The sequence below is a fragment of the Kribbella sp. NPDC050281 genome (assembly GCF_040655855.1).
Taxonomy (GTDB): Bacteria; Actinomycetota; Actinomycetes; order Propionibacteriales; family Kribbellaceae; genus Kribbella.
In genome coordinates, this window is record NZ_JBFAKS010000001.1 from 164,395 (window position 1) to 276,943 (window position 112,549).

Annotated in this window: 111 protein-coding genes and 1 tRNA gene (2 of these 112 running past the window's edge); 55 read left to right on the top strand and 57 right to left on the bottom strand. The window is 68.1% G+C overall.

All coding sequences use genetic code 11. The annotated features are described in order from the left end of the window. The 3 genes from AB0I34_RS00895 to AB0I34_RS00905 all read right to left on the bottom strand — a co-directional run. Positions 1-172, bottom strand: the 5' portion of a protein-coding gene (locus tag AB0I34_RS00895; protein ID WP_360437210.1) for a VOC family protein. Its footprint begins 536 nt before the window's first position; the window shows 172 of its 708 coding nt (coding positions 1-172); the start codon lies at positions 170-172; the stop codon falls past the left edge of the window. Positions 173-294: 122 nt separating this feature from the next. Further along, a complete protein-coding gene (locus AB0I34_RS00900; RefSeq protein ID WP_360437213.1) occupies positions 295-1,338 on the bottom strand; it encodes a hypothetical protein in 1,044 nt (347 codons plus the stop codon). A 255-nt stretch (positions 1,339-1,593) separates the two neighbouring features. Beyond that, positions 1,594-1,953 (bottom strand): YciI family protein, encoded by a 360-nt coding sequence (locus AB0I34_RS00905; RefSeq protein WP_360437216.1) that lies wholly within the window; start codon positions 1,951-1,953, stop codon positions 1,594-1,596. 149 nt (positions 1,954-2,102) lie between these two features. Here AB0I34_RS00905 and AB0I34_RS00910 point away from each other — a divergent pair, with 149 nt between their 5' ends. After that, a complete protein-coding gene (locus AB0I34_RS00910; RefSeq protein ID WP_360437219.1) occupies positions 2,103-2,525 on the top strand; it encodes a hypothetical protein in 423 nt (140 codons plus the stop codon). Between the two features lie 20 nt (positions 2,526-2,545). Here AB0I34_RS00910 and AB0I34_RS00915 read toward each other — a convergent pair whose 3' ends face one another. Both AB0I34_RS00915 and AB0I34_RS00920 read right to left on the bottom strand, forming a co-directional pair. Then, positions 2,546-3,217: a DUF6036 family nucleotidyltransferase gene (locus AB0I34_RS00915; protein ID WP_360437222.1), complete on the bottom strand. Its 672-nt coding sequence runs from the start codon at positions 3,215-3,217 to the stop codon at positions 2,546-2,548. Next, on the bottom strand, positions 3,214-3,795 hold the full coding sequence (locus AB0I34_RS00920; RefSeq protein ID WP_360437225.1) for a helix-turn-helix transcriptional regulator: 582 nt from the start codon (positions 3,793-3,795) through the stop codon (positions 3,214-3,216). Before AB0I34_RS00920 ends, AB0I34_RS00915 begins: the two co-directional genes overlap by 4 nt. A gap of 286 nt (positions 3,796-4,081) precedes the next feature. Here AB0I34_RS00920 and AB0I34_RS00925 point away from each other — a divergent pair, with 286 nt between their 5' ends. Next, the gene (locus AB0I34_RS00925; RefSeq protein WP_360437227.1) at positions 4,082-4,702 is read left to right on the top strand and encodes a methyltransferase domain-containing protein; all 621 of its coding nucleotides are present in this window, start codon (positions 4,082-4,084) and stop codon (positions 4,700-4,702) included. Between the two features lie 152 nt (positions 4,703-4,854). Next, positions 4,855-5,589, top strand: coding sequence for a Type 1 glutamine amidotransferase-like domain-containing protein (locus AB0I34_RS00930; RefSeq protein ID WP_360437230.1), 735 nt, complete (start codon positions 4,855-4,857; stop codon positions 5,587-5,589). A gap of 12 nt (positions 5,590-5,601) precedes the next feature. On the opposite strand, the gene AB0I34_RS00935 is transcribed toward AB0I34_RS00930, so the two are convergent. The 5 genes from AB0I34_RS00935 to AB0I34_RS00955 all read right to left on the bottom strand — a co-directional run bounded on the left by AB0I34_RS00935 (position 5,602) and on the right by AB0I34_RS00955 (position 9,075). Continuing rightward, positions 5,602-6,297, bottom strand: a complete 696-nt coding sequence (locus AB0I34_RS00935; RefSeq protein WP_360437233.1) for a class F sortase — start codon at positions 6,295-6,297, stop codon at positions 5,602-5,604. Between the two features lies 1 nt (position 6,298). Further along, positions 6,299-7,255, bottom strand: a complete 957-nt coding sequence (locus AB0I34_RS00940) for a hypothetical protein (RefSeq protein WP_360437236.1) — start codon at positions 7,253-7,255, stop codon at positions 6,299-6,301. A 240-nt stretch (positions 7,256-7,495) separates the two neighbouring features. Further along, on the bottom strand, positions 7,496-8,143 hold the full coding sequence (locus AB0I34_RS00945; protein WP_360437239.1) for a methyltransferase domain-containing protein: 648 nt from the start codon (positions 8,141-8,143) through the stop codon (positions 7,496-7,498). An 11-nt stretch (positions 8,144-8,154) separates the two neighbouring features. Further along, positions 8,155-8,580, bottom strand: a complete 426-nt coding sequence (locus AB0I34_RS00950) for a YkvA family protein (protein ID WP_360437242.1) — start codon at positions 8,578-8,580, stop codon at positions 8,155-8,157. Positions 8,581-8,598: 18 nt separating this feature from the next. Continuing rightward, on the bottom strand, positions 8,599-9,075 hold the full coding sequence (locus AB0I34_RS00955) for an NUDIX hydrolase (protein WP_360437245.1): 477 nt from the start codon (positions 9,073-9,075) through the stop codon (positions 8,599-8,601). 64 nt (positions 9,076-9,139) lie between these two features. Between AB0I34_RS00955 and AB0I34_RS00960 the strand changes: the two genes are divergently transcribed. Beyond that, positions 9,140-12,328: a BTAD domain-containing putative transcriptional regulator gene (locus tag AB0I34_RS00960; protein WP_360437248.1), complete on the top strand. Its 3,189-nt coding sequence runs from the start codon at positions 9,140-9,142 to the stop codon at positions 12,326-12,328. An 85-nt stretch (positions 12,329-12,413) separates the two neighbouring features. Continuing rightward, on the top strand, positions 12,414-13,841 hold the full coding sequence (locus tag AB0I34_RS00965) for an FAD-binding oxidoreductase (protein ID WP_360437251.1): 1,428 nt from the start codon (positions 12,414-12,416) through the stop codon (positions 13,839-13,841). A 100-nt stretch (positions 13,842-13,941) separates the two neighbouring features. Here the strand turns inward: AB0I34_RS00965 and AB0I34_RS00970 are convergent, their stop codons facing one another. Beyond that, positions 13,942-14,430 carry a carboxymuconolactone decarboxylase family protein gene (locus tag AB0I34_RS00970; RefSeq protein WP_360437254.1) on the bottom strand — a complete coding sequence of 163 codons (489 nt, stop codon included), beginning with the start codon at positions 14,428-14,430 and terminating at the stop codon, positions 13,942-13,944. A gap of 173 nt (positions 14,431-14,603) precedes the next feature. On the opposite strand from AB0I34_RS00970, the gene AB0I34_RS00975 reads away from it, so the two are divergent. Then, positions 14,604-15,491 (top strand): RNA polymerase sigma-70 factor, encoded by an 888-nt coding sequence (locus tag AB0I34_RS00975; protein WP_360437257.1) that lies wholly within the window; start codon positions 14,604-14,606, stop codon positions 15,489-15,491. Here AB0I34_RS00975 and AB0I34_RS00980 read toward each other — a convergent pair. After that, positions 15,481-15,921 (bottom strand): MarR family transcriptional regulator, encoded by a 441-nt coding sequence (locus AB0I34_RS00980; protein WP_360437260.1) that lies wholly within the window; start codon positions 15,919-15,921, stop codon positions 15,481-15,483. The two genes, AB0I34_RS00975 and AB0I34_RS00980, sit on opposite strands and share 11 nt — an antisense overlap. 85 nt (positions 15,922-16,006) lie before the next feature. On the opposite strand from AB0I34_RS00980, the gene AB0I34_RS00985 reads away from it, so the two are divergent. Next, positions 16,007-16,861 (top strand): NAD(P)H-binding protein, encoded by an 855-nt coding sequence (locus AB0I34_RS00985; RefSeq protein WP_360437262.1) that lies wholly within the window; start codon positions 16,007-16,009, stop codon positions 16,859-16,861. A 43-nt stretch (positions 16,862-16,904) separates the two neighbouring features. Here the strand turns inward: AB0I34_RS00985 and AB0I34_RS00990 are convergent, their stop codons facing one another. Further along, positions 16,905-17,771, bottom strand: a complete 867-nt coding sequence (locus tag AB0I34_RS00990; protein WP_360437265.1) for an HIRAN domain-containing protein — start codon at positions 17,769-17,771, stop codon at positions 16,905-16,907. Between the two features lie 231 nt (positions 17,772-18,002). Here AB0I34_RS00990 and ilvA point away from each other — a divergent pair, with 231 nt between their 5' ends. Beyond that, the gene (gene ilvA, locus AB0I34_RS00995) at positions 18,003-19,286 is read left to right on the top strand and encodes a threonine ammonia-lyase IlvA (RefSeq protein ID WP_360437267.1); all 1,284 of its coding nucleotides are present in this window, start codon (positions 18,003-18,005) and stop codon (positions 19,284-19,286) included. A 59-nt stretch (positions 19,287-19,345) separates the two neighbouring features. Here the strand turns inward: ilvA and AB0I34_RS01000 are convergent, their stop codons facing one another. The 11 genes from AB0I34_RS01000 to AB0I34_RS01050 all read right to left on the bottom strand — a co-directional run bounded on the left by AB0I34_RS01000 (position 19,346) and on the right by AB0I34_RS01050 (position 31,290). After that, positions 19,346-19,864: a GNAT family N-acetyltransferase gene (locus AB0I34_RS01000; protein WP_360437270.1), complete on the bottom strand. Its 519-nt coding sequence runs from the start codon at positions 19,862-19,864 to the stop codon at positions 19,346-19,348. Between the two features lie 163 nt (positions 19,865-20,027). Continuing rightward, positions 20,028-20,270: a LuxR C-terminal-related transcriptional regulator gene (locus AB0I34_RS01005; protein ID WP_131362600.1), complete on the bottom strand. Its 243-nt coding sequence runs from the start codon at positions 20,268-20,270 to the stop codon at positions 20,028-20,030. A 5-nt stretch (positions 20,271-20,275) separates the two neighbouring features. Continuing rightward, on the bottom strand, positions 20,276-21,697 hold the full coding sequence (locus AB0I34_RS01010; RefSeq protein WP_360437274.1) for a rhamnulokinase family protein: 1,422 nt from the start codon (positions 21,695-21,697) through the stop codon (positions 20,276-20,278). Further along, complete coding sequence (locus AB0I34_RS01015; protein WP_360437277.1) at positions 21,694-23,154, bottom strand: L-fucose/L-arabinose isomerase family protein; 1,461 nt, start codon at positions 23,152-23,154, stop codon at positions 21,694-21,696. Before AB0I34_RS01015 ends, AB0I34_RS01010 begins: the two co-directional genes overlap by 4 nt. Before the next feature lie 15 nt (positions 23,155-23,169). Further along, positions 23,170-25,203: a bifunctional aldolase/short-chain dehydrogenase gene (locus AB0I34_RS01020; RefSeq protein WP_360437280.1), complete on the bottom strand. Its 2,034-nt coding sequence runs from the start codon at positions 25,201-25,203 to the stop codon at positions 23,170-23,172. A 6-nt stretch (positions 25,204-25,209) separates the two neighbouring features. Then, the gene (gene rhaI, locus AB0I34_RS01025) at positions 25,210-26,373 is read right to left on the bottom strand and encodes an L-rhamnose isomerase (RefSeq protein WP_360437283.1); all 1,164 of its coding nucleotides are present in this window, start codon (positions 26,371-26,373) and stop codon (positions 25,210-25,212) included. Between the two features lie 5 nt (positions 26,374-26,378). Next, the gene (locus AB0I34_RS01030; protein ID WP_327639142.1) at positions 26,379-26,705 is read right to left on the bottom strand and encodes an L-rhamnose mutarotase; all 327 of its coding nucleotides are present in this window, start codon (positions 26,703-26,705) and stop codon (positions 26,379-26,381) included. A 10-nt stretch (positions 26,706-26,715) separates the two neighbouring features. Beyond that, a complete protein-coding gene (rhaS, locus tag AB0I34_RS01035; protein ID WP_360437286.1) occupies positions 26,716-27,783 on the bottom strand; it encodes a rhamnose ABC transporter substrate-binding protein in 1,068 nt (355 codons plus the stop codon). A 12-nt stretch (positions 27,784-27,795) separates the two neighbouring features. Further along, the gene (locus tag AB0I34_RS01040) at positions 27,796-28,779 is read right to left on the bottom strand and encodes an ABC transporter permease (protein WP_360437289.1); all 984 of its coding nucleotides are present in this window, start codon (positions 28,777-28,779) and stop codon (positions 27,796-27,798) included. Further along, complete coding sequence (locus AB0I34_RS01045) at positions 28,769-29,788, bottom strand: ABC transporter permease (protein WP_360437292.1); 1,020 nt, start codon at positions 29,786-29,788, stop codon at positions 28,769-28,771. The genes AB0I34_RS01040 and AB0I34_RS01045 overlap by 11 nt, the downstream gene beginning before the upstream one ends. Next, positions 29,785-31,290 carry a sugar ABC transporter ATP-binding protein gene (locus AB0I34_RS01050; RefSeq protein WP_360437295.1) on the bottom strand — a complete coding sequence of 502 codons (1,506 nt, stop codon included), beginning with the start codon at positions 31,288-31,290 and terminating at the stop codon, positions 29,785-29,787. Before AB0I34_RS01050 ends, AB0I34_RS01045 begins: the two co-directional genes overlap by 4 nt. A 226-nt stretch (positions 31,291-31,516) precedes the next feature. Here AB0I34_RS01050 and AB0I34_RS01055 point away from each other — a divergent pair, with 226 nt between their 5' ends. Then, entirely contained in the window at positions 31,517-32,596 is a 1,080-nt protein-coding gene (locus AB0I34_RS01055) for a LacI family DNA-binding transcriptional regulator (protein WP_360437298.1), read from the top strand. 98 nt (positions 32,597-32,694) lie between these two features. Then, on the top strand, positions 32,695-33,783 hold the full coding sequence (locus AB0I34_RS01060; protein WP_360437301.1) for a lysylphosphatidylglycerol synthase transmembrane domain-containing protein: 1,089 nt from the start codon (positions 32,695-32,697) through the stop codon (positions 33,781-33,783). Positions 33,784-33,786: 3 nt separating this feature from the next. Here the strand turns inward: AB0I34_RS01060 and AB0I34_RS01065 are convergent, their stop codons facing one another. Next, positions 33,787-34,464, bottom strand: coding sequence for a TetR/AcrR family transcriptional regulator (locus tag AB0I34_RS01065; RefSeq protein ID WP_360437304.1), 678 nt, complete (start codon positions 34,462-34,464; stop codon positions 33,787-33,789). Between the two features lie 100 nt (positions 34,465-34,564). On the opposite strand from AB0I34_RS01065, the gene AB0I34_RS01070 reads away from it, so the two are divergent. Further along, entirely contained in the window at positions 34,565-35,368 is an 804-nt protein-coding gene (locus AB0I34_RS01070; protein WP_360437307.1) for an alpha/beta hydrolase, read from the top strand. A gap of 1 nt (position 35,369) precedes the next feature. Here the strand turns inward: AB0I34_RS01070 and AB0I34_RS01075 are convergent, their stop codons facing one another. Genes AB0I34_RS01075 through AB0I34_RS01085 form a run of 3 tightly spaced genes read right to left on the bottom strand, consistent with a single transcriptional unit; the run spans position 35,370 to position 38,259 of the window. Then, positions 35,370-36,308 (bottom strand): hypothetical protein, encoded by a 939-nt coding sequence (locus tag AB0I34_RS01075; protein WP_360437309.1) that lies wholly within the window; start codon positions 36,306-36,308, stop codon positions 35,370-35,372. Then, positions 36,298-37,437 carry a mandelate racemase/muconate lactonizing enzyme family protein gene (locus AB0I34_RS01080; protein ID WP_360437312.1) on the bottom strand — a complete coding sequence of 380 codons (1,140 nt, stop codon included), beginning with the start codon at positions 37,435-37,437 and terminating at the stop codon, positions 36,298-36,300. Before AB0I34_RS01080 ends, AB0I34_RS01075 begins: the two co-directional genes overlap by 11 nt. Further along, positions 37,438-38,259: an IclR family transcriptional regulator gene (locus AB0I34_RS01085; protein WP_360437315.1), complete on the bottom strand. Its 822-nt coding sequence runs from the start codon at positions 38,257-38,259 to the stop codon at positions 37,438-37,440. A gap of 110 nt (positions 38,260-38,369) precedes the next feature. Here AB0I34_RS01085 and AB0I34_RS01090 point away from each other — a divergent pair, with 110 nt between their 5' ends. Genes AB0I34_RS01090 through AB0I34_RS01110 form a run of 5 tightly spaced genes read left to right on the top strand, consistent with a single transcriptional unit; the run spans position 38,370 to position 44,353 of the window. Continuing rightward, positions 38,370-39,326 carry a sugar ABC transporter permease gene (locus AB0I34_RS01090; protein WP_360437318.1) on the top strand — a complete coding sequence of 319 codons (957 nt, stop codon included), beginning with the start codon at positions 38,370-38,372 and terminating at the stop codon, positions 39,324-39,326. Further along, entirely contained in the window at positions 39,323-40,162 is an 840-nt protein-coding gene (locus tag AB0I34_RS01095; RefSeq protein WP_360437321.1) for a carbohydrate ABC transporter permease, read from the top strand. Before AB0I34_RS01090 ends, AB0I34_RS01095 begins: the two co-directional genes overlap by 4 nt. A 29-nt stretch (positions 40,163-40,191) precedes the next feature. Continuing rightward, complete coding sequence (locus AB0I34_RS01100) at positions 40,192-41,526, top strand: extracellular solute-binding protein (protein WP_360437324.1); 1,335 nt, start codon at positions 40,192-40,194, stop codon at positions 41,524-41,526. 8 nt (positions 41,527-41,534) lie between these two features. Then, positions 41,535-42,569: an alcohol dehydrogenase catalytic domain-containing protein gene (locus tag AB0I34_RS01105; protein ID WP_360437327.1), complete on the top strand. Its 1,035-nt coding sequence runs from the start codon at positions 41,535-41,537 to the stop codon at positions 42,567-42,569. A gap of 2 nt (positions 42,570-42,571) precedes the next feature. Continuing rightward, positions 42,572-44,353, top strand: a complete 1,782-nt coding sequence (locus AB0I34_RS01110; RefSeq protein WP_360437330.1) for a glycoside hydrolase family 36 protein — start codon at positions 42,572-42,574, stop codon at positions 44,351-44,353. A 5-nt stretch (positions 44,354-44,358) separates the two neighbouring features. Here AB0I34_RS01110 and AB0I34_RS01115 read toward each other — a convergent pair whose 3' ends face one another. After that, a complete protein-coding gene (locus tag AB0I34_RS01115; RefSeq protein WP_360437332.1) occupies positions 44,359-45,114 on the bottom strand; it encodes an SDR family oxidoreductase in 756 nt (251 codons plus the stop codon). A 19-nt stretch (positions 45,115-45,133) separates the two neighbouring features. Here AB0I34_RS01115 and AB0I34_RS01120 point away from each other — a divergent pair, with 19 nt between their 5' ends. Continuing rightward, entirely contained in the window at positions 45,134-46,909 is a 1,776-nt protein-coding gene (locus tag AB0I34_RS01120; protein ID WP_360437335.1) for a glycoside hydrolase family 36 protein, read from the top strand. Between the two features lie 171 nt (positions 46,910-47,080). Next, complete coding sequence (locus tag AB0I34_RS01125; protein WP_360437336.1) at positions 47,081-47,632, top strand: DUF4240 domain-containing protein; 552 nt, start codon at positions 47,081-47,083, stop codon at positions 47,630-47,632. 166 nt (positions 47,633-47,798) lie between these two features. Here the strand turns inward: AB0I34_RS01125 and AB0I34_RS01130 are convergent, their stop codons facing one another. From AB0I34_RS01130 to AB0I34_RS01140, 3 genes are read right to left on the bottom strand one after another with little or no spacing between them, the layout of a single operon-like run. Next, positions 47,799-48,470, bottom strand: coding sequence for a hypothetical protein (locus AB0I34_RS01130; protein ID WP_360437339.1), 672 nt, complete (start codon positions 48,468-48,470; stop codon positions 47,799-47,801). 37 nt (positions 48,471-48,507) lie between these two features. Further along, positions 48,508-49,740, bottom strand: a complete 1,233-nt coding sequence (locus AB0I34_RS01135; RefSeq protein ID WP_360437342.1) for an RNA polymerase sigma factor — start codon at positions 49,738-49,740, stop codon at positions 48,508-48,510. Then, positions 49,737-50,090 carry a YciI family protein gene (locus AB0I34_RS01140; RefSeq protein WP_360438122.1) on the bottom strand — a complete coding sequence of 118 codons (354 nt, stop codon included), beginning with the start codon at positions 50,088-50,090 and terminating at the stop codon, positions 49,737-49,739. Before AB0I34_RS01140 ends, AB0I34_RS01135 begins: the two co-directional genes overlap by 4 nt. A 178-nt stretch (positions 50,091-50,268) precedes the next feature. Between AB0I34_RS01140 and AB0I34_RS01145 the strand changes: the two genes are divergently transcribed. The 3 genes from AB0I34_RS01145 (at position 50,269) to AB0I34_RS01155 (ending at position 52,338) form a co-directional block, all read left to right on the top strand. Then, positions 50,269-51,669 (top strand): MFS transporter, encoded by a 1,401-nt coding sequence (locus tag AB0I34_RS01145; protein ID WP_360437345.1) that lies wholly within the window; start codon positions 50,269-50,271, stop codon positions 51,667-51,669. A 94-nt stretch (positions 51,670-51,763) separates the two neighbouring features. Beyond that, entirely contained in the window at positions 51,764-51,919 is a 156-nt protein-coding gene (locus tag AB0I34_RS01150; protein WP_165555900.1) for a DUF6131 family protein, read from the top strand. 77 nt (positions 51,920-51,996) lie between these two features. After that, on the top strand, positions 51,997-52,338 hold the full coding sequence (locus tag AB0I34_RS01155; protein ID WP_360437348.1) for a YciI family protein: 342 nt from the start codon (positions 51,997-51,999) through the stop codon (positions 52,336-52,338). On the opposite strand, the gene AB0I34_RS01160 is transcribed toward AB0I34_RS01155, so the two are convergent. Together AB0I34_RS01160 and AB0I34_RS01165 are read right to left on the bottom strand one after the other, a co-directional pair. Beyond that, a complete protein-coding gene (locus AB0I34_RS01160; protein ID WP_360437351.1) occupies positions 52,330-53,112 on the bottom strand; it encodes an enoyl-CoA hydratase/isomerase family protein in 783 nt (260 codons plus the stop codon). The genes AB0I34_RS01155 and AB0I34_RS01160 overlap by 9 nt on opposite strands. Positions 53,113-53,255: 143 nt before the next feature. Beyond that, entirely contained in the window at positions 53,256-53,771 is a 516-nt protein-coding gene (locus AB0I34_RS01165; RefSeq protein ID WP_360437354.1) for an ester cyclase, read from the bottom strand. Positions 53,772-53,827: 56 nt separating this feature from the next. On the opposite strand from AB0I34_RS01165, the gene AB0I34_RS01170 reads away from it, so the two are divergent. Beyond that, positions 53,828-54,475: a helix-turn-helix domain-containing protein gene (locus AB0I34_RS01170; protein WP_360437357.1), complete on the top strand. Its 648-nt coding sequence runs from the start codon at positions 53,828-53,830 to the stop codon at positions 54,473-54,475. Positions 54,476-54,638: 163 nt separating this feature from the next. Then, the gene (locus AB0I34_RS01175) at positions 54,639-55,589 is read left to right on the top strand and encodes an SH3 domain-containing protein (RefSeq protein ID WP_360437360.1); all 951 of its coding nucleotides are present in this window, start codon (positions 54,639-54,641) and stop codon (positions 55,587-55,589) included. Positions 55,590-55,646: 57 nt separating this feature from the next. Here the strand turns inward: AB0I34_RS01175 and AB0I34_RS01180 are convergent, their stop codons facing one another. Further along, complete coding sequence (locus tag AB0I34_RS01180; protein ID WP_360437363.1) at positions 55,647-56,930, bottom strand: FAD-binding protein; 1,284 nt, start codon at positions 56,928-56,930, stop codon at positions 55,647-55,649. Positions 56,931-57,015: 85 nt separating this feature from the next. On the opposite strand from AB0I34_RS01180, the gene AB0I34_RS01185 reads away from it, so the two are divergent. Beyond that, on the top strand, positions 57,016-57,774 hold the full coding sequence (locus AB0I34_RS01185; protein ID WP_360437366.1) for an aminoglycoside phosphotransferase family protein: 759 nt from the start codon (positions 57,016-57,018) through the stop codon (positions 57,772-57,774). Here AB0I34_RS01185 and AB0I34_RS01190 read toward each other — a convergent pair. After that, on the bottom strand, positions 57,758-58,648 hold the full coding sequence (locus tag AB0I34_RS01190; protein WP_360437369.1) for a sigma-70 family RNA polymerase sigma factor: 891 nt from the start codon (positions 58,646-58,648) through the stop codon (positions 57,758-57,760). The two genes, AB0I34_RS01185 and AB0I34_RS01190, sit on opposite strands and share 17 nt — an antisense overlap. Before the next feature lie 86 nt (positions 58,649-58,734). On the opposite strand from AB0I34_RS01190, the gene AB0I34_RS01195 reads away from it, so the two are divergent. From AB0I34_RS01195 to AB0I34_RS01215, 5 genes are all read left to right on the top strand, one after another. After that, positions 58,735-59,529, top strand: coding sequence for a glycoside hydrolase family 16 protein (locus AB0I34_RS01195; protein WP_360437372.1), 795 nt, complete (start codon positions 58,735-58,737; stop codon positions 59,527-59,529). Positions 59,530-59,674: 145 nt separating this feature from the next. Continuing rightward, positions 59,675-60,712, top strand: a complete 1,038-nt coding sequence (trpD, locus tag AB0I34_RS01200) for an anthranilate phosphoribosyltransferase (RefSeq protein WP_360437375.1) — start codon at positions 59,675-59,677, stop codon at positions 60,710-60,712. After that, positions 60,712-61,656 carry a sigma-70 family RNA polymerase sigma factor gene (locus AB0I34_RS01205; RefSeq protein ID WP_360437378.1) on the top strand — a complete coding sequence of 315 codons (945 nt, stop codon included), beginning with the start codon at positions 60,712-60,714 and terminating at the stop codon, positions 61,654-61,656. Before trpD ends, AB0I34_RS01205 begins: the two co-directional genes overlap by 1 nt. Before the next feature lie 59 nt (positions 61,657-61,715). Beyond that, positions 61,716-62,489 carry a nuclear transport factor 2 family protein gene (locus tag AB0I34_RS01210; RefSeq protein WP_360437381.1) on the top strand — a complete coding sequence of 258 codons (774 nt, stop codon included), beginning with the start codon at positions 61,716-61,718 and terminating at the stop codon, positions 62,487-62,489. 9 nt (positions 62,490-62,498) lie between these two features. Then, positions 62,499-63,026 (top strand): GNAT family protein, encoded by a 528-nt coding sequence (locus AB0I34_RS01215; RefSeq protein WP_360437384.1) that lies wholly within the window; start codon positions 62,499-62,501, stop codon positions 63,024-63,026. Here AB0I34_RS01215 and AB0I34_RS01220 read toward each other — a convergent pair. The 4 genes from AB0I34_RS01220 to AB0I34_RS01235 are packed head-to-tail and all read right to left on the bottom strand — an operon-like array spanning position 63,007 to position 65,667. Further along, complete coding sequence (locus tag AB0I34_RS01220) at positions 63,007-63,771, bottom strand: alpha/beta hydrolase (RefSeq protein WP_360437387.1); 765 nt, start codon at positions 63,769-63,771, stop codon at positions 63,007-63,009. The two genes, AB0I34_RS01215 and AB0I34_RS01220, sit on opposite strands and share 20 nt — an antisense overlap. Positions 63,772-63,783: 12 nt before the next feature. Then, positions 63,784-64,584 carry a DUF3626 domain-containing protein gene (locus AB0I34_RS01225; RefSeq protein WP_360437390.1) on the bottom strand — a complete coding sequence of 267 codons (801 nt, stop codon included), beginning with the start codon at positions 64,582-64,584 and terminating at the stop codon, positions 63,784-63,786. Further along, the gene (locus tag AB0I34_RS01230) at positions 64,575-64,745 is read right to left on the bottom strand and encodes a hypothetical protein (RefSeq protein ID WP_360437393.1); all 171 of its coding nucleotides are present in this window, start codon (positions 64,743-64,745) and stop codon (positions 64,575-64,577) included. The genes AB0I34_RS01225 and AB0I34_RS01230 overlap by 10 nt, the downstream gene beginning before the upstream one ends. Before the next feature lies 1 nt (position 64,746). Next, complete coding sequence (locus tag AB0I34_RS01235; protein WP_360437396.1) at positions 64,747-65,667, bottom strand: AraC family transcriptional regulator; 921 nt, start codon at positions 65,665-65,667, stop codon at positions 64,747-64,749. A 115-nt stretch (positions 65,668-65,782) separates the two neighbouring features. On the opposite strand from AB0I34_RS01235, the gene AB0I34_RS01240 reads away from it, so the two are divergent. Then, complete coding sequence (locus tag AB0I34_RS01240; protein ID WP_360437399.1) at positions 65,783-66,346, top strand: NAD(P)H-dependent oxidoreductase; 564 nt, start codon at positions 65,783-65,785, stop codon at positions 66,344-66,346. A 4-nt stretch (positions 66,347-66,350) separates the two neighbouring features. On the opposite strand, the gene AB0I34_RS01245 is transcribed toward AB0I34_RS01240, so the two are convergent. The 3 genes from AB0I34_RS01245 to AB0I34_RS01255 all read right to left on the bottom strand — a co-directional run bounded on the left by AB0I34_RS01245 (position 66,351) and on the right by AB0I34_RS01255 (position 70,114). Further along, entirely contained in the window at positions 66,351-66,704 is a 354-nt protein-coding gene (locus tag AB0I34_RS01245) for a VOC family protein (protein ID WP_360437402.1), read from the bottom strand. Positions 66,705-66,743: 39 nt separating this feature from the next. Then, a complete protein-coding gene (helR, locus tag AB0I34_RS01250) occupies positions 66,744-68,960 on the bottom strand; it encodes an RNA polymerase recycling motor ATPase HelR (protein WP_360437404.1) in 2,217 nt (738 codons plus the stop codon). A 149-nt stretch (positions 68,961-69,109) separates the two neighbouring features. Further along, positions 69,110-70,114 (bottom strand): GlxA family transcriptional regulator, encoded by a 1,005-nt coding sequence (locus AB0I34_RS01255; RefSeq protein WP_360437407.1) that lies wholly within the window; start codon positions 70,112-70,114, stop codon positions 69,110-69,112. Positions 70,115-70,212: 98 nt separating this feature from the next. Here AB0I34_RS01255 and AB0I34_RS01260 point away from each other — a divergent pair, with 98 nt between their 5' ends. Continuing rightward, positions 70,213-71,571 (top strand): serine hydrolase domain-containing protein, encoded by a 1,359-nt coding sequence (locus AB0I34_RS01260; protein ID WP_360437409.1) that lies wholly within the window; start codon positions 70,213-70,215, stop codon positions 71,569-71,571. Positions 71,572-71,593: 22 nt separating this feature from the next. Here the strand turns inward: AB0I34_RS01260 and AB0I34_RS01265 are convergent, their stop codons facing one another. Beyond that, a complete protein-coding gene (locus tag AB0I34_RS01265; RefSeq protein WP_360437412.1) occupies positions 71,594-71,881 on the bottom strand; it encodes a hypothetical protein in 288 nt (95 codons plus the stop codon). A gap of 169 nt (positions 71,882-72,050) precedes the next feature. Between AB0I34_RS01265 and AB0I34_RS01270 the strand changes: the two genes are divergently transcribed. Both AB0I34_RS01270 and AB0I34_RS01275 read left to right on the top strand, forming a co-directional pair. After that, positions 72,051-72,320: a hypothetical protein gene (locus AB0I34_RS01270; RefSeq protein ID WP_360437414.1), complete on the top strand. Its 270-nt coding sequence runs from the start codon at positions 72,051-72,053 to the stop codon at positions 72,318-72,320. Positions 72,321-72,389: 69 nt separating this feature from the next. Next, on the top strand, positions 72,390-75,353 hold the full coding sequence (locus tag AB0I34_RS01275; protein WP_360437417.1) for an AAA family ATPase: 2,964 nt from the start codon (positions 72,390-72,392) through the stop codon (positions 75,351-75,353). 137 nt (positions 75,354-75,490) lie between these two features. Here the strand turns inward: AB0I34_RS01275 and AB0I34_RS01280 are convergent, their stop codons facing one another. Next, the gene (locus AB0I34_RS01280) at positions 75,491-76,498 is read right to left on the bottom strand and encodes an aminoglycoside phosphotransferase family protein (protein WP_360437420.1); all 1,008 of its coding nucleotides are present in this window, start codon (positions 76,496-76,498) and stop codon (positions 75,491-75,493) included. A gap of 268 nt (positions 76,499-76,766) precedes the next feature. Between AB0I34_RS01280 and AB0I34_RS01285 the strand changes: the two genes are divergently transcribed. Together AB0I34_RS01285 and AB0I34_RS01290 are read left to right on the top strand one after the other, a co-directional pair. Next, positions 76,767-77,189: a hypothetical protein gene (locus tag AB0I34_RS01285; protein ID WP_360437423.1), complete on the top strand. Its 423-nt coding sequence runs from the start codon at positions 76,767-76,769 to the stop codon at positions 77,187-77,189. A gap of 935 nt (positions 77,190-78,124) precedes the next feature. Further along, positions 78,125-82,363: a BTAD domain-containing putative transcriptional regulator gene (locus tag AB0I34_RS01290; protein ID WP_360437426.1), complete on the top strand. Its 4,239-nt coding sequence runs from the start codon at positions 78,125-78,127 to the stop codon at positions 82,361-82,363. A 19-nt stretch (positions 82,364-82,382) separates the two neighbouring features. On the opposite strand, the gene AB0I34_RS01295 is transcribed toward AB0I34_RS01290, so the two are convergent. After that, the gene (locus AB0I34_RS01295) at positions 82,383-82,946 is read right to left on the bottom strand and encodes a dihydrofolate reductase family protein (protein ID WP_360437429.1); all 564 of its coding nucleotides are present in this window, start codon (positions 82,944-82,946) and stop codon (positions 82,383-82,385) included. Positions 82,947-83,128: 182 nt separating this feature from the next. After that, positions 83,129-83,743 carry a CGNR zinc finger domain-containing protein gene (locus AB0I34_RS01300; protein WP_360437432.1) on the bottom strand — a complete coding sequence of 205 codons (615 nt, stop codon included), beginning with the start codon at positions 83,741-83,743 and terminating at the stop codon, positions 83,129-83,131. A 144-nt stretch (positions 83,744-83,887) separates the two neighbouring features. On the opposite strand from AB0I34_RS01300, the gene AB0I34_RS01305 reads away from it, so the two are divergent. Together AB0I34_RS01305 and AB0I34_RS01310 are read left to right on the top strand one after the other, a co-directional pair. Next, positions 83,888-84,631, top strand: a complete 744-nt coding sequence (locus AB0I34_RS01305; RefSeq protein ID WP_360437435.1) for a metallophosphoesterase — start codon at positions 83,888-83,890, stop codon at positions 84,629-84,631. Then, positions 84,631-85,281, top strand: coding sequence for a LysE family translocator (locus tag AB0I34_RS01310; protein WP_360437438.1), 651 nt, complete (start codon positions 84,631-84,633; stop codon positions 85,279-85,281). Before AB0I34_RS01305 ends, AB0I34_RS01310 begins: the two co-directional genes overlap by 1 nt. A 177-nt stretch (positions 85,282-85,458) precedes the next feature. Here the strand turns inward: AB0I34_RS01310 and AB0I34_RS01315 are convergent. Continuing rightward, positions 85,459-85,547, bottom strand: a tRNA-Ser gene (locus tag AB0I34_RS01315). A gap of 251 nt (positions 85,548-85,798) precedes the next feature. Between AB0I34_RS01315 and AB0I34_RS01320 the strand changes: the two genes are divergently transcribed. From AB0I34_RS01320 to AB0I34_RS01340, 5 genes are all read left to right on the top strand, one after another. Then, positions 85,799-87,034 (top strand): MFS transporter, encoded by a 1,236-nt coding sequence (locus AB0I34_RS01320; RefSeq protein ID WP_360437441.1) that lies wholly within the window; start codon positions 85,799-85,801, stop codon positions 87,032-87,034. 152 nt (positions 87,035-87,186) lie between these two features. Continuing rightward, the gene (locus tag AB0I34_RS01325) at positions 87,187-88,404 is read left to right on the top strand and encodes an MFS transporter (RefSeq protein WP_360437444.1); all 1,218 of its coding nucleotides are present in this window, start codon (positions 87,187-87,189) and stop codon (positions 88,402-88,404) included. A gap of 68 nt (positions 88,405-88,472) precedes the next feature. Next, on the top strand, positions 88,473-89,021 hold the full coding sequence (locus AB0I34_RS01330) for a hypothetical protein (RefSeq protein ID WP_360437447.1): 549 nt from the start codon (positions 88,473-88,475) through the stop codon (positions 89,019-89,021). Positions 89,022-89,266: 245 nt separating this feature from the next. Next, a complete protein-coding gene (locus AB0I34_RS01335; RefSeq protein WP_360438125.1) occupies positions 89,267-90,442 on the top strand; it encodes an IS481 family transposase in 1,176 nt (391 codons plus the stop codon). 308 nt (positions 90,443-90,750) lie between these two features. Further along, the gene (locus AB0I34_RS01340; protein ID WP_360437450.1) at positions 90,751-91,353 is read left to right on the top strand and encodes a gamma carbonic anhydrase family protein; all 603 of its coding nucleotides are present in this window, start codon (positions 90,751-90,753) and stop codon (positions 91,351-91,353) included. Here the strand turns inward: AB0I34_RS01340 and AB0I34_RS01345 are convergent. Next, on the bottom strand, positions 91,340-92,338 hold the full coding sequence (locus tag AB0I34_RS01345) for an EamA family transporter (RefSeq protein WP_360437453.1): 999 nt from the start codon (positions 92,336-92,338) through the stop codon (positions 91,340-91,342). The genes AB0I34_RS01340 and AB0I34_RS01345 overlap by 14 nt on opposite strands. Positions 92,339-92,421: 83 nt before the next feature. Here AB0I34_RS01345 and AB0I34_RS01350 point away from each other — a divergent pair, with 83 nt between their 5' ends. Next, positions 92,422-93,333, top strand: a complete 912-nt coding sequence (locus tag AB0I34_RS01350) for a LysR family transcriptional regulator (protein ID WP_360437456.1) — start codon at positions 92,422-92,424, stop codon at positions 93,331-93,333. On the opposite strand, the gene AB0I34_RS01355 is transcribed toward AB0I34_RS01350, so the two are convergent. From AB0I34_RS01355 to AB0I34_RS01370, 4 genes are all read right to left on the bottom strand, one after another. Next, a complete protein-coding gene (locus AB0I34_RS01355) occupies positions 93,320-94,222 on the bottom strand; it encodes a sucrase ferredoxin (protein ID WP_360437459.1) in 903 nt (300 codons plus the stop codon). The genes AB0I34_RS01350 and AB0I34_RS01355 overlap by 14 nt on opposite strands. 54 nt (positions 94,223-94,276) lie before the next feature. Beyond that, a complete protein-coding gene (locus AB0I34_RS01360; RefSeq protein ID WP_360437462.1) occupies positions 94,277-95,521 on the bottom strand; it encodes a cupin domain-containing protein in 1,245 nt (414 codons plus the stop codon). 609 nt (positions 95,522-96,130) lie between these two features. Continuing rightward, entirely contained in the window at positions 96,131-97,150 is a 1,020-nt protein-coding gene (cobC, locus tag AB0I34_RS01365) for an Rv2231c family pyridoxal phosphate-dependent protein CobC (protein WP_360437465.1), read from the bottom strand. 56 nt (positions 97,151-97,206) lie between these two features. Beyond that, positions 97,207-97,998 (bottom strand): carbon-nitrogen hydrolase family protein, encoded by a 792-nt coding sequence (locus AB0I34_RS01370; RefSeq protein ID WP_360437468.1) that lies wholly within the window; start codon positions 97,996-97,998, stop codon positions 97,207-97,209. Positions 97,999-98,065: 67 nt separating this feature from the next. Between AB0I34_RS01370 and AB0I34_RS01375 the strand changes: the two genes are divergently transcribed. From AB0I34_RS01375 to AB0I34_RS01390, 4 genes are all read left to right on the top strand, one after another. Beyond that, a complete protein-coding gene (locus tag AB0I34_RS01375) occupies positions 98,066-98,653 on the top strand; it encodes a MerR family transcriptional regulator (protein ID WP_360437471.1) in 588 nt (195 codons plus the stop codon). Between the two features lie 18 nt (positions 98,654-98,671). Beyond that, complete coding sequence (locus AB0I34_RS01380; protein ID WP_360437474.1) at positions 98,672-99,211, top strand: molybdenum cofactor guanylyltransferase; 540 nt, start codon at positions 98,672-98,674, stop codon at positions 99,209-99,211. 32 nt (positions 99,212-99,243) lie between these two features. Next, positions 99,244-100,134, top strand: coding sequence for an aminoglycoside phosphotransferase family protein (locus tag AB0I34_RS01385; RefSeq protein WP_360437477.1), 891 nt, complete (start codon positions 99,244-99,246; stop codon positions 100,132-100,134). A gap of 71 nt (positions 100,135-100,205) precedes the next feature. Beyond that, entirely contained in the window at positions 100,206-101,183 is a 978-nt protein-coding gene (locus AB0I34_RS01390; RefSeq protein WP_360437480.1) for an NAD(P)H-quinone oxidoreductase, read from the top strand. Between the two features lie 242 nt (positions 101,184-101,425). Here the strand turns inward: AB0I34_RS01390 and AB0I34_RS01395 are convergent, their stop codons facing one another. Continuing rightward, positions 101,426-101,842: a VOC family protein gene (locus AB0I34_RS01395; protein WP_360437483.1), complete on the bottom strand. Its 417-nt coding sequence runs from the start codon at positions 101,840-101,842 to the stop codon at positions 101,426-101,428. A gap of 73 nt (positions 101,843-101,915) precedes the next feature. Here AB0I34_RS01395 and AB0I34_RS01400 point away from each other — a divergent pair, with 73 nt between their 5' ends. From AB0I34_RS01400 to AB0I34_RS01425, 6 genes are all read left to right on the top strand, one after another. Next, positions 101,916-102,488, top strand: coding sequence for a TetR family transcriptional regulator (locus tag AB0I34_RS01400; RefSeq protein WP_360437485.1), 573 nt, complete (start codon positions 101,916-101,918; stop codon positions 102,486-102,488). A 142-nt stretch (positions 102,489-102,630) separates the two neighbouring features. Continuing rightward, entirely contained in the window at positions 102,631-103,224 is a 594-nt protein-coding gene (locus AB0I34_RS01405; RefSeq protein ID WP_360437488.1) for a PadR family transcriptional regulator, read from the top strand. After that, positions 103,221-103,943, top strand: coding sequence for an ABC transporter ATP-binding protein (locus AB0I34_RS01410; RefSeq protein ID WP_360437491.1), 723 nt, complete (start codon positions 103,221-103,223; stop codon positions 103,941-103,943). Before AB0I34_RS01405 ends, AB0I34_RS01410 begins: the two co-directional genes overlap by 4 nt. Further along, positions 103,943-106,582, top strand: coding sequence for an FtsX-like permease family protein (locus tag AB0I34_RS01415; RefSeq protein WP_360437494.1), 2,640 nt, complete (start codon positions 103,943-103,945; stop codon positions 106,580-106,582). The genes AB0I34_RS01410 and AB0I34_RS01415 overlap by 1 nt, the downstream gene beginning before the upstream one ends. Before the next feature lie 179 nt (positions 106,583-106,761). Next, positions 106,762-107,292 (top strand): CGNR zinc finger domain-containing protein, encoded by a 531-nt coding sequence (locus AB0I34_RS01420; RefSeq protein ID WP_360437497.1) that lies wholly within the window; start codon positions 106,762-106,764, stop codon positions 107,290-107,292. A 42-nt stretch (positions 107,293-107,334) separates the two neighbouring features. Then, positions 107,335-107,949, top strand: coding sequence for a bacterial proteasome activator family protein (locus AB0I34_RS01425; RefSeq protein WP_360437500.1), 615 nt, complete (start codon positions 107,335-107,337; stop codon positions 107,947-107,949). A gap of 26 nt (positions 107,950-107,975) precedes the next feature. Here the strand turns inward: AB0I34_RS01425 and AB0I34_RS01430 are convergent, their stop codons facing one another. Beyond that, positions 107,976-108,788: an HAD family hydrolase gene (locus AB0I34_RS01430; protein ID WP_360437503.1), complete on the bottom strand. Its 813-nt coding sequence runs from the start codon at positions 108,786-108,788 to the stop codon at positions 107,976-107,978. A gap of 609 nt (positions 108,789-109,397) precedes the next feature. Between AB0I34_RS01430 and AB0I34_RS01435 the strand changes: the two genes are divergently transcribed. Beyond that, positions 109,398-109,907 (top strand): WhiB family transcriptional regulator, encoded by a 510-nt coding sequence (locus tag AB0I34_RS01435; protein WP_360437506.1) that lies wholly within the window; start codon positions 109,398-109,400, stop codon positions 109,905-109,907. Positions 109,908-110,045: 138 nt separating this feature from the next. Here the strand turns inward: AB0I34_RS01435 and AB0I34_RS01440 are convergent, their stop codons facing one another. Together AB0I34_RS01440 and serS are read right to left on the bottom strand one after the other, a co-directional pair. After that, positions 110,046-110,855, bottom strand: coding sequence for an HAD family hydrolase (locus AB0I34_RS01440; RefSeq protein WP_360437509.1), 810 nt, complete (start codon positions 110,853-110,855; stop codon positions 110,046-110,048). Continuing rightward, positions 110,852-112,126, bottom strand: coding sequence for a serine--tRNA ligase (gene serS, locus AB0I34_RS01445; RefSeq protein WP_360437511.1), 1,275 nt, complete (start codon positions 112,124-112,126; stop codon positions 110,852-110,854). The genes AB0I34_RS01440 and serS overlap by 4 nt, the downstream gene beginning before the upstream one ends. A 94-nt stretch (positions 112,127-112,220) precedes the next feature. Here serS and AB0I34_RS01450 point away from each other — a divergent pair, with 94 nt between their 5' ends. After that, on the top strand, positions 112,221-112,549 hold the 5' portion of the coding sequence (locus AB0I34_RS01450; RefSeq protein ID WP_360437514.1) for a diacylglycerol kinase family protein. Its footprint extends 1,264 nt past the window's final position; 329 of the gene's 1,593 nt are visible here — the first part of the coding sequence; its start codon is at positions 112,221-112,223; the stop codon falls past the right edge of the window.

Below are 112,549 nucleotides of genomic sequence, written 5' to 3' on the forward strand. Positions count from 1 at the left end.
TCGACACGCGCGGGTGGTGGCCGAGCGCGTCGCCTGCCTCGCCCACCGCGGCGACGAACCGTGCGCCGGCGCCGAAGTCGTCGACCACGTACCGGGCGTGCAGTCCCTGGGCGAGCTTGCGCCAGTCGGTCAGGTTGGCCTCGGCGATCTGTTCGCCCCTCAGCATGTCCATACCCGGGGACCCTAGCGCCGATTCAGCCGCAGCGCCCGAGCTCATCGCTTCCCCTGTCCCGCCGGCCACGTAGATGTCCGATGCGTTCTCGCTGGCTGCTGAACCCGGCTGTGCGGCTTGCGTCAGAGCTCGGCGCGGAGGATCGACGCCGCGCCGGCCATGGCGCGCATCTTTCCCTCCGCACTCGCGCGAGGGAGGTACTTCATCCCGCAGTCGGTGGCGATCGTGATCCGGTCCGGGGAGGTGTACGAGAAGGCTCGCCGTACCCGATCGGCGACCATCTCGGCGGACTCGACCTCGGGGTCGGACGGGTCGATGACGCCCAGGATGACGGTCTTCTCGCTGAGGTCCCTCAGGACGCCGAGATCGAGACCCGACTGTGCGGTCTCGATCGAGATCTGGTCGGCCGAGCATCCGGCCAGCTCGGGGAGGAACGAGTACCCCTCGGGCCGTTCGTGGATGATCGCGGCGTACCCGAAGCAGATGTGGACGGCGGTGGTGCCAGTGACACCGTCGAGCGCAGCGTTGAGCGCGACGAGGCCGTACTCGCGGGCCGCCTCGGGCCGTGCCTGCATGTACGGCTCGTCGATCTGGACCAGGTCGGCGCCGGCGGCGTGCAGGTCCTTGATCTCAGCGTTGACCGCGGCTGCGTAGGCCAGAGCCGCCGACGCGAGGTCGGGGTAGTGGTCGTTCTGTGCCTGCTGCGACATCGTGAACGGACCGGGCACGGTCATCTTGACCCTGTGGTCGGTGTTCGCCTTCAGGAACTCCACGTCGCGGACGCCGATGGGGCGCGGCCGCGCGATCGGGCCGGCGATCCGCGGCACCGGGTTGGGATGCCCACTGCGATCGAGGGCCGACCCGGGGTTGTCGATGTCGACGCCCTCGAGGGCGGTGGCGAAGTGGTTGCTGTACGACTCGCGCCGCATCTCACCGTCGGTGAGGATGTCGAGTCCCGCCCTCTCCTGGGCGCGGATGGCCAGCAACGTGGCGTCGTCCTGCGCCTGCTCGAGGTACTCCGCGTTGACCCGCCACAGCTCCTTCGCCCGCACCCGCGGGGGAAAGCGGCCAGCGAGCTTGGCCCGGTCGATCAGCCAGTCCGGCTGGGCGTAACTGCCCACCAGCGAGGTTGGCAGGATCGGCAGCGGGATCGATGTCGCAGTCACTCTCGTGACTGTAGACCTGCCACCGCCCGTTGAGGAGGCGTCCGCTTCCCTCAAGGGTGCTTGGGCAATCCACCCACCGATCGGTTGTCTGCATCCTCGTCGTCCTCTGTCCCGGGAGAAGGTACGACGACCGCCCAGCCATGCCACTCGAACACGACCGCATCCTGCCATCGAACCGACCGCACATACCGCGTTCCGCGGCTTCGAGAGACGCGCCATGTTCCTCACCAGGTGGTGAGGAACATGGCGGTGGAGTTATTTGGCTCGAGGCTGTGGCTTGAAGCGGCGGACCTCATGGGGCCAACCGCAGGCCTCCGCGACCTTGCCGGCCCACATCTTGGCGGTCTCGTCATCAGGCACGTTCACCAGAGCGAACCCGCCCAGAAACTCCTTGGTCTCCACGTAGGGCCCGTCGGTGATCAACACCTCGCCGCTGGTAGGGTCGGCGTTGTAGACTGGGCCGTCCTCCTCCTCCAGTCCCCCGGCGAAGACGTATACGCCGGCGGCCTTCATCTCCTCCGTGACCGCCATGGCGAGCGGCCCGCGCCCACGGAACCACTCCTCGGTGTGGTCGCCCACCCACTGCTGGTTGAAGTAGATGAGGTACTCGGGCATGTCTGCTCCTCCGGCTCCAGCGGACCCGCTGTCCGCCTCCACCTACGCTACGAACGGCCTCCGGTGGATCCGACAACCGACACCAAAAGACTTTACGGGCGTTGGATCACTTGGGTTCTGGTACCGCCCACGGAGGTACGATCCCGAGGGTGGCGCAGTACCTGTTCAACCTCGTGAAGGCGGACGGCCACGCCGTACGCGAACTCGCCGCTGGGTTCCTGCGAGTCAGTATGTGGGGCGTCGACGCCGACGAGGTGCACGCCCGCGCGCTTGCGTCCGGCGACCAGATTCTCCTCTATTTAGGCGCACCCGAGCGCGTGTTCATCGGCCGCGCCGAGCTTGCCTCGGCGGTCCATGATTGGACAGCATCCGAGGCGCAGACGTGTCCGGGCGATTCCACTCGCGGAGTGTTGCTGGCTCAGGTCGAGGAATGGGACCCGCCCGTGTCAATGCGAACCGTGCTGTCGCGAATGGCCCCGTCCGAGAAGGCAAGGGCCGACTTCCAAACGGGCGTCGTTCGGATCACCGCCAACGAATACAAGACCGCCCTCGCCGTAGCCACCGAACGGTAGCCCCCGCCACGACAGCATGCTCATTCCGACAGGCCCCGCTCACGGGAGGTCGTGCGGTCCTGACGACGCACGGCTGGAGACTCGGTGCCATCAATAGGCACCGCGCGTGTCGAGGTGGACCGATGACGTTCCAGCAGTCGTTCGGCTCTGACCGCCAGGAGTTGTATCTCGCGATCGATGTCCTTGCCGCCGACAATGAACTCGAGCGAATCCTCATCGGTGTAGTAGCGGTAGATCACCCGTTCAAGTTCGTCGGCCGATGCATTCTCCAGGTGGAGACGTCCGGCGAGAGCGACGATATCGGCAGCGTCCTTGCGGCGCTGGGCGACCAGCTTGGTGGCCAGCAGGAACTCGTCGGTGGCGTAGGTGATGTGCAGACCTGGCCTATCACCGCCTTGCAATGCGCCTTCCGGCAGCGGTGGCATCCACGGAGTGGCTCGGGTGTTCAGCCAGTCTTCGGGGAGCTTGCGTTGGCTTGCCATTGCGCGAGCTTCGTCGACCACGACCTCGTCGTGCGTGATGGCGTCAATGTCCTCCGTACGGCGGGGGTCGTCGTTCGAGGTGACGGCAATCGCAGCGCCTCCGACGACGAAGACCGAAGCAGGCGTGCCACGCGTCTTCAGTCGCTTGTCGAGCTCAGAGAGGAGATCGACGATCTCGCCGGCCGTGAATTCGTGGCGCGCGCCGCTCATGCAGTCACCAAGTCACGAGCAGGGACAAAGATGTTGGCCCGCGCCAAGTAGTCCGGAGTCTGCTCGATGATCTCATCGCGCTCCAGGAACGGATGCTCGGGGATCCATGGATCCGGGAGAGCTTCGACCTTGCTCCATTCAGGTGGATCTTCGCCTGCTGCCTCGAATTCGTGTGCAGTCAGGACGGCTAGCAGCGTATCGAAGCCCGCCTGGCCAATCGGGCCCGGCGCTGCCTCCCAAGCTGCTTCCGAACCATCGTGACGGCCTAGCAGCAAGCGCAGGTGGTCACGCCCCTGGAGCAGCATCCGCCACGCCCAATCCTCATCGCTCGCCTCGCGAATAGCCGTCGCTGTAGCCGGGGCGGTCATGATCCGATACTCACGCGCCCTCCCTAGAGCATGAGCAATCCGCCCAGCCCGCATGACGAACTGCGCCGTCGGTTTGGTTTTGCCAGAACGGTAGGTGGAGAGGCGGGGAGCAGAAGTACGGAGGGCAGTGGCGAACGCAGCCTGAGACAGCCCACTCTCGGCGAGTGCGTGGTTCAGCAGTCCGATAACCGCCTGGCTGTCCTTGTCCATCGTGGCACCCCTAGGTCTCTTATCTAATCAGATAATAGTCGGGGTTGTCGCACGACGCCAACGCCAAGAGGTTCCCGTCGCTATCGGGGCGGTTCCGCGCACGCGGATAACCGGTTGCCTGGTTGTGGGTACTCGCCCAGACTCCGGTCCCGTGGATGATGGGGAGCTTGAGGTGGTGTTGAGGAACGAGCGGTATCCGCGGTCTGCTGGGTATTCGGCTCGGTGGATGGTTGACGGGGCGATGGGGCCGAACCCTGTGTGGCAGGCGGAGGCCTTGACTGATCTCATGCCGCTTGAGCCCGGTATGCGGGTACTCGACATGGGATGTGGAACTGCTCTGAGCTCGATCTTCCTGGCCAAGGAGTTCGGTGTTGAGGTGTGGGCGACTGACCTGTGGGTCAAGCCCGACGAGAACCTGCGCCGCGCGGTCGAGGCACACGTAGAAGACCAGGTTCACCCGATCTACGCCGAAGCCCACGCCCTGCCCTTCGCCGAGGCCTTCTTCGACGCGATCATCAGCATCGGCGCCTACCACTACTTCGGCACCGACGACCTCTATCTCGGCTACTACTCACGCTTCGTCAAACGCGGCGGGCAGATCGGCATAGTTCAGCCCGGTCTCGCCGAGGAGTACGAGACGCTTCCCCCGCCACACCTCGAGCCCTACTGGAAATGGGACTTCTGCGCCTGGCACAGCCCCGCCTGGTGGCGCCGGCACTGGGACAAGACCGGCCTGGTCACCGTCGAGGTCGCTGATCGACTGCCCGACGGGTGGCGAGACTGGTTGCAGTGGAACGAAGCCTGCGACCACGACAGCGGTACGCCGGGACAGGAAGCGCAGATGCTTCACACCGACGCCGGCCGCACCCTCGGCCTCACCCGAGTCATAGCCCGCCGCAACAACTAGCCGCCGCACAGTGCGTGGCAGTGGATGATGCGGCCGCTTCATCGACCTCGTGAGGTGCTCGCTGCAGCTCTGCTGGCGGTGGCGTCGTGGATGTCGTTGACTGTTGCCCAGGCGATTGAGCATCAGGCGATGGCAACTCGGGAAGGTGGGACATGAGAGCTCTCCTCACGTCGAGCGGGGTCAAGAACGGCAGCATCCGCGACGCGCTGGTTGACCTGTTGGGCAAACCGATCGCCGAGTCCAACGCTCTGTTCATCCCCACCGCCCTCTACCCGTTCCCGGGCGGCCCCGGCATGGCGTGGGAGGCGATCTGCGGCAAGCGTTCGTCGTCGTTGTGTGGTCTGGGCTGGAAATCGCTGGGGATCCTGGAGCTGTCGGTCCTGCCGAGCATCGAGGAGGACACCTGGGCGCCGACGGTCCGGGACGCCGACGCACTGCTGTTCGGGGGCGGCGACCCGCTGTTTCTCGCCAACTGGATGCGGCGCTCCGGTCTGACCGATCTCCTGCCGGCGCTGCGGTCCGAGGCGGTCTACGTGGGCGTGAGCGCCGGGAGCATCGCAGCCACCTCCACCTTCGTCGAGACGTTCGTCGATCCGCCCCGCCCGAGCGACGGCCCGCTGAAGACGGAGAACGTCGTGTTCGCCACGCCCGAGGGTGACCTCGACAGAATCCTGGTCACGGGACAGGGAGCGGGACTCGTGGACTTCGGGGTGATCCCCCACTTCGAGCACCCGTGGCACCTCGACGCATCCGTGGCCAACGCCGAGAAGTGGGCGGCCCGGATCCCTGCGCCGACGTATGCGATCGACGACGACACCGCGATCAAGGTGGTCGACGGCACCGTCGACATCATCTCGGAGGGCCAGTGGAAACTGTTCCAGCCCTGACGAACCGAGGAGCTACGTGATCGGCAGGGCGATCACGACGACGTTGCTGAGGTAGACCTTGCCGTTCCAGTCCTCACAGGTCACGAGGACCAACCGAGCACGAACACTCTGGTCGAACAGTTGCGTCGCCCGCTTCGCGAGCGCGGCTTTCCGGTACGTCGTCACCGTCGCGACTCGGTAACGCAGCTGACCACGTACCGTCGACGCGACGACGACCGAGCCGGGGACCAGCTGGTCGAGCTTGTCGAAGGCCCCACCGCCGTTGTGAACCGTGTGGCCGGTGATGACCGCGGAACCACGCGCGCCGCCGGGCTGTGCGCCTCCTGACCACCAACCGACCGTCGACGGATCTGATGGCGGCGTCAGCGCACCGTGTGCGGCCTTGATGGCGATGACTGGAGCTTTGACGTGGAGTTGCGCAATGGTGAGGCTGATCGGCCGTCCAGCGCGAGCCGCCGGGACACGGCCGGTCGATGAGATCGTGGCAGCAGAGGACGAAGCTGCCCGGGGTGGTTCGGCGACCGCCCCGTTCGAGCGTCCCGCAACCGCTGCTGCAGGCGAAGGGGAGCCCGTCGGCGACGCCGACGTACCAGCGGCGTCATTGAACTGCAGGTACGCGCCGGCAACGAGCACGCCCGCGCCGACAATCGCGACCGCCCCGCTCCACCGGAGTGGGGCGCGACGGCCGCGACGGCGGGCAGAACTCATGTCAGGCGCTGTGCCTTCCGCGTCGCCGGAGACCGACGACCACTCCACCGGCGAGCATCAGGCCGCCGGCCGCGAGCAGAAGACCACCCGCCAGGCTGAACGGACTGTTGATCCCGGCAACCGAACTGGCCGAACCGCCACCGAGACCGGCGTCGACCTCGGTCGGCACACCGGGAGTGGGCGACTCCGAGTCCCCCGGTACGTCCGAGGCCGGAGTCGAAGAGGTCGCGGTGGGCAGGGTCGACGTGGACTCCGACGGCGATGTTGACGGAGACGTCGGCGGGGTCGTCTCCGGTGTGGTCGGAGGCGTGGTCGGCGGGGTCGTCTCCGGCGTCGTCGGAGGCGTGGTCGGCGGGGTCGTCTCCGGCGTGGTGGGCGGCGTGGTCGGAGGCGTCGTCGGCGGGCTGGTGGGCGGGGTGGTGGTGTTGCAGCCCTCGACCCAGAAGACCTTGTGCTTGACGTCGTTGCCCCTCGAACCGGGGGCGTTGACGGTGAGCTTCACGTGGTAGCCCTGCTGTGGATGCGGCTGACCGGTGAACTTCAGCGTGTACATCTCCCTGGCGTCGAGGTCGGTACCACCACCGGCCGCATCCTCACCGATGAACGGGTTCAGATTGCCGGACACCACCTGGAGGCCGGCATCCGCAGTCGGTGCCTGGTCCTTGAAGGTCACCGTCGCGTTGAACGACGGGTCCTTGTCGTAGTTGTAGAACTCGACCACGAACGTGCAGCCCTGGTGCGGGTTGTTGTCCGGTGGTCCGCTCTGGATCTCGTCGTCCTCGATCTTGACCGTGCCGTTGTTGCCTGGCGGGTTGCCCTTGTGGCCGTTGGCGGCGATGGACTGGTCGGCGTTGGCCGAAGGCGCCACCAGGAGAGCTGTCGCGCCGAGCAGCAATGACAATGCTCCCGCCGCAGCGACGATGCTCGTGGCACGGGAACGGATACCCACGGGGGTCATGTCTGTCCTTGAACGGTGCAGGGGATTGGTCCACGAGAAGTATTTCGGTCTCGTCACAGGAGTCAAGGCTGTTCGGTAACGATTGGCCACGCAGGTGAACGGCGTTGTCCACAGGCCCTGTGCACAACCGCTGCCGGACTTGTTGCCGATGACAAGGTCACCGGTACGTCGTCACAGGTTTCGGGATACCTGAACCGACCGCCTGCTCAACAGTTTCAGAGCTCGGCCTGCGCCGGCCTATCAGGTGGGTTTGCGGGCTAGGAGGTAGCCGCGGGCTGGGGTGTCGGGGGTGTCGGGTTCTTGGACTGTGGTTGTCCAGGGGTTGAAGCCGGCGTCTCGTAGGAGGCCGGCTACCTCGGTTGGCTGTTGGCGGTACCAGGTGATGGAGATGGAAGTGCCGAAGAGCTCGGTGCGGTGGTTGTGTTCGCTGCCGATCTGGAAGGCGAGCATGAGTACGCCGCCTGGCGCGAGGACCCGGTGGAACTCGGCGAAGAGTTGTGGCCGCTGGTCCCAGGGGACGTGGATGATCGAGTAGTAGGCGAGCAGTCCGCCGAGGGTTGCGTCCGGCACGTCCAACGCGAGCATCGAGCCCTCCTCGAAGCGGAGGTGCGGATAGGTACGACGGGCCAACGCCAGCATCCCCGGCGACAAGTCGATACCGAACGCGTCCAGTCCCAAGTCAGACAGCAGGATCGTCACCCGGCCCGGTCCACAGCCGACATCGGCGACGAGATCGTTGCCTCCGGCCCGTACCAGTTCCGCGAAGACGGCGAACAGCGCACGATCGAGCGGTCGGTCATCCAGACTCGAGGCCACGATGTCGGCATGCTCCGCGGCCAGGGCGTCGTACGAGTCCCGGAGGGCGGCAACAAACGAAGTATCCGTCACGACTCGGGACACTAGATGCCATCACCGACAGGCGGGATTCGGGCGAGGCGGCGGACGGCGGCCAGGCCGTCTGGGGATCCGGGCCAGTGACGGTCGAGAGCTTCGCTGCCTGCCCGACGCGTGACTGAGCGCAGCGCGAACGCCACGATCACAGCGTCATCGGCGTACCCGATCACCGGGATGAAGTCGGGCACCAGGTCGAACGGCAGGGCAAGGTACGCGAGCAAGAGCCAGAGCCGGACCCGCACTCCACGCGGCAGCGTCGGGTCGGCGGCAAGACGACGCAGGAGCCGGACCAGATCGGGCAGCAGTCGCAGCGCATCACGTACGCGTAGTTCGTCCGGCCGGCCGATCCACAGCGCGACGATCAGCGCGAGCCACAGGAGCAGCACGCCACCGACAACGCCCGCCCCCACAGACCACCACGCCGCCGACACGCGACCATTCTGCCGAATTCACAGACGTGGCGAGCCGTTCTCCAAGTAGGCGGTCGTGGACGTCCGGGCGTTCAGGGCGGCTGTGACTCGGGCGTACTGGTTGGAGTCGAGGAGGTGCTCGGCCTCGGTCAACAGCACGAAGCGAAAGGTGCTCGCTTCGGTTGGGTCGAGGGCGATGCGGTCGACGTCGGACGGTGTGAGTACGCCGCCATCGAAAATGAACGCGACCACCTCGCTGAAGTCACCCAGTCGCGGCACCCAGTCCACGGTGAGCAACGCGCCAGGCTCCACCACGAGCCCCAGCTCCTCCTGGACCTCCCGCTGGGCGGCGCGGCGCGGCGACTCGTCACGTTCGACCGCGCCACCCGGCAGGTCCCAGGTCGGTTTGTACGGCGGATCGAGCACCAGTAACCGCCCCGCCTGGTCGGTGAACAAGCAGTCGGCGGCCATCCGTTTGGTCGGGAACCTCGCGGTGAAATGAACCTCGTCAGTCACGTCGCCCAGAAAACCACAGGTGCTCGGGGGCAGTTTCGTGTTTACGCTCTTCGGGGAGGGTGAGGTGCGGATCCGGCTGCTTGGGGGATTTGGGGTCGATCACGGGCAGTTGCCTGTCGATGGCCGGGCTTGGCGTCTGCGGAAGGCGCGGACGCTGGTCAAGATGCTGGCGCTGACGCGGGATCAGCGGCTGCACCGCGACGTACTGCTCGAGGCGTTGTGGCCGGACCGGGCGCCGACGTCCGCGGTCAACAATCTCCACCAGGCGCTGTACGTAGCCCGCCGGGTGCTCGCCGGCGACGAGTCGAGCGACGGCTTGCTCGAACTGCGCGACGACTTCGTGGTGCTGCGAGCCAACCGCAGCGTGGAGGTCGACGTCCGGACCTTCGAACGGTTGGCAGCGCTCTCCCGCGCGAGCGGTGATCTCGCGGACCTGCGCGCCGCGGTCGCGGCGTACGCGGGCGATCTGCTCCCCGAGGACCGGTTCGAGGACTGGGCCGTCCGGCCGCGCGAAGAGCTCCGGGCGAGCTACTGCGACCTCCTCGTCGACCTCGCGGACGCGGCTGCCGATGCCGGGGAGGACGTGGAGGCGCTCGATGCCCTGCAGCGCGCACTCGCGATCGACCCCCTGCACGAACGCGCCGTCCGCAGCCTGATGCGACGCCATACGACGATGGGCCGGCTGTCGGAGGCGCTGGCGCAGTACGAACGGTTGCGCGGCGAGCTGCGTACGACGTACGGCACCGATCCGGACCCGGAGACGCAACGGGTGTACCGCGACCTGCTGACCGGCAGCGTCACGGTCGACGACCCGCCGACGACGGTCCGGCACAATCTCGCACCGGCGTTGACGAGCTTCGTCGGGCGCGAGCGGGAGATCGCCGATGTCCATCGTCTGCTGGAGCGAGGCCGCCTGGTCACGCTCACCGGCGTGGGCGGTGCCGGCAAGACCCGGCTGGCGGAGGAGGCGGCCCGCCGGCTGCACGGGTACGCCGACGGCGTCTGGATCGCGGACCTCGTGCCGGTCGCCGATCCGCACCTCGTTGCCGATACCGTCGCGGCCGCACTCGGACTGGATCCCGCGGCAGGCTCGGACTCGTTGCGCACCTTGATCACCCGCCTGGCTCCCCGAAACCTTCTCCTCGTGCTCGACAACTGCGAGCACCTGCTCCCCGCCTGTGCTGGACTCGTCAGCGCAGTACTGCGAGGTTGCCCCGGCGTCACCGTGCTCGCGACCAGCCGCGAACCGCTGCATGCTCCGGGCGAAGTGACCTTCCGGGTGCCCTCCCTCGAGCTCCCGGAGCCTGCGGACGCGGGTGATCTCGACCGACTCGGGACTCTGGCGTCAGTACGCCTCTTCGTCGAGCGCGCCCAGGACGTCCGCCCCGGCTTCGTCCTCGATACGGACAACGCCGGCGCCGTGGTCGAGATCTGCCGCTGTCTCGACGGCATCCCGCTCGCACTCGAGCTCGCCGCTGCGCGCGCCTCGCACCTCGAGCCGGCCGAGATCGCCGAGCGCCTCGGCGAAGCACTTCCCCTGCTGAGCCGCCACGGCGAGATCACCCGGCACGCGACGCTGCGGGCAGCGCTCGAGTGGAGCCACGCCTTGCTGTCGGACGACGAGCAGGTGCTGCTCCGGCGGCTCGCCGTGTTCGCCGGAAGCTTCTCGCTTCCATCGGCCGAGCAGGTGTGCGCCGACGAGCGGATTCCCGGTCCGACGGTGCTGGACTACCTCGGCCGTCTGGTCGACAAGTCGCTGTTGGTGGTTGACCACGACGGCCCTCGCTCCCGCTACCGCCTCCTCGACACCATCCGGCAGTTCGCACGCGAACGGCTCGTCGCCGCGCGGGAGATCGGACCGCTCGAGGCCGCGCACTGCCGGCACTTCCTGGAACTGGCGTCCGACCAGGACCCGGAGCGAGCCAGCGTTGTCGTCGAACGTCCGCAGTTGCTGGACGCCGACCACGACAACCTTCGCGCCGCACTCGCCTGGGCGCTTCACCACGATCACGAACGGGCCCTGCTGCTCGGAGTGAGCCTGTCGCAGTACTGGCTGGCCCGCGGTCATTTCGCCGAAGGAGCCGGCTGGCTCGAGCGCATTCTCGAGGCGGCCGCCCCACCGTCCCCGGAGCGAGAGCGAGCGTTCTTCGCGCTGGCGACCCTCGATGCTCGGAGGGGTCTGAGCGACCGGCTCCCAGGCCTCGGGGACGAAGCTGTCGCTGTTGCCGCGCAGTCCGACGACCCTGCAGCCGTGGTGTCCGCCCGGGTACTGCGCGGCACTCTGCTGCTGGGGAACGGAGACCTCAATGAGATCGAGGAGATCGCCGCGAACGCGCTCGTCCGGGCCGACTTCCTGGCAGCGGCACCAGTGGCCGCCGCCGCCCGCGGGCTGGCCGCGATGGCTGCGCTCTTCCGCGAGGACGTCGTACCCGCTCAGGAACGGTTCGCCGAATGCCTGCGGCGGCTGAGTCTCATCGACGCGACCGCTGTCCCGTTCTTCCCCGCCGTCACGATGTGTATGCCGCTCGCACCCGTCGACGGATCGCTGGTTCCGGTGTTCGAGGAGACCTTCCTGCTCGGGCGACGGGTCGGCGCGGTACAGGGCCGTGGCTACGCTCTGTCCGCCTTCGCCGACGCCCATCGGCTGGCGGGCGACCTGGACGCCGCGCTGGACGCCGTGCGGCGGTCCGTCGACACGTTCGCCGGCATCGACGACGCGGCCGGGCTCGGCCACGCTCTCAACCATCTGGGGTGCATCGAGCGTGACCAGGGATTGTTCGAACCGGCCGAGGAGCATCTCCGCGAAGCGCTGCGGATCCGCGAGCAGTTGGGAGATCGCCGCGGTGAGAACCTCAGCCTGGCGAACCTGGGATTGTTGTCCGCAGCCGCTGGTGACGCCGGATCCGGACGACGCCTCACCCGCATCGCCGTCGATCGCGGCGAGGCCGTCGACGACGTACCCGGCGCGGCGGGCGCACTGCTGAACCTCGTCATCGTCGAACTCTTCGCCGGCGAACGGCACGCCGCCCGGCTGCTCGCCGAACAGGTGATCGAGGCCTTCCATCCGCAGGGGTACCTGCGCCTCGAGGCGTGGATACGGCTCCTCGCCGCCGAACTCGCCCAGGACGACGGTGACACCGAGACACTGGCCAGACACGGCCGGGCAGCGTCCGAACTCTTCGCCCGGCTGGGCTGCCACATCGGTACGGCGCGGGCCGCCGCCCTCCCACAGCGTCCGCTCACGGCGCGCTAAGTCACGCTAAGCCACTGCGAAGGCCGTCCTCCTAGCGTCGTGTCGTCCAGGAAAACCTCCTGGAGGGGACGAATCAGGAGTAGCGATGACAACGACGCAAGCGCGACAGGACACGCTCGGGGAGGCCACGCTCGGGGAGCTCGCCGAGGGACTTCGTGGCGAGCTGGTCCGCCCGACCGACCCTTCGTACGACGAGGCGCGGTCGATCTGGAATGCCGCGCACGACAAGAGACCCGCACTCATCGTGCGGTGCCGCGGCGTGGCCGACGTCATCCGGGCAGTCGAGTTCGCCCGGAGCGAGGGGCTCACACTGGCCGTCCGGGGCGGCGGCCACAGCATCCCGGGCTTCTCGACCACGGACGGTGGACTGGTGATCGACCTGTCCCCGATGAACACGGTACGGATCGACCCCGACCGGCGCCGGATCGTGGCACAGGGCGGATGTACCTGGGGAGATGTGGACGCCGAGGCACAGGCGTTCGGCCTGGCTGTAACAGGGGGCTTGGTGTCCACGACCGGTGTCGCCGGCTTCACGCTCGGCGGCGGGATCGGCTGGCTCGTCCGCCGGGCCGGCCTGGCCTGCGACAACCTGGTCGGGGCCGACGTCGTCACTGCGGACGGCCGGTACCTGCACACGAGCGAGGACGAGAACCCGGAGCTGCTCTGGGCGTTGCGTGGCGGTGGCGGCAACTTCGGCGTCGTCACGTCGTTCGAGTTCAAGGCGTACGAGGTCGGTCCGACGGTCTTCGCCGGTATCGCCTTCTACCCCGGCGACAAGGCGGCCGACGTACTGCGGGGATTCGGTGCGGCAGCGGCCTCGGCACCTGACGACTTGTCGCTGGCCATCAACCTCACCACCGCACCGCCGTTGCCGTTCCTGCCCGAGGAAGTGCACGGGAAGCCGATCGTCGCCGTACTCGGCATGTGGTCCGGGCAGGCCGAGGATGGTGACGCAGCGACCCGGCCATTCCGTGAGCTCGCGCCTGTGGTGGCGGATCTGTTCGGTCCGATGCCGTACAACGCGATGCAGACGCTGCTCGATCCACTGTTCCCACGGGGCATGCGGAACTACTTCCGGTCGGCGTTCTTCAGTGACCTCGGGCCGGCGACGGTCGACGCGATCGTCTCGTCGCACACCCAGGTGCCGAACGGCGTGTCCGAGCTCCACATTCACCATCTCGGTGGGGCGATGGGCCGGGTTCCGGCCGACGCCACCGCGTTCGGTACGCGGGACCACGAGTACATCCTCAACGTGGTCGCGCGGACCCCGGACGCCGATGGCTTCGACACCGCGGTTCAGTGGGCTCGTGCCGCGGGAGCAGCGCTCGGACCGGACGCGGCGTCGTACGTGAACTTCACCGGCGAGACGAACCAGGACATCGTCCGTGCGTCGTACCCGCCGGCGACCTACGAGCGGCTCGTCGCGGTGAAGGACACCTACGACCCGACCAACCTGTTCCGGCTCAACCAGAACATCCCGCCGTCGGCGGGTTCGGATCGGCGACAGGGGTAGTCGCCGACTGCACGGGCCCGGCTCCGGATCAGGTGGTCCGGAGCCGGGCCGCGACACGGCTCAGCTCTTCGGGCTCAGTTCTTGGGCTCAGTTCTTGGGCTCAGTTCTTGACGAAGTCGGCGAACATGCCGGGTTCGTACGAGCCGCCCGGAGTGCGCGGGATGACGTTCATCCGGTTGGCCGCGTTGATGATGGCGACCAGGGAGATCAGCGCGGCGAGCTGGTCGTCGTCGTAGTGCTTGCGGGCGTGCGCCCAGGTCTCGTCGGAGACGCCCTGGTGGGTGTCGGCCATCCGGGTGCCCTCCTCGGTGAAGGCGAGCGCGGCGCGCTCTTCCTCGGTGAAGACCGTGGACTCGCGCCACGCGGCGATCAGATTGAGCCGCGTCGGAGTCTCGCCTGCCGCGGCCGCGTCCTTGGTGTGCATGTCGATGCAGAAGCCGCAGCCGTTGATCTGGCTGGCCCGGATCTGGACCAGGAACTGGACGGTCTTCGGCAGCGTCGACTGCTCGAGCATCAGCGCCAGGCCGGCGAAGCGCTTGCCGAGCTTGGCGGCCCACTCGTTCTCCATCATGTTGAATCGGGCGTTCATAGCGTCGTCCTTCGGGTGTGATGTTGTGGTCGTGACGAACACAAGATGCCGACGGACCGATCCGCGTGACAGCGCGGTGAAGTGACGCACGCCACCCCGCCCGATCTGTCACAGAACGGCGGGTTCCGGTGTCTGATGGAAAACACCTTCGCCTGCGCAGAGGAGCCACACCCATGGCCGGCCCGGATCCAGCCACCGAGGCGTTCGTTGCCCACCGCAACCTGCTGTTCACCGTCGCCTACGAGCTGCTCGGCTCGGCCGCGGACGCGGAGGACGTACTGCAGGAGACCTGGTTGCGCTGGGTGGGCGTCGACCTCGACACGGTGCGGGACCAGCGGGCCTACCTGGTCCGGATCGCCAGCCGGCAGGCGCTGAGCAGGCTGCGGACGCTCGGCCGGCGCAAGGAGTCGTACGTCGGCCCGTGGCTGCCCGAGCCGTTGCTGACCGCACCGGACGTGGCCGAGGACGTCGAACTCGCCGACAACGTCTCGATGGCCATGCTGCTCGTGCTGGAGACCCTCAAGCCGACCGAGCGGGCGGTGTTCGTACTGCGTGAGGTCTTCGCCCTCGAGTACGACGAGATCGCGGAAGCCGTCGACAAGACCCCGGCCGCGGTCCGCCAGATCGCGCATCGGGCCCGGGCTCACGTCGCGGAGCGCCGGCCGCGCGGGTCCGTATCCCCGGCCGAGTCCCGCGGCGCGCTGGAGGCCTTCCGTTGGGCGGTCGAAACGGGCGATCTGCAACGACTGCTCGACATGCTGGCGCCGGACGTCGTACTCCTCGGTGACGGTGGCGGCGTCAAGCAGGCCCTGCTGCGTCCGATCGTCGGAGCCGATCGCGTGGCGCGGTTGCTGGCGGCCGGCCTGCCCAACGTCGTCGGCGAGTTCACCGTCGAACCGATCCAGGTCAACGGCTCCCCCGCGCTACTCCTGCGCCAGGACGGTGAGATCGAACAGATCGTCGCCGTACGCCTGGACGACGGCCTCATCACCGGCCTCTACGTCGTCCGCAACCCCGAGAAACTCTCCCACCTGGAAGAGGAAACCACCCTCAACCGCTGATCGCTTGGTCGTTCACCAGGGTGGTGGCGGCCTGGTGGATCTTGGTGAGGGCCTGGATCAGGTGAGTGCGCTCGGTCTTGGTCAGGGTGGCGGTGAGTTGATCCTCGAGGCGTTGGCGTTCAGCCTCGATCGGTTCGCGGAGGGCGCGGCCGGCGTCGGTGAGCCAGAGCCGGACCAGGCGGTTGTCGTGCGGGTCGGGCCGGCGTTCCAGCAGGCCGGCCTCGGCCATTCGAGTGGCCAGCTTGGTGACGGCGGGGGTGGTGACGTTCACGGCGGCGGCGATCTCGCCGGGGGTGCGGCCGTCCTGCTCCCACAACGCGGCCAGCAGGTGGTCCTGTCCGAGCCGGAGGCCGTGCCGCTGGACAGCGGCCTCTGCCGCGGCCCGGAGCACCTTCGACGTCTTGCTGTGCAGGTCCAGGAACTCGGGCATCGGGCGACTCCGTCCGGCGATTGACGAGCAGATCGTTTACCGGTTAACGTTCCTCGAAGATCGTTAACCGGTAAAGGAGTCTGTCATGCTACTGATCACCGGCGCCACCGGCCACGTCGGGCGCGCACTGGTCGACGAGTTGGATCGGAAGGGCGTCGACTTCCGCGTCCTGCTGCGCGCACCCCGGGCCGACCTGCCCGACCGCGTCGCGCAGGTGATCGGAGACCTCGGCAGGCCCGACTCACTGGCCGCCGCACTCGAGAATGTCCACCAGGTGTTCCTGCTGGTGCCCGGCACCGGGCTCGAGCACACCGCGAACGTCATCGCGGGCGCTCGGAGCACGGGTGTCCAGCACCTCGTCTACCTGTCGTCGTACGCCGTACTCGGCGAGCCGACTCCTGCCATGGGCCGGTGGCATCACGAGCGGGAGCAGATGATCCGGCGCTCCGGCATCCCCGCGACCTTCCTGCGGCCGACCGGCTTCATGACGAACACCTTCGACTGGTTGTCGACAATCCGATCCGGCTACGTGCTGGACCCGATCGGCCCCGGCCGCGCCGCGCCGATCGACCCCGCCGACATCGCCTCGGTCGCGGCGGCTGTCCTCACCCAGGACTGCCACCAGGACAAGGAGTACACACTGACCGGCGCCGAGGCGTTCACGGTCGCCGAGCAGGTCGGCATCCTCGCGAAGGCGATCGGCCACGACCTCGAGGTACGGCCCGTCGAGGACGCTGAGGATGTGGTCCGCTTCCGCTACCCCGACGGCGCGCCGCCGGCCCTGGCCGCTGCCGTGGTCGAGGGCGTGCGACTCATGCGCGCCGATACGGTCGGCCTGCGCACGGACGCCGTACGACGCATCACCGGACGGGAACCGCGATCGTTCGCAGACTGGTGCCGGCAGAACGCGGCCGCGTTCGCAGAGCCGGCCGGCAAGTAGCTCCGCAGTACCCACCCAGGGGTGGTGAGTACTGCGCAGCCGCCTAGTTGGCTTCCTTCGTAGCCCAGTAGTGCCACTGTGGGGACGCGGCTGGGGAGCGGGTCAGGCCGTCCGGCCAGGTGGCCGGGAGGTCGTGACTCCGCGCCGCGTACAGGATCACCTCCGATGCGATGCGGTCGCCGCGGACGGCGACACGGGCAGCTGTCTCGGCACGCATGTCGGTGAGGTAGTGGATGGCCGGCAGGAACTCCGCGCTCAGCCGTGCACTCAGCCGCCCGACCGGTTCGTCGTCCAGCCGGACCTCGACCACGATCCGGTGCCGGTCGTTGAAGCTGTCCTCCTCCTCGATCGCGTGCATGGTGCCGTACGCCCAGCACTCGCCTTCCGCACGGAAGAACGGTGCGAGTACGTCGGGATGCACCTCACTGCCCGGTACGACGATGCCGCTGCCGGGCGGCAACAGGTGAAAGCTGCCCGGCGGAGGCAGATTCACCGGGACCAGCATGTGCGGCTGGCCGAGGGCCACCGCCACACTGGCATGGAACTCGGTGTCCTGGTCGCCCTTGCCGTCCCAGTCCGCCGGTTCCCACTCACTGACCCACAGGTGGCACGGCACCTGCGGTTGCAGGCCTTGCGCCACCAGTTCTGACAACACCGGGTGGTACCGGTGCGCATCGTCCCTCGGCAGGTAGCCGACAACCTTCCCCTGCACCCGTACGGCGATCGATCGGGGGTCGAAACGGTTGTGCGGTTCCGGGACCAGGTCCGCGTCGATGTCCAAGTCTGCGCCACGCGCTGGGATGGGGTCGGGAAACAGGCTTCGGATCGCCTGCTCGTGCGGAGCCTCCCGCACGACCTCCTGACCACACCACAGGGCGTCTCCCCACAGACTGAACGGAATCAGTTCCATCCGTGCCCTCCAGTCCACTTGACCGGCTTTACTCGGCTCATCCCGTCCAGGACCCTGGCCGTTACACCGAGTGAGCGTATGAAAACTAGACTGCCCAGTGAAGAGCCGTTTCACGCCTGGGGCAAGGGTCTGTTCTCCAATGGTGTCCCAGTCGTCCGTACTGTGGACGCGGATTGTCTTGTGCAGCGAGCGAATCAGCGAAGATCGTGCAAATGCACGGGAAGGAACGTCATGCAGGGCAGTAGTTCAGTCGCTCGATCGAACGCCGGTCCGGCCGTTGACGCGGCAGCGATCGAGGCGGCGGTACGGCGAATCGACGGTGTCGCGGTGCGTACACCGTTGCAGCGCAATCTCCGGCTGTCGGAACGCACGGGCGCGCAGGTCTGGCTGAAGCGGGAAGACTTGCAGATCGGCCGGTCGTACAAGCTCCGCGGCGCGTACAACCTGGTCGCCCAGCTCGACGACGAGGCGAAGTCGGCGGGCGTGGTGTGTGCCAGTGCGGGCAACCACGGCCAGGGGTTGGCGTACACGTGCCACACACTCGGTGTGCAGGGCAAGGTCTATGTTCCGCGTACGACGCCGCGCCAGAAGCGGGACCGGATCGCGGCGCTCGGCGGCAAGCAGATCCAGGTGATCATCACCGGTGACACGTACGACGATGCTGCCGCTGCGGCGCTCGCTGAGGGCGAGGCGACTGGCGCGACGATGGTCCCGGCGTTCGATGACCCGAGAACCGTTGCGGGGCAGGGGACTGTGGCCGTTGAGCTGATCGAGCAGCTCGGTCAGGCGCCGGACGTGTTGGTGGTTCCGGTCGGTGGTGGTGGGTTGGTTGCGGGCGTTGCGACCTGGCTGACGGAGCGGCATCCCGACGTACGGATCGTTGGAGTGGAGCCTGCCGGTGCGGCGAGTATGGCGGCGGCGCTTTCGGCTGGAGAGCCGGTGACGTTGCCGCATCTGGACAGCTTTGTGGACGGGGCCGCCGTGCGGCGGGTGGGGGACGTGACGCTGCCGTTGGTGACGGCCGCTGGGGTCGAGATGATGTCGGTCCCCGAGGGGCTGGTGTGCTCGGAGATGCTCGAGCTGTACCAGACGGACGGGTTGATCGCGGAGCCTGCCGGGGCATTGTCTACGGGTGCCTTGGGCAACGGTCTTGAGGTGCGGCCCGGTGAGACGGTTGTGTGTCTGCTGTCGGGCGGGAACAACGACGTCAGCCGGTATGGGGAGATTCTCGAGCGGTCGTTGGTGCATGAGGGGTTGAAGCACTACTTCCTGGTGACGTTCCCTCAGGAGCCGGGTGCGCTGCGTCAGTTCCTGGATGAGGCGCTGGGGGCGGATGATGACATCACGCTGTTCGAGTACGTGAAGCGCAACAACCGGGAGACTGGTGTGGCGTTGGTCGGCATAGAGATCAGCCGGCCGACGGACCTCGACGGGTTGCTGGCGCGTATGGATGCCGCACCGTTGGAGATCGAGCGCATCCACCCGAACTCCCCCGAGTTCAGATACCTGATCTGAAGGCCCCACGCGCGAGAGGCCGGGCCGTGGGCTGGCTGGTGCAGCGAGTCAGGTTCGTGTCAGCGGCTGGGGCGTTCGAAGATGAGCTCCAGGCCGTCCTCCTCATCCCACTGTTCGCCGTTCTCGACGAAGCCGAAGCCGGCGATGGTGGCCAGGGACGCTTGATTGGTGGGGCTGATCGTAGCCCGCACGGTCCGTACTGCGGGCTCGGCCGCCGCACGCTCCAGGAGCGCGGTCACGATCGCCTTGGCGAAACCCTGTCGCCGGTGCGGCGGGTCGACGGTGTAGCCGATCTCCACCATGCCGGCCTCGTCGGGTGGACCGTGGAAGCCGGCGTAGCCGACCACGATCCCGTCGGCCACGACGAGCTTGACGAGCCACCCGAAGGTGGTGGGATCCCGGGTCAGCTGATCGAGGCGGTACTGCCAGAGCCACTTGGCCCTGTCCGTGAGGAACTCGTCGCCGAGTGCGAAGCCGAGCTCGGTCTGTGCCGCGGGACGGTCGTCGGCCAGCAACGCGCTCAGCGCCGTACCGGTCATCTCGACGAAGCGAACCGCTCGGGGAGAAGTAGTAGTCATCGCACTCATCCTCAGCCCCGGCGGCCCGCCAGACGAACCATTTACGGCGCTTGTGTGGGTGGCTCGGCGAGCTGGATCGAGACCGGGGAGCGTAGTGCACCGGATTCGGCAGGCAGAACTCCCCACTCTGGCCCGCGAGGCGGGCAGAACCGTCCGGTCGAGCTCAGACCAAACCGCGGCGCGCCGCCCAGACGATGGCCTCGATCGCGGTGCCGAAGCCGAGCCGGTCGCAGACGGTTCGAGTACGGCGGCGGACCGTTCGTTCGGACAGATCGAGCCGACGCGCCACGGAGTCGACCGGAAGGCCGGTGGCAAGCAGGCGAAGAAGTTGCAGGTCATCATGACTGATCTCGCGCGGTGGCACGCGACGGGTGAGCGGGCGGAGTTCCTGGGGGAGGACGGTCATACGGATCACCTGTTTCCGAACATCCGGGACTCGGCGGCGTCCCAGTCGGCCGGTTTTCCCTGCGGCTCGTAGCGCCGCAGACGATGGGTGGAACGGACCAGGGCGCGCATCGCTCCCAGGTCCGGCAACGGCTCGCCCAATGCGCGAGCCTGAACCAGCACGTTGCCCAGCGCCGACGCCTCGACCGGCCCGGCGAGCACAGGCAACCCACAAGCGTCAGCGGTCAGCTGACAGAGCAACTCGTTCTGCGAACCGCCCCCGATGACGTGCAGTACGTCGACCGGCCGGTCCGCGATCGTTTGCGCTTCCCGCAACGTCCGGCGGTAGGCGAGCGCGAGACTCTCCAGTACACACCGGACCGCGGCGCCCCGAGAACGCGGCGGCTCCTGCCCGGTCGCCCGGGAGTGCTCGTCGATCCGTGCCGGCATGTTGCCTGGAGCAAGGAACTCCGGAGCGTCCGGATCGATCAGTACGGCGAACGCCGGTGCGCCGGCCGCATCCCGCAGCAGCCCCTCGAGATCGTCGTCTTCCCAGACCCGCTGGCACTCCTGCAGGATCCACAGCCCCATCACGTTGCGCAGGAACCGGATCCGTCCGTCGACCCCACCCTCGTTGGTGAAGTTCGCCTCGCGAGCCTCGGCCGTCAGCACCGGCTGCTCCAACTCGAGCCCCACCAACGACCAGGTCCCCGACGAGATGTACGCGAACCGCTCATCCCCCGCCGGCACAGCCACCACCGAAGAAGCAGTGTCATGCGAGCCCACCGCAACAACCGGCGTACCCGCCGCCAGCTCGGTCGCGGGTAACACCGTCCCGACGACGTCACCGGGTTCGCGCAGCTGCGGCAGTATGCCCAACGGCACGCCGACTCGCGCGGCCAACGTCTCGCTCCACTGACGGGACCGCACGTCATACAGCTGCGTGGTCGAGGCGTTCGTCCGCTCAGCCCCGATCTGCCCGGTCAACCAGTCGCCCAGCAGATCCGGAATCATCAGCAACGTCGCCGCCTGCCCGAGCAACTCCTCGACGGCCAGCTGGTAGATGGTGTTGAAGGGTAGTTGCTGGAGGCCCGTAATGGAGTACAGCTCGGCGGCGGAGACGCGGGCCAGGACGTGTTCCATGACGCCGTCGGTGCGGGAGTCTCGGTAGTGGACGGGGTTGCTGAGGAGGCGGCCCGAGGCGTCGAGGAGGCCGTAGTCGACGGCCCAGGAGTCGATGCCGATGCCGTCGACGGGACCCGCGGCGCGGAGGCCGTCGAGCATGGACCGGTAGAGGTGGAGGATGTCCCAGTGGAGGGTGCCGCCGACGCTGACCGGGCCATTCCAGAAGCGGTTGATCTCGGTGAGCTCGAGGCGGCCGTCCCCGACCACGCCGAGCATGACGCGTCCACTGGACGCGCCCAGATCCACCGCCGCGACTCGCTTCATGGGGAAACGACGGTCAGGTCGAGGTGGAGGAGGTCGGCGACCGCGGCCAGGTCCTTCGCCTTGTGACCGGTCCCGAGCGCCCAGTGGTGCGCGACCCCGGACGCGGACCATGCGTCGGTCCACTCACCCGGGTCGCATCCGAAGTCGACCCGCGATGTCGTGTTCCCGATCTGGAGCAACGGCCCGGGTACGACGGTCCCCTCGGACGCGATCAGATTGAACGTCCCGTCCCGCCGCTGCCCGAGTCCGCAAGCAGTCACCGGCCCGTGCTTCACGTCGAACTCGACCGACACACCCCAGCCCCGCTTACCGTGATAGACCCCGAGCCCTCGCAGCAACGGCTTCCGGGCAGAGATCGCGAGATGCGCCGGTCCGTCGTGGCCCATCTCGACCACGTTGTCGTTGAAGTTCAGCGCCTGCAGTTCCGTGAACGATCCACCGGCGCCAAGCTTGTCCATCATCAGCATCGCCAGCGACGTACGGAGCTCGTACTCACCGGCCGCCGGCACACCTCTTGCCGTCAGCAACGAAGCACCCAGGATCATGCCGGCCGCCACCCGCTCGTGCAGCTCGCCGTCGAGCCCGCGGTGGTAGTAGGCCAGCGAGGTCAGGGAGAAGTCCTCGACCAGCCGATCGAGCGCGACCGACACGGTCGCACCCCACCGGAAGTCGTCCTCGTCCACCGAGTCGTCGAGCGTGAAGATCTCCCGGGCGACCTTCATCCGCTCCTCGGTCTCCGCGGCACTGACCTTCTCGGCCCGGACCCGCAGATCGTCGATCTCCAGGATCTCCACGTGCCCGCCGAGCTGTGCGGAGACGAGCGTCGGGTCAGTGATCACGTCCATCATCCCCGGGTACAGATGCCCGAGCAGGCCGTGCCGTCCGTGCCGGAAGGCCGCGCGTACGCCGGCCGCCAGGATCCACCGGTTGATCCGCGCCCACGCGCGCTCGTCCTCCAGGTACCCGGACACCGACCGGAAGTCGACCCCACATCGCTCGAACGCGTTCGCCATCTCCGGCAGCGGACACGCACCGCAGTACGCGAGCCAGGCACCCGTGTCGAACGTCGCGTGGTCCATCGCCTCGGTCGGCTGCAGGTTCAGCAGCAGCACCGGTGCCCCGCTCCGCTGCGCGACCGGGACCAGCATCGACGCGGTCATGTACGTCGTCAGGAAGCCGACAATCAGATCGCAGTCCGCCAGGCGCAGCTTCTCGGCCGCCGCGGCCCCCTCCTGCGCGTCCGAGATGAACCCGACGTCGATCACCTCGCAGTCCAGCTCCGAGAACCGCTCGGACACTCGCCGCGCGGACGCCTGCAACTGCGGCAGCAGGTCGGGGAACTGCGGCCAGTAGGCACCGAGCCCACCGGCCACCAGTCCGATCCGGGTCTTGCGCGGCTCGACCCACGGCAGTACTCCGCTGCCGTCGACAGACCGGCTTGGGTCAATGGTCCACATAGCAATCTCCCCGAACTAACGTAGGAACGCGGCGGCGACGCCGGCATCGACAGGAACATGCAGGCCGGTCGTATGAGTGAGGTCGCCGCCGGTCAGTGCAAAGACGGCCGCGGCCACGTTCTCCGGCAGCACCTCGCGCTTCAGCAGCGTCCGCTGTGCGTAGTACGCGCCCAGCTCCGATTCGGGTACGCCGTACACCGCGGCCCGCTGTGCACCCCAGCCCTTGGCGAAGATGCCGGATCCGCGGACGACGCCGTCCGGGTTCACGCCGTTGACGCGGATGCCGTACTCACCGAGCTCCGCGGCGAGCAGCCGGACCTGGTGGGCCTGGTCGGCCTTGGCCGCGCCGTACGCGACGTTGTTCGGCCCGGCGAAGACCGAGTTCTTGCTGGAGATGTAGACGATGTCGCCACCGAGACCCTGGTCGATGAGGACCTTCGCGGCCGCCCGCGAGACGAGGAACGATCCCTTCGCCATCACGTCGTGCTGCAGGTCCCAGTCCTTCTCCGTTGTCTCCAGCAACGACTTGGAGATGGACAGTCCGGCATTGTTGACCATCAGATCGACGCCGCCGAAGGCCAGTACGGCCGCCCGCAGCGCCTCCTCGACCGCCTCGGCCGAGGACACATCGGCGCCGACGGCAACCGCGACGTCGGACGATCCGATCTCCTTGGCCACGGCTTCGGCCGCGGCCAGATCCAGGTCGGCCACCACTACACACGCGCCTTCCGCGGCCAGCCGCTGCGCGATCGCCTTGCCGATCCCGGAGCCACCGCCGGTGACGAAGGCGACCCGCGTCGCCAGCGGCTTCGGTCGAGGCATCCGCTGCAGCTTCGCCTCCTCCAGCGCCCAGTACTCGATCCGGAACTTCTCCCGCTCGTCGATCGGCGCGTACGTCGACACCGCCTCGGCGCCACGCATGACGTTGATCGCGTTCACGTAGAACTCGCCGGCGACCCTCGCGGTCTGCTTGTCCTTGCCGAAGCTGAACATGCCGACCCCGGGCACGAGCACGATCGCCGGATCCGCACCCCGCATCGCCGGGCTGTCCGGCTCGGCATGCCGGTTGTAGTAGGCGGCGTACTCGGATCGGTATTCCTCGTGCAACTCCTTCAGCCGGACCACCGCCTCTTCCACCGAGGCGGAGGCGGGCAGGTCCAGCACCAACGGGCGCACCTTGGTCCGCAGGAAGTGGTCGGGACACGAGGTGCCGAGCGCTGCCAGCTCAGCCAGCTTCTCCCGGGACAGGAACTCGAGCACCACCTCGGAGTCGGTGAAATGCCCGACCTGCGGCTTGTCGGTCGACGCGAGACCACGGATCACCGGGGCCAGTGCGGCGGCCCGCACGCGGCGCTCCTCGACCGGCAAGGGCTCGAAGCCGGCGACCACAGCGCCGAAGGGTTCGTCCACACCACGCTCCGCGAGGAAGCGTTCCGCCGTACGAATGATCTCCAGGGAGTTCGCCTCGCACTCGGCCGACGTGCTGCCCCAGGCGGTGATGCCATGCCCGCCGAGGATGCAGCCGATCGCCTCCGGGTTCTCCCGCTTGACCGCCGCGATGTCGAGACCGAGCTGGAACCCGGGCCGCCGCCACGGCACCCAGACCACCCGGTCGCCGAAGCACTCCGCGGTCAGCTTCTCCCCGTCGGCCGCTGTCGCCAGCGCGATCCCGGAGTCCGGGTGCAGATGGTCGACGTGCGGCGAATCCACCAGACCGTGCATCGCGGTGTCGATCGACGGCGCGGCGCCGCCCTTGCCGTGCAGGCAGTAGTCGAACGCGGCAACCATCTCGTCCTCGCGGTCGACGCCCGGGTACACGTCGACCAGCGAGTTCAACCGGTCGAGCCGCAGTACGGCGAGGCCGGCCTGGGTCAGCGTGCCGAGGTCGCCACCGGATCCCTTCACCCAGACCAGGTCGACGGGCTGCTGCGTCACCGGGTCGGTCGCCGTACCCTTCGCCGACGTGTTCCCGCCGGCGTAGTTGGTGTTGCGTGGATCGGCACCCAGTCGGTTGCTACGCGCAACGAGCTCGGCTGCAGTGTCGGTCATCAGTACTCAGGCTCCCCATCCGGCCTGCTGGCCGTCGGCTCGGTCTTTCACGATCTGTTCGAAGTAGCCGCTGCGCTGGTACGCGGCGACCGGGTTCGGGTCCAGGCCCTGCGACTCGCGCAGGTCGGCGAGCAGGGGCCGGACGTCGGTGTTGTAGGCATCCATCAGCGCGGCGTTCGCCTCCAGCACGTCACCCGAGGCCTGGGCCGCGCGGAGTGCGTCCCGGTCGACCAACAGCGCCTTCGCGGTCGCCTCCTGGACGTTCATCACCGACCGGATGATGGCCGGGATCTTCACCTCGATGTTGTGGCACTGGTCGAGCATGAAGGCGATCCCACGGTCCGGGTCGAGCGCGCCGCCGCGGACGATCTCGTTCATGATCCGGAACAGCTGGAACGGGTCGGCCGCACCGACCATCAGGTCGTCGTCGGCGTAGAACCGGCTGTTGAAGTCGAACGCGCCGAGCTTCTTGGCCCGGAGCAGGAACGCGACGATGAACTCGATGTTCGTCCCCGGCGCGTGGTGCCCGGTGTCGATGCAGACCGTTGCCTTCGGCCCCAGTTCCAGGCAGTGCGCGTACGACGTACCCCAGTCCGGTACGTCGGTGGTGTAGAAGGCCGGCTCGAACAGCTTGTACTCCAGCAGCATCCGCTGGTCGTCGCCGAGCCGGTCGTACACCTCCTTCAGCGCGGCCGCGAGCCGGTCCTGCCGGTCCTGGATGTCGTCCTGGCCCGGGTAGTTCGTGCCGTCGGAGAACCACAGCTTCAGGTCCTGGGACCCGGTCGCGTCCATGATGTCGACGCACTCGAGCAGATGCTCGGTCGCCTTCCGCCGTACCCGCGGGTCCGGGTTCGTGACACTGCCGAGCTTGTAGTCGTCGTCCTGGAACACGTTGCTGTTGATCGCCCCCAGCCGGACGCCCTGCTCCTTCGCGTACGCCGACAGCCGGGCATAGTCGTCGACCTTGTCCCACGGGATGTGCAGCGCGACGCTCGGCGCGACGCCGGTGTACTTGTGCACCACGGCGGCGTCGGCGATCTTCTCCTCCGGGGAGCGGGGCACACCGGGCTGGCTGAACACCTTGAACCTGGTCCCGGAGTTGCCGAACGCCCACGAGGGCAGTTCGATCTCCTGGCGGCTGAGTGCGTTCTTCACAGCGTCGGTCGTCATGGTTCTCAGTCCTCTTTCAGGTGGAAGATCTCGGGCAGCAGCAGGAACGACTCGTCCGGCGGACGCCCGTCGATCCCGGTGAAGAACTCGGTCATCTGGGCCTGCCAGCGGGTGTTCACCTCGGTCGCCGCCATCGCCTTCTGCGCCGCCTCCAGGTCCTCGGACTCGACGTACCCGATCAGCAGGCCGTCGTCGCGGAGGAAGAGCGAGTAGTTGTGCCAGCCGGAGTCCCGCAGCGCGGCCTGCATGTCCGGCCAGACGTTGCGGTGACGCTCGACGTACTCGTCCAGGCGGTCGGGCCGGACCTGGAGGCAGAAACAGTAGCGATTCATGAAGTGGCTCTCAGAAGTTGAACTGGTCGATGTTGGCGGCGGTGAACTCGGTCGGCGGGCCGAGCACGATCTCGCCGTCGGCGCCGATGGTGTACTCGCCGAGCTTCCCGGCCTTGAACTTCTCGCCCTGGGCACCGGTGATCTGGCCCGAGCTCAGCGCGGCACCGGCGTACGCGGCCAGGTAGCCGATGTCGGCCGGGTTCCACAGCGCGAACTTCTTCACCGTGCCGTCCTTGACGTACTGGCGCATCTGGTTCGGCAGCCCGAGACCGGTGATCGCGACCTTGCCCTTGTAGCTGGACGCGCTCACGTACCGCGAGGCGGCCGCGATGCCGACCGTGGTCGGGGAGACGATCACCTTGAGGTTCGGGTACGACTGCAGCAGGCCCTGCGCCTCGGTGAACGACTTCTGGTCGTCGTCGTTGCCGTAGGCGATCTTGACCAGCTTCAGCTTCGCGTTCTCCGGCTTGGCCAGTTCGGTCTGCATGACCTTGATCCAGGAGTTCTGGTTGGTCGCGTTCGGGGTCGCGGACAGGATCGCGATCTCGCCGGCGCCGCCGGCCAGCTCACTGGCCATTTTCACCAGGCTCTCGCCGATGCCCTGAGTGGTGGCCTGGTTGATGAACGCGTCCCGGCAGGTCTTCGACGCGTCGGAGTCGAAGGTGACCACCTTGATGCCCGCCTCGCGGGCCTGGTTCAGCGACGGGCAGACCGCGTTCGGGTCGTTCGCGGCGACCACGATCACGTTCTGCTGCTGCTGGATCAGCGTGTTGATGTAGCTGACCTGCGATGACGCGCTGGCGTCGTTCGGTCCGACCAGTTTGTACTCGCCCTTGATCTCGCCGACCGCGACCTTGCCGCCACCCACCTCCACGTCGGTGTACGGGTTGTTCAGCTGCTTCGGCAGGTAGGCGATCTTCAGCCCTTCCTTGAGCGGGGCGTTCGGATCGGCCTTGGCCGCGGTCGACTCCGGGGCCGCGGTGTTCTGGCCTTCCGTGCTCGACTTCGTCGTACCGCCACAGGCGGCCAACGTGAGTGCGACGACGGCCAGCACCGCCAGGTTCTTGCGCTGTGACATTTGTTCGTCCTTTCAGGTGCGGCGCCGTTGCAGCACGGAGCGGGCGAGGTTGGGGGCGAGCACGGAGACGATGAGCAGTACGCCGGTGACGACGTTCAGGGCCTCGTTGGACACATCGGACAGGCGGAGCGCGTTCTGCAGCGCGCCGAGCAGCACGACGCCGGCGATCACGCCGGGCAGTGCGCCCTTCCCGCCGAAGATCGAGACGCCGCCGAGCAGGACCGCGGCGACCACGGCCAACTCGAGACCGGCGCCGTTGTCAGCGCGGGCGCTGGAGTAGCGCAGCGTCCACAGCACTCCGGCGAGACCCGCGATCAGACCGCTGACGACGTACAGCCAGAACTTCAACCGGCCCGGACGGACGCCGGCGAACCGGGCAGCCTGTTCACCGGCACCGACCGCGAACACGGCCCGGCCGATCGGCGTCGCATGCAGGACCACGCCGAAGACCACGGCGAGGACGACGATGATGATCAGCACGTTCGGGATCGGCGTACTGCCGATGGTGCCGGTGACCCAGTCGGTGTAGAGGGCCGGGAAGTCGGCGACGGCGCTGTCGCCGAGGACGACGAAGGCCAGGCCGCGGTACAGCGCGAGAGTGCCGATGGTGACGGCCAGCGACGGCAGGCCGAGGACCGTCACGAAGAATCCGTTGACCGCGCCGAGCACGGCCCCGAGCAGCAGGCAGAGCGGGATGATCGACTCGATCGGCTGGTTCGCGTTCCACAGGTAGCCCATCACCGCGCAGGACAGGCCGAGCGTGCTCGCCACCGACAGATCGATCTCGCCGCTCACGATCACCAGGGTCATCGGCAGCGCGAGCAAGGCGATCGGCAACAGGTCGAGGACCAGGAAGCCGAAGTTCTGCGAGGTGCCGAAACTGTCGACGGTCGCCGCGGCCACGATCAGCACGGTCACGGTGATGGCGATGATGACGACGTTCCAGTTCGCGAGGCGGCTGTAGTTCCGCTCGACGGTGATCGGCTCAGCTGACATGGGAGCCCCGCTTCTTCAGCCCGGCCGCGACCCGGACGGCGACCAGGCGGTCGGCGCCGATCGCGAGCAGGATCAGTCCGCCGACGATCGCCTGCTGCCAGAACTGGTTGATCTCGAGCACCGCCAGCGAGCTGGCGATCGTTGTCAGCAGCAACGCACCGAGCGCCGCGCCCCACACCGTCCCGCTGCCGCCGAAGACCGCGACCCCGCCGACCACCACGGCAGCGACCACGTTCAGCTCGTACCCGGTCCCGGCCGCGGCGTCGATGGTGCCGAACCGCGCCGCGAACAACACCCCCGCGAGCCCGGCCAACGCACCGCTGACGACAAAGGCGCCGACGGTACGACGTCCGACCGCGATACCGGCCAAGCGCGCGGCCTGTGGACTGGACCCCATCGCGTACAACTCGCGGCCCACGCGGTAGTTGCGCAGGACAACACCGGTGACCACCAGGACCAACACCGCCAGCCACACCAGATACGGGATCGCCAGCACAGTGGCATTGCCGAAGTCGAGGAAGCCGGACGGGAGTTCGTCGGCGTTGATCTGGCTGCCGCCGGCCCAGAAGTACGTGATGCCGCGAACGACGTACAGGGTGCCGAGCGTGACGACGAGGGCAGGAACGTTGCCGAAGCGAACGAGCGCACCGTTGACAACTCCGCAGGCCGCCCCCACCGCAGCGCCGACGGCCAGTACGACGATGACCGGCAGGCGCGGACTGTTCTGCAGCAGGGTGCCGACGGTGAACGCGCTCAGCCCGAGCACCGAGCCGACCGAGAGGTCGATGTTGCGGGTGATCACCACCACGGCCTGGCCGACCGCCAGAACGGCCAGGATCGCGGTGCCGAGCAGGATGTCGCGGATGCTCTGACCGGACAGGAACCGCGGGTTCGAGATCGTCGTCACCGCGACCAGCACAGCCAGCGCAATGACGATACCGAGCTCTCTGACCTTCAGGACGACATCCAGGGAGGACCGGCGCGGTGCGGGGAGGTCGACAGCCGTCATACGCTCGCCTCCTGCCCGGTCGCGGCGAACATCACCGACTCCTCGGTGGCCTCGCTCCGGCTGAGTTCGGCGACCAGGCGGCCCTCGCACATCACCAGGACGCGATCGGCCATGCCGAGCACCTCGGGTAGCTCGGACGACACCATCAGTACGGCGACGCCCTCGGCGGCGAGGCTGGACATCAGCCGGTGGACCTCGGCCTTGGTCCCGACATCGATGCCACGGGTCGGCTCGTCGACGATCAGCACCTTCGGATCGGTGGCCAGCCATTTGGCCAGCACGACCTTCTGCTGATTGCCGCCGGACAGGGTGCCGACCTCGTCGGAAAGCCTTCCGTACTTGGTCTTCAGCCGCTGCGTCCACTCCCGGGCGGAGCGGCGTTCGCGGCCGCCGGTCAGGAAGCCGAGCTGGGACAGCGACCGCGACCTGGGCAGCGTCACGTTCCGCTCGATCGACAGCTCCATCAGCAGGCCCTGCTGGCGCCGGTCCTCCGGTACCAGTGCGACCCCGGCGGCCATCGCCTGCTTCGGCGAACCTGGCTTGAGCGTCCGCCCGACCACCTCGACCGTGCCCGAGTCACGCGGGTCGACGCCGAAGATCGACTGCACCACCTCGGACCGGCCGGATCCGACCAGACCGGCCAACGCGACAATCTCCCCGGCGCGTACGTCGAACGAGACGTCGAGGAAGACGGGGTCGCGGCTCAGGCCACGGACGCTCAGGGCGACCGCGCCGGGTGTCACGTCCTGCTTGGGGAACAGCGCACCCAGGTCGCGGCCGACCATCTTGCGGACCATCTCGTCGACCGTGATGTCGGTGAGCAGATCGGTCGAGACGTGCCGGCCGTCACGCATGATCGTCACCCGCTCGCAGAGCGCGGTGACCTCCTCGAACCGGTGCGAGATGAACATCAGCGCGGCGCCGTCGTCCCGCAGCGACCGGGCCACGGCGAACAGCCGCTCGACCTCCACGCCGGTGAGCGCCGCGGTCGGCTCGTCCATCACCACCACGCGAGCATCCGCGGACAGCGCCTTGGCGATCTCGACCAGCTGCTGGTCCGCGATCGACAGGCCGCGGGCCGGCCGGTTCGGATCGATCGACACGCCGAGCCGGACGAACAGCTGGGCCGCCTGCCGGACCATCGCGGCCCGGTCGATGGTTTTGAAACGACCCAGAGGCTGGCGGCCCATTGCGATGTTCTCCGCCACGGACAGATCCGGGAACAGTGTCGGCTCCTGGTAGATGACCGCGATCCCGGCCGCCTTCGCATCGGCCGGGCCGCCGAGGTCGATCGGGATGCCGTCCAGTTCGATCGTGCCGCTGTCCGGACGATGCACACCGGCCAGCATCTTCACGATCGTGGACTTCCCGGCGCCGTTCTCGCCGACCAGGGCGTGCGCCTCACCGCCGTACAGGTCGAAGGAGACGTCCCGGACGGCGGCGACCGCGCCGAACGACTTCGAGACCTCGCGCACGCTGAGCAGCGGGCGGCCGTCGGGCATGGTCACCTCCAACTCGGCGCGGTGAGTTGCTGAAAGGTTTCAAGAAGATTGCACGAACGTAAGCGCGCACGGCTGGAGGCGTCAAGACCTCGCCCAGGTTTCGGCCGCCCTCCGGCGGCCGGACTCGGACGAATACTGCGGATCACCCGGCCCGAACAGGTACGCTCCACCCGCTAAGACGTTTCAAACCGGTCCATCCCAGGACCACGACGCAGGGAGGTCGCGCATGCCGGACAGCGCGCCCGAATCCTTGCCATCAGGAGGCGGAAAGCGGCGGAAGGCCGCCAAGCGTCACACCGCCGGCGTGAAGGCCGTTGCCGCGGCGGCTGGGGTGTCGCTGGGGACCGTGTCGAATGTGCTGAACCGGCCGGAGGTGGTCAGTCCGCTGACCCGGGCCAAGGTCGAGGCGGCAATGGCCTCGCTGGGGTTCGTGCGGAACGAATCGGCCCGGCAGTTGCGCGCGGGCAGCAGCCGGATCCTCGCCTACCTGATGCTCGACGCCGGCAACCCGTTCTTCACCGACGTGGCCAAGGGGGTCGAGGAGGCGGCCCAGGCGGCCGGCCTCTCGGTCTTCCTGTGCAACAGCAACGAGGACGCCGACCGCGAGGCCGACTATCTCGACCTGCTCGAGCAGCAACGCGTCCAAGGCGTCCTGATCACCCCGATCGACCAGAACTCGTCCCGTCTGCGCAAGCTCCCCTCCCGCGGTACGCCGGTCGTCGTGGTGGACCGCAACATCGACGACGGCGAACACTGCTCGGTCGCGGTCAACGACATCCTCGGCGGCGAGCTCGCCATCGCCCACCTGCTCGAACTCGGCCACGAACGGATCGCGTACGTCGGCGGCCCGAACACGATCGGCCAGGTCGTCGACCGGCGCGACGGCGCCCGGCGCGCCCTGCGCAAGGCCGGGAAACCCCCGGAGAACCTGATCGAGCTCACCACCGGTGCGCTCACCGTCGCCGAGGGAAGGGGCGCAGGGCAACGACTTGCCGGCCTCCCGGCAGCCCGGCGGCCGACCGCCGCGTTCTGCGCGAACGACCTGCTGGCCCTGGGCTTGCTGCAACAGTGCGTCAGTCTCGGCCTGCGTGTTCCCGAGGACCTCGCCATCGTCGGGTACGACGACATCGAGTTCGCCGCGGCGGCCGCCGTACCGCTGACGTCGGTGCGCCAGCCGCGGCAGCTCCTCGGCCGGACCGCCGCCGAGCTCCTCCTCGACGAGTCGTCGAACCCGGATCACGAACACCAGCGGGTCACGTTCACTCCGGAGCTCGTCGTCCGGACCTCGACCCGCGGCACCCTCTGAGCCTCGATCCAAGGATCGAGGCTGAGCGTCGTCCACCGATCGACCCGGCCGGTCGCGCTATCGTGGCGAGGCGACTCGTCCACTGAGCGGGGTGAGACATGCGCGTCGCTGGCGGGGCTTTGGTGCGGCGTTGGGGCGGCCGCGCCGTCGGCTTGGCCATCACCGGTGTCGGCCTGTACATCGTGGCGCCGAGCATCCTGTCCCTCTTCGGAGCCTGGCCACGCCTCGCGGACGTGGAACCCTGGTGGTTCCCGGTCCTCGTCGTACTGGAGGCTCTCAGCTTCGCCGCACTGTGGTGGCTCGCCAGACTGGCCCTGGCCGAGCGCGCGGGGGACGGGGAGCCACCACCCGTCCATGCGGGCTGGGGGACGCTCGCGACGGCACAACTGGCCGGGAACGCGGCCAGCAAGGTCGTCCCCGGCGGCCCAGCAGCCGGCGGAGTCCTCCAAGCCAGGCTCTTGATCCAGGCCGGGCAGCCCGCGGCGGTCGTCGCCTCCGCTCTGACCGCGATCGGCCTGATCACCACCGGCGTGCTGTTGTTGTTGCCCATCCTCACGGTGCCCGCCCTGCTGATCGGCCCACCGCCGGCGCGGCAACTGGAGCTCGGTCTCCTGGTCTCGTTGATCCTGGCCATCGTCATCGTCGGTCTCGGGTTCACCGCGCTCACCTGGAGCCGGTTCGTGGTGGTGGTCGGTCGCATAGCCGGTCGTGTCATCCACATCGTCAAGCGCAGCGTGACTGCCGACACCTGCTCCGCGGCGCTGATAGCGCAGCGAGACCGGGTTGCCGCTGCCTTCGAGGGTCACTGGTGGAAAGCGGTCTTCGCGGCGGCGGCGAACCGCATGTTCGACTACGCCGCACTTGTGGTCGCGCTGGCCGCGCTGAACGCACATGCCCGACCGTCCGAGGTTCTCATGGCCTATGTCGTTGCTCAGGCCCTCACACTGATCCCGATAACGCCGGGTGGTCTCGGCTTCGTGGACGCCGGTCTCACCGCCCTGCTTGTCGTCATCGGACTCAGTGCCGACACCGCACTCATCGGGACGCTCCTGTATCGGCTCATCTCGTTCTGGCTGCCGATCCCGGTGGGCCTCCTGGCCTGGACGGGCTGGCGGATCCACCTGCATGTCACCAGACCGACGAGGAAAAAGGCGCCTGAGCCCCCTGCCGCCGGGGACGACGAGTAGCGGCTACGTGCCGTACGCGGCGAGGAAGACGTCCACCGCCTGATCGGCGAGCTGGTCGAGCTCACCCGCGACCGGTCCCGCATGGGTGCCGGCGAACATCGCCCGGTTCATCGGCTTGTACATCACCAGTCCGGCGAATTGGTACGCCGCCAGCGTCGGGTCGTCGAGCTCACGCAACAGACCGCGCTCCGTCAACCGGGTGAGAGCTTCGCCCAACGCCTCCAGCGATCTCTCGAAACCGGTGTTGAACCAGGCCCCGCAGACCTCCGGGAATCGATCCGCCTCGGCGATGACGAGCCGGCGCAGCTGGAGAACGCTCCCGGCGGTCAGGCTGTCCAGGAGCCGGCGAGCCAACGCCCGAAGGGCTTCGCGCGGGTCGGTGGCTCCCTCGAGCGTGTCGGCGTACGCCTGGGCCAGGCCGTCCATCAACTGATCGCTGGTGCCGAGGACGATCTCGGCGAACAGGCGCTCCTTGTTCTCGAACTGCTTGTAGACGGTCTGTTTGGACACGCCCGCCTTCGCGGCTACCTCGTCCATGCTCGCGCCGAGGTAGCCGTGCTGCAGGAAGACCTCGGTCGCCGCGGCCAGGATCGCCCGGCGTTTCCGCGGCGTACGGCCCTCGCCTTCGATCTCGACGGCCTGTCCGGGCTGCCAGACGGCAGCGCGTTGTCGGTACTCCACGCGGTCCTCCTCGAGTCTTCCGGGAATCATACTAGACAGTCCAGTTCTTCTCTGAGTACTGTACGGTCTAGTTCCCAACGACACCACAAGGAGTACGACGATGAGCACAGTGAGGTCCGCCGACGGTACGACGATCGCCTTCGAGGCCTGGGGATCCGGGCAGCCGCTGATCATGATCGACGGCGCCACCGCGCACCGCGCGGTCAACCCGTCGAACGCCGAGGTCGCGAAGCTGCTGAGCGACGAGTTCCGGGTCTACGCCTACGACCGGCGCGGGCGCGGCGAGAGCACCGACACCACGCCGTACGCGATCCAGCGCGAGATCGAGGATCTCGCCGCGCTGATCGAGGACGCCGGGCAGCCGGCGATCGTGTTCGGCTGGTCGTCCGGCTCACTGCTGGCGCTGGACGCCGCTGCCGCCGGGCTCCCGATCACGGCGCTGGCCCTGTTCGAGCCGCCCGTGGTGGTCGACGACGGCCGTGCGCCGCTGCCGTCCGACTACGTCGAGCAGCTCGACGCGTACGTCGCGGCCGGGGACCGCGGCGCCGCGGCGGAGCTGTTCATGACGGCCGCCGCCAACATGCCGCCCGAGTTCGTCGCCGGCATCCGGCAGAGCCCGTACTGGGCCCCGGTCGAGGAGATCGCGCACACCATCTCGTACGACGGACGCATCATGGGCACGACCATGTCCGGCAACCCGCTGCCGGCCGAGCGGTGGGCCGCGGTCGAGGTCCCGGTCCTGGTCATGCATGGCGATGCCACCGCGCCCTGGCTGATCACCGGCGCCGAGGCCGTCGCCAAGCGTCTGCCGACCGCACGCCTGCTCCCGGTCACCGGCGAGAACCACAATGCCGAGCCGCCTGTCCTCGCCCCGGCCCTGCGCCAATTCGCGCACGACCTCTGAGTCAGCGGATCAGGCGAGCCGTCAGTTGCCAGGACTTGGTGGCGCCGGCCGGGAGGATCTGATGGGTGCCGGCCGCGACTCCGTCGTTGACGGAGAGGGGGTAGCCGGTGCAGGGCTCCAGGACAAGGACGTCGAGGCCGCGCCAGCCTCCGCCGTACGAGGCGAAGAGCCAGCACGACGGTAGGTCGGTGTGGTCCCAGGACAGCCGGAGGCCAGTACCGGCGGAGGGATGCCGCACTCCGCACTCGCCGCGTTCGAGCGTGCTGGCGATGAGGAACTCCGAGACGCCACGGCTGGTGGTGTCGGGAAGAGTGCGGAGATCGTGGCCCGAAGCCCACGGCCAGGTGAAGCTGCCACCCTCCGGCCGGACCCGCGGATCACCGAACTCGTGCATCAGTACGTCGCCGGCCGCGAGGTCGATCACCGTGTCCGGACGCAGCTCGACGGCCACATGGGACTTCCACAGGAACGGCTGATCGATCCGGCCGGTGTTCGCGATCTGATAGTCGACAATCAGGTCCGGACCGGCGCCGACCGTGAGCCGCTTCGTCACCTCGGTCCCCGTGACGGCACCGCGGACCGTCAGCTCGAGCCACACCTGACCGGGGTCCGAACCAGTGCTCCAGTGCCACGGCACGGCCCACAACTCGCCGTGATCCGGGACCGGTTCGCTCGCCAGCTCCTCCGGCTCGTCGTTCGGGTACAACTCGTCCCAGCCGCCGAGGAACTGGTCGTCGTACCCGGACCCGAAGGCGGCCGGCCGGACCGGGACGCGGTCGTTGCGCCAGAGCAGTTCGGCGTCGACCCGCTTGTCGACGATGCTCATGACCTTGCCGCCGAGTCCAGGGAGGACGACGACCCTGGTCTCCGAGTTCTCCAGGATCACTGCTTGCTGACCGGCCAGCGACCACTCGGTCGACAGACGTGGGCTAGTCGACACGAAGCTGCTCCATCACGTCGGCATCCACCTCAATCCCTAGCCCTGGTTGGTCGAGGGGGACCTTGACCGTGCCGTCGGCGAACGCGATCTCGCGCCGGACCAGGTCGCGTGCGATCGGCGACGTCGACACAGTGTGCTCGATCAGTCCGCCGTTCGGGATCGAGGCCGCGAAGTGGGTCGAGGCCGCCACCAGCACGCCGCTCTTGAAGGCGTGCGGCACCAACCGCCGGTGCCGCGTGTGCGCCAGCCAGGCCAGCCGGCGCCCGGCGGTCAGGCCGCCGCACCGGGCCAGGTCCGGCTGGATCAGATCGAGCTCACCCTCGTCGATCAAGGTCTCGAAGGCGGAATAGCTGCTCTCCTGCTCACCTCCCGCGATCGTGAGCGACGTACGGCGGGAGAGCTCGCGGTAGCCCGTGATGTTGTCGGGGGCAACGGGTTCCTCGAGCCAGGCGATGCCGTAGTCCTCGTACATCGCGGCCATCCGCAGGGCGGTCTTGGTGTCCCAGACCTGGCCCGCGTCGATCATCACGTCGATGTCGTCGCCCACGGCCCGCCGGATCTCCTTGACCAGTTCTTCATTGAAGTCCCGGTCCGGCCCGATCGGTCCCCAACCGAACTTCATCGCCCGGTACCCCTGCTCGGCATGGTCCGCCGCGGCCTTCGCGGCCAGCAGCGGCGTGTCCGGCATGACCAGACTCGCGTACGCCGTGAGCCGGTCACTGCGCGCTCCACCGAGCAACCGCGCCACCGGCACTCCGAGAATCTTGCCGGCCAGGTCCCACAGCGCGATGTCGACTCCGCTGATCGCATGCATCGTCGCGCCACCGGAGAAGTAGCGACTGCCCTCCACCATCGCGTGCCAGCAAACCTCGATGTCGAGCGGGTTGCGACCGAGCAGGACCGAGCGCAAACCTCGGGCGATCAGGTGCGACGGCTCGGCCTCGACGACCGCCTTCGCGACCAGCGGTGCCGAGTCGACCTCGCCGACCCCCACAGAGCCGTCGCTGGCCGTGACGAAGATCAGCAGGGTGTCCTGCGTCCCGTCGCAGCGGTCCGCATCCACCGCGGACAGCCGGAGATAGACGGCCTCGACGTCGGTGATGGTCAGATTCGTCGCTGTGGTGGACATTCAGCCTCCGGTGAAGGGCTCGGGAACCTGCAGGACCGCGCCGCCGAGCTCCTCGGTGACGATCTCGCGGATCCGGGGCAGCCAGCTGACGAGGTCTTGCGGTGTCGTCCGACTGACCACCGCGCTGATGCTGATCGCGCCGGTCGGGCGGGTCGGCGAGTCCAGGAACAGCGGCAGCGCGACGCAGACGATGCCGAGGTCGTTCTCCTGCATGTCGAGCATGTAGCCGTTGCTGCGGCCCTCCGCGAGGGCGTCGTGCAACGCCTCCGGCGTACGCAGCGTGTGCGGTGTCCGGGCCTCGAGCGGTCCGTACTCGGCGACGTACTGATCGACCTCCGTGCGGTCGGTGAGCTCGTGCATCAGCAACGCCTTGCCGAGACCCGTGCGGTACGCCGGATTGGAGCCGCCGATCACCGAGCTCATCTGGAACGTCTGCCGGCTGGGCGAAACCTTCGCCTGGTAGACGATGTTGCCGTCGACAAGGACTCCGTAGTGCGTCGTCTCGCCGGTCTCGTCCGCGAGCCGGCGCAGCAGCGGGCCCACCGTGAGACTCGGCGCCCGCGCCTCGTGGTACCCGAAGACGAGCCGGAGCAGGTCGAAGCCGAGATGGTAAACGCCCTGCGCATCCTGCCGGGCGAATCCCGCCTGGACCAGCGCGCCGAGGGCACGATGAGCGCTGGATTTCGGCGCGTCGAGGGCCGCTGCCACCTCGCCCAGTCGGGTCCCGGCAGGGTTCTCCGCCAGGTGGCGCAGCACCGCCAGTACGCGCGCCGAACCGGTCAGGGCGCTCGCCTCCACGGCACGCTTCCCCCCTGTTTCCATCAGCCCCCTGCTTTCGTCCAAACGGTTGACTCCACCCTCGTCTTTGCTCCTACTATGCCAACAGGTCCCGCTGATAGGAACAGCGTTCCGATAATTGGAACGAGGGAGTTATGGCTCAACGTCTTGCAGTCCGCCCGGAGGCCGAGGAACCGGTGGCGAGTACGCCGCCCCGCCGCGGCCTGACCATGACCCGGCGCCAGGCGTTGTGGTGCTACGTCTTCATCGCACCCGCCGTCCTCGGCCTGCTGCTGTTCTCGATCGGGCCGATGCTCGCCTCGCTGGGCTTGAGCTTCACGTCGTACGACATGCTGACGAACCCGGTGTGGACGGGCGTGGACAACTACAGCGCGCTCTTCGCTGATCCGATCTTCCGCAAGTCCCTGAGCGTGACGCTGATCTACGGCGTGGTGAGTGTTCCGGCCACGATGATCCTCGCGCTGGTGCTGGCGATCCTGCTGAACAGCAAGCTGCCCGCGCTGAAGTTCTTCCGCTCCGCCTATTACCTGCCCAGCGTGATCAGCGGCGTCGCCGTCGCGATGGTGTGGCAGTGGATGTTCAACGGCGAGTACGGCCTGATCAACGCCGCACTGGCCAAGGTCGGCATCGACGGTCCGTCCTGGCTGACCGACGAGCAGTGGGCGTTGCGCGCGCTGATCTTCATGAGCCTGTGGGGATTCGGCGGCACCATGCTGATCTACCTGGCCGGCCTCCAGGGCGTGCCGAAGGAGCTCTACGAGGCGGCGAAGGTCGACTGTGCCTCGACGTTCCGCCAGCACCTGCACGTGACCGTGCCGATGCTGTCGTCGGTGACGTTGTTCAACCTGATCATGGGCATCATCAACAGCCTGCAGGTGTTCGCCGAGCCGTTCGTGCTGACCAAGGGAGGGCCGAACAACTCGACCCTGCTGCTGTCGGTGTACCTGTACCAGAACGCCTTCCAGTACTTGAAGATGGGATACGCCTCCGCGATCGCCTGGGTCGCGTTCGCGATCATCATGGTGCTCACCCTGCTCGTCTTCCGCTCGATGCCGATGTGGGTCCACACCGAGACGGAGGACGACCGATGACGCATCGCAAGGTCCTGCCACTCGGGACCTGGATCCGGCTGATCGTCTTGTCCGTCGGCTGTTTCGCAGTCCTGATGCCGGTGGTCTGGATGGTGCTCACCTCGCTCAAGGCGCCGACCCAGGTGTTCGTGACGCCGCCGATCTGGAAGTTCACCCCGCAGTGGCACAACTACGTCGAGGTGTTCCAGCTGGTGCCGTTCCAGCGCTACATCCTGAACACCGCGACGATCGTCGGACTGGTGGTACTGGGCACGCTGCTCAGCTGCTCGTTCAGTGCCTACGGGTTCGCCCGGCTCCAGGCCCCCGGCCGGAACGCGATCTTCCTGGCGCTGATGGCGACGCTGATGCTGCCGACCACGGTCACCCTGGTGCCGACGTACATCGTGTTCAACCACCTCGGCTGGCTGAACACCTTCAAGCCGCTGATCCTGCCGGCCTTCTTCGGCTCGGCGTTCTTCATCTTCCTGTTCCGGCAGTTCTTCATGGGCATCCCCCGCGAACTGGAGGAGGCGGCCCGGATCGACGGTGCCGGCTACCTGCGGATCTGGTGGACGATCTTCCTGCCGCTGAGCTGGCCGGTGATCGCCACCGTCACCGTCTTCACCTTCATTGCCTCGTACAACGACTTCTTCGGCCCGGTGATCTACCTGTCGGACGAGTCGAAGTACACGATCGCCGTCGCCCTGTCCTACTTCAGCGGTTCGCCCCGGATCGGGCCGCAGATGCACCTCACCATGGCCGCGACCACCATCGCCGCGCTCCCGTCGATCCTGGTCTTCCTGCTGGCCCAGCGCTACTTCATCCGGGGCATCGCCGTCAGCGGCGTGAACAAGTAGCCCGACCGTCACGTCGAAGGAGACGATCCATGTCGAACAACACCGTCAGCCGCCGGATCCTGCTCGGGGGCCTGACCGCCGCCGGAGCAGCAGGCCTGGTCGGTTGCTCCGGCAACGGCAGCGGCGGGCCGGCCGCCGCGCCGGCGCCCACCGGAACCGCCCTGGTCGGAAAGACCAACCTGGAGATCTACGCCTGGACGAACGGCCCGACCATCGACGCGAACTTCCGCAAGCGGGTTGCGCTGTTCAACACGGAGTTCGCCGGCAAGTACACCGCGAAGATCAACTTCCTGCCGTACGACCAGTACTGGCAGAAGGTGCAGTTGCAGTACGCCGCGAAGAAGCCGTTCGACATCTACTACTGGGATGTCCAGGCGTACGCCCATTACAAGAAGAACCTGGTCTTCAACGAGCAGCCCGTGATCGACACCACCCCGATGATGGACGCGAAGGCCTACCCGACCAAGCTGTACGACCCGTGGAAGTTCGACGGCAAGAACCTGTTCTGCGTGCCGGAGAACATCCAGTCGATGGCGATGTTCTACAACAAGTCCCACTTCGACGCCGCCGGGCTCGACTACCCGGACGCGACCTGGACCTGGGACAAGGTGGTCGAGACCGCACCCAAGCTGCAGAAGTCGACCGGCAGCAAGGTCACCCGGTGGGGCCTCGACATCGGTTCGCTCGGCATCTGGTGGGGGATCCAGTCGCTGTCCTGGGCAGCCGGCTCGTCGTTCGTCGACAAGGCGCTGGAGCCGACCAAGTTCCAGATGACCGACCCGAAGGTGGTCGAGTCGATGCGTTTCGTCCAGGACATGATGTGGTCCAAGCACATCGCCCCGCGGCCGGACGAGCGGGCCGGGGTCGCGCAGAACAACGGCGGCTTCGCCTCCGGCGCGTACTCGATGATTGCCGACGGCACCTGGAACATCTCGTCGTTCCAGCAGATGAAGGACAAGTGGGCGATGGCCCCGTTGCCGAAGTACCAGGGCAACAGCATCGCGCCGTACTGGCTCGGCGGCTGGGTGATCCCCCGGCAGTCGGCCGCGCTGTCGGCGGCGCAGGCCTTCGCGACCTGGAGCGCGACCAAGTTCCAGCCCCAGATGGCCAAGGACCACGACTGGATCCCGCTGCAGAACGCGGCCCGGGAGTCCCAGGACATGCTGAAGGGAATGCCGGATGGCTTCGAGGCGGCGATGAAGGACCTGTCGAACGCACGCATCGGCGACATCTACACCGCCAACATGCAGCAGATCTTCAACGAGGTCTACGGCAAGAACTTCGAGCAGTTGCTCAACAACAAGCTCACCCCGGAGGACGCCGCACAGAAGATGCAGGACGCCGCCACCAAGTTGCTCGGCTGAGGAGCGTTATGGAGGCGCTGGTTCTCAGCGACGTCGGACACTTCGACCTGGTCACCCTCGACGACCCGGTCCCCGGGCCGGGCGAGGTCCGCATCGCCGTCACGGAGTCGGGGATCTGCGGATCGGAGCTCGGTGGGTTCCTCGGCACTGACGGCCTGCGCAAGCCCGGGCTGGTCTTCGGGCACGAGTTCGTCGGAGTGGTCGACGCGTACGGGCCTGACGTTCCGGTGGAGCAACAGCTGCCACTGGGTGCGTCAGTCACCGCCAATCCGCTGCGGTCGTGCGGGATCTGCCCGATCTGCGTGGCCGGGCACGAGAACGTCTGCCCGCAACGCAAGCTGCTCGGCGGCCACGTCCACGGCAGCAACGCGGGGCTGATCGTCGTACCGGCGACTGCGGTGCACCGCGTCGATCATCTGTCCGACCCGAGCTCAAGCGTGTTCGCCGAGCCGACGGCATGTGCGCTACGGGCGGTCGGACGTACCCGGATCTCGGCGGGTGGGTCCGCCCTGGTCATCGGTGCCGGTCCGATCGGCCTGCTCCTTCTGGAGGTACTGCGGTTTCGGGGCGTCGAGCAACTGTTCTTCACCGAGCGGGTCGAAGGACGGGTCGCCGCGGCCGAAGCCAGCGGAGCGACGCGGCTCAGCGACGACCCGGACGCTCTCGTCCGGCAGCTCAAGGAGCTCACCCGCGGACTGGGCGCGGACGCGGTGTTCGACGCGGTCGGCAGCGCAGACACCCGAACCTCGGCGACGCTCGCCGCACGGCCGGGTGGAGACGTCTGCTTCGTCGGGCTGCACGCCGCCGACGGCGTGCTGCCGCTGCGGGACCTGATCCGTCGCGAGGTCGCCTGCACCACCAGCTTCGCGTACCGGCCGGACGAGTTCGGCCAGGCGGTCGAGTTGCTCGGACGCGGCGAGTTGGTGTTCCGCGGCGAGGTGGTGCACGCGGCGCTGGCCGACGGACAGCACTGGTACGAGCAACTGATCAAGGGCCATCCGGCCGGCAAGGTCGTACTCCAACCCAGCAACCCAGGGACGTGATCGTGATCGAGACGCCGGAACTCATCCCCGCACTGCCCGGCGCCGAGGCCGGACTGGTCCGGCAGTCCGCCGATGCGGCGACCTACGCAGTGACCGTCGCCCAGGCTGGTGAGTGGGATCCACAGGTCGGCTTCATTGTGTTGCCCCGGGCAACGTCGATCGACGGCTTCACCAGCGGCTGGGGACTCGAGTACCAGCCGGTGACCCTGCCGGTGGACGAGTCCGCGGAAGTCGAGGTGACCACGGGTCGTTCCACGCAGGGCGCCGTACCATGGCTGGCGATCGAGACCGAAGCCGGTGTGTACGTCGTGACGCTGCATTGGAGCGGGAACTGGCGAATCGCCAGCCGACCGACCGACGACGGCGTACGGATCGAGGTCGCGCTGCACCCTGACGGGCAGCGGATCATCCTTGCCGACGGTGAGAGGTTCACGCTGCCGGAGGTCAGCATCGCGTGGGGCGAGACGCGTGCCTCCGCTGCCGCAGCCCTGGCGCGGCATCTGTCCGAGCAGGTCCCGGCCGGCCCGCCACTGCTGACCGAGTGGAACCACTGGTGGCCGTACGAGGACGCCGAGATCTCCGAGGACGTCTTCCTCGCGAACGCCGCCGTCGCCGCGGATCTGGGACTCGAGGTCGCGCTGCTGGACGCAGGCTGGTTCGGCCGCCCGGAGGCGGACAGCCAGTGGTTCGCCGAGCGCGGCGACTGGCATCGCGTCAACGCCGCACGCTTCCCGCACGGACTGGCCTGGCTCGCCGATCAGACCCGTGCCCTGGGCATCGAGTTCGGCATCTGGATCGAGGCCGAGGCGATCGGCGCCCGCGCGTCCATCGCCGGCGAGCGGCCCGACGTGGTCGCCACGGGCGAGGCAGGTTCCAGCCTTGGTTACGTCTGCCTCGGCTCTCCGGCCGGGCAGGAGCACGTCTTCGCGAGCGTTTCCGGGCTGATCGAGAAAACCCGCGCCCGCTGGATCAAGTGGGACTTCAATCTCGATCCGGGAGCCGGTTGCACCCGCGACGACCACGGCCACGGCTCGGAGGATGGACTACTGCGCCATTACCTCGGCCTGTACGACGTACTGGATCGATTGCGTGCGGCCTATCCGGAGACTGTGCTGGAAGCGTGTTCGTCCGGCGGGCTGCGGATCGACGCAGGGCTGGCCGCGCATGTCGACGCGTTGTTCCTCTCCGACCCGGACTGGACCGAGCACCACCTCACGTGTCTGTGGGGTGCGGCTCAGCTGCTGCCACCTCGTCAACTGCTGCACTGGCCGCAGAGTGAGTGGCGCGGGGAGCATCGGTTCCAGAAGGTCGACTACTCCGGCACGTTGATCACGTCGGACCAGTTCGACACCAAGATGCGGGCGGCGTTGCTGCATCGGTTCGGTGTGTCGGTGCGACTCACCGAGATGCGGCCGGAGCTGTTGCGGCGGCTTCGGGATCACGTGGACAGCTATCGGTCGGTGATCAGGCCGTTGGTCGAGACCGGCGTGTTGATTCCGCTGACCGAGCAGCCGTTGCGCGAGGAGAAGGGCTGGCGTCAGCCCGCCTACCAGCTGACCGCGGACGACCGTCATCTCGTGGCCGGCTTCCGGCTGCACCCGACCGGAGGCTGGGAGCCGGTCCGCCCGATTGGACTCGACCCGATGGCGACGTACGCCGTTGACATTCTCGACGACGGAGAGCTGCAGCGGGCGGAGCGGTGTACCGGGAAGGACCTTGCCGAGGCCGGGTTGATGGCGACTGCCGGAACCTCGATCCTGTGGCTGCTGAGCCGTACCGAATGAGGTCGTCAGGTCGGGTAGGGATAGCAGCGCGCGGTAGCGCCGCCGTCGACGGTGATCGACTCGCCGTTGACGAACGACGCCTCGTCCGACAGCAGGAACGCGACCACGCGGGCGATCTCCACCGGTTCGATCAGGCGGCGGATCGGGTGCAGATCGGCGTACTCCGCGAGCAGGGCATCGGGATCGTCGGACGCATCGAGGAACGACTGGGTCAGCGGTGTCATCACCGCGCCCGGACGGACCGCGTTGCAGCGGATGCCCTGGGCCGCCTCCTCCACCGCGAGTTGGCGCGTCATCGCGTCGATGCCGCCCTTCGTCGCGGCGTACACGAACGACTCGGGGAATCCGGCCAGCGAGTGGATGCTCGACATGTTGACGATCGCGCCGCCGGCGCCGCGCAGGGCTTCGGTGGCGACGGCGCAGCCCAGCATGGTGCCGATCAGGTTGACCTGGACGATCGCCTGCAGGTCGTCCTCGTCCAGTGCCCGGGCCGTCGTCGGTCGCTCGATCCCGGCGTTGTTGACCCATCCGGTCAGCCGGGCGTTCTCGGTGGCGACCTGCCGGGCTCGCTCGTGGTCCGCGCGGCGGGTGACGTCGCCGGTGACGCTGACGAACTTGTCGCCCAGCTCGTCGCGCAGGCTCTGCAGCCGCGGTTCGTCACGATCCAGCCCGATCACTGTCCACCCGCGTTCGACCAGCAGGCGGGCGATCGCCGCACCGATGCCGTTGGCCGCTCCGGTCACCACCACCGCGTTGTCCACGGCCCCAACCCTACGAGAGATGGCCACGATGACTGACTTCGGAATAGCGCATGCCACTGTGGAGGACCACATCGGTCCGTTCCTTCGACTCGCGACGACGCTGACCCCGTCCGCACCCCTGGCCGAGATCGAGCTCGAGGCGGACGAGGCGGTCGTGGAGTGGTTGCATCCGTTCAGCTGGGACGCCGCTGATCGGGGTGTGGTCACGCCGACGAGGAGGCTGGTCGAGGGTGATCTCATCTGCCTGCACGCCGGACCGTACGGCACGGCCGATGCCGTTGCCCATCGCAACGGTGAGCCGATGCTCTTTCCTGACATCAAGGACGGGCATCGCTATCTGGAGGGTGCCGCGCCGGGGCCGGACGACGATCACCAGGATGCGGCTGCGTGGACGCTGGTGGAGCTCGCCGGGCAGTGCGCCGTACTGGCGTGGGAGTACAGCGGTTCGCTGACCATTGAGGTGACGGTTCGGGACGGCCGGACGCGGATCACCAGCAGGCTGCCATCGGATACCTTCCATCCGGCCGCCTCGGAGGACTGGGAGGGACCGGTCGGATGGGTTGCTGTGGTGCCGGGCGGTCTGGATGCGGGGGCGGCGGCGCTGCGGTCGCTCGTGATCGACGAGGTCGTGACGGCACCCGACCTCAGCGGGATGCCTGGTGACCCGGCGTTCCCTTGCGTGGTGGCGAATTCGTGGGGTGTGCAGGAGAACACGTCCACCGAGCGGATCATCGGGATGATGGACGCGACCGCGGCGATCGGTGCCGAGGTCTTCGTGGTGGACAAAGGCTGGGAACGCTCGGTCGGCGACTGGCACGCCAACGACCGGTTCTCCTCCGGCATGCGGTGGCTGTCTGACGAGGCTCGCTCGCGCGGCCTGGGCTTCGGTGTCTGGTGTGGCTTCGGGAACGCCGATCCGGCGTCACCGGTCGCCCGGGAGCATCCGGAGTGGCTGGCCAGCTGGCGAGGTATGACGCCGAAGCTGAGCTTCGGCAACCATGCGCTCTGCCTGGGTCACGATCCGGCCCGGGACTGGATCCTCGACGAGCTGCGGCGGATGGTCGACGAGTTCGGGCTGACCTGGTTCCTGCACGACTTCGAGTCCATCGCCCGCTGCGATCGCGACGACCACACCCACGATCCAGGCGCCGGCGAACATGCCGCCGAGCGTGCGTGGCACCACGTCCTGCGCACCCTGCAGAGCGAGTTTCCCCAACTGGTGCTGGAGAACTGCTGGAACGGCGTACGTCCGCTGGACCTGGCGATGGTGCGCAGCCATCACACCACGATCACCGAGGACCACTGCCGTACGCACTGGAACAGCCTGGCCAAGGTCGGTCTCGGTCGATACCTGCCGCTGGACTGGCAGAGCGCGTACATGGGTGCCGACAAGCTCTCCCCGCGGGCGCGGATCGCGCCGTACGTGATCGGTGGGCCATGGGTGCTGATGGACGATCCCGAGACCTGGAGCGACGAGACCCGCGAGACGATGGCTCAGGCGGCCGCGGCGTTCAAGCGCTGGCGCGGTCCGTTGCGTACGGCAACCGTCCGCCGGCCTACCGTCGACATCGACGGGTACGACGCCGTCCAGGCCACGACCGAGGACGGACGGGTACTGCTCGCGATCAGCCTCGGGGGTGAGGTCGACGAGGTCCGCGTGACGCTCGACGGGCTCGAGGGGAACTACGTCCTGTGCGACGAGTGGACCGGCGAGACACGCCCGGTCACCATCAACGACAAGGGACTGACGCTCCCGGGCGATGCCGGTCTCCTGGTCAGCCTCACTCCGGCCTAGACCTGTTCGCCCAGCGGGCTCCCAGTACGGCATCTCCACCCCCCCCACCTGACCACCACCCTCCACAGCACCACCCTCAACCTCACCCACCACACCGCTCTGGACGACGTTTGGTAAATCACACCGGATCAACGCTCCCGTTGGGGGTGGGGGCGGTGAGAGGCTGTGGGGGTGGACAGGGATGGTTTCTGGGGACTGGTCGAGGGTGCGCGTGGTGCGGTGGATGACACCGTCGCGGATCCGGACGGGGTTGCGGACGCGCTGGTCAAGGTGCTCGGTGGGCTCGAGGCCGAGGCGATCGCGGGGTTCGGGATCGAACTCGCGCGGTTGCAGGTCGAGTCGTACCGGTGGGACCTGTGGGCGGCGGCGTACCTGATCAACTCGGGGGCCTCCGAGGACGGGTTCGACTCGTTCCGGGGCTGGCTGATCGCGCAGGGGCGGGAGGTGTGGGAGGGCGCGCTGGCAGAGCCGGACTCGCTCGCGGACGTGGTCGACGAGGATCGGCCGGAGGGCTTCGAGGGGTTCGACGGCGAGGCGATGCTGTACGTCGGCAGTCACTCCTACAAGAACGTGACCGGCGACGAGGCGGCGTACTGGAAGGCTGTCGAGGCGGAGGCACCGGATACGCCGGACCTGCCCGCCGGTAAGGAGATCGACTTCGACGACGAGGACGACCTGCAGACCCACCTCCCCCGACTGGCCGTGCTCTACGGGGAGGTCTGACCCCAAGGCCTGCCGCCCCCAGGAAGTCCGCGCCTGCTGACTCGCTGGCGGGTTATGTCATCACTGGCGGCAAATAACCGGTCACCAGGAAAACAAGACGCCAGCGGGCAACCGCCAACGTGCAGGTGCCGTGCCGGGCAGCCGCGGACACCGTGGAATCGGTCGTCTAGGCCGGTTCGCCGCCGAGGCGTTCTATGGCTGCGCGGAGACGGCGGCGCCAGCCTGGCTGGCCGGCGTCCTGGTCGGCCGCGGCCAGGCTGACCAGGTGTTGCGCCATCTCGAACCCTTCCGTCGTCTGCGGTTCGGTGTCGGTGAGCGGTACGCCGCTCTGCGGTTCGTCATGGTCCAGCTCGATCGGACGGCTCGTCCAGCCGAAGCCGTCCGGCACGAGCAGCTCCGGTACGAGCGTCTCGTGGCTGAGTGACGTCAGCTCCTTGTCACCGTTACCGATGCTGAAGATCGTCGTACCCCGCCGCCGTACGTCGCTGATGCGTTCCAGCAACGTGTCGGCGGGGTCCTCCTCCGCCACCACCAGCAGGGACTCACCCCGCCCGGTGTCACGCAGACGGTCCAGTCCGATCGCCAGGTGTGGCGGTGCGTCCGGTGGTGGCGCCCAGCGGACCAGCGCCGGCCGGATGTCCTCGACGCCGGCCCGGTGCAGTTCGTCGTCCAGGTGCGCCGTCAGGTGCCACGGCTCGTCGTCGGCCGGCCCGAACAGCATCAGACCACCGTTCCGGGTGGTGAACCTGCGCAGCGAGTGCGCGAACTCCGTCGTCCGGGTGCCGAGCTCGGTGCCGGTCAGCATCTCCCGGAGGAGGGAAGCCCTGGTGAGATCCACAGCTCCAAACCTGACACATGTCCGGGGGCACCGCGAGTCAGATCAGGCGGTCCGCCTTGGACTGGAGGTAGTTGCGTTCCGGGACACTCGTCGTACGGCGGGCTGCGTGCAGGTAGCTCTCTCGGGCGCCGGCGAGGTCGCCTGACATCTCCTGCAGGTGGGCGCGGACCGCCTCCAGCCGATGGTTGTCGGTCAGGCGGTCGTCGGACTCCAGTGGCTCGAGTACGGCGAGGCCCTCCTTCGGACCGACCGCCATGGCGACCGCGACGGCGTGGTTGAGCTTGACCATCGGGTTGTCCGACATCTGCTCCAGTACGTCGTACAGCGCAACGATCTGCCGCCAGTCCGTGTCTTCGGCCTGCTCGGCCGTGTCGTGCACCGCTGCGATCGCGGCCTGCACCTGGTAGGGCCCCAGCTGCGTGCGCGACAGCGCATCGGTCACCAGCGACTCACCCTCGACGATGGTGTCCCTGTTCCACAGCGACCGGTCCTGCTCGGCCAGCGGGACCAGTGCGCCGTCCGCACCCGTCCGAGCGGGCCGGCGCGCGTCCGTGAGCAGCATGAGCGCCAGCAGCCCCGCCACCTCGCCGTCGTCGGGCAGCAGCTTGCGTACGCCGCGCACCAGCCGGATCGCCTCCGTGGTCAGCTCGGCACTGTGCAACGCCGTACCCGAGGATGCGGTGTAGCCCTCGTTGAAGATCAGGTAGAGCACATGCAGTACGGCGCCCATGCGCTCGTCCCGCTCAGCCTCCGGCGGCATCTCGAACGTGCTGCCCGCCTGCTTGATACTGCGCTTCGCCCGGCTGATCCGCTGCGCCATGGTCGGCTCCGGCACCAGGAACGCGGCCGCGATCTGCGCGGTGGTGAGACCACCGACCGCCCGCAGCGTCAGCGCGATCTGCGACGCCGGAGACAGCGCAGGATGGCAGCACAGGAACAGCAGCGTCAGTGTGTCGTCCCGGCCACCCGGATCGTCGATCTCAGGGCCTGCGGCAACGAACTCCTCGGGCGCAGCCATCTGGGCCGCGTTCTCCTCGCGGCGCCGCCTCGCCGACTCACTGCGCAGCAGATCGGTCAGCCGGCGCGACCCGACCCGGATCAGCCAGCCACGCGGGTTGTCAGGCACACCGTCGTCCGGCCACTGCTGCGTGGCCGCGAGCAGCGCCTCCTGCACAGCCTCTTCGGCCAGGTCGAAGTGGCCGTAGTGCCGGACCAGCGCGCTCAGCACCTGCGGCGCCTGCTCGCGCAGCAGCAGCTCGAAGTCGCTCACATCTCCAGCCCGGATGCGTCCATCACCGGCCGTACCTCCACCGCGACGTACTTCGCGTCCGGCATCCGGGCCGCGTAGCCGATCGCCTGGTCGATGTTGTCGCACTCGACCAGGTAGAACCCGGCCAGGTGCTCCTTGGCCTCAGCGTACGGTCCGTCGGTGGTCGTCGTGGTGTCGTCACGCACCGACACGGTCCGGCTCGTGATGGGGTCGGCCAGGCCGGCAGCGCTGACCAGCAGACCCTGCTCGCTCAGCTCACGGGTCAGGGACTGGTGCGCGCGGCCCAGGCCTTCGCGCTGCTCGGCGGACAGGCTCGCCCAGCTCTCCGGGTTGCTGTAGATCAGCAGCATGTACTTCACGGGCACCATCCTGTCGCTCGCGGAGGCCGCTGTGACCCCCTGTTACCCGGTACGTCGGAACAGTTGTACCCACTTCGACAGATTCGGGATGTCGAAGTGACCCGGCCAGGCCCGACGTCTCCACCGATGACGCTCAGCGGGAGCGTCCCGCCGTACTGGAGATGTTCACATGGTGACCGAGACGAAGCGCTGGCTCGCGCTGGCGCTGCTGTGTCTGACCGGATTCATGATCATCCTGGACGCGTCGATCGTGCTGGTCGCCGTGCCGTCGATCGAGCGTGAGCTGACCTTCTCGAGCGGCGGTGTGCAGTGGGTGCCGAGCGGCTACGCGCTGATGTTCGGCGGACTGCTGTTGCTCGGTGGGCGCATCTCCGACCTGCTGGGCAGGCGGCGGGTGTTCATGACCGGTCTGGTGCTGTTCGGTGCGTGCTCGCTGCTGTGTGGGTTCGCCTGGAGCGGTGACGCGCTGGTCCTCGCGCGTGGTCTGCAGGGCGCTGCGGCCGCCGTACTGGCGCCGAGTGCGTTGTCGATCGTGATGACGACGTTCCCGTCCGGGGCGGACCGCAACAAGGCGCTGGGGATCTGGGGCGCCACCAGCGGCGTCGGCGGTACGGCGGGATCCCTGATCGGAGGGCCCGTGACGGATGGACTCGGCTGGGCTTGGATCTTCTTCATCAACGTGCCGGTGTGCGTGCTGGTCCTTGTACTGGCTCCCGTCCTGCTGATGGACAGCCGCGGACCGGGCCGGCGTGGGTTCGACGTGGCCGGCGCGGCCAGTGTGACCGCCGCACTCATCGTCCTCGTGTACGCCGTCATCGAGGCACCGGAGTCGTCCGTCGGGCGCACCGTCGCGCTGATCGTGTTGTCCGCGCTGCTGTTCGGTCTTTTCGTGCTGGTGGAGAAGCGGTCGGCCGCACCGCTGGTACCGCTGCGGATCTTCCGCTCGCGCAGTCTGGTCGGTGGCAACCTGATCACGGTCGCCTGGGGCCTGGCGGCGTTCGGGCTGAACTACATCTACACGCAGTACGCCCAGTTGGCCTTGGGCGTTTCCGCGATCCGCTACGGCCTGATGTCCGCCGTACTCGCGGCTGCCGCTGTGGTCGCGTCGATGGTCGGACAGCACCTGGTCACTCGCGTCGGACCCCGCCGGGTCGGGTTCGTCTCACTGCTGATCGCAGGTGTCGGTACGACGCTGATGTGCATGCTCACCGTGGACTCCGGCTACTTCGAGCTGGCCTTCTGGGGTCTGACGATCTTCGGCGCCGGTCTGGGTGCCGGAACGGTTGCCAGCGCCATCGCCTCCCTCAGCGACGTCGCTGGTGAGGACTCTGGGGTCGCGTCAGGTCTGCAGAGCGCCAGCTTCCAGATCGGCGGTGCGGTGGGCGTCGCCGTACTGTCCGCCGTCGCCACTGCGGCCACGACCGGGACCACACCGATCGCTCTGACTCATGGCTACCGGATCGCCTTCCTGGTCGTCTGGAGCTTCATCGTCGTCGGCCTCGCCGGCTGCGGTCTGCTGGTCAGCCGCAAGCAGTCGACGCAAGAGCAACTGGAGCCGGCAATCTCCTGACATCAAACACTTGTTGGAGGTTTGGGGCCCTCAGAGTGGGCACCGGATGCGGGTGGCCGCCACTTCCGCCCGGCGGTCCTGAGAAGGAGGCTTCATGCTCATCCTCGGTTTGATCCTGTTGATTCTCGGGTTCCTGCTGAGTATCCCGATCCTGTGGACGATCGGCATCGTCCTGCTCATCGTCGGGGCCGTGCTGTTCCTGCTCGGATCCACCGGCCGCGCCGTCGGCGGACGACGTCATTGGTACTGATCCGGCGCTAGCCGCAGAACCCCGCGAACCACTCCGGTTCGCGGGGTTCTGTCCGTCCGCGTCGCTACGGTGATCCCATGAAATACGTCGTGATGATCTTCCGGAGCACCGACCGCACCTGGACCGACGAGGACCAGCGTGGGCTCGGCAGGCTGATCAAGCTCGAGAGCGAGCTCGCGGCCAGCGGCGAGCTGGTCAGTTCAGAGGGTCTGCAGCCGCCGGAGGAGGGCCGGATCGTGCAGATCCGCGACGGTGTCCAGGTGGTCACCGACGGACCGTTCGGCGAGACCAAGGAACAGCTCGCCGGGTACTTCATGGTCGACGTCGCCGACGACGCCCAGGCCGAGGCGATCGCGGCCCGGGTCTCCGCCGCGGTCGGCGACCGGGTCGAGCTGCGCGGCACCCTGATCTCAGCCTGAGGTGCCGTGCCACGGGAAGTCGGGTGAGCGCTTCTCGGTGAAGGCCGCGATGCCCTCCGCGAGCTCGCCGCTGGCGATCGTCTCCCGGTACCGCCGCAGCGCCTGAGCGTCCGCATCAGTGCCGGCCAGCAGAGCGTTGACCGTCTCCTTGGCCGAACGGACGGTCAGCTGCGAGCGCGACACCATCGTGGCGGCGAACGCCCCGGCCGCCGCCAGCGGATCGTCGGCGACGCGATCCACCAAACCCTTCAGCTCGGCCTCGACGGCGCTGAGCAGTTCGCCACTGAACAGCAGGTACTTCGTCGTCGCGGGACCAACCAGGTCGAGCAGCACCTTGATCGCGTCCGGCGGATAGACGACCCCGATCCGGGCCGGCGTCACCCCGAACGTCGCGTCCCGTGCCGCGAACCGGAAGTCGCAGTTCACCGCGAGCTCCAGCCCGCCGCCGATGCAGTGACCTCGCACCACGGCGATCGTCGGCTTCGGGAACTCCCGCAAGGCCGCCTGTGCCCGCAGGTTGAACGCCCGCAGTTCGGCCATCGGGTCGGCCGGATCGGTCCCGGAGATCAGCTCTCCGATGTCGGCCCCGGCGGAGAAGCTCGGCCCGGCGCCGGTGACGAGCAGCACCTTCACCTCGTCGTCGGCGGCCAGCTCTGCGAGCAGACCGGGCAGGACCTCCCACATCGCGCGCGTCAACGCGTTCCGCTTCGCGACGCGGTCGATCACCAGCCGGGCCACCGCCCCGCCTTCGACCCGGAACCCGAGCTCATCCACCCCCGCAGTCAACCGCAAACCCGCTCCAACCGCCGCGCGCTGGATCACATGACGTACCGCCAGGCCCTCACAATCGTGGGCGCGGCCATTGCCTGAGCGGGGCGTCCGCGTGACCGGAGCGATTGTGATGGGCTGGCGGTCCGCTAGCGCGATGCGCGGCGCTTCGCCCGCGCCATCCGGAACAGGTAGGCCGGGGTCGGCGGGACCCAGCCGAGCTGCTTCGCCTGGCCGAGGTCGTCGCGGTTGGCCCAGTGCTCGACGACCATGCCGTCCTCCAGCCGGAACCAGTGCGACTGCGTGATCGCGAAGGTCTTCCCGGTCGGCGGGAAGACCGTGTCCACCCCACCCGCCGGTGTGTACACCGCGAACGGCGCGACATGCCGCCCGCTCATCGTCGAGTTGATCGCCACCAAGTTGCCATCGGCAATTACATGGTGGATCTCGTAGGCCAGCCCTTCGAACGCGGTCCGCAACCAGAGTGCGGTCGCGGAGTACCCGGTGGGTCCCCCGACCCGGCACGCCGGCGGCTCGACGTCGTCCTCGCGGTTGACCGCGTCCGAATGGACCAGCGCGTCGAAGTCGGCCCGGTCACCGTCGGCCATGATGCGGATGGCACGGACGGCGAGCTCACTCGCCGACACGCCTGCTGTGGTACTCATCGCTGCCCCCAATAATTCGATACAGTGGGACTGTACTCAAAAGCATGGGATCGGGAATGACCGAAGTCAAGAGGCCGTACGACGCGACCGGACGGCGCGAGCGTGCCCGGCATCGCCGCCGTGACGTCGTGATCGCGGCGCGCGATCTCTTCGAGACGGACGGCTTCCAGGCGACCACGATCAGTGCGGTGGCGAAGCGGGCCGGCGTCTCGGCCGAGAGCATCTACAAAGGGTTCGGCACCAAAGCTGTGCTGGCCAAGGCCGTCTTCGACTTCGTCATCGCCGGCGACGACGAGCCGGTGCCGATGGCCGAGCGCCCCGAGTCCCACGCCATCCAGGCCGAGCCCGACGTACGCCGGAAGATCGCGTTGTACGTCGACGGCCTGGTCGTCCGGCAGCAGCGGTCGGCCCGCGTGCAGATCGTGATCCGGGACGGCCGGCTCAGCGACGAGACCCTGCGCGTGACCTGGCAGACGCTGATGGACGAGCGGCTGACCGGGATGACGATGCTCGGCCGCCATCTGCTCGAGACGGGCGATCTGCGCGACGGGATCACCCTCGAGGAGGTCGCCGATGTGCTGTGGACGTACATCTCGGTCGAGTTGTACGAACTCCTGGTTCTGGTCCGCGGATGGTCACCGGAGCGGTACGCCGGGTTACTCAAGAGCGCTGTTATCGACGCCTTGTGTGGACCAAGCGTTTGATCTCGGCACGATCACCTCCGGATAGCGGGCAGATCACGCTCGGCGCCCGGTGGCGGATGTTCGTAATGCGTTAAAACTGGGGGTCGATTGCGAACCCCGCTGGGATCTGTGCTTGACTCCTCCGGTCGATAACGTTTTGGTCTCGGCAGATTGGGTTCTAGAAGTGTCTGCAGGACGGCATAGACAGGCGCGGCACCGCCAACCGCGCCCGAAGGTGATCCGGCCCGGCATCGTGAAGGTGGCGATTCCCGGCGCAGCAGTGGCCCTGGTGGCTACCGGTTCGGCGGCCGCACTCCCTGGTCAGCAAGTCCACCTGAACACCTCGATCGCCAGCTCGTCCCTGCAGCTGGCGCGCGACGCGGCCACCAGCCGGGACGCTCTCCGTCCCCCGCTGGACGTCACGCCGTCCACTCCGGCTCCCAAGCCGAAGGCGGCCCCGACGGCGAAGCACCTGAAGAAGCAGGCGCCGATCCCCAAGCCGTCGCCGACGAAGACCCGCACGGCCGAGCCGCCGAAGGTGATCGGCTCGAAGTACACCACCACCGACGTGAACCTCTGGTCGCTCCCGCTGACCGGCGTCCTGCTGGACGTGCTGCCGAAGGGCACCAAAGTCTCCGTCTCCGGCAAGGTCGACGGCATCTGGGCCGAGGTCGTCAGTGACGGCAAGTCCCGCTGGGTGAAGGCGCAGTACCTGTCCGCCACGAAGCCGGTGGCGAGCACGGTGGGTGCCATCTCCCAGGCCGCCTGCAAGTCCGGTTCGGCGGTCGAGGACGGGCTGACCCAGGACGCGATCCGCGTCCACCGCGCGATCTGCGCCAAGTTCCCGGACATCACGTCGTACGGCGGTGTGCGGTCCGGCGACAGCGGTTCGGAGCACTCGAGCGGCCACGCGCTGGACATCATGGTCAGCGGGTCGGAGGGCCAGGAGGTCGCCGACTGGCTGCACGCCAACTACAAGAAGCTCGGCGTCAGCCAGCTGATCTGGCAGCAGCACATCTGGACGGTCCAGCGCAGCAGCGAAGGCTGGCGCGCGATGGAGGACCGCGGTAGCACCACCGCGAATCACTACGACCACGTGCACGTGAGCGTGTACGGCAACTCGGGCACAGTCTGAGCCGAGCGGTCTCGAGCGAACCGGTCCCCAGCCCTCCCGGGGACCGGTTCGCTGTGTTCAGGGGCGGATGTTCGCGTTCAGGTGGAAGAAGTTCGCCGGGTCGTAGGCCCGCTTGACCTCGCGCAGCCGGCGCAGGTCGTCCGGTGCGTACGCCGTGTCCGCGCGGCCGGGGTCGCCGAGGAAGTTCACGAAGGTGCGGCCCGAGTTCGGCACCAGGTCAGCCGGGACCTCGCGGTCGATGATCAGCGAGTACGACGCTCCGCGGTGTCCGATCGGTCCGGCGCCGGGACCCGGGTGAGCCATCGCGCCACCCCAGTGCCGGATCTCGACGGTCGGTGCTTCCTCGTCCTCGAAGCCGGTGACCGCGTCGATCACGTCGTCGGTCAGGGTGTCCAGGAAGTCGAGGTGCCGGGCCGGCGTACCGCCCATCGCGGCCTCGCCGTACTCGACGGTGCGTAGCTCGCCGGCCAGTCGCGGTCCGGCGACCTCGAACAGCGGCTTCAGCAGGTGGTCGGCCAGTTCGGCCTCACCGGCGTACAGGACCTTGATCGCGACGGCGCGCTGCTCGGTGCCGGGTACGCGGGTCAGGACGACCGCGGTGCTCAGTTCGTTGGGGATCGTGGCGGTCCAGTCGCGGTACCGGCGCAGGACGGCGGCCGCGCGGTCGATGCCGTAGTACACGATGCCGGCGTGGACCTGGCGGACCGGGTACAGCCGGAACTCCAGCGAGGTGACGATGCCGAAGTTGCCGGTTCCGCCGCGGATCGCCCAGAACAGGTCGGGGTGGTGCTCGGCGGTCGCGGTGACGAACCGCCCGTCCGCGGTGACGATCTCGGCGCGGATCACGCTGTCGGCCGCGAAGCCGTACTTGCGCGCCAGCCAACCGACCCCGCCGCCCAGCGTGTAGCCGGTGACGCCGACGTCGCGGTGCGATCCGGACAGCGGCGCGAGCCCGAACTGACCGGCGGCGTCCAGCACCGCACCCCAGCGCGCACCCGGCGCGACCTTGGCGGCCCGGCGTTCGGGGTCGACGAGGACCGTCGTCATCTGCGTCGTCTTCAGGAGGATCCCGCCGTCGGCCGGTACCCGCGTCCCGTGGCCGGTGGCCTGCACCGCGATCGGTACGCCGTACTCGCGCGCCGTCCGCACCGCCGCCTGCACGTCGGTCCGGCTGTAGGCCTCGGCGACCACCAGTGGCCGCGAGTCCACCGTCGGGACCACAGACTTCCGCTGTACGTCGTACTCCGCCTCACCCGGCAGCCGGATGGCGCCGTTGAACCCGGCCCCCAGCAGACCTGCCACCACATCACTCGCAACCGGCACCAGCGCCTGTGTCGACATCCGAACCACTCCCTCGCCATATCCGCTTCTACAGACACGTCGAAGGACCGGTCCCGTTATCGACACCCCCGGCAAACTTGTCTCGATGACACACACAGTCGAGGCCGACGACTCGGTCCTCACCAAGCACTACACGTCCTGGTCCCGCGACGAACCGGCGCGCGAATGGGCCGCTCTCACCTTGCTGTCGCGCCAGGCGCCCGACCTCGTACCGGCTCCGCTGGCGCGCGCGTCCGACCCGCGGCCGTGGGTCTCGATGTCGGTTCTCCCAGGGGAACCGCTGAGCGGTGTGCTCACTGTTGGGCAACTCGAAGGGCTGGGCGAGGCACTCGAGGCGCTGTGGTCGATCGATCCTGACGGCCTCCCACCGGTCGGCGTCCCGGCAGTGATCGACCGGACGTCGCGTTCGCTCGCCGTACTGCGCGAAGGCCGCGGCGTGATCGCGGACGCGGCCTCGGCGGCCGCCGACTGGCTCGGGGCCGTGGTGGAGGTGCTGACCGCGGTCCAGGATCCGGTCGTCGGCCACGGCGATCCGAACCTGGCGAACTACCTCTGGGACGGGACCCGGATCCGGATCGTCGACTTCGAGGACGCCGGGCGCGGCGACCTCACGCTCGAGCTCGCCAATCTCGTCGAGCATCTGGCCGGCCGTGACACCGACTGGAGCACGGTGGTGTCACGCTTCCCCGTCGATCCGGAGCGCTTCCGTGCCGCCCGCTCGCTGTGGGCCGCGTTCTGGCTGACGCTCATCGGACCCGGCGGGCCGAGCGCCGCCCGGAATCCTCCCGGTACGGCGGAGGCCCAGGCGGAGCGCGTGTTGTCGCTGGTCAGGCCGACAGCTTGAGCTGCTGCGTGCGGTCGAGGTCGGCGAGGATGTTGATCTCGGTGATCTTGCCGTTCACGACTGTGATGTCCATGACGCCCATCACGCGGCCGTTCAGGACCGTGACCGTCCCCGGCATGCCGTTGATCAATGCGTGCTCGGTGTGCGGCGCCATCCTGCTGAACAGCAGCGCCTGCTCGACCACCGCGCGTGCACCGCGGACCAGCTTCGACACCGCCGGTCCGGCGTACTCCGCCGACGCCGCGCCCGCGTCGGCCCGCAGTACGACGTCCGGGTCGAGCAGCTCGAGCAGGGCCTCGAAGTCGCCGCCACGGGACGCGGCGAGGAACGCGTCGACGATCTCCCGCTGACGCCCCGGATCGCCGTCGCCCGCCGGCGCGCCCTGGACCCGGCGCCGGGCCCGGCTGGCGAGCTGCCGCGTGGCGGCCGGCGACTTGTCCACGATCTGCGCGATCTCGTCGAAGCTCACCCCGAACATGTCGTGCAGTACGAAGGCCAGCCGCTCCGCCGGCGCCAGCGTCTCCAGGACGACGAGTAGCGCCAGACCGACCGCATCCGCCTGGACCGCCTGGTCCTCCGGGCTCGGACCGTTGTCCTGCCGGATCGAGATCGGGTCCGGCACGAACGTGTCCAGCGAGTCCTCCCGCCGCGACTTGCGGCTGCGGAGCATGTCCAGGCAGACCCGCGACACCACTGTGGTCAGCCAACCGGCCAGATTGCCCACTTCGCTCACGTCCGACCGGTTCAGCCGCAGCCACGCTTCCTGCACGGCGTCATCGGCCTCCGTGAGCGAACCGAGCATCCGGTACGCGACAGCTCGCAGCTGTCCCCGGTGCTGCTCGAACTGCCGCGCCAGCTGGTCGGTGTCGTACACAGGGCCTCCCTCATCCCGGTCCACCTCATCTGACGGATCGGGCCACCATGATGTGACAAGACGGTCCGAGAACCCATCATGGGGGCATGCCCACGACCCGTGGTGATCTGGTCTTCGAGGACCGCTTCGACGGTGCCGCACTGGACGAGTCGGTGTGGTCGCCGCACTACCTGCCGCACTGGAGCTCCCGCGCGGCGTCAGCAGCGTCGTACACCCTGGGTGACTCCTGTCTGACCCTCAGCATCCCGGCGGACCACGGACTGTGGTGTTCCGGGGACCACAAGCCGGATCTGCGCGTGTCCGGGATCCAGTCCGGCAACTACTCCGGTCCGGTGGGGAGCACCGTCGGGCAGCAGCCGTACCGCGAAGGGCTGGTCGTCCGCGAGGAGCAGCCGCCGTTCTGGGGCTGGACACCCAACGGCGGGTACGTCGAGCTCCGGGCGCGGGCCGACATCAGTGCGCGCTCGATGGTGTCGCTGTGGATGGTCGGGCTGGAGGACAGTCCGGATCGCTGCGGCGAGATCTGCGTGATGGAGGTGTTCGGCGATGCGGTCGTCCCCGGCGAGTCCACCGCGGTCGGGATGGGCCTGAAGACCATCCGCGACCCGTCGGTGCCGCAGGACTTCGAGGCGGTCCCGCTCCCGATCGACCTACGCGACTTCCATACGTACGCCGTCGAGTGGACCGCCGGCCAGGCCGACTTCTCCGTGGACGGCGCCCCGATCCGCACCTGCGCGGGCGCTCCGTCGTACCCGCTGCAGCTCATGCTCGCCGTCTTCGACTTCCCCGACCGCAGCGTCGGCGACGACGACGCCCTGGTCCCCACCTTCACCGTCGACCACATCCGCGGCTGGAACGTTGCACAGGAGCTGGTCGCTTGACTATCGTCACTGGCATGTTCCTGCGCGTGGGTATGTGGTGGGCCGTCGACTAGACGGCTGCTTCCGCGCGTAACCGACCGGCCGTCTCCTGCGAGGCGGCCGTTGTCATGTCCTCGTGGGCGGCCCAGCACCCTGAGGATTGCCGATGGCAACAACACTCCGGACCTGGTCCGGACTCATCTCCGCCCTCCTGGCCGGCTCCGACCTGACCGCGGCGGACACCGGCTGGGCGATGGACCAGTTGGTGCTGGGCGATGCGTCTCCCGCGCAGATCTCCGGCTTCCTGATCGCGCTGCGGGCCAAGGGCGAGACCGCCGGCGAGATCGCCGGGCTGGCCACGGTACTGCGCTCGCACGCCACGCCGGTGCGGATCGTCGGACCGTTCGTGGACATTGTCGGGACCGGCGGCGACCGGACCGGGGTGGTCAACGTCTCCACGATGGCCGCTGTGGTCGCAGCGTCGACCGGAGTGACCGTGGTCAAGCACGGTGGGCGGGCCGCGTCCTCGTCGGCGGGCGGCTCGGCTGACCTCGTCGAGCATCTGGGCGTTCCGCTCGACCTGTCCGCGGTCGACGCGGCTCGGGTGGCGGCAGAGGCCGGACTGACCTATCTGTTCGCGCCTCGCTTCAATCCGGCCTTGCGGCATGTGGCAGTGGTACGACGTGAGCTCGCAGTGCCGACGGCGTTCAACGTGCTGGCACCGCTGCTGAACCCGGCAGACCCGCAGCACGCGCTGGTCGGAGTGGCAAACCCGCAGATGCTGCCGGTGATCGCTCAGGCCCTCGCACAGCAAGGGAAAACGGCTCTGGTCGCTCGCGGCGACGACGGGCTCGACAAGCTGACCACCACGGGCTACTCCCGTGTGTGGGTCGTGTCCGGTGGGACGGCGTCGGAGGTGGTGTTCGATCCGCGGTCGCTCGGGTTGAGACCGTCGTCGTTGGCTGAGCTGCGCGGCGGAGACGCTGCCTTCAACGCCCGGGTACTGCGGGGTCTCGTCGACGGTGAGTCCGGTCCGGTGCGGGACGTCGTACTCCTGAATGCTGCTGCCGCTCTGGTCACCCTGGAGCTGGGGACCGGTCTGCTGCTGGAGCAATTGGCTGACTGTTTGGAGCGGTGTCGCGAGGCCGTGGACAGTGGGAAGACCGCTGACACCTTGGAGCGCTGGACGCTAGCGTGCAGGTAATGCATGAGCTCTTGGATGCGGCGCGTGCCGGTGATCAGGACGCCTTCGGACAGTTGGTGGGGCCGTGGCGTGGGGAGCTGCATGCGCACTGCTACCGGATGCTCGGATCCGATGCCGACGCGGAGGATGCCGTCCAGGAGACCCTGCTCCGGGCGTGGAACGGTCTGAGCGGGTACGACGACCGCGGATCGATCCGGCCGTGGCTCTACAAGATCGCCACGAACCGCTGTCTCACGCTGATCGAACGGCGTGGGCGCCGGGAGCTTCCGGTCGGTCTCGACGGCCGGAGCGAGGTCCTCTGGTTGGAGCCTTATCCGCAGAGCCGGCTGGAGTGGACTGCCTCGCTGAGTCCGGAGGCGCGAGTGCTGGCGCTGGAGTCGGTGGAGCTGGCGTTTGTGGCATCGCTGCAGCACCTGTCGGCGCTCCAACGGGCAGTGCTGCTGTTGCGCGACGTCCTGGCCTTCGCTGCTCGCGAAGTGGCCGAGTTGCTGGAGACGTCGGTTGCCGCGGTCAACAGTGCGCTGCAACGGGCTCGGGCGGTGGTGCGGGCAGTGCCCAGCCAGCAGTCGGCGTTGCCTGAGGCGGCCGAGCGTGAGCTGGTACGCCGGTACGTGGCCGCGTGGGAAGCGGGTGACGTCCACACGATCGTGGCGATGCTGGCGGAGGACGCGAAGTACTCGATGCCGCCGCTGCCGGAGTGGTTCTTCGGCCGGGCCGCGATCCGCTCCTTCCTGGTCGAAGGTCCGCTGCGGGAGGAGTGGCGGTTCCTGCCGGCGCGGGCGAACGGGCAGCTCGCGTTCGGGACGTACGTGTGGGACGGGTCGCGCTTCGTGCCTGGCGGGCTCGACGTACTGGTGCTGCAGGGGCCGGAGATCGTCGAGGTCATCTCGTTCCTCGAGGCGGATTTCCCGTCGTTCGGGCTGCCGTCGTCGCTGTCGCGATGAGTTTCCGTCGTTCGCCGGGTTGTAGGCGGTGACAGTTCCTTCGGAAGGACGGACGAGAGATGACTGACGAGCAGGAGATCCGCACGCTGATCGAGAACTGGGTCACCGCGGTCCACGCCGGCGAGCTGGACACGGTCCTGGCCGACCACGCTGAGGACATCGTGATGTACGACGTACCGCCGCCGTACGACGGGGTGCGCGGGATGGACGCGTATCGCGAGACCTGGCCCGGGTTCTTCGAGTGGCAAAAGGCCGGGGCGTCGTTCGCGCTGGAGTCGCTGGACGTGGCGGCGGGGTCGGATGTCGCGTTCGCCTTTGCGTTGCTTCGGTGCGGCACTGTGGCCGAGTTGGACGCTCAGCCTGAGCTACGACTCCGGCTGACGATCGGTCTGCGCAAGCTGGACGGCCGGTGGGTCGTGACGCACGAGCACCACTCGTTCCCGCATGACGACGTACCGCCCGCGGTCGCCTCCGACGAGATCCGCGGTGTGCTGGACGGGTGGTCTCTAGGCACAGCCGCCGGTGACTTGGAGGCGTTGATGGAGCCGGTCGCCGAGGACGTCGTGTCCTACGAGATCGACGGCAACTACACCGGGAAGGCAGCCGTCCGCTCAGTGTGCGCGGCTGGTCTCGACTCCAGCCCGAACCCGATCAGCTTTGTGGTGCCTGACTTCGGCTTGGCGGTGGGCGGCAACCTGGCTGTCGCCTGGTCGAACGATCACGTCACGGCCGACGGCGTCGAGACGACGTCCCGGGCGACCCGCGTGTTCCGGAGGACCGCCGACGGCTGGCGGATGGTCCACCAACACCTGTCCTATCCAGCTCGTGCCTAGGCTCGTGGCATGGAGCCTGCCGTGTCTCTCCGTCCGCTGGTCCTGTCCGATGTGGCGACGTACGCACTCTGGGGACAGGACCGGCGGTTCTGCGAGCACGCCGGCTGGACCGTCGAGCTCCGACTGCCCGACCACGAGGCCCACTGGCACAAGCTGGTCACCCGGCCACCTTCCGACCTCCTGCGCCTCGCGGCAGTCGCCGGCGAGGAGGTGGTCGGGTACGTCGACCTGCATGGCGAGGAGCCGCATCGGCGTGAACTGGGGTACGTCGTCGGCCCGTCCGCCCGGTGGGGCCAGGGCCTCGGCACCACCATCGCCCGGCTCGGCGTCGCGCACGGCTTCGACGCACTGGACCTCCAGGAGATCTGGGCCGAGGCCGTAGACGCGAACCGGCCGTCGATCCGCATCCTCACCGCCCTCGGCATGACCGAGACCGGTCGCGGCCACGAAGAGCCCTTCCTCGGCGCCCCGTCCTTCTACCGCCGGTTCGCCATGACCAGAACCTCGTGGGAACTCGCTAACGGCCGGCCACTCTGAGGATCGTTTCAGCCACGAGGGCAGGGTTCCGGAGGCTCGGGAGGTGGTCGACGCCGGGCATCCAGATGAACTCGGCGTCCTGGATCCGCGCCGCGGTCGCACCCGCAACCGCGGCCAGGATCGGTTGGTCCTTGTCACCCACCATCACCACGGTCGGGGCCAGCACCTCCTGCAACCTGTCATAGACGGGCGGGTCGGGCCGAAGGTACTTGTCTTGCGACAGCCAGCCCGGGACGGCCGCCCGCAGCTGAGCAACCGCCGCGTCGTCATCGCCGGCCGCGGCGCCGAGCCTCAACCCGAACCGCACGAGGCCTTCAATATCGTCGGCGGCGACGAGCGCGTCGTACTCCGCGTCCAGCTCGGGCTCGTCCGGCATCGGGAACCCGGGCACCCCCGGACAGAGCAGCACCAGCCCCTGCACCCGCCCGGGATCCGCTAGCGCTAGGCCCAGCGCCGTACCGCCGCCCATAGAGCACCCGACCAGTACCACCCGCTCGAGCTGCAGCTGATCCAGCACCACCACCAGATCCTCGAGCCGCGAGTACTCACTGGTCGGTGCGTCCGATCGCCCGTACCCGCGCACGTCGTACCGCACCACCCGATGCCGCGCGGTCAGCTCCGGCATCACCGGATCCCACACCCGCGAGTCACCGATCCCAGGATGCAGCAACACGACTGCCACCCCGTCCCCCGCCAAATGCTCCGCCCAAACCTCGCCGCCCTCGACCGGAATCCTCAGCTCCATACCCCCACCATGTCAGCCGCCGAGTCCGAACCGCGCCACGCAGTGCCACACCCGCTTCAGATCCTGCGCGTCGTACTGTCCCGCCGCGTCATCGATCACCCGTGGTGTCAGTACGCCGTCCACCGCGATCTGCGCGCCGAGCTCGACGTACTGCGGTCCGCGGTACTCCGGATGTCGTCTGAGCTCGTCGACGGTCAACCGGAAGCCGGAGTGCCACTCCACCGGGCACGCGAGCCGGTCGGCCGCCGACTCGACCGGGGTATCGCGGTAGCTCGGATCCAGCACCAGCGCCTCGACATCCCGGTCCAGCCGTACCGGTCCGTGCACGTGCGCCTCGATGTAGTCGTCCAGTACGTCGCAGTCGTCCGCCTCAGCCAGTGCGATGAGCCCCATCCGCTCCGCCACCCCGAAGTGCTCCGGCTCGAAGCAGCTGTCGGGATAGCAGAACGTCGACCGAGCAACCGCATCCGCCCTCAACCGCAAATGCGCTGACCCGAACCGCGGCGCACCCCCAACCGCCTTCCGCCGAAAGTTCAACGCGCCGTACACCGGCCGCTCGCACGCCGCAGCCTCGTCGTACACGCCACCAAACATCCGGCTCTCCCACCGCCACCGATCCCCACCCCGGTGCGCCGTCAACCCGCCATTACTCGTCCCGGTAACGAACTGCGACCCATAAACCCCATCCCCCGCCAGCCCTTCCACCACCCGAACCCCCGACTGAAAGTTCAACGTCACCCGCAGCCCCGGGTCGACTCCGCCGCCCACCGACAACCCGCCGACGTACTCCACCGCGCGCCGCGTCAGGTCCACGGCAGGTACGAGTGGAGGATCCCGGTGCGGTTGTGCCAGTGGCGGCCGGAGCGTAGGTGGGTCACGTAGGCGCGTTGGAGGGTGGTGTCTTGCGGCACTTGGGCCAGGGCTTCGTCGTTCAACCCGGGCCGCGGCTGAAATGCACGACTCGTGTGAGTCACCTCACAAGGAGTTCTTGCGGTAGGAGCCGGGCGTGATGCCGTACTCGCGTTTGAAGGCGGCGGCGAAGGCGTACTCGGTGGCGTACCCGACCCGAGCCGCGATCTGGGCGAGCAAGAGGTCGGTACTGCGTAGCAACTGGCCGGCCACGGTCATGCGCCACCAGGTGAGGTAGGTGACGGGTGACTGGCCGACTAGGTGCGTGAAGCGTTTGGCGAACGCCGCACGCGACAGTCCGACCAGATCCGCGAGATCGGCGACCGTCCACGACCTGTCGGGTTGGTCGTGCATCGTACTGAGGGCCTTGCCCACGAAGACGTCCTCGAGAGCGGTGCTCCAGGCAGCATCCGGATGTTCCTCATGCCAGCTGCGCAGTATCTGGATGAACAGGAGGTCGAGCAGGGACGAGACAGCCGCGTCACTCCCCGGTCGACGAGCCGACAACTCATCGGCGAGGAGAGAAACGGTGGCACCGAGATCACCCTGGCGTCCGAGACGTGCCGGCAGATGCAGTACGTCGGGAAGCCGGCCGAGCAAGGGATGACGTCGCCCCTGGTCGAAGAAGTAGACGCCGCACAGCATGACCGACCGCGGGCCCGGCGACCGCGGCCCGTCCGGGCCGATGACCACAACGCCGTCGTCGTACTGCCCCGATGAATCGTCGACCAACTGCCTGACCTCCCGCGCCGGATCGTCGGCGAGGACGTGGTCGGAGCCGGCCGGCAGCAGGAGTACGTCGCCCACCGCAAGCGAGGTGATCTCGCCTCCCGGGCTGACGAGGTACACGGATCCTTCGAGGATCAGGTGGAGGCCGGCGCCCGGGACAGCTGAGTACCGCCGGGCCCAGGGCGGATGGCACTCGACGACGAAGGATCTCGGTCGGCCCATCCGTGTCGCCGAGACGAGCTGGCTCAACACGTCCATGTTCGACAGCGTACGCGCAGACGCTCGCGTATTTTTCGGAGCTGCTCACGCATGGAGAGTGTTCAGCCCGGCGACTAGCGTCGATCGCGTTGGCAATCCGGTGAAAGGCAGACAAGTGACGAAGATTGCAGTCATCCTCGGCAGCACGCGCCCCGGCCGCCTCGGCGAAGGCGTCGCCGCCTGGGTGTACGAGCAGGCGCGGCAGCATGGCGGGGCCGAGTTCGAGTTGGTCGATCTCAAGGCGGTCGAGCTGCCCCTGCTCGACGAGCCCGGGGTGCCCATGATGGGGCGCGGACAGCAACCACATACCGCGCGCTGGGCCGAGATCGTCGAACGCTTCGACGGTTTCGTGTTCGTCACCGCGGAGTACAACCACGGAATCCCGGCCGCCCTCAAGAACGCCCTGGACTTCCTGTACGCCGAGTGGAACCACAAGGCAGCCGGCTTCGTGAGCTACGGAGCGGACGGAGGCGCGAGGGCGGTCGAACAGCTCCGCCAGGTGATGGCACAGCTGCGGATCGCGGACGTCGGTCCCCAGGTGACTCTGAACCTGGCCACGGATTTCGTCGCCTACAGCGAGTTCAAGCCGCAGGGCCACCAGGAAGCAAACCTGAAGGGCGTCCTCGACGAGGTCATCACCTGGTCGGAAGCCCTCCGCGAGGTCCGCACCGCAGCCTGAGCCGTCATTCGCCGTGTTCCAGGCAGAACTCGTTCCCTTCGGGGTCCGCCATCATGACCCAGCCGCCGGGGGATGCGGTCCGGCGGTCGTCGACGACGGTGGCGCCGATGGACTGCAGTCTGGCGAGCTCCTCGTCCTGCGGGCCTCCCTGGGGTAGGAGGTCGAGATGGACCCGGTTCTTGACCGTCTTGGGCTCGGGGACCTGGACAAAGACGAGGCGAATGGCGGGTTCGTTGTCCGAGGCAACCACCCAGAACGGGTTGCCCGGCATGTCGACGTACGTCGCGGGCCAGCGAGTGACGCCGCTCCAGAACTGGGCTTGAGCGGCGGAGTCACCGCAGTCAAAGGTGACGTTCAAGATCGTGCTGTGCAATTTGCTTCCTCAATTCAGAGAGATTCAGGTGGTGAGGATTGTGAGTCGTTGGGTTGCTCGGGTCATTGCGACGTACCGGTCGACGGCTCCCTCGATTCCCTCGCCGTAGGTTTCCGGGTCGACGAGGATGACCAGATCGAATTCGAGGCCCTTCGCGAGAACCGGTGTCAGCGAACGGATCCGTGCGTCGACCGGCACCCCGGCAGGCGTCGTACCATCCGCGGTGATCACGCACGCGACACCGTCGGGCTGGCCGGCGAGCCAGCTCTCCAGGATCCCCCCGAGGTCAGCGATTGGACCATGGACGACGGGGTGATCGCCGTGGCGGATGGACGTCGGCACGTTCGCGTCCGGCAGCGCCGCCCGGATCACGGGCTCGGCTTCGGCCATGACCTGATCCGGAGTCCGGTAATTGACGGTCAAGGTCGCCAGCTTGAGCTGATCGAGCCCGACCCGCTCGAGCCGCTCCTGCCAGGACTCGGTGAACCCGTGCCGGGCCTGCGCCCGATCCCCGACGATCGTGAAGCTGCGTGACGGGCAGCGCAGCAACAACATCTGCCACTCCGCATCGGTCAGCTCCTGCGCCTCGTCCACCACGACATGCGCGAACGGCCCGGCCAGCAGGTCCGGGTCGGCGGTCGCCAGCCCGGCCTCGTCGACGAGCGCTTCCACGAAGTCCTCGCCACGGAGCATCGACACCAGTCCGCCGCCGTACGCTTCGTCGCCGGCCTCGATCAGATTGTCGACAACACCGGCCATCCGCTCCCGCTCAGCAGCGGCCGCAGCCTGTCGCCGACGCCGACGCCGGGATGCCTCCGGATCACCGAGCCGCTGCCGCGCGGCATCCAGCAGCGGCAGGTCGGACACCGTCCAGGCCTGTACGTCGGACCGCTGCAGCAGCCTGACCTCCTCGGGCGAGAGCCACGGCGCACACCTGCGCAGGTACGCCGGCACCGACCACAGATCTCCGACCAGGTCGTACGGATCGATCAACGGCCACGCCTTGTCGAACGTCGTCCGCAGGTCCTCGTTCTGCTCCAGCGATCGGCGCAGAAGCTCCTCGGAGACGTCGTCGTCCTCGTACTCCTCCTCGTGCTTGTCGATCAGGATCGTGAGCAGTTCGTCCCAGACCTCGTCACGCGCCAGGTTGTGCGGCGTACCGGGATCCGCGGCTCCGAACGCCTCAGCCCAGTTCGCCGTACTCAGATGGATCTCGGACCAGTGCGTCACGACTGTCATCGGCTTGGTCGGCGCCTCCTCGTACAGGCCGACGGCCGGCTCGATCGCCTTCACCATGCCGGCGGACGACTTCAGCCTGGCCACCTCCGGATCGGCCTCGGCAGGCACCGAAGCACCCTCGGGAACCAGGTCCCGCAGCGTGCAGGTCTGGACCCCGTCCTCGCCCAGACTCGGCAGCACATCGCCGACGTACGCCAGGTACGGCTGGTGCGGACCGACGAAGAGTACGCCGCCGCGCCGCTGGTCCAGCCGCGGATCCGAGTAGAGCAGGTACGCCGAGCGGTGCAGCGCGACGACCGTCTTCCCGGTGCCCGGACCGCCGTCGACAATCAGCGCACCCCGGGAGCCGGCCCGGATGATCGCGTCCTGGTCGGCCTGGATCGTGCCCAGAACGTCGCGCATCCGGGGCGACCGGCTGCTGCCCAGACTGGCGACGAACGCGGACTGGTCGTCGAGGGCGGCTGCGTGCCGGGCGAACTCGTCGGCGGTGAACACCTCGTCCCAGTAGTCGGTGATCCGGCCGCGGGTCCAGCGGTACCGGCGACGGCTGAGCAGGCCCATCGGGTTGCCGTGCGTCGCTCCGAAGAACGGCTCAGCCGCTGGGGAACGCCAGTCGATCAGCAGCCGGCGGCCGTCGCTGTCGGTCAGGCCGAGCCGGCCGATGTACACCGACTGCTCGGGGTCGTCCGCGCTGACGATGTGACCGAGGCACAGGTCCAGCCCGAACCGCCGCAGGGTGCGCAGCCGGCTGGTCAGCCGGTGCACCTCGAGGTCGCGGTCCATCGCGCCCTGACCGATGCCGCCGGCCTCCTTCCGGGTCTCGTCGAGACGGGCGGACAGTTCGGCGATCGACCGCTCCAGCGACTCCGCGATGGCCGCGAAGTGCTTGTCGTCACCGGCGATCAGCGCCGGTTCGGCTTTGGCAATGAGGTTCTCGGGAAGGTCGAACGCAGTGGTGGACAGGGTTTCTTCACCTCGAAGGTCCGAAGGATTTATGGCCACGGCCGACGATTGTGAAGCATGAACCGGGGCTTGCGGCAAGCCCCGGTCTGCGTTATAGATTATTAATGGAAGGGAGCACCTGCTCACCTTCCTTTTTTCTGCCCTCAGACAGCCTGATCACGCAGCCGGCACCGGCAGTCGGACCGCCCTCAAGGCGTGAGGATTGCGACGGGACTGCCGCGGAAGTGGTGGCGGTGGTCGCCCGGGGTGGTGTCGAGGCGCCGGCGGAACGCGCGGTTCATCGTCTCGGGGGTGCCGAAACCGCAGGTCTTGGCGATCTGTTCGATGGTTCTGTTGGTGGTCTCCAGGAGCCGGCATGCGGACTCGAGCCGGACGGCTTCGACGTAGTCCGCCGCGGTGGAGCCGACCTCGGCCTTGAAGACGCGGGTGAATTGTCGCTCGGAGAGGTTGATCTGCCGGGCAAGGGCCGCCACGGACAGGTCGCCGGTGAGATGGTCGCGCAACCAGGAGAGCAGGTCGCGAACCGGCTCGGTGTCAGCTGCTTGTCCGGCCAGCAGCGCGGAGAACTGCGCCTGACCGCCAGAGCGCTGCAAGTAGACGACCAGCTGACGCGCGACGGTGGCAGCGGCCTGGTGTCCGTGGTCGTCGGCGACGAGAGCGAGCGTGAGGTCGATGCCGGCGGTGACGCCTGCGGAGGTCCACACGTTGCCGTCGTGGACGAAGATGGCGTCGGGGTCGACTGTGATCTCGGCGTACGCGTGGTCAAGGAGTCCGCACTCGGCCCAGTGGGTGGTTGCACGTCGCCCGTTCAGCAGGCCGGCGGCCGCGAGTACGAACGCCCCGGAGCAGACCGAGGTGACGCGGCGTGCATCAAGGGCGAGCCGTTGGATCTGGGCGAGCAGCTCGGCGTCCCTGACGGCCGCGTCCATGTCGGCGCCACCGGCAACCATCAACGTGTCGACGGGCCCGCTGACTTCAGTGATTGCGGAGGACGCGAACTCCAGCCCGCAGCTGGCGTGCACCGGGCCACCCCGGGTGGTCACGATCTTGGTGCGGTACCGCGCTGCAGGCAGGAACCGGGAGGCGCTGGAAAAGACCTCGAGGGGACCGGTGACATCGAGGATCTGGGCCGAGTCGAAGGTCACGATGACCACATCCCTCTCGGCGGGCAGCTCGAGAGTCGGCTCTGTCATCGGGCTTCCATGCAGTTGACAGTACGCCGCGGATGCGGTGGCCGACATCGTCAACAAGGTGTCCTTGTGGGTGGCGCGCCCCGGACACACGCTGAGGTATGCCCCAAACCCAGAACCTGCTCCCCGATACGCGCACTCCCGTCTCGTCCAACCCGCGGCCCCCGCCCGGTCGCGGCGGCCGACGCATCCTGGAGGTGGTACGGCAGCTGCTGGTCCGCGATTCGGCTTCGTTTGCTCGCGGCTGGGCGGGGAAAGTGCTGGTCGCGGCGGTCCTGATCGGTATCCCCGCCACCATGGTGCTGATCTCGCTGACCGGCGGCCGGTACGGGCGGTACGCCGAGGACAGCTGGAAAGCACTGCTCATGCTCGTCGTCCTGGTCGCGACCTACCTCGTCTCGCGCCGCCTTCTCATCACCGTGCTCATAGGTGCGCTGACCGTCACGGTCGTGTCCTGGGTGTTGTCCCCGAACCTGGCGGACGCCCGCAACGGCGACGCCACAGTGCTGGCGCACCTGAACCACCAGGCTGGCATGGGCATGCTCGACGGCTACCACGCCGTCGCGGTCGCCGAGGTCGACCTGAACGCGGCCCAGCCGGTGCAGCTGGCTGGAATCGGCGCCGACGAGACCACCTTGATGGAGGTCGGGTCGATGACCAAGGCGATGACAGGGCTGGTCATCGCAGACGCCGTACAGCGCGGCGAGATTCGCATGGACGCGGCGGTCTCCACCTATCTTCCCCAGCTGGCGGGCTCACCCGCCGGCACCGCCACGATGCACGAGCTCGTCACCCACACCTCCGGGTACGACGAATTCGGCACCGCGACCCTGCGCCGCGCCGCCTGGAAAGCGCCGCTCGGCCGCAACTTCCTGACCGCCGACAGCGGGCAGCTGACCAAGGAAGCCACGAACCAGACCCTGAGCGGACGCGGCGACTACGCGTACTCCACCTTGGGGTCGGCGATCGCCGGCCAAGCCGTTGCCGCCGCAGCCCACATGAGCTACGCCAACCTGATGCGTACCCGTCTGTTCGAGCCGCTGGGAATGACCCGCACTGCCATCGAGACCGGCCACGCTCTCGTCACCGGTGGACGATCGCCGACCGGTCTCCCGGTCCAGCCATGGGTCATGAGCGCCTACGCGCCCGGTGCTGCCGCAGTCTCCACCGCCGGCGACCTCGCCAAACTCGCGGCCGCGCTCCTCGACGGAACGGCGCCCGGCATGGCCGCCCTGGAGCCGACAACCGCCACTGACCAGTCGAACAGCCGTATCGGCAACTTCTGGCAGATCTCCACCTGGCAGACCGGTCAGACCATCACCTCGCACGGCGGGCAGACCGGCGGCTACGCCTCGTACCTCGGCCTCGACCGCGACCGCCGCAAGGCCGTCATCGTCCTGTCCGACATCGCCAACGACGCCAGCGACCTAGGCACCCGACTCCTCGCCCACCCCAAATAGAACGCCGTAGGGGCGGTGGCGTTCAGGGGCGAGCGAAGGACCAGACGGGTAGGACCGTGCTCTCCGGTGCATTCAGTCCGAGTTCGATCAGCAGCGGTCGTAGGACTTCATCGACGTACGGCTGCCCTTCGGCCGGCGTCCGCCACACGTCGGCGATGACAAAGCCCTCGCCTTGCGGGTAGACGACGTGGGACATGAGTCCCGCCGGCGGACCACCTGCCCGCATCATGGACTCCCCCACGCGGACGTCGAGCTGGTCGAACTGCTCGTGGGTCGCGGGCGTCACGGTCAGCTGCAGAAGAACGGCCATGCGCGCATCCTCCCCTGCACAACACATCCGACGGAACAGCTCCTTGCACTGCCTGCTCTGACAACTAAGGGGTTTCAGCCGTTGATCTCAGGGGGTACGCCTGATGTGGCGTTGCGGCTCCCGGCCGCACGGTGAAGGAAGACGGCGAGCGTCGCCGTGAGGAGGAACCATGAAGCACATCTACTCCCTCGCCGCCCTTCCCGTTCTGGCCTGCGGATTCGTTCTGGCCGGCTCCGCCCAGGCTTCGGCGCGAGTGATCTACCCCGAGGAGCACTACTCCGGAAGTGTCGTTGTCGTTCACGAGCCGGGCCCGACGATCAGGGTCGACGACAACCTCGCTGAAGCCGTGCAAACAGGTGCAGGTGCCATCGGTGGGGCTGCACTCGCCGTGGCGACACTCTGGGCCTACCGGCGACGCCACCCGGCCGGAGCTCACTGATCCTGCAGCCGCCGCTCCGCCAGAGCGGCGGCTGCAGACAGGATGGTGCGCGGCGGGCAGACTGAGGGGATGGGCGTCGAGTCGCGGTCGCCTCGCATCGCCGGGCGGGTCGAGGAGTTGGCGATCCTCGGTGCGGTGATCCAGGGGGCGGCACAGAACGAACCCTCCGCGGCCTTTGTGCACGGCGAGGCGGGCGTGGGCAAGACACGGCTGGTTTCGACCGCGTGTTCCCTGGCGAGCGGCGTCACCGTGCTGTGGGGGCGCTGCGTGCGCTTCGGGGCAGTCGACTCACCTTATGTCCCGCTGTTCAGCGCTCTGCAGGTTTGGCTTGAGACAGCTGCACCCGCTCTGGTTGCGGAGGTCCTGGACGCCGTGCCGAGTGCCGGGGAGCTCCTGCTGTCTCTCGGCGGTGGCGCCGCGGAGAGCCCGGTGCGGCTGCTGACAATGCTGGATGGATTGGTGACGGCGATCGCGTCGCACCAGCCGACGGTGCTGGTGGTGGACGACGTCCAATGGGCAGACGTCGCCTCACGCGATGCCATGGCCTATCTCATCAACGGATTCCGTGACCAGCGGCTGGCCGTCATTACCACCTACCGCGACGAGGAGCTTGCCGTCGGAAATCCGATGCACAGTTGGCTTGCCGACCTGCGCCGGCTGCCGCTGGTCAGGGACGTCCGGTTGGAACGCCTGACCAGGGACGAGACCGAGCAGCAACTGACCCTGATCATGGGCGGCCGGCCCGAGCAGCGGCTGACAGATGCTGTGGTCCAGCACTCCGACGGGAACCCCTATCTCAGCGAACTCCTGGTCCAAGGTCTGCCTGCGAGTACGACGGAGCTGCCTGCCGAGCTGCCCGCCGAGCTCGCCGGAGCGCTGCTCGCGGCCTGGCACGGCCTCTCGGTGTCTGCGCGCGAAGTGGTCCGGATGCTGGCCGTCGCCGGGCGGCCGAGTGGCATCGACGACTTGACCCTGGTCGCCGCCGCGTTCGGGATCGGCCCCGAAGCACTCAGCGCCGCGCTCGTCGAGGCCACCGCACAGGGCATCGTCGTCGCACTCGACTCAACGACCTGCTGGTTCCGGCACCCCCTCCTCGCCGAGGTTCTGTACGCCACATTCGTTCCCGGCGAGGCGGCGCCGTACCACGCGGCATGGGCGAAGGTGCTGCAGGCCGGGACCCCTGCTGGAATCGACGAAGTGCGGTGGCAGGGCGATCTCGCCCTGCACTACGAGGGCGCGCACGACCTGCCCGCGTGCCTGGAAGCCTCGCTGCGCGCGGCCGACCTCGCGAACAGGATCAAGGCGATCCGGGAGGAGGCGGTCCACCTGCGTCGCGCCGCCAGGCTGTGGCCGGCCGTCCACCACGAGGACAACGATGCCGAGGCCGAGGTCGACCTGCTGGAGCGCGTCGCTCGGACGACGAGTCAGATCGGCGAGACCGACGCGAGTTACGCGGCGTGGTCTCATGCTCGCGATCTGGTCGACGAGGCGGCCGACCCATTGCGTGCAAGCCGTTTGCTCATCGAGTGGTCCGACAAAGCCTGGGAGACAGGCAACATCGCCGAGGAGCCGCTCGCCGCAGCGCACCAGGCCGTCGAGCTGAGCCGAGGATTCCCCGACAGTCCGGGGTACGCGATGGCCCTGGCCAACCTCGGCGACAGCGAAGCCTGGGTCGACGACCTCGAGTCGGCACAGCGGCACACCGACGAAGCCGTCCGGGCCGCACACCGCTCCGGCGCCGTCGAAGCCCTGGCGATCGCGTACGACGCCCGAGCCTTTGCGTACTCGCGCGAGCAGCAATCCGATCGGGACAGCGCAGAAGCGCTGCGGTACGCCCTACTGACAGGCGACCCGTCGCTCATCGGCAGCGGCAGCACCAGCAGGTCCAACTATCTGCTCTATCGCGGGCGCGACATCGAGAGTTGCCAGGTCGAGCTGACCGCGTTCCACCAGCTGCTCGAGGCCGGTGCAACGGGCGATGCCGTCCACCTCGGTGGGTCGGCCTCAAGATGGCTGATGGAGATGGCGGAACTGTCCGAGGCTTCCGTCGTACTCCGAGAATGCCTGTCCCTCACCGGCCCGCCCAACGGGGGCGCGAAGGTTCGTCTTGGCGCTGCCGTGCTCGCTGTTCGGCGAGGCGACGTGGAGCTGGCGCGGATCCATCTGAAGCGGGCGAAAGAGCTCATCCCGTCAGTCGAGGTTCGTCCCAGTCTGGAAGCACCGCCGATCTTGACGGAGTATCTGCTCGCGACCGGCCGACCCGCTGCCGCCCTCGACCTGCTCTCGCGCACGATGCTCCCCCACTCCGTCGATCCCCGGGTCAACGACCGGATGCTGATGTGGGGTGCGCGAGCCGCAGCCGACCTTGCGCAGCACGCCCGGGACCATCGCGATACCGCCGGGGAGAAAGCCGCTCAGGCCCGTCTCGACGACCTCGTCCAGCTGCGCGACACCATCGCCTATCCGCCGTTCGAGGTACTCGTGCCCGAAGACCCGATACAGCCTGCGATGAAGGCTCTCTACCTCGCCGAATCCGCGCGCTGTCGCGCCGAGGGCCCCACCGCTGACAGTTGGGCCGAAGCACTCGATCGCTGCACGGCCGCCGGGATGAAGTGGCAACAGATGGTCGCGACCTGGCGGTGGGCAACCGCCTTGCTTGACGAAGGAGACAGCCGCGCCGTCGCCGGACCGCTGCGGGCAGCACACCGCATCGCCACGGACGTTGGGGCGCTTCCGCTGCAGCAACGGCTGGAAGAGTCCGCCGCCGTCGCCGCCATCCGCCTGGATGAGCCGCAGCGATCGCTGCCGTCGGCGTCCCAACCGTCGCCATTCGACTCATTGACCAAGCGGGAGCAGGAGGTGCTGTCATACCTGGTCGTGGGTCGCACCTACCCCGAGATCGCAGCGGCTCTGTTCATCAGCGAGAAGACAGTCAGCACCCACGTCTCACACGTACTCCGGAAAACCGGAACCAGCTCCCGGCGCCAAGTAGCAGCGCTCGCCTTGCGGCTCAACCAAACTCTCCCCCGTTGAGCGTGGCCCCGCGTCAGTCCCTGCCACCTCGCCGAGCGCTCCTTCAGCGCGTCAAACCCCGCCGAGGGCTGGAACATACGGGGGTTGCACGCACCCTGCATGGACAGCCGAGACTGATCGTGTGCCGGAGCGCCCGCCTACTTGAGCTGCGCTTGCAAGGAGTCTCGCGCTGCAGCCCGTCGAGCGGCTTGCCACTCGGCGCTCTTCTGCCAGTAGTAGTGGGTCTTTGTCTCGGGTGCCAGCGCAACGATGTCGAACGTGGTCAGAGCGAGGTGGACCTGCTCCCAACTCGGCAGCGGCACCGAACGATGTTCGGCGTACGCCGTCCAGAGGTGCCGACGGAGGTCACCGTACGAGCGTTCGGCGACCCAACTTGCGCTGCCCCACTGGCTGCACGTGAAGTCGACAAGGGGAGACAGCACACCTCCGAACCCCCAGTCGAGAATCCCGGTCAATGTCCCCGATGCGTCGAGCAGCAGGTGGCGCTCGTAAAGGTCGCCGTGGGCAAGGACCGGGTCCATTGCGTCGACAGCTTCGAGGGCTTCGAGCAACGTCGTTCGCCCTGCCGGGCCGACGGACGGTGCGACCGATTCGGCAAGGCGTTCCCGACTCGAGCTGATCGACCAGCTCGCCGTTCCAGTCGGCGTCCAGGCGCCGCCCAGTTCGCGGAGAGGCGAGTAGCAATCGGTCGCCGTCGGTGGCGTCGCCGGCGGTTCCGACCAGGCGTTGGCCCACAGGCGTCGTGGGACGCGCTCGAGACTGATGTCATGGCACGCTGCAAGCGCCGTACCGAGCTGTCCCGCCAGCATTTGCAGGTGTTCGGGCGACATGTCGCCGGGCACGGAGCCCCGGAGCCGAGTCACGGCAAAGAACGGGTACGGCGAGATCGCCGGCTCGTCCCAGCGGCCGAGCAGCTTCGAGACGAGCGGGTGGTCGACAGTTGCGTAGACGTCGCATTCGCGCTCGAGCTGCGCGACGATCGTGTGGTTGCGAGGGAACAGAAACGCGCGATCGTCGGTGAGGAGCACATGCTTCGTGGCTCCGTCGAACCGCGGCTCGATCGGCCCCGCTACCTCGCAGACCTCCCTGAATCGCTTGAGTTGCGTCGCGACGAGGACAGCGGCGACGGGTGTTTCGTCATCCATGTCGAGCCACCGACGGACGCGTTTCTCGCGGGAGTTCGTGCAACTGCCGTCTCCTGTCGACTGCCTGCGCCGCGCTCCGGTCGAAGGCGTCGGCTCCATGAAGGTTAGCTGGAGAGTGAGCCGGCCGCCGTGGGGCAGACTGCGTTGGGTGAGCATGTTCAAGCGGCGGCGTAGACCGCCTGACGGGCTGGTGGCTGAGGCGGCTCGGACTCCGGGTGGGTGGGTTTAGGAGATCGATGGGGACTGGGTCGACGATCCGAACGGTTATGTGCCGCCAGAGGCGATTCGTGGGGGTTGGCGGGTCGACGAGGCGGGGCAGCTCACCGGTGAGTTCGTGCCCAACAAGGGACACGGGCGCCCGCGGGACGATTTCGAGTTGCTCACCAAGGCAGATCATTGGCTCGACTGGCTGGGAGATCAGCCCGGGCGAGCGGTGCGCGACGGGATCGAGGAGTTGCTGGCGCAGCAGGTCGAAGGGGCCAAGGTCGAGTGGTTGAAGATCACCAAGGAGCCGAAATTCCTCACAGGTGGCAAGCCGCTGGCGGATGATCCGGGCAAGGCGCAGGTGGTGCGGACCGGTCTTGCCGTGGAGTTCGGGCTGTCGGTGGTGCGGCCGGATGGGCGGCGGGACGTGCTGACGGGAGTGTTCAGTCTGGCAGTGGCCGGGGATGGACGAGCCGTCGGCGCGTGAGAAGTCCTGGCTCGATCTGGGCGAAACAATCGACCAGGCCGGGCCACTCCTGGAGGAACGACTGCTCTCCCTCGGCTGAAGACATCAGGCCAGTCCCGACAAACTTCATCCCGCGCCACACAGATTCGCCTAGACCCCAGGAACTGTCCCGGCGCAGCACACTCCCGCCCACCCCTCACGACCCCGGTAGATGGGGGCTGGAACATACCGAGGGCTGTTAGGTGTATCTCAGAGCCCCCCTCTTGGGGTCCCTTGCGAGCGGAGGGTGTGGTTGTGGCTCAACACATAGGCGACAGATATCTCAAGACATAGGCACACGTGTCTGGCTCCACGCCCTCAGGTTGGCGTGTGCTCGAAGACGGGCCGTTCGGCCCGTCCATGATCGATGAGCACTGTCACGCTGTGGGCAGCGCGGCGTGGTCGCGGCGTCGCTGTACGACTAGGGCGATGCCGAGTCCGGCTCCCCCGAGTGCGATGCCGCCCAGGGCGCCGAGCGCCACGGAGGTCGTGTCGAGTCCCCGGCTAGCCCCAGTGCTCCTTGGCGAAGACTGGTCTCCGTACCCGGGGTAGCCGGTGCCTTCGTCCGGCCATCCGTCGGTCTGGACCTGGGCTGGCTGGTACGTGGACTCGGGTGCCCACGGACTCGCGGTGGCTTCGACCGTTGCCAGCGTAGCCGCGGCAAACGCAACGGGGAGGACCGCGATCACTGAGATCCTGTGATGCACGTGGCGACGAGATGTGGTCTTGTTCCTGGGTGCGGACATGATCCGTACTCCTGTCCTTGCGTCCGACGGGGCCGCCGCTGCTGGTAGTCCGGGTGCGCCGGCGCTTGGTGTTCCAGTTGTCGCGCGCGGCGGTATCACGCCGGTTCGACTCGGTATCACGGCGGTATCGCAGCCATTGACGCGGTGTCAGGGGAGGCAGACAGTCGAGACGTGGGTATCGACGTGCTCGGCCCGCTCATGATCGAGGGGGATCAGAAGACACTCGGACGACGTGACCGCGTTGTGGTTGCAGCGCTGTCCGTGCATCCTGGCGAGGTTGTCAGCGCCGAGCAGCTTGCTGACGTGTTGTGGGGCGAGCAGTTGCCACCGTCATGGTCGAAGGTGGTGCAGGGGTGTGTGATGCGGCTCCGCAGGGTTCTGGGAACGCACGCGATCGAGACCGTGCCGCTCGGTTACCGGCTGGCCTTACCGCTCGACGAGATCGATGCCCAGCGGTTCGACCGTGCCGTGGCTCGTGCCGGAGATCTACTGGCGGCGGGCGAACCGGAACGGTCCGCGCTGGTTCTCTGCGACGCCTTGACTTTGTGGAGGGGTCCGCCGTTGACGGAGCTGGACGGCTGGGATGCCGCCCGGATCGAGGCATCGCGACTGACCGAGCTGCGGGGCGCGGCCGAGGAGCTGTACGTCGAGTCGGCTCTGCGATCGGGTCAGCATGACAAGGTGCTGGCCAAGGCCCAGGCGCTGGTCGCCGAGGAGCCATTACGTGAACGACGCTGGATCCTGTTGGCCACGGCGCAGTACCAGTCCGGCCGTCAGAGTGAGGCACTGCGAACGATCCACCGACTGCGCAGTGTGCTGAACCGCGACCACGGCCTCGATCCCAACCCCGCCATCGACGCCTTGGAGGAGGCGATCCTGCGGCAGGACCCGTCCTTGGTGGCGGAGAGCGCGCCGCCGGAGCCGAGCCCGATCTGCCCCTACCCGGGCTTGAAGCCGTACGGCGTGGATGACGCGGACAGCTTCTTCGGTCGCGACTCCGACATCGCGGCCTGTCTGCACAGGCTGTCCGAACACTCGGTCCTCGCCGTCGTTGGACCGTCCGGCTGCGGCAAATCCTCATTGGTGCAGGCTGGTGTGGCGGCAGCGTTGCACCGCGATCGTCTGCGGGTCGTGGTGATGACCCCGGGACAACATCCGGTTGCCGCGTTGGCGGCCGCGATGCCCGGTGCGGGGCCTCCGCCGGTGCTGCTCGTGGACCAGTGCGAGGAGGTCTTTTCGCTGTGCCAGGACGCCACCGAGCGTGCAACCTTCCTGACCGCCCTCAGCGCCCATTGGGCGGTGGCCCCGCTGATCATGTCGATCCGCGCCGATCGGCTCGCCGATGTCTCCTCCTATCCGGACTTCGCCCGGATCATCGAGCAGGGGCTTTACCTGCTACCCGGCATGACCGAGACCGATCTGCGGGCAGCGATCGAAGAGCCCGCTCGGCTGGCGTCGCTGGTCATCGAACCGGGGCTGGTCGATCTGCTGATCAACGAGGTGGCTGACCAACCGGGCGCGCTCCCGCTGATGTCGCACGCCCTCCGCGAGACCTGGCAGCGTCGCGAGGGCCGCACGCTCACCGTCGCCGGCTACAACGCCTCGGGTGGGATCCGTGGCGCAGTCGCTCAGTCCGCCGAAGAAGTCCACGAACGAATCTCGCGCAAGGAGCGGAGGGTCTTACGCGCTTTGCTGATGCGCTTGGTCGCCCCGGGTCCGGAAGGCGATCCCGTCTGTAGCCGCCTGCCGCGCCGGCTGGTCGTCACCCGTCCGATGGACGTGGTGATGATCGACCTGTTGGTGGCCTCGAGGCTGGTCACCAGCGACGCCGGCGTCGTCGAGATTGCTCACGAATCGTTGGTTCGCGCCTGGCCACGTCTGCGTGGGTGGCTTGAGGAGGACCTGGAAGGCCAGCAGATCCTGCACCACCTCGCCGGTGCCGCCGACTCCTGGAACAACCTGGGCCGACCTGAGAGCGAGCTCTACCGTGGGGTTCGTCTCGCCAAGGCACTGGACTGGCAAGACCGTACGCCGCCGACGCTGACTCGGGCCGAGGACGAGTTCCTTGCCGCGAGCAAGCGATTGTCCGAGACGGAGCTGCACGAGGCCGAACGCCGAGCGCGCCTGCAACTCAGGATCAACCGACGGCTCCGCGCCGCCCTCACCACCGGGGCCGTCCTGCTGGCCGGCGCGCTGATCGCGGGGCTGGTCGCCGCTCGGCAGGCAGACCGTGCTGAGCAGGCGGCGACCAGCGCCGAGCAGGCGGCGACCAGGGAACTGGCGCGCCAGGTCGGGGCCCGGGCGCTGCTGATCGAGGACATCAGCCACTCTTTACTGCTCGCGGCACAGGGCGTTCGCCTCGACGATTCCGCAGAGACACGGGCCAACCTGGTGGCCGCGATGAACAGGCGACCGCACTTGATGCGGTCCACCCCTGCACCCTTCGGCAAGATCCAAGACCTCGAGATCTCAGCCGATGGCAGCCGGATCATCGCCGGCGACAACAACGCAACCGTCCATCTCTACGGAGCCCGACCAGGGGATGTCCGCCACTCGTACAGCTTTGGTCCGGTACCGGCGGGCGCGGAATTCTTCGCCACAGCAAGGTTCAGCCCGGACGGCCGCCAGGTCGCCGCGATCGCTGGAAACACCCAGGAAGACGGGGCCGATCCGCAGTGGCCACTCCGGCTCCTGCGCGCCGACACCTTGGAACCGGTGACGACGCTGCCCGCCCCCGCCGAGATCGGCGACGTGCGCTTCGCCGGCCTGGCCTTCAGTGCAGATGGTCGCTATCTGGCCGCGGACGTCACGAGGCGATTCTCGCTCGGAGCATTCGGGCTGGTCTGGGATCTCCATGCGCTTGATCGGCCACCACAGAAGGTTGCTCTCAGTCCTGGTTCCGAGCATCTCGACATCAGCTCCGATGGTCGAACCCTCTACGGCCAGCAACCGCTTACTGCATACTCGGTCGCCACCGGAAAACGGTTGTGGCAACGGCCTGATCTCGGTGGTGGTCCCATCTGGGACTCGACAATCGGCGGTCCCACCATCGCTCTCAGCCAGAGCGGCGACCGGCTGGCATTTCAGCATCCTGGCCCCGTTCGGACCGACAGGACCACGACAACTGTGGTTGACGCGCGTACGGGCCGGACGGTCAGTGTGCTGCGCAGCCCCGCCGATCCACCGCGCGCTTCGGCCTTCTCCGGTGACGGCAAACTGCTGGCCACGGCTCATTCCGGCGGCGAGGTCGTCATCTGGGACGTAGCCAGTGGCACTGCAGCCGAGCGGATCAAGACCACAGAAGTCTCATGGGCAGTCGCCTTCAGCCCGGACGCGCGGATGCTGTACACCGGTGGCGATGACGGCATCCTGCGCAGCTACGATCTCGGCGGGCAGCGGCCGTACCTTCGCTCCACACAGACCGTTCCGCCGCGTCACTACCTGCATGTCCTTGCCTCCGACAACGGTCAGCGCATCGCCTACGTGTGGCGAGCGGGTGGGACGTCCTGGGTGAGCATTGCCGACGCGACCACCGGTGGCGTGACGACACCGACCCGCCTCGACCTCGACCTCGAGGCAGGAGCAAGAACGCCGGTGGCCTGGCACCCGAACGGACAAGAGTTAGCCGTCCACGACCTGACGACGATCAAGACCATCGACGCCCGGACCGGCAAGGTGGAGAAAGAAGCAAGCGCTGTCGTCTACACGGTGGGATACGTCGATCACGGCAACCGGATCGTCACGGGCCGGCCGGAAGGTACCGCTTACTTCGACGCGGACCTGTCGGCCGCGGTCGAGACCTCAACTTTCACGACAGACTGCTGCGTCGCGTCGTCGAACGATGGTCAGACTGCGGTGCTCTTCGAGGATGACGCGGGATTCTCCCGGCAGAACCTGCGAATCGTCCGCCCGGCGACCGACCAGGAGGTACGGACGCAACGTCTGCCCCTTCGGCTCAACGCCGCTGCATTCGCCCCCGATGGTCGACTGATCGCGGGCACCGGCGCCGACGGCGGAGTGGTCACCATCGATGCGCAGTCGGTCGCGATCAAGCGTGCAGCGGCGACCGGACACAACGGCGAGGGCCTGAGCGTCCGCTTCTCACCTGACAGCGCACGCATCGTGACCGCGGCGGCGGATGGCACCGTCAGCCTGTGGGACGCTCGAACCCTCCATCTCCTGGGCACGATCGCGATCTCCACCGAAGGCGAGCCAGTCGCTGTTTCCGCGAACTTCACCGACGGCAGCGACATCGTCACAATCGTGGCGTACGACGGCAAGACCTACCAGTGGGACACGCGCATCAACCAGACCATTGCCGACGCCTGCGCCATGGCGGGTCGCAACCTGACCCCCGACGAGTGGACCCAGGCGTTCGGCAACCGCCCGTACGAGGAAACGTGCCCCTGAGCAGCGACCGGCTCGGCGCTCAGCGCCTCGTCTCGTACCTGGTCAGGACCACGCCGCCGGGAAACGTCCGCGTCTCCACGAGGTCCAGGTCCACCCAGCTGTCGAGCGCGGTGAAGAACGGTGTGCCGCCGCCCACCAGCACCGGATGGGTGACGATCTCGTACTCGTCGACCAGCCCGGCCCGCATGGCCGCCCCAGCGAGCGCGGCGCCACCGACCCTTATCGGCTCGCCGTCGTCGGCCTTGAGTCGGGTGATCTCCGCTACGGCGTCGCCGGTGACCAGGCGGGTGTTCCAGTCGACCTTGTCGATCGTCGAGGAGAACACCACCTTCGGCGTGTCCCGCCAGTTCCGCGCGAACTCGATCTGCGCCGGGGTGGCGTCGGGCTGCTGGTCGCCGGTCGGCCAGTGGGAACTCATCGCCTCCCACAGCTTGCGCCCGTACATCAGCAGCCCGATCGCCAACTCCTGGTCGAGCCAAAACTGAAACAGTTCGTCGCTCGGCCTGCCCCAGCCGATGTCGTCGCCGGGCGCGGCGACGTAGCCGTCCAGGGTCAGGTTCATGCCGTAGATCAGTTTCCGCATGGCGCCAGTGCCTTTCTGTCAGTCCGGCGGGCTTTCTCCGGCCGGCCGTCACCCCTACTACGAACGCCTCACTCCGGATCCGACAGGTCATTGGAAGAAACTCACGAGGCTTCTCCGTCGGCGCCTCTACGGCAGTGCCACTTGCTGGTCACCATTCCGGTCAGACCCGCGATCGTGGTTGTTCAGGAGAGGGAGTCGCTGGTGGATTCGTGGTGGTGACGCTTGTAGTGGCGGGCTGCTCGGGCTCGGTTGCCGCAGGAGGGTTTGCACCATTCCTGCCGGCCGTGGCTCTTGACGAAATAGCGTACGCAGCGTGGCGCGGTGCAGGATCGCAGGTGCGTGCGCTGTGGGCCACTGAGGAAGTCGATGGCCGCACGGGCCAAGGCTGCGACGAGCCGAACCTGTGCATTGTTCTCCGCCGACAGCAGGCGGGCGGCGGGGGTTCCGTCGGTGGGCCAGTTCAACTGCGGGGCAACCAGCTCCCGGGCTGCGGCCGCGTTGAGATCGGCTATCGCCTGGTCGGCGGGCATGAGGCGATGCGCATCTGCTGGGCTCGGGGGAGCGGGGCTGACTGTCCGCGCGAACAACGCCCGTACGGCGCGCCGGAGCTCGATGATCCCGAGTCTGAGTGGTTCATCCGCTGTCAGATCGTCAGGCGAGATGTCCCCGGCCAGCAGCTCTGCCTGCGCGTGGATCCAGCGACTTGTTCCTTCGATCGTGGCGAGATCGTCGACGACGCCACCCTGCCCGTCGTGGCGGATCGTGCTCGCCAGTTCCAGTGCCAGCCAGCGCTCCATTCGCCATCCCTTCCGTCGCCGCATCGTCGTCAAATCACTTGATCAGCTCGCTCGCAACAGCCTACGGTCTCTAACGGCAATCTGAAAACTTCCATTAGAGTCCGGGCTTCGGAGTTGTCCCGGCGATCAAGAGGAGACAGCGACATGACGGCGCTCTTTGCACAGATCAGCGACCTCCACCTGGACGGCAGCGATCGGGCGACCCGACGGGCCGTCCGCGTCATGGATTACCTGAGGGCTCTGCCCCGACAGGTTGACGCTCTGCTGGTCACCGGCGACATCGCCGATCACGGTGAGGAGGCCGAGTACGAGGAGGCGGCTCAGATCCTGACCACCGACTTCCCGGTGCTCACCTGTCCCGGGAACCACGACGCGAGGCCGGCGTACCGCAAGTCATTGCTCGGTGAGGCACCGAGCGACGGCCCGATCAATCAGGTTCACCACATCTCGGGCACGACCATCCTGATGTGCGACGTCACCATCCCGGGTCGCGATGAGGGCCGGCTGGACGACCAGACAATCGGCTGGATCGAGACCACCCTCGGTGCCCTCCCGCGAAACGCTCCGGCGCTGCTGGCTTTCCATCAGCCGCCGGTCGTGCTGCACCACCCCCTGGCGGACTCAGGCATGCTCGAACATCCCGGACAACTGGCCGGCCTGCTCGAAGCACATCCGCAGATTGCCGCCGTCATCACCGGCCACGCGCACACCGCGGCGGCATCGATCTTCGCCGCCCGGCCCCTGATCGTCGGGCCGGCGATCACCTGGACCTTGCGCCTGCCGTGGGAGGGTGACCAACCCGCAGACCTCGAGCAGCCGCCCGGCCTCGCTTTCCACATCCTCGACGACAACGCTCGCCTGACCACCCACTACCGCGTCGTCCTCTGATGCTGCTCGAACGCGCTGGAGCCATCGTGGTCCATCCCTACGCGGTCGCGGGATTTCTGGCTGCCGTCTTCCCCTTGATCGCCACTCCCGGAGCCAGCCTGGCGCTGCTGATCCACCATGTCACCGACAAAGGACGCCGCCAGGCCCTGCCTGTCATCCTCGGCACCGCCACCGGTCTGTACATCCACGCCACTCTGGCGATCGCCGGCCTGTCAGCCCTGGTCATGCGCTCGAGCCAGGCGTTCGCGGCCGTCAAGCTCGTCGGTGCCGCCTACCTCATCGGCTTGGCCCTGTGGACTTGGCGTTCCGCCAGGCTGCACTCCGCACCCACACCCTCGCGTCGGCGACTGCCGAAGCGGGTGGACTCGATCTACGCCCAAGCGTTGCTCGCCAACGTCCTCAACCCGAAGGCGGCCTCGATCTACTTGACGCTGGTGCCCCAGTTCATAGCACCCCGGCAATCCTTCGGTGGCCAGATCCTCACCCTGGCCACTGCCCACGCGCTGCTGATCATGATCTGGCTGATGACCTGGACCTTCCTCATCCGGCGCGCCTCACACACCCTCCAGAAACCCCGCTTCAAACAGGCAGTCGCCAGGACCACGTCCCTGGTACTCCTAACCCTCGGAATCCGAAGCGCCGCCACCTAGAGACACAGCGCCAGTTGGGTGCGGGCCCGTTGATGTAGGGGTTGCATGCATTCTGCATGGGCAGCCGACACTGACCGATCGCAATCGGACACACCGGACACAATGCCCGGCAACCTACGGCGGCAGGTTTCCGCAGGTCAGTGCGACTCTCTGGACTGTTTGAGCGGAGGGTGTGGGCGGAGGGTGTGGGATTCGAACCCACGATGACGGTCACCCGCCATACCGGTTTTCAAGACCAGCGCACTCGGCCACTATGCGAACCCTCCAGGCGACGTGGTCGCCGATCGTTGAGGATAGCAATGCGCGTGCGGGGGCGGGGGTTGGCCGGTAGGGTCTCGGCAGAGGCGGACGGGCCGCCTGGGGTACGGACGGAGGTGAGGGCAATGTCCAGGTCGTTCGAGGACATGGCACACACCGTCCGGTCGGCGCGCTGATCTGCGGCTGACCGGGCCGGTTGCCGGCGTCGGAGTGACGTCGGTCGTTCCGGTTGTTCCGTCATGCCCTCTGGAGCTCTCGTATGCCTTCCGTCCGTACGTTCCTGCTGCCGTCCGAGCTCGGATCCGACTTCCGCAAGATCTGGCCGGCCGCGATCATCTCGAACCTCGGCGACGGCGCCATGCTCGCCGCCGGCCCGTTGCTGGTCGCATCGATCACCACCGAGCCGGCCGCTGTCGGTGCGGCCGCCTTCGTCCAGCAGTTGCCCTGGCTGCTGTTCGCCCTGTTCAGCGGTGCTCTCGTCGACCGACTCGACCGCCGGCTGATGATCGTTGCCGCTGACACCTTTCGCGCGATCGTCATCGGCGCCCTCGGTGCCGCCGTACTGCTCGGCACCGCACCCCTGTGGGCGATCTACGTCGCCCTCTTCCTCCTCGGTACGGCGGAGACGCTCGCCGACAACGCATCCGGGGCGCTGCTGGTGGACGCCGTACCGAAAGTGCATCTGGGCAAGGCGAATGCGCGCCTGTTCGCCAGTGGCACAGTGCTGCAGCAGCTCGGTGGTCCGCCGCTTGGTGCTTTGCTGTTCGCGGTCGGGGCCGGGGTGCCGCTCGTGTTCAACGCCGTCACCTTCGGCGCCGCGGCCGCTCTGATCGCGCGAGTCGCCGTACGTCCGTTGCCGACCGAGCCCGCAGGTACGGCGATCTGGGCCGAAGTACGCGAGGGAGTCCGCTGGCTGTGGCAGCACGCGGGTGTACGGACGTTGGCGTGCTCGATCCTGGTCATGAACATCACCTTCTGCGCCGCGTTCGCAACCTGGGTGCTCTACGCGCGGGAACGGCTCGGGCTGACCGAGACGCAGTTCGGCCTGCTGGTGTCGGTCGGAGCGATCGGCGGCGTCCTCGGCATGCCTGTGTACCACGTGCTCGAGCCGCGGGTCGGCTCGCTGACCCTGCTGCGGGCCGGGCTGGTCATCGAAACGACGGTCCACCTCATCCTGGCGCTCACCCGGAGTCCGTGGGTGGCCGGCGCGACCATGGCGGTGTTCGGCGTACATGCGGTGGTATGGGGCATCGTGTCGACCACCGCGAGGCAGTTGGCGACGCCAGAGCCGCTGATGGGCCGAGTCAACAGCGTGTACCTGCTGGCGTCGGTTGGTGGCGCTGCGATCGGCTCCGCGCTGGGTGGCGCACTCGCGCAGCGGTTCGGACTGGCTGCGCCGTTCGCGATTGCCTTCGTGGCGATGGTGCTGATGACGGCCGTCGCGTGGCGTCCGCTACGGCACGTGTCCGTACGTCGGGTCGTCGCAGCGGACTGAAGGGGCACGAAAACGGCTGGAGGCACTCGGCAACCGTTTGCTACTGTTTTCGGCCGAGAGCCCCAACTGTAGTCAGGGGAACGCCCCTGGTGGAGTGGTCTCGTAGCCAGCGCTGCGAGTGGGCCGAGTCGATGCGATCGGAGCACTCTGTCATGCCTACAGCCACGTCCCTCGGCCTCCCGAACGTCCGCGGCCGCCTACCGCTGCTCGCCGGTCTGGCAATCGACTCGTTCGGCGGCGGCTGCGCCGGACCGCTTCTGCTGCTGTTCTTCGTGCGGGTCGTCGACATCCCACTCGGGACGGCGGGAGTCCTGCTGACCGTCGCGACGCTCTTCTCGATCGCAGCACCGGCCGCAGTGGCTGTGGTGATCGACAAGGTCGGGCCGCGGAACCTGGTGGTGGGCGCACAGTTCGCGCAGGGGCTCGCGTTCACCGGCTTCTTCTTCGGCCGGTCGGTGTGGCTCGTGTTCCTGTGCGCATTGCTGACGACCAGCGGCCAGCGCGTGTTCTGGTCCGCGATCTTCAGCCTGCTGGCCGATGTCGCCGACGAGGGCGACCGGGACAGGTGGTTCGGGCTCGGGGGCATGATGCAGGCCGCCGGGTTCGGCCTCGGCGCACTGGCTGCCGGAGCGCTGCTGGCCATCGGCGGCGATGCGCCGTTCCTGATCGCAATGGCGGTCAACGCGGTGACGTTCTACCTGGCCGGCTTCCTGCTGCTGCGTCTGAACCCGGCTCACCACCGTCGCGCCGTTCAGGACACCGGACCGGCGCCACTGCTGCGCAAGGACAAGGCGTTCCTGGTGCTGATCGGCGCCAACACGTTGCTGGCCCTCTGCACGATGCTGCTGGGCGTCGGACTACCGGTGTACGTCGCTGAAGCGTTGCCGGCACCCAAGTGGTTGATCGGTGTCTTGCTGGCCGCGGTGTCCGTCGTACTGGCGACCGGGCAGACCCTGGTGGTGCGGCATACCGAGAAGCGTCGCCGTACCAACGTGATCATCGTTGCCGGTGTGGCGTGGGCGGTGTGGGGACTGCTGATGGCCTCGCTGCTGCACGTGCCGACCGCACTGGTCGTGCCGGGGTTGATCCTGGCGACGGCGGTGTTCGCGTTTGGCGACGTACTGCACGCGGCGACCGGCAACGCGCTCGCGGCGGCGGTGGCGCCGGTGGTGGGGAACGGGAAGTACCTCTCCTACTGGCAGTACTCCTTCACCTTCGCCAGCATCCTGGCGCCGGCGTACTTCGCTCAGCTCTTCGAGGCCCAGCACGAGCTGCCGTGGCTGGGCATCTCCGCCCTGGCCCTGATCGCGGCCGCCGCCATCCTCATCCTCGATCGGGTCTTCCCCCACTCGACCACCCAGCGCCAGTGACTCCCGCCTACCTGTCGGTGGCCGGTGATAGGCCAGACAGGTAGGTGTTCCTCGAGGAGAGGAGAGTCATGCGGTGGACAGAGCTGGAGTCGAATCAGCCGCGGTTGGCTGAGCTGGGGCGTGACCGGCTGCTCGGGCCGGGCGTCGTACTCGTCGGGACCGTCCGGCGCGACGGCACGCCACGCATCAGCCCGGTGGAGCCGTGGATCATGGCCGGGGATCTCTGGTTGTCGATGATGTGGGGCTCGACCAAGGCGAAGGATCTCGGCCGTGATCCACGTGTCCTCGTGCACAGCGTCATCACCAGTCGCGACGGCAGCGAGGGCGAGTTCAAGGTCCGTGGACAAGCGCGCGGCGAGGACGACGAGTCGGTGCAGCGCCAGTACGCCGAGGAGGTGGCGGCCAGCCTGGGCTGGCGACCTGTGCCGGGGCAGTTCCACCTGTTCGCGGTGGACATCTCCGACGTCACCTTCGTCCGGTACGTCGAAGCCACCGGCGACCAGTTCGTGACGCGCTGGCCGGCCGGACGCGAGTTCGTACGGCGCGGGACCGGAGCAACCACGGTAGGCGACCCCGAGCCATACCAGGACCTGCTCCGACCCGCCACGGAGAGTTGAGCGAGCCCGGTTGTTGTCTCGCGTCGAAGGTCTGACGCACATGTTATGTCTCAGGACATCGGTGACGGTTCTTCATCGAGACATCGGTGACGCTTTCGGGGGTGTTGGTGGTGACACTTCGGTGAGTCGGCGGGGTCGGTGATACCTGGGGCCGGTCGACTGCGCCGGTGTCGAAGAACGAGTTTGTTGATCCTCGTGTCCGTCTCGCGATCACGCAGTGGCCGGTTGATGCGCCGCGTGGGGCGGTGACGTCCTTTTGTGCCGAGCACGGCATCTCGCGTAAGACGTTCTACGAGATCCGGCGGCGCAGTCTCACCGACGGGCCGGCGGCGGCGTTGGAGCCGAGGTCGCGGCGGCCGAAGTCGAGCCCGTCGAGGCTGGCCGATGAGGTCAGACAGCAGGCGATCGGGGTCCGGGCTGCACTCGAGCAGTCCGGGCTGGACTGCGGTCCGATCAGCGTGCACGACAAGATGCACGCGATGGGCCTGGAGGTGGTGCCTTCGATCGCGTCGCTGGCCCGGATCTTCCGCGAGGCCGGAGTGGCCCGGCTGGAACCGAGGAAGAAGCCGAGGGCGGCGTGGCGCCGGTTCGTGTATCCGGCCCCGAACGCCTGCTGGCAACTCGACGCCACCGAGTACGTGCTCACCCGCGGGCGCAGATGCGTGATCTTCCAGCTCATCGACGACCACTCCCGCTACGCGCTCGCCTCCCACGTCGCGTGGAGCGAGACCTCCGAGGCCGCGATCGCTGTGTTCGACAAGGCCGTGGCCGCCCACGGCGTGCCCCAACGGCTGCTGTCGGACAACGGGTCCGCGCTCAACCCGTCGCGGCGCGGACTCCTGGGCCGGTTCGTCGTTCACCTGATGGCCCTGGGCGTGGAGCCGATCACCGGCAAGCCCTACAAACCGACCACTCAGGGCAGGAACGAGCGCTTCCACCAGACCCTGTTCCGCTACCTCGACAAACAGCCGCTGGCCACCGACCTGGCCCAACTGCAGGCCCAGGTCGACACCTTCGACCACATCTACAACACCCAGCGACCCCATCAAGGACTGCCCGGCCGCGTCACACCCCTGACCGCCTGGCAGGCCACCGCGAAGACCGAGCCACCTCGCCCCACCCGCGACCTGATCCGCCGCCCCGCCAGCCCGCCCCGACCCACCCGGACACCGGTGCCCACCGACCTGCCCGACGGCACCGTCATCAAGAAACTGGCCAGCAACGGCGTCTTCATGCTCGACAAGGTCCAGTACATGGTCGACGGGCGACGAGGCTTCCAGCAGGTCCTCGTCATCACCGCCGGCAACAAGATCACCGTCGCCGACCTCGACGGCGAAATCCTCATCGAGCACACCAGACCCGCACCCGGAGTCAGATACGTCGGCAACGGCCGCCCCAGCGGTCCACGCCAAGATCCCTGAATCGTCACCGATGTCCTGACACATCCAGTGTCACCGATGTCCTGATCCAGAACCGTCACCTATGTCTTGAGACATCACAAAGGTCTGACGCACAGCAGTTGCAGGCAATCGAACATCTGTTCTAATGTTTTCCCAGTTCGCGGTTCTCCACCCCGGACGTCCGGCCGGCCGAACCTCCCACCTCCGATGTGGACCGGCTCTCCGGACACCGCCGCCCGGGTAGTGAGGGCCCGGGCTGTGGAGATCCGCACACGATCGGGTACAGGCTCACGAAGGACAGGTGATGCTCAACGGAGGGACAGCGCGCGATGCTGCTCGAACACCGCGGCCGACGACCGGTCGTGCCCGAATCCGCTTATGTCGCACCATCCGCAGTCCTCTGTGGCGCCGTCGTTCTGAGCGAGGGCAGCAGAGTCCTGCACGGTGCCGTACTGACCGCGGAGAACGGTGAGATTCAGGTCGGTGCGAACAGCGTGGTGATGGAGAACGCCCTGGTGCGCGGCCGGGCGAGTCATCCCACTCTGCTCGGCGACGCGGTCCTGGTAGGTCCCCATGCACACGTCAACGGCGCCACGGTCGAGGACGAGGTCTTCATCGCCACGGGCGCCGCGTTGTTCCCCGGTTCTGTCGCCGGCGCGGGCGCGGAACTCCGGATCAACAGCGTGCTGCACGTGAACTCGCGCCTGGAACCCGGCACGGTCCTCCCGATCGGATGGATCGCCGTCGGCGACCCGGCCCAACTCTTCGCCCCCGATCGGCACGAAGAGTTCTGGCCCATCCAGCGCGACCTGGACTTCCCCGGCACCGTCTACAACGTCCCCCGCGGAACGCCGATGCGCGACATCATGAGCCGCCAGTCGACCTTCTACGGCAGCCACCAGTCGGACCGGGAGCTACCTAGCCCGGACTGAGTACGCCCGGCTGTTCGGTCGACTGTGGTCGGCTCGGGCGGTGGGGCGCGGAGGTGCGCTCTGCGCCCATGCCGGCCAGGACGACGAAGGCGATGCCGAAGACGGGGAGCAGACCCGGCATCTGATGAAGGATGAGCCAACCGACGAGGAGGGCCAGCGCTGGTTCCAGACTCATGAGGGTGCCGAACACGCCTGCGTCGAGGCGGCGCAGGGCCAAGTACTCCAGGGTGAACGGGATGACCGGGAGCAGGAGGGCCAAGCCGAAGCCGATGGCAACCAGATCCCAGGTCATCAGCGGGATCGTGCTCGGCCCGGCAACGACTGTCGCGACCACGGCAGCGACCGGGATCGACACGCCCAACCCCTGAAGGCCGGAGACGTTGTCGCCCACGTGCTGGGTGAGCAGGATGTACGCCGCCCAGCAGACCGCTGCGCCCAGTGCGAATAAGACGCCGAGCACATCCAGCGACCCGCCGACCGGCACACCCCCAGCCGAGCCATGCGCCGACGACGCCGAGCCGCCGACGAACCGCCACGGCTGGGTCAGCAGCATCACCCCGACGAACGCCAGTGCGGGCCACACCAGCCCGGCCCGCCGTCCCCCGAGGCCGCGCAGGCCAGGGATGCGGACCGCGGAGGGTTGCCGCGCGTTGCGTACGACGGCGACGCTCAGCGGGCCGAGGAACTCCAGGGCGCTGGCCACGCCGAGCGGGATCCGGGCGGCCGCTGCCATGAAGAGAAGCGTCACGCCGGCAGTTGCGATCCCCAAGCCGACGGCAGCGAGGAGGGAGCGGCGATCGAACGAGCGGAGGCGGGGACGGAACAGGACCAGCACGATCACGGCCGCGAAGGACAACCGCAGCCACGCCGCGCCCTCGGGGCCGAGGCGGTCGAACAGGCTGACCGATACGGAGAGGCCGAGCTGGACGCAGCTCATCGACATGACGGCGAACGCCACGCCGGTGCGGCTCTCACGGGTGCTCATGCACTCCAGTGAAGCTCGGGAGTCCGTTCGCGTCCACGTGAGAATCATGGACATACCGTTCGGGATCACTGAACAATGTAGGCATGGATGTACGACGTCTCGAGCTCCTGCTGGCGTTGTCCCGGCTGGGGTCCATGCGAGCCGTCGCGGAGACCCTCGGTGTGACCACCTCGACGGTCTCCCAGCAGATCGCCGCGCTCGCCCACGAGGTCGGCACGCCGCTGCTGGAGCCCGACGGACGCCGCGTCCGGCTCACCCCGGCCGGGCAGCGATTGGCCGGGCACGCGGTGGACATCGTCGCCGCGGTCGAGGCAGCCCGTGCTGACCTCGATCCCTCGGCGAAACCGGCTGGAACGGTTCGCGTGGCCGCGTTCCACACCGCGATCCGGGACACAGTGCTGCCCGTCGTCCAGCGGCTCGCCTCCGCGCATCCCGACGTACGGCTGGAGATCCAGGAGCAGGAGCCGCCCGAGGCGCTGACGCTGCTCGAGCGTGATCAGGTCGACCTGGCAGTGAGCTACGACTACAACCTGGCACCTGCGAATGTCGACCCTGGCCTCGAGATCACCCGGCTATGGCAGGCGACGTGGGGACTCGGCGTGCCCTCTCGCTCCCGGCGTACCTCGGGAACGGCGGCGGAGGTGGCCGCTGTGTTCGCGGACAGCGACTGGATCGTGAACTCCCGCCACGCCGGGGACGAACAGGTCGTGCGCGCGATCGCCTCGCTGGCGGGCTTCGAGCCACGCATCACGCACCGCGCCGACAGCCTCCCGCTGGTCCGGGACATGATCGTCGCGGGCCTTGGCGTCGCATTGCTGCCGACCGGCAGCCTGAAGGCCCCTGGCATCTCGGTACGCCGGTTGCGCGATCCGGTGCCGATGTTCCGCACGTACACACTCACCCGCCGCGGCCGAGGCGGATGGGCTCCACTGGCGTTGGTCCGAGGACTGCTCGAGCAGCAGCGGCGAGCGCCGGACGCGGTCAGCTGGACGTGATGCTGTGCAACTGGAAGCGGCGGACCGTGGCCGGCGCGGTGCCCGCACACGTCAGCTTGGCGTCGACCGTGTCGAGATGTGCCGACACCTCGACGGTGAGCAGATCGGCGTCGGGCAACGCGAGATCCACCTGCCAGTGATGGCCGGCCAGTTCACGAACAGCTCTGGGACGAAGCTCATGGACGAGTAGTGAGTGCCCTGCCGCTCGAGCGAAGTGTTGCGCGGCCTGGACCGGTGGGACGAACGCACCCGATCCACGCAGCAGATCCGGCACCACCCGCCCTTCGTCGTGATGCTTGGCGAGTTCGACCGCGCGAGCAACCGGAACATGTCCGTAGAACAACCCCTGCGGCAGTACGACGACGTTCGCGGCGAACCGGTCACCTCCGACGTGGCTGCACTCCCACGTCCGCTCCGGATACGCGCCGGCCAGCGCAGCCGCAACCGGCCGGCCACGTACGGCGCAACACGCGTCGTGCCGTCCGTGCGTGCAGACGAGGTACAGCGGCTCACGACTGACCGGTCCTGGTTCAGCGTCGCCGCGCAGGACGTGCAGCAGATGCTCATCTGACGGAAGCTCGCCCCACCGGACCGACTCGCGCCGCGGCCGGCAGTCGGCCAGTGCGTACCGGCGCGGAGCCGATCGGTCCAACCGTCCGTAGCGTCTGATCAGCGCGGGCCGGTACCCCAGCTGCCGGCAGAGCCGCGCGACCTCCGCACCCAATCCCTCGGGCTGGAGTGCGGTCAGAGCGTCCCGCGACCAAGCGACACGGGATTCGATCAGCAGCCAGCGCTCCGCGGGTGGCGCGGTCGCGACCAGCGAGTCGCCACGGCGGTCCGCCATCGCCGCACAGCCCGTGTCGGCCCGGTAGCGACGGTCAATCACCACGCCAGCCATGCTCACCCCACGTCACCGTTGCCCTCCGCAACTACCGGCTGTAGTTTACGCGTCGGCGATGAGGACGGCTTCGGTGAGGAGGCGGCGGACGAGGACGAGCTGGTCGGCCTCGTCGAGACCGGGCAGGTCGCCAACCTTGTGGTCGCTCCCCGCGCACAGTTGCACGACAGCATCGCCGGTGACTGCCGGTAGCGTGATCGTCCGGTCTGGCAGTTGCAGCACGACCGGGTCCCCGACGACGACCCGGCAGCGCAGACCGGTCCGGAGGCGGACCGTCGTACCCACGCCCAACGAGGCGATGGAGGCGGCGTGCGCCAAGGGTCCGAGTGGCGCGGGGCGGTTGGCAGACCAGGTACGGCGCCGGAGCCGGGCAGCCAGGTCCTCTGGAGTCGTCGATCGGATCTGCTGAGCGAAGAGGTCCGCCACCTCGGGCAGGACTGCTCTGAGTTGCTCCGGGTCGCCCGGATCGAATCCGAGAGGCAGAGCACCGCGCAGCGATGGCTCGTTCGCGGCAGCTGCGGCAAGCTCCTGCACGAGCAGGTAGCGAGTCATGGTGTGCAGTCCGACCGTCAGATGCGCACTGACTCCGCCCAGAGCCTTGGCCGAGTGCAGGAACCCCCGCGGTACATACAGCGCGTCACCGGGCCTCAGCACCTCATCAACGACCGGTGCCTTGTCACGAGCCGCAGCTGCGACCGCTTGGGAGTGGTCCGTCCACGGCTGGTCGCGGAGTGGGTCCACATGCACCGGCTCATGGACAGTCCAGTGCTTCTCGCCCGCCACCTGCAGCACGAACACATCATGGACGTCGTAGTGCGCGGAGAACCCCTGTGACTCGGCAGGGGTGATGTACGCGTTGATCTGCACCGGGTGACCAGCGTCGACCGACAGTTGGGTGGAGAAGTCGACCAGAGCCGGCCAGGTGCGGTGCAGGGCCTGCAGTACGACGGTGTGGCCGCTCGCGAACAGCGCAGCGACTTTGTCGTCGCGGACCTGGTCGGCGATCTCCGCTCCGGCACCGCCCGACCCGGTGAACTGTCCGTCGCCGACGACCGCACCGTTCTTGGCGATCCGCAGGAACGGCGTGCGGAGGCCGCGGCGCGACAGCAGCTCGTCCGCAGCCTCCAGGCTGAACAGGTCGTCGTACGGCGCGGGCAGGTCCGGGCCGTGGGACAGCAGAGCCCGCGAACCCCAGTAGGAGGTCGCGAACTCGTCCAGATCACCTGCCACACAGCGCCGGAGAGCCGGACGCTCGTCAGGCTGCGAACCGGCTCCCGGCACCGTCGTCACCAACTTCCAGAACCTCCACTGGCTCCGCCGTCGGCACCACCGTCGGTCGCGTTGGAATCGGCACCGCCGTCCGCCGGACCCTCGCCACCTCCAGCACCACTATCCGCGCCGCCGTCAGCTCCACCATCACTCATGCCAGGTGAGGCTCCGCCGTCCGCCGGTTCCTCGCCGCCACCAGCGCCACCGTCCGCGCCGCCGTCCGCACCGCCGTCACTCACGCCAGACGATGCTCCACCGTCCGCCGGCCCTTCGGCGCCGCCCGCGCCACCATCCGCACCCCCGTCACTCATGCCAGCCGTCGCACCGCCGTCCGCCGGTCCTTCAGCGCCTCCGGCACCACCATCCGCGCCGCCGTCGGCACCGCCATCCGTCCCACCTACGGTCGCGCCACCGTCCGCCAGACCTTCGCCACCTTCGGACGAAGTCGTCATGTCGTCGTCGTTCAGACCCATTGTGCTGCTCCCTTCGCGAATGACCAGACGAGTGCCGGCGGGGCGAGCAGGGCACTCTGCGACCATCCTGTGCGCAAAGTGCAGGTGGACTAAACCCCTCGCGGGTTACAGCGACGAATCGGTTCGACGGCGAACGCCGCACGGCTCCGAACGGGGGTCAGGTCGTGAGGTCGCGCCACACCTTCGCGAAGGCGTCGGTGACGTCCTCCGGCCGGACGGCGATGCGCACCCAGTCCGGTCCGAGGCCTGGGAACGTGTCACCCCGACGGACCGCGAATCCACGGTCTCGCAGGGATTCCCGCAGTACGGCGCCTCCCTCGACATGCACCAGGACGAACGGTCCACGCGGCACGCCGTACGTCGGAACCGGACCGAGACTGTCAAGCAGATGAACACGTTGCCGGTCGATGTCCAGCGCGGCCTGAGCCGCTTCGGCGACGGCACGCTCGTTGCTGCAGGCAATAGCCGCGGCGAGAGCAGGAGTGGACACCGGCCAGTGTGGCTGCACAGCGGCCAGTTGTTCGACCAAGCCGGCCGCTGCAAGTACATAGCCGACCCGCAGGCCGGCGAGTCCCCACGTCTTGGTCAGGCTGCGAATCACGACCAGACCGGGGATCGAGGCGCCCGCCAGCGACTCCGGCTCGCCCGGTACGGCGTCCATGAACGCCTCGTCGACCACCAGGATCCGGTCCGGCCGGGCCAGCTCCCGCAGGTCGTCGGCGCGGTGCAGTACGGACGTCGGGTTGGTCGGATTGCCGATGACGACGAGGTCAGCGTCGGCAGGGACCGCGCGCGGGTCCAGGACGAACCCGTCCTCCGGCCGTAGGACGACCCGGTCGACCACGTGCCCGGCCGACCGCAGCGCGGCCTCCGGCTCGGTGAACTGCGGATGAACGACGACCGCATGTCGCGGCCGGAACGCCCGAGCGATCAGTACGAACGCCTCTGCGGCCCCTGCGGTGAGCAGCACCCGGTCAGGCGAGACACAGTGCCGCGCGGCGACCGCTGCCACCGCTGCGTCCTGTCTCGGGTACGCCGCCAGGTCGCTCAGGCTGGCTGTGATCTCCTCGACCAGCCAGGCGGGCGGAGTGCCGGTCCGCACGTTGACTGCGAGGTCCACGAGCCCGTCCCCGACCTCGAGGTCCCCGTGATGATCCAGATCGAACCCATCCGCCACCCCAGGAGGCTAACCCGCTCGCAGCGATTCCGGCCGGGCAGTCCGCGCACCGGGCGTCAGCGGGGGCTGACGGTGTAGCGACGGTTCAGCAGCGACGGGTTGCGCCGCCGCACGTCGGTCAAGCGGTCGGCGGACACCTCAGCCACCGCGTACCCGTCTGCCTCGCCCACTGCGGTGAGTGCGATGCCCTGCGGGTCGATGACCTGGCTGAGGCCGCAGTACTTCTTGCCGTTCTGGGCTGCGGCTGCCACGTAGCAGGTGTTTTCCACAGCCCTGGCCGTGAGCAGAGTGGTCCAGTGGTGCTCCTTGAGCGGTCCGCGAACCCACGCGGCCGGTACGACGAGAACCTCCGCGCCGGCGTCGACCAGTGCGCGGGACAGCTCGGGAAAGCGCAGGTCGTAGCACGTCATCAGGCCCAGCGAGCGCCCAGCGACCTTCACCACGACCGGTGCGACATCGCCGGGAGTCAGCTGGTCCGACTCCTTGTAGCCGAAGGCGTCGTACAGGTGGATCTTCCGGTAGGCGCCTAGCAGCGAGCCGTCGGCGCCTACCGCCAGGAGCGTGTTGTACGGCCGGTGCTGGTCGCAGCTGCGCTCGAACATCCCTGCGACGATCGCCACGCCGTGCTCCAGCGCGCACTTGCGCAGTGTGTCCACGAACTCGCCGTCGAGCGCCTCGGCGGCCTCCGCGACCGATCCGCCCTCGACGGCGAAGTCGGCCATGATCGCCTCGGGCAGGACGATCAGGTCCGGCTGGTCCCGCGCCGCATCGGCGACGACGCGCGTCACCAGGTCGCGGTTGGCGGCCTTGTCGTAGCTGCTGGCGGTCTGCACCACGGCGATCTTCACCCCTCCATGGTGCCGCAGATGATCCGGACTTGAACCTCACGCCACGTGAGGACCTACGGTCGACGACATGGACACCGACGAGAGGACCTGGCGGGTCGGCGAACTGGCGGAAGTCACCGGCCTCAGCGTCCGCACCCTGCATCACTACGACGAGATCGGCCTGCTGTGTCCGAGCGATCGGAGCGCGTCCGGACACCGTCGGTACGACGCCGACGACGTCCGCCGCCTGCACCGGGTGGTCGCGCTGCGCGGGTTCGGGCTGACGCTCGCCGAGGTGGGGCAGATCCTCGACGGGGAACTGACGGATCCGCGGGAGCTGATCCGCAAACAGCTCGAGGTCGTCGAGGAGCAGCTCGCCGCCGCGTCCGAGGTGAAACGCAAGCTGCTCGGTGTCCTCGGTGGATTGGAGCGGGCCGACGAGCCGTCGGCCCAGGCACTTCTGGAACTGATCGAGGTGATGACTGCGATGTCCCGTGCACTGACACGCGAGGAATTCCAGGAGCTGGCGCAGAGCCGGCTCCGAGCGGTGGCCGACCTGACCGCTGCCGAGTTGGAGGCATTGGCCGAGGAGCGGAAGAAGGCGATGGCCGCGCTGACGCCCGAGGAGCGCGAGGTACTGCGGAGGAACCGGGAGGAGTTGATGCCGAAGGACTGACCCGGCGACACTGCTTCCGTGGACTTCGACGCGCTGGTGCTCGCTGGGGGTGGTTCGACCCGGTTCGGTGGAGTGGACAAGGCGATGCTGGTGCTCGACGGCGCGACGCTGCTGGACCGGGTGCTGACGGCAACTGACGCCGCCGTGTCGACCGTGGTGGTCGGCCCGGTCCGCACGACCTGCCGAGAGGTTGGCTGGACGGTCGAGGATCCACCGTCGGGCGGCCCGGTGGCAGGGATCGCGGCCGGACTCGCCCACGGTTCCGCTGCTGTCGTCGTGGTGCTGAGCTGTGACTTGCCGTGGCTGACGAAGGCCGACGTCGCGCGTCTCGTCGACGGTCTCGGGGACCATGACGGCCACGGGCTCAGGGATACCGACGGGCGTGGGCAGCAGCTCGCGACGGCGTACCGGCGTACCGCGTTGGCCGAGGCGATCCGGCGGATCGGCGATCCGCGGGACAAGTCGGTACGGCGGTTGGTGGCCGACCTGGACCTGGTGTGGTCCGACCCGACTCGGGCCGGCGACGACGTCGACACCTGGGCTGACTTCGACGACTGAAACCCGTTCGACAGCACTTCTACTGTGAGGCTGTGGATGTTGCTGCGATGGTCGCGAGAGCTTGCCCGGACAGTCAGATCGCCGAGGTTGTCCAGCGAACCGGCGGACAACTGAGCACGGTCTTCGAGGTACGGCGGACCGACGACGATCCGGTGATCGTCAAGGTCTACGCACCCGAGTGGGCGTGGAAACAGGCCAAGGAAGTACATGTGTACGGTCTGCTCGCCGCGGAGCTCGACGGGTCGATCCCGCGTGTCGTGCACGCCGAGCCAGCCGGAGAGTTGGACGCATTCACGGTGCTGACCAAGCTGGACGGCGTACCACTGTCGGAGCTGAAGCCACTGGACTGGCGGGCGACGTACGAGCAGCTCGGACGGTTGGTGGCGCGGGTGCATCGGATTCCGCAGCCGGAGTACGGGTATTTGACCGACCGGATCCTTGATCCGTTGCCGGACAACGATCAGTACATGCGGCGTCAGTTCGCCAAGAAGCTCGGGGAGTTCGAGCAGCTTGGCGGGGATGCGGCGTTGCGGCAGAAGATCCGCGGGTACGTCGACGAGCGGTCCGGACTGTTCGCGGCGAACCAGGCGGCGACGTTGTGCCACAACGATTTCCACGAGGGCAACGTGCTTGTGGATCCGGTGACTTGGCGGGTGACGGGATTCATCGACGTGGAGAACGCGATCGCTGCCGATCCGTTGATCGATCTCGCGAAGACCGTGTCGTACTCGATCCACGACAACGCGGACAAGCTCGCCGGCCTGGTCGACGGGTACGGCCCGCTGCCGGATGACTGGCAGGAACGCGTGCTGCTGTATCGCGTCTACCACTCGCTCGAGCTATGGGACTGGTTCGCCTCAATAGGCGAACCCACTCACCTCAACAGCATCGCCGCCGACCTCGCCGAACTCATCAACAACTGACAGCCCCACCCGAAGGGCTGGATGCGGATGGGGGCGGGGGTTGGGGTGGTTGCGCGGGTACGGTGTGGGGCATGCGAGCTGTCGTGTGTGAAGGTGCGGGCGGGATCGAGGTTCTGACGGTTGGCGAGATTCCGGATCCGACTCCGGCCGTCGACGAGGTCGTGATCGACGTCGTCGCCGCGGGCGTGAACCGGGCCGACCTGCTGCAGCGGCAGGGGTTCTATCCACCGCCGCCAGGCGCACCCGGGACGATCGGGCTCGAGGTGTCCGGGACGATCTCCGAGGTCGGGTCCGAGGTCGAGGGCTGGTCTTTCGGCGACGAGTGCTGTGCGTTGCTCGCGGGTGGCGGGTACGCCGAGAAGGTCGTCGTACCGGCGCCGCAGGTGATGCCGATTCCCGACGGGCTCGACCTGATCAGCGCGGCCGCACTGCCCGAGGTGGTCGCGACGGTGTGGTCCAACGTGTTCATGACCGCGCACCTGAAGGACGGCGAGACGCTGCTCGTCCATGGCGGCGCGTCCGGCATCGGCACGATGGCGATCCAGCTCGGGGTGGCGCACGGCGCGCGCGTACTGACCACGGTCGGCAGCGTGGACAAGATGGAGTTCTGCACCCGGCTCGGCGCGGACGTCGCGATCAATTACAAGGAAGCCGAGTGGGCGTCGGTAGTGAAGGAAGCGACGGCGGGCGCCGGCGCGGACGTCATCCTCGACATCATCGGCGCGAAGTACCTGACCGACAACGTGAAGTCCCTCGCGTACGACGGTCGCCTCGTAGTGATCGGCATGCAGGGCGGAGCAAAGGGTGAGCTCGACCTGGGCCGCCTGATGAGCCGCCGTGCCCAAATCATGGCCGCCGGTCTCCGTCCCCGCTCGGTCGCCGACAAGGGCCGCATCATCGCGGACGTCGTCGGCCACGTCTGGCCATTGATCGCCGAGAAGAAGGTGCGCCCGATCATCCACACCACGTATCCCCTGGCGCAGGTGGCCCAAGCCCACCAGGACCTCGAAGACTCCGCCCAACTCGGCAAGATCCTCCTCACCACCTGACCCCACTCCCCACCTGCCTGGCTGACCCATCGGAGGGTGGGTTGGCCCACGGCCAGCCGCTAGCTAACCCACAACCTGCCTGGCCGACCCATCGGACAGTGGGTTGGCCCACGGCAACCCGCTAGCTAACCCACAATCTGTCTGGCTGACCCATCGGACGGTGGGTTGGCCCACGGCCAGCCGCTAGCTAACCCACCATCTGCGTGGCTAACCCACCAGGCGTGGTCGGTCGCCGTGGTGGGTTAGGTGGTCGGGAGGTTGGCGGCCAGCCACTGCGGGTCGGGGGCGACCAGCTGGATCACATCGAGCCAGGTCCCGGCGGGGTCGCGCACGAAGAAGTGACGCTGGCCGAAGACCTCGGTGACCGGCTGCGTCTCGAGCGGAACGCCCGCCTCTGTGAGCGCAGCGGCAACCTTGTCGGCGTCGTCGACGACAAACCCGAAGACATTCGTGCTCTCGGTCCGAGCGGACACGGCCGCCGGGACCGTCGCATGGCCGCGCTGACAGATGGCAAGCTCCCAGTCCGCCTCACCCCGGCGCACGGTGATGAACCAGCCGAGGTCGATCGCGATCTGCAGGTCGAAGTACTGCTGATAGAAGGCGGCGACCTCCGCCGGACGGTCGGTGACCACGGTCGCGCCGAATGCCGCGGGTTGCATACGCTCTCCTGACTACTACAGTTGTTGTTGTTATGTACGACAGTTGTAGTGGATACCTGCTAACCTGTCAACCATGCCCCGGAACCCGGAACGCCGTACTCAGCTCGCCGACGCAGGCCTCGCCGTCCTCGCCGAGGCCGGCGCCCGCGGCCTGACCCACCGAGCCGTCGACGCCGCGGCCGGACTCCCCGCCGGTACGGCGTCCAACTACTTCCGGACCCGTGATGCCTTGCTCGGCGCCCTCGGCGAGCGGATCTTCGAGCGGCTCGCGCCGGACGAAGCTGTGCTCGAACCGCTGGCGAACCGCGAGCCGACGATCGACCTGGTCGTCGACTACGTCCGGTACATCGTCGAGCGCCTCCTCGGCCGACCCGAACTCACGCTGGCCCTGTTCGAACTCCGCCTCGAAGCAGCCCGCCGGCCAGGACTGCACGAGATCCTGTCCCGCACGCTGAGGCAGGGCTTCGACGCCGACGTCTCGTTCCATGTCAACGCTGGACTGCCCGGCGGCGCCGAGGAGGTCCGCCTCCTCCACTTCGCCATCGACGGCCTCGCACTCGACCACCTGACCCCGGGAACAGGCCGCCCGTACGACGTCGACGCCGTCACCACCCGACTAGTCCGCCGCCTGGTCCGCGCGGACTGAGCGCGCCACTCCAAGCCGACGCGGACTGACCGCGCCACTCCTGGCCATTCGGCGGACTGAGAGCGCGCCGCTCCGACGAGCCAGCCAGTCGGCGGGACCGGTCGGTTGACCGGAGGATACCGAGTATGCATACTCAGTATCCATGTCGATCAAGCACGGTTTGCTGGCCCTGCTCCGCGAGGGGCCGAAGTACGGGTACCAGTTGCGCGGGGAGTTCGAAGCGGCGACCGGTGCGACCTGGCCGCTGAACATCGGGCAGGTCTACACGACCCTCACCCGGCTGGAGCGCGACGGGCTCGTCCGCGCCGCGTCCGGCGAGACCGAGGCGGACGGCCGGTCGATGTACGAGATCACCGATGCCGGTCAGGCCGAGCTGGCCAAGTGGTTCGAGACCCCAGTGACAAGGGAGTCGCGGCCACGCGACGAACTGGCCATCAAGCTGGCGCTCGCACTCTCGGTGCCGGGCGTGGACGTCAGTGCGGTCGTCCAGCGGCAACGCATGTCGACCATGCAGTCGCTGCAGGAGCTGACGCGGCTGAAGCGCGGCGGCGGTGAGATCTCCTGGCTGCTGGTGCTGGAGTCGATGATCTTCGGCGCCGAGGCGGAGATCCGCTGGCTCGACCACTGCGAGGCGATGCTGTTACGCCACAAGGCCGCCGGTACGGCGCGGGCCGCGAAGCCGAACACCACCGACGTACCGGGCCAACAGGAACACCACACGGGGGCCAAGAAATGAACGTCATTCTCGACATCCGGAATCTCACCAGAACCCACGGCCAGGGCGAGCAGGCCGTCCACGCACTGCGCGGTGTCGACCTGGCCGTGCCGGCCGGGGAACTCGTCGCGGTCATGGGTCCGTCCGGCTCCGGCAAGTCGTCGCTGCTCACGTGCGCCGGTGGCCTCGACCAACCCACCTCCGGCGAAGTCCTTGTCGACGGCAACGATCTCGCCACCCTGAGCCGCAACGCCGTCGCCGCCCTGCGCCGCCGCCGGATCGGCTACGTCTTCCAGGACTTCAACCTGATCCCCGCCCTCACCGCCGCCGAGAACGTCGCTCTCCCGCTCGAACTCGACGGCACCCGCTCCCGCACTGCCCACAAGTACGCCGAAGCAGCCCTCGCGGAGGTGGCCATCGGTGACCTGGCCGACCGATTTCCCGACGACATGTCCGGTGGCCAGCGCCAGCGCGTCGCGATCGCCCGCGCGATCGTCGGCGAACGCCGCCTCCTGCTCGCCGACGAACCCACCGGCGCTTTGGACTCCGAGACCGGCGAAGCGGTCCTCCAACTCCTCCGTGACCGCTGCGACCAGCACGGCATCGCCGGCGTCCTGGTCACCCACGACGCCCGCCACGCCGCCTGGGCCGACCGCGTCGTTTACCTGCGCGATGGCGTGCTGGTAGGCCAGTCCGGTCCGCTGTCCGACGCCGACGCGCTGCTGCAGGAGAGCCACTGATGGGCGGCTGGCGCCCTCCGTTGCGCATCGCCCGCCGTACTGCCAGGAAGTCGCTCGGCCGGACGTTCCTGGTCGCGGCGCTGATCGGCCTGCCGGTGCTCGCGGCAACCTGGATGGGCGTGATCTTCAAGACGTCCAGCCCGGAAGGCGAAACCCTCGCCAAGGTCACCGTCGGTCAGGCCGATGCGCAACTCACCGTGACTCAGTACGCCAAGCTCACAAAGCTGCCGGGCTCGCCCTTGCTGGAGATGGGCGAGCCGCCGCCGGCCGCTGGTGCCGAGGAACCGGTCCGCACGCCTGGCAGGTTCGATCCACTGCCACTGCTGCCGCCTGGGACCACGCTGGCCCGCCAGTTCACCGACAGCGGCACCGCGGAGATCCACGGCCGCGACTCGAAGACCTCCGTCAGCGTGGTCACCGGCGACGGCAAGAGCCCGCTGACCCAGGGCACCGTGAAGGTCGATCAAGGCCGGCTGCCCGCGACCGGGGACGAGATCGCGATCTCGCCGGCCCTCGCCGACCGCCTCGGTATCAGCGGCCCGACCGGCATGGTGGTGAGTGCGAGCGGTCAGAACTACACCGTGGTCGGGATCGCACGCAGGATGGCGCTCCAGGGCGCCGAGACGATCTTCGCAACCCCCGACACCGGGCTGACCACGCCTGATCCGACCATCTCCGTGAACTACCTGGTCAAGCTGCCCGCCGGTGCCGACCCGGACACGCTCGTGCCACAGCTCATCGACCACGGCATGCTGTTGTTGCCGAGAGCAAACATCGCCGACCCGCCGCCGAACCCCTACGGCACGGGCAGCACGGACATCGGCCCCTATGCCGCGATGGCCCTGATCATCGGCTTCGGTGTGCTCGAGATCGTCCTTCTCGCAGGTACGGCGTTCGCCGTCGGAGCCCGCCGGCAGACCAGGGAACTCGGACTGGTGATGGCGACCGGCGGTACTCCGCGCGACATCCGGCGGATCGTACTGATGCAAGGACTGTTCGCCGGTCTGGTCGGTGTGGTTGGCGGACTCGTCACCGCGGCCGTGCTGGTCCTCGCCGGCAAACCGCTGTGGGAGAAGCTGACCGGAGCGGTGTTCACTGCCTGGCAGGTCCCGTGGCTGAACGTCGGACTGATCGCACTGCTCGGCCTGGTAGCGGGACTGGCGGCGGCCGTTGTACCGGCGCGGAGTGCTAGCCGGCAGTCGCCCGTGTCCGCGCTCGCCGGCCGGTTCGCCGTGAGTGCGAAGCAAGCGCGGATCCGGAAGACTGCGGTCGTGCTGCTGGTGGCAGGTGTCGCGTGCGTGTTCATCGGCAGTGCCCTGATCGCGGCGGCGTTGCAGGAAGCGCAGCGAGCCGTGACACCGGAGGACCCGTACCGGGCCACGGTCACACCAACCGGTCCGATCGCTCTGGTGCTGCTGGGGATCACCGCGACCATCGCCGCACTGGTTTGGATGCTGCCGAGTCTGGTCGGGAAGTTCTCGCGGCTCGCACGCGTGCTACCGCTCAGCGCACGGCTCGCGGTCCGGGACGCCGCCAGGCACCGGCACCGTACTGGTCCGGCGACGGCCGCGATCATGATGGCCGTGGCTGGAACAGCGGCAGTCGCCTTCGCAGGATCCAACGCGATCGCGGCCGAGGCGAAGACCTACACGGCGGACGCACACTTCGGCGACGCATCGATCCGCTTCGACACCGGCGGTACGGACTCGGTGCAGTACTCCAGCAGTACGGTCGACCGCGTCGGTGCACTGCTGCCGGTCCGGCACCAGTACGAACTCGGCACGGTTTCGTTGCCCGAGGCAAAGGCCAACGAGTACGGCTACATCCCGCAACTCTACGCCGCCAGCGGGCAGGCCGAGGGATCCACGTCGTACGGCCTGCTCGCGGTCGACCCGGCGTACATCGCCCGCTTCGGCGAGTACGGCGCCAAGGCCGCCGCGGAACTGCGGGCCGGGAAGGTGATCCTCCCGCTCGGCACGCTCAGTCCTGGACAGAAGACTGAGCTGAGCAGCGAAGGCGAGTCCGGGCAGGAGCAGATCGTCGGCACCCTCGTCGCGGCGTACGCCGGTATGCCGCCAAGGGTCAGCTACCTGCAGCAGAGCGCCCTGATCAGCCAGGACGCGGCGCGCAAGCTGGGCAAGATCTCGGTGTACCAGGTCCACTACGAGCTGACCCGGGAGCCCACCAAGGCCGAACTGGGCGCAGTCGCGAGGTTCCTGGGCAGCGACGAGATCCTGCAGGTCGAGCGTGGCTACCAGAGTCCCGCGCGGCTCTTCCTGCTCGGCATCCTCGGGGCCGCGACTGTGGTGACGCTGCTCGGCGTCGCGATCTCGGTGTCGCTATCCGCTGCCGAAGGACGAGCGGATCTCGCCACGCTGGCCGCGATCGGTGCACAGCCGCGCCGACGGCGGAACCTGGCGGCAGCACAGGCCTGGGTGCTCGGTCAGCTCGGCTGCGTGCTGGGTGTCGGCGTCGGCGCGCTCTACGGCTACACGGCGCACGCTGCGTTCGGTTCACCGCACTTCATGGTGCCCTGGGCGGAACTCGGCGGCATCGTGATCGCCGTACCGCTGTTCGCCGGATTGCTCGCCTGGCTGATGACGCGTTCGCGCCTCCCCATGGTCAGCCGGATCGACTAGCCCGGCGCTAGGGGCAGGAAACGGGGGACAGCGGTGTATTTGTGACCCTCCATCGGCCGCAAGCACACCGCTGGTAGACCACCAGGCCGTCGCTGACCTGATGGGAGGACACCACGCTCCAGTGGTGGCGATGGACATCGATTCTGGTCGTCATGCGTCCATCGTGATGTAATGCCATTATGCATCTCAACCCTTACGGCGCCGATGCGGTCCTGCTGGCGGTCAACCTCGTCATCCGGCCGGCGACCACCCCCGAGGAATTGGCCGAGCGCTGCGAGGAGAGCGGTGTCGAGAACCGCCTGGTTCGCGAGCGCCGCGTCACCGCCGCCGACCTGGCCGCCGTCCGGATCGCCCTGGACGAGTGGCTGGAGGTCGTGGACGCGACGGACGAGCAGAGTCGCGTCGGTCTGGTCAACGCGATGCTGGCCAAATACACCGAGCATCCGCGGCTCACCAACCACGCCGGCGACGGCTGGCACGTGCACTACCGGCCTGACAAGGTGCCGGTCGGACGCCTCGTCGCGACCCTGATCAGCACGGGTACGGCGCTCCACCTGGCGGGCCGCGGGATCAGTCGCCTGGGACGCTGTGCAACCGACGGATGCGAAAACGTGTACGCCGACCTGTCGCGGACCGGCCGGCAACGCTACTGCAGCCCCGCCTGCGCGAACCGGGACGCGGTCCGCCGGCACCGCGCCCGCACGTCCTAGGCAGCGCCGCGCCTCCTCGGCATCCAGCACTAGGATGGGGAAATGACCGAGAGCAGCGAGGGCCAGGAAGTTCCGATGGCCGGGGCACGGACCGAGGACGGCAAGGTGCTGATCGTCGGGCCGGACGGCATGGCCGTCGAGGGGCCGCCGCGCTCCGACAGCGACCGCGGCCACGACGAGCACGACGAAGCGCGGTCGGTGACCGAACTGGTCGAGCAGCCGGCCAAGGTGATGCGGGTCGCGAACATGATCCGCAACCTGCTCGAGGAGGTGAAGTCCGCACCGCTGGACGAAGCATCCCGGCAACGGCTGAAGTCGATCCACGAGGCCTCCATCAAGGAGCTCGAGAGCGGACTGGCGCCGGAGCTGGTCGACGAGCTGGAGCGCCTCAGCCTCGACTTCACCGACGACAGCGTGCCGACCGAGGCCGAGCTGCGGATCGCGCAGGCCCAGCTGGTCGGCTGGCTCGAGGGCCTGTTCCACGGCATCCAGACCGCCTTGTTCGCGCAGCAGATGGCAGCCCGGCAGCAGCTGGAGGGCATGCGTCGCGCACTGCCCGGCGGACAGCAGCTTCCCGCCGACGAGGCGCCCGGCTTCCCCGGTGCACCGCAGGCAGGCAGCACCGACGGCCCCGGCAGCGGCGGGATGTACCTGTAGTCCCTTGTGTCAAAGGGTGAAACAACTCAAGACCGGAACAATTCTTCGAGGACGGCGGCGACGCCGTCCTCGTCGTTTGCGGGGCACACCTTGTCCACCACCGCCAGTACGTCGGGATGCGCGTTGGCCACCCCGTACGACGTACCGGCCCACGCAAGCATCGGCAGATCGTTGAGCGAGTCACCGAAAGCGATCGACGCGGCCGCCGAAATCCCTTGCACAGCAGCGAAATCGGCGAGCATCGCGGCCTTCGACACCCCGTTCGCGGAGATCTCCACCAGGTTGGTGCCGCCGCTGTGGCTGGCGGTGACGCGAGTGCCGACCACCGGCGCGACCCGCGCGAGCAGTTCGTCGGAGTGCCAGCTCGGATGACGGACGAGCAGCTTCGCGGCCGGCTCGGACAGCAGCACCTCGACGGCCGCCACGAGTACATCGTCGGGCACCGGCCAGCGATTCACGTAGTTCGGTTCCTGTCCGTAACGGTCCGATCGCTCAATCGCGAACTCCACTTCGGGAATCTCGGCCCGGATCGCCTGCGCCACCTCGAGTGCGACGCCCGGATCGATCAACCGGGTCCGGATCGCCTTGCGCCGCACGACGTCGTACAGAATGGCGCCGTTGGCAACTATTGCGACTCCGTGATCGCCGACCAGGTCGGACAGGTCGTGCAGCCAGCGAGGTGGCCGGGCGGTGACCATCACGAAAACACTTCCGGCCTGCTGTGCCGCGAGCACCGCCGATCGGGTCCGGTCGGAGATCGTTCCGTCACTGCGCGCCAGCGTTCCGTCGAGGTCGGTGGCGATCAGCCGGGGCAGGCGGAGATGCTGGGATGCCGTCACCCGACCACCGTATCCGGTGGCCTCATTACTCCTCCGACCGCGTTCTGCGCAAGCGAATGGACGCCGGTTTCAGAGGTTTCTGACCAATCTGATTGAGCTTTTGACAACGTCACCAGACCGTTACGGCAGGATGCTGCAAAGGCAGCAAGTTCCCCTGCGCAGCCCCGAGGACGCGTGATTTCATGCGGTGTCTGGCGGGGAACCGGGGGCGATTCGGCCGCGTCGTACGTCTGTTCTGGATCAGCGCGACTGATGCCGCCCACCGACCCTGAAGCACACACAAACGCCGGGAACCGTTGCGGAATTGGCTGCAACCAAAACCACAGCGGCGGCGTCAACAGTTATGGATCGGTACGTCCTTACGGGACGACACGGTGGATCGGCAAACAGTTCGTCGGTCCATCAGTTAGTGGATCCACGTGATCGGGCGGCATTCATCGCTCGTTCATTCGGGTCCTGAAGACTTGGGGAGCCACGATGACCGTCAACAGCGCCAATCTAGCCGGGCCGGGGGGCACTAGCGCCCGAGCGGCTGTGGACATATCTTCCACCACGGAAGGGGCAACGACCGGATGCATCGCCCGGTCGGACATCTTCCAGCACCGCTTGATGGAAGAGCCGCCGCCCGCATCCGCCACCCGCCGCACCCGCGAGCGGTACGAACAGCTCGTCCGCGAGGCCAAGACCCTCTGTGCCTCGTGCCCGCTGTTCACCGACTGCTTGTACAGCGCAGTTGCCGAACACGATGTGAGCGGTTTCGTCGCCGGAACCACTGCTGTACAACGCCGTTCGATCCGGAACCTGCTCGACGTCGAGGTGCAGGCCGACGACTTCGACCAGCTCGCCGGGGCCCGCGGCACCCGCCGGCCGGTCAGCCACGAAGAGGTACTGCGGCTGCGTACGCAGTACCCCAACGACAGCCTGGAGTCCCTGGCCATGCGGCTGGGATGTTCGCTGTCGACGGTCAAGCGCCACCTGCGCCGCGCCCGCCGCGGCCAGAGCCCGGCCGCCAAGACGCCGCGCCCGCGCCCGCAGGTCAGCGCCGTGCTCGACGCCTTCGACACGGTGGTCGACCAGCAGCTCCAGCCGCGCCGGACCGGCGGCAGCCGAGTCGCCTGATCCGATCTTCGGCCCGCCAGCGGACGATCGGACACTGAACGCGAAGGCCCGGGAACCCTGTGCACACAGGGTTTCTGGGCCTTCCGGTTGCTTGCAGCGAGTTGCGCTTGTCAAGCCTTTCGATGCTGGGCGAAAGGGTCAGAACCAGCGGTTGAGGATCGCGGCGACGCCGTCGTCCTGCACCGACTTGGTCACCTCGTCGGCGGCCACCTTCACCTCGTCCGGCGATGACCCCATCGCGATCCCGCGGCCGGCGTACGTCAGCATCTCGATGTCGTTGCGTCCGTCCCCGATGGCAAGCAGGCCGTCCGGCTCCAGCCCGAGCTGCGCCAGCGCCACCTTCAGCCCGGTCGACTTGTCCACGCCTTCCGGCGCGATGTCGAGCCACGCGGTCCAGCCGACGAAGTAGCTGACACCGTGCAGACCGAGCCGTTCGGCGAGCTGGACGAAGTCCGCCTCGGACTGCTCCGGGTCGCGGATGATCAACCGGGTCACGGGCTCCGGCGCCAGCTCGTCGGCGCCGACGACGCGGATCTTCGCGCCGATCCCGAGGTCGCCGTCCGGGAACGGCGCGGTGACCAGGTAGCTGCCATCGTGCTCCTCGACGGCCATCCGGGCGTTCGGCGCGTACTTGCGCACCGACGCGATCACCGTCGTCGGGTCGAAAGTCCGCTCGTCCACCACGCGGCCGTCCGGGTACTGGAGTGTGCGCGCACCGTTGCTACAGACAACGAATCCGCCGGTGGGCAGACCGAACCGCTCGGCCACCGGACGGGTGGTCGACCAGGCCCGGCCGGTCGCCAGGATCACCGGAACCTGGGCGGCCGTCCGCCGGACCGCATCGACGACCGCCTCGGACAGCTGTTCGTCGTGGTCGATCAACGTCCCATCGATGTCCAGAGCAACTACTGTCGGCGCGGCGGCCACGGGCCGCGGGCCGTTTGTCATCTGCCCACCGGTTCGAGGACCTCACGGCCACCCAGGAATGGGCGCAGGGCGGTCGGCACCCGGACCGAGCCGTCGGCCAGCTGGTGCGTCTCCAGGATGGCGACGATCCAGCGGGTGGTGGCCAGCGTCCCGTTCAGCGTCGCGACCGGCTGCGTCTTGCCGTCGGCGTCGCGGTGGCGGATGTTCAGCCGGCGCGCCTGGAAGTCGGTGCAGTTCGACGTCGAGGTCAGCTCCCGGTACCGGCCCTGTGTCGGCACCCACGCCTCGCAGTCGAACTTCCGGTACGCCGAGATGCCGAGGTCACCGGTCGCGGTGTCGATCACCCGGTAGCACAGTTCCATCTTGTCGAGCATCTCCTTCTCCCAGCCGAGCAGCCGCTGGTGCTCGTCGGCGGCCTCGTCCAGGCTGCAGTAGGAGAACATCTCGACCTTGTCGAACTGGTGGACACGGATGATCCCGCGGGTGTCCTTCCCGTGCGACCCGGCTTCCTTGCGGTAGCACGACGACCAGCCGGCGTACCGGACCGGACCGTTGGACAGGTCGAGGATCTCGTCCATGTGGTACCCGGCCAGCGCGACCTCCGACGTACCGGTCAGGTACAGCTCCGGCTCGTCGAGCCGGTAGACGTCGTCGTGCGCCGACAGGTAGCCGGTGCCGCCCATCACCTCCGGCTTGACCAGCGTCGGCGTGATCATCGGGGTGAACCCGTACTCGACCGCCTGCTGGATGGCCAGCTGCAGCATGCCGAGCTGGAGCAGCATGCCGGCGCCCTTGAGGAAGTAGAACCGCGAGCCGGAGATCTTCGCGCCGCGTTCCATGTCGATCGCGCCGAGCAGTTCGCCCAGCTCGAGATGATCGCGGGGCTCGAAGCCCTCGGCGGCGAAGTCGCGCGGCTTGCCAACCTCCTCGACCAGGACGAAGTCGTCCTCGCCGCCGACCGGGGCCTCGTCGGAGACCAGGTTCGGCAGGGCGCGGGCGAGCTCGTCGAAGCGGTTCCCGGCCTCGTTCGCGGCGGCCTCGTTCGCCTTCACCTCGGCGGCCAGGGTCTTGGTGCGCTCCAGCAGGGCGGCCCGCTCGTCGCCCTTGGCCTGGGCGACCTGCTTGCCGAGGCCCTTCTGCTCGGCCCGGAGCGCCTCGAAGGCGGAGATGGACGATCGACGCTCACTGTCGGCGACCAGAATCTGGTCGACCAGGTCAGCACTCTCACCGCGCTTGGTCAGGGCCGCGCGCACGATATCGGGGTTCTCACGGAGCAGTTTCGCGTCAATCACACGACGAGGGTATCGGGGCGTGTCAGAACCGGCGAAGTCTATTCGGGATGATGTGGTGGCAACAGGTGATCATCGAGGGGGATTTGAGCGGGTCATGAGCCACCATCCACCCACTACCGTCGGCCGTGCGCTGACGGTCGTCCTGGGTGCGCTCCCGTTCACTGTGATCACCCTGCTGGTGGCCGGTCACTGGCCGCCACTGCTGCGCTGGGACGAGTCCACGGCCGCCCGGGCCGCCGCGTACGGCGCCGCCCACGAGAGCGTGGTCGACGTCTGGCAGGTGGTCGGTGCGGTGGTTCTGCCATGGACCTCGCGAGCAGTCCTCGTGGTCGTGGCGGCGTACCTCTGGCACCGGCGGGCTCGCCTGCTCACGGTCTGGCTGCTGACCTCCGCCGTCGCCGAACTGGTGCTGGTCCAGGTGTT

Excerpts from the sequence above, each read along its gene's own strand:
- AB0I34_RS01060 (WP_360437301.1), top strand. The coding sequence starts at position 32,695 with ATGCGCGTCGCTGGCGGGGCTTTGGTGCGGCGTTGGGGCGGCCGCGCC.
- AB0I34_RS00985 (WP_360437262.1), top strand. The coding sequence starts at position 16,007 with ATGCTACTGATCACCGGCGCCACCGGCCACGTCGGGCGCGCACTGGTC.
- AB0I34_RS01010 (WP_360437274.1), bottom strand. The coding sequence starts at position 21,697 with ATGAAGCGAGTCGCGGCGGTGGATCTGGGCGCGTCCAGTGGACGCGTC.
- AB0I34_RS01425 (WP_360437500.1), top strand. The coding sequence starts at position 107,335 with ATGACCGAGAGCAGCGAGGGCCAGGAAGTTCCGATGGCCGGGGCACGG.
- AB0I34_RS01320 (WP_360437441.1), top strand. The coding sequence starts at position 85,799 with ATGCCTTCCGTCCGTACGTTCCTGCTGCCGTCCGAGCTCGGATCCGAC.
- AB0I34_RS01205 (WP_360437378.1), top strand. The coding sequence starts at position 60,712 with ATGCATGAGCTCTTGGATGCGGCGCGTGCCGGTGATCAGGACGCCTTC.
- AB0I34_RS01185 (WP_360437366.1), top strand. The coding sequence starts at position 57,016 with ATGACACACACAGTCGAGGCCGACGACTCGGTCCTCACCAAGCACTAC.
- AB0I34_RS01325 (WP_360437444.1), top strand. The coding sequence starts at position 87,187 with ATGCCTACAGCCACGTCCCTCGGCCTCCCGAACGTCCGCGGCCGCCTA.
- AB0I34_RS00920 (WP_360437225.1), bottom strand. The coding sequence starts at position 3,795 with ATGGACAAGGACAGCCAGGCGGTTATCGGACTGCTGAACCACGCACTC.
- AB0I34_RS00975 (WP_360437257.1), top strand. The coding sequence starts at position 14,604 with ATGGCCGGCCCGGATCCAGCCACCGAGGCGTTCGTTGCCCACCGCAAC.
- AB0I34_RS01045 (WP_360437292.1), bottom strand. The coding sequence starts at position 29,788 with ATGACGGCTGTCGACCTCCCCGCACCGCGCCGGTCCTCCCTGGATGTC.
- AB0I34_RS01000 (WP_360437270.1), bottom strand. The coding sequence starts at position 19,864 with ATGACTACTACTTCTCCCCGAGCGGTTCGCTTCGTCGAGATGACCGGT.
- AB0I34_RS00965 (WP_360437251.1), top strand. The coding sequence starts at position 12,414 with ATGACAACGACGCAAGCGCGACAGGACACGCTCGGGGAGGCCACGCTC.
- AB0I34_RS01265 (WP_360437412.1), bottom strand. The coding sequence starts at position 71,881 with ATGGCCGTTCTTCTGCAGCTGACCGTGACGCCCGCGACCCACGAGCAG.
- AB0I34_RS01090 (WP_360437318.1), top strand. The coding sequence starts at position 38,370 with ATGGCTCAACGTCTTGCAGTCCGCCCGGAGGCCGAGGAACCGGTGGCG.
- AB0I34_RS01080 (WP_360437312.1), bottom strand. The coding sequence starts at position 37,437 with ATGTCCACCACAGCGACGAATCTGACCATCACCGACGTCGAGGCCGTC.
- AB0I34_RS00990 (WP_360437265.1), bottom strand. The coding sequence starts at position 17,771 with ATGGAACTGATTCCGTTCAGTCTGTGGGGAGACGCCCTGTGGTGTGGT.
- AB0I34_RS01435 (WP_360437506.1), top strand. The coding sequence starts at position 109,398 with ATGGAAGAGCCGCCGCCCGCATCCGCCACCCGCCGCACCCGCGAGCGG.
- AB0I34_RS01150 (WP_165555900.1), top strand. The coding sequence starts at position 51,764 with ATGCTCATCCTCGGTTTGATCCTGTTGATTCTCGGGTTCCTGCTGAGT.
- rhaI (WP_360437283.1), bottom strand. The coding sequence starts at position 26,373 with ATGACGACCGACGCTGTGAAGAACGCACTCAGCCGCCAGGAGATCGAA.
- AB0I34_RS01220 (WP_360437387.1), bottom strand. The coding sequence starts at position 63,771 with ATGGAGCTGAGGATTCCGGTCGAGGGCGGCGAGGTTTGGGCGGAGCAT.
- AB0I34_RS01235 (WP_360437396.1), bottom strand. The coding sequence starts at position 65,667 with ATGGACGTGTTGAGCCAGCTCGTCTCGGCGACACGGATGGGCCGACCG.
- AB0I34_RS01420 (WP_360437497.1), top strand. The coding sequence starts at position 106,762 with ATGCATCTCAACCCTTACGGCGCCGATGCGGTCCTGCTGGCGGTCAAC.
- AB0I34_RS01395 (WP_360437483.1), bottom strand. The coding sequence starts at position 101,842 with ATGCAACCCGCGGCATTCGGCGCGACCGTGGTCACCGACCGTCCGGCG.
- AB0I34_RS01140 (WP_360438122.1), bottom strand. The coding sequence starts at position 50,090 with ATGCTGCTGATCTACAGCAACCCGGAGAGCTGGGCGAGCCTGTCCGCC.
- AB0I34_RS01020 (WP_360437280.1), bottom strand. The coding sequence starts at position 25,203 with ATGACCGACACTGCAGCCGAGCTCGTTGCGCGTAGCAACCGACTGGGT.
- AB0I34_RS01040 (WP_360437289.1), bottom strand. The coding sequence starts at position 28,779 with ATGTCAGCTGAGCCGATCACCGTCGAGCGGAACTACAGCCGCCTCGCG.
- AB0I34_RS01345 (WP_360437453.1), bottom strand. The coding sequence starts at position 92,338 with ATGAGCACCCGTGAGAGCCGCACCGGCGTGGCGTTCGCCGTCATGTCG.
- AB0I34_RS01270 (WP_360437414.1), top strand. The coding sequence starts at position 72,051 with ATGAAGCACATCTACTCCCTCGCCGCCCTTCCCGTTCTGGCCTGCGGA.
- AB0I34_RS01215 (WP_360437384.1), top strand. The coding sequence starts at position 62,499 with ATGGAGCCTGCCGTGTCTCTCCGTCCGCTGGTCCTGTCCGATGTGGCG.
- AB0I34_RS00970 (WP_360437254.1), bottom strand. The coding sequence starts at position 14,430 with ATGAACGCCCGATTCAACATGATGGAGAACGAGTGGGCCGCCAAGCTC.
- AB0I34_RS01440 (WP_360437509.1), bottom strand. The coding sequence starts at position 110,855 with ATGACAAACGGCCCGCGGCCCGTGGCCGCCGCGCCGACAGTAGTTGCT.
- AB0I34_RS01350 (WP_360437456.1), top strand. The coding sequence starts at position 92,422 with ATGGATGTACGACGTCTCGAGCTCCTGCTGGCGTTGTCCCGGCTGGGG.
- AB0I34_RS01085 (WP_360437315.1), bottom strand. The coding sequence starts at position 38,259 with ATGGAAACAGGGGGGAAGCGTGCCGTGGAGGCGAGCGCCCTGACCGGT.
- AB0I34_RS00930 (WP_360437230.1), top strand. The coding sequence starts at position 4,855 with ATGAGAGCTCTCCTCACGTCGAGCGGGGTCAAGAACGGCAGCATCCGC.
- AB0I34_RS01330 (WP_360437447.1), top strand. The coding sequence starts at position 88,473 with ATGCGGTGGACAGAGCTGGAGTCGAATCAGCCGCGGTTGGCTGAGCTG.
- AB0I34_RS00980 (WP_360437260.1), bottom strand. The coding sequence starts at position 15,921 with ATGCCCGAGTTCCTGGACCTGCACAGCAAGACGTCGAAGGTGCTCCGG.
- AB0I34_RS01070 (WP_360437307.1), top strand. The coding sequence starts at position 34,565 with ATGAGCACAGTGAGGTCCGCCGACGGTACGACGATCGCCTTCGAGGCC.
- ilvA (WP_360437267.1), top strand. The coding sequence starts at position 18,003 with ATGCAGGGCAGTAGTTCAGTCGCTCGATCGAACGCCGGTCCGGCCGTT.
- AB0I34_RS01390 (WP_360437480.1), top strand. The coding sequence starts at position 100,206 with ATGCGAGCTGTCGTGTGTGAAGGTGCGGGCGGGATCGAGGTTCTGACG.
- AB0I34_RS01100 (WP_360437324.1), top strand. The coding sequence starts at position 40,192 with ATGTCGAACAACACCGTCAGCCGCCGGATCCTGCTCGGGGGCCTGACC.
- AB0I34_RS01095 (WP_360437321.1), top strand. The coding sequence starts at position 39,323 with ATGACGCATCGCAAGGTCCTGCCACTCGGGACCTGGATCCGGCTGATC.
- AB0I34_RS01180 (WP_360437363.1), bottom strand. The coding sequence starts at position 56,930 with ATGTCGACACAGGCGCTGGTGCCGGTTGCGAGTGATGTGGTGGCAGGT.
- AB0I34_RS00905 (WP_360437216.1), bottom strand. The coding sequence starts at position 1,953 with ATGCCCGAGTACCTCATCTACTTCAACCAGCAGTGGGTGGGCGACCAC.
- AB0I34_RS01340 (WP_360437450.1), top strand. The coding sequence starts at position 90,751 with ATGCTGCTCGAACACCGCGGCCGACGACCGGTCGTGCCCGAATCCGCT.
- AB0I34_RS01305 (WP_360437435.1), top strand. The coding sequence starts at position 83,888 with ATGACGGCGCTCTTTGCACAGATCAGCGACCTCCACCTGGACGGCAGC.
- AB0I34_RS01055 (WP_360437298.1), top strand. The coding sequence starts at position 31,517 with ATGCCGGACAGCGCGCCCGAATCCTTGCCATCAGGAGGCGGAAAGCGG.
- AB0I34_RS01050 (WP_360437295.1), bottom strand. The coding sequence starts at position 31,290 with ATGCCCGACGGCCGCCCGCTGCTCAGCGTGCGCGAGGTCTCGAAGTCG.
- AB0I34_RS01310 (WP_360437438.1), top strand. The coding sequence starts at position 84,631 with ATGCTGCTCGAACGCGCTGGAGCCATCGTGGTCCATCCCTACGCGGTC.
- AB0I34_RS01195 (WP_360437372.1), top strand. The coding sequence starts at position 58,735 with ATGCCCACGACCCGTGGTGATCTGGTCTTCGAGGACCGCTTCGACGGT.
- AB0I34_RS01015 (WP_360437277.1), bottom strand. The coding sequence starts at position 23,154 with ATGTGGACCATTGACCCAAGCCGGTCTGTCGACGGCAGCGGAGTACTG.
- AB0I34_RS01120 (WP_360437335.1), top strand. The coding sequence starts at position 45,134 with ATGGCCACGATGACTGACTTCGGAATAGCGCATGCCACTGTGGAGGAC.
- AB0I34_RS01300 (WP_360437432.1), bottom strand. The coding sequence starts at position 83,743 with ATGGAGCGCTGGCTGGCACTGGAACTGGCGAGCACGATCCGCCACGAC.
- AB0I34_RS01165 (WP_360437354.1), bottom strand. The coding sequence starts at position 53,771 with ATGAGTACCACAGCAGGCGTGTCGGCGAGTGAGCTCGCCGTCCGTGCC.
- AB0I34_RS01415 (WP_360437494.1), top strand. The coding sequence starts at position 103,943 with ATGGGCGGCTGGCGCCCTCCGTTGCGCATCGCCCGCCGTACTGCCAGG.
- trpD (WP_360437375.1), top strand. The coding sequence starts at position 59,675 with ATGGCAACAACACTCCGGACCTGGTCCGGACTCATCTCCGCCCTCCTG.
- AB0I34_RS01405 (WP_360437488.1), top strand. The coding sequence starts at position 102,631 with ATGTCGATCAAGCACGGTTTGCTGGCCCTGCTCCGCGAGGGGCCGAAG.
- AB0I34_RS01210 (WP_360437381.1), top strand. The coding sequence starts at position 61,716 with ATGACTGACGAGCAGGAGATCCGCACGCTGATCGAGAACTGGGTCACC.
- AB0I34_RS01275 (WP_360437417.1), top strand. The coding sequence starts at position 72,390 with ATGGGCGTCGAGTCGCGGTCGCCTCGCATCGCCGGGCGGGTCGAGGAG.
- AB0I34_RS01030 (WP_327639142.1), bottom strand. The coding sequence starts at position 26,705 with ATGAATCGCTACTGTTTCTGCCTCCAGGTCCGGCCCGACCGCCTGGAC.
- AB0I34_RS01145 (WP_360437345.1), top strand. The coding sequence starts at position 50,269 with ATGGTGACCGAGACGAAGCGCTGGCTCGCGCTGGCGCTGCTGTGTCTG.
- AB0I34_RS00915 (WP_360437222.1), bottom strand. The coding sequence starts at position 3,217 with ATGAGCGGCGCGCGCCACGAATTCACGGCCGGCGAGATCGTCGATCTC.
- AB0I34_RS01280 (WP_360437420.1), bottom strand. The coding sequence starts at position 76,498 with ATGGATGACGAAACACCCGTCGCCGCTGTCCTCGTCGCGACGCAACTC.
- rhaS (WP_360437286.1), bottom strand. The coding sequence starts at position 27,783 with ATGTCACAGCGCAAGAACCTGGCGGTGCTGGCCGTCGTCGCACTCACG.
- AB0I34_RS01260 (WP_360437409.1), top strand. The coding sequence starts at position 70,213 with ATGCCCCAAACCCAGAACCTGCTCCCCGATACGCGCACTCCCGTCTCG.
- AB0I34_RS01375 (WP_360437471.1), top strand. The coding sequence starts at position 98,066 with ATGGACACCGACGAGAGGACCTGGCGGGTCGGCGAACTGGCGGAAGTC.
- AB0I34_RS01005 (WP_131362600.1), bottom strand. The coding sequence starts at position 20,270 with ATGACCGTCCTCCCCCAGGAACTCCGCCCGCTCACCCGTCGCGTGCCA.
- AB0I34_RS01410 (WP_360437491.1), top strand. The coding sequence starts at position 103,221 with ATGAACGTCATTCTCGACATCCGGAATCTCACCAGAACCCACGGCCAG.
- AB0I34_RS01155 (WP_360437348.1), top strand. The coding sequence starts at position 51,997 with ATGAAATACGTCGTGATGATCTTCCGGAGCACCGACCGCACCTGGACC.
- AB0I34_RS00940 (WP_360437236.1), bottom strand. The coding sequence starts at position 7,255 with ATGACCCCCGTGGGTATCCGTTCCCGTGCCACGAGCATCGTCGCTGCG.
- AB0I34_RS01295 (WP_360437429.1), bottom strand. The coding sequence starts at position 82,946 with ATGCGGAAACTGATCTACGGCATGAACCTGACCCTGGACGGCTACGTC.
- AB0I34_RS01400 (WP_360437485.1), top strand. The coding sequence starts at position 101,916 with ATGCCCCGGAACCCGGAACGCCGTACTCAGCTCGCCGACGCAGGCCTC.
- AB0I34_RS01105 (WP_360437327.1), top strand. The coding sequence starts at position 41,535 with ATGGAGGCGCTGGTTCTCAGCGACGTCGGACACTTCGACCTGGTCACC.
- AB0I34_RS00935 (WP_360437233.1), bottom strand. The coding sequence starts at position 6,297 with ATGAGTTCTGCCCGCCGTCGCGGCCGTCGCGCCCCACTCCGGTGGAGC.
- AB0I34_RS01170 (WP_360437357.1), top strand. The coding sequence starts at position 53,828 with ATGACCGAAGTCAAGAGGCCGTACGACGCGACCGGACGGCGCGAGCGT.
- AB0I34_RS01255 (WP_360437407.1), bottom strand. The coding sequence starts at position 70,114 with ATGACAGAGCCGACTCTCGAGCTGCCCGCCGAGAGGGATGTGGTCATC.
- AB0I34_RS00925 (WP_360437227.1), top strand. The coding sequence starts at position 4,082 with ATGCCGCTTGAGCCCGGTATGCGGGTACTCGACATGGGATGTGGAACT.